The sequence below is a fragment of the Sulfitobacter sp. 1A13679 genome (genome assembly GCF_043557115.1).
GTDB classification, from domain to species: domain Bacteria; phylum Pseudomonadota; class Alphaproteobacteria; order Rhodobacterales; family Rhodobacteraceae; genus Sulfitobacter; species Sulfitobacter faviae.
The window spans coordinates 1-109,383 of sequence record NZ_JBIFFO010000012.1; the positions used below are offsets into that span (position 1 = coordinate 1).

General features: G+C 63.5%; 113 protein-coding genes (1 of these 113 only partly in view). 72 read left to right on the forward strand and 41 right to left on the reverse strand.

Translation table 11 applies throughout. The annotated features are described in order from the left end of the window. The first annotated feature begins 100 nt into the window (after nt 1-100). The 6 genes from ACGYLA_RS10765 to ACGYLA_RS10790 all read left to right on the forward strand — a co-directional run bounded on the left by ACGYLA_RS10765 (nt 101) and on the right by ACGYLA_RS10790 (nt 7,167). Nucleotides 101-1,018: an iron-siderophore ABC transporter substrate-binding protein gene (locus ACGYLA_RS10765; RefSeq protein WP_394432500.1), complete on the forward strand. Its 918-nt coding sequence runs from the start codon at nt 101-103 to the stop codon at nt 1,016-1,018. Continuing rightward, nucleotides 1,018-2,019, forward strand: coding sequence for an iron ABC transporter permease (locus ACGYLA_RS10770; RefSeq protein ID WP_276154275.1), 1,002 nt, complete (start codon nt 1,018-1,020; stop codon nt 2,017-2,019). The genes ACGYLA_RS10765 and ACGYLA_RS10770 overlap by 1 nt, the downstream gene beginning before the upstream one ends. Continuing rightward, on the forward strand, nt 2,016-3,047 hold the full coding sequence (locus ACGYLA_RS10775) for a FecCD family ABC transporter permease (protein WP_394432337.1): 1,032 nt from the start codon (nt 2,016-2,018) through the stop codon (nt 3,045-3,047). The genes ACGYLA_RS10770 and ACGYLA_RS10775 overlap by 4 nt, the downstream gene beginning before the upstream one ends. Then, complete coding sequence (locus tag ACGYLA_RS10780) at nt 3,044-3,868, forward strand: ABC transporter ATP-binding protein (RefSeq protein WP_394417036.1); 825 nt, start codon at nt 3,044-3,046, stop codon at nt 3,866-3,868. Before ACGYLA_RS10775 ends, ACGYLA_RS10780 begins: the two co-directional genes overlap by 4 nt. A 98-nt stretch (nt 3,869-3,966) precedes the next feature. Then, nucleotides 3,967-6,063 carry a TonB-dependent siderophore receptor gene (locus tag ACGYLA_RS10785; protein ID WP_394432339.1) on the forward strand — a complete coding sequence of 699 codons (2,097 nt, stop codon included), beginning with the start codon at nt 3,967-3,969 and terminating at the stop codon, nt 6,061-6,063. Between the two features lie 60 nt (nt 6,064-6,123). Continuing rightward, nucleotides 6,124-7,167, forward strand: coding sequence for a siderophore-interacting protein (locus ACGYLA_RS10790; protein ID WP_394432341.1), 1,044 nt, complete (start codon nt 6,124-6,126; stop codon nt 7,165-7,167). A 7-nt stretch (nt 7,168-7,174) separates the two neighbouring features. On the opposite strand, the gene htpX is transcribed toward ACGYLA_RS10790, so the two are convergent. From htpX to ACGYLA_RS10805, 3 genes are all read right to left on the reverse strand, one after another. Then, complete coding sequence (htpX, locus tag ACGYLA_RS10795; protein WP_394432343.1) at nt 7,175-8,098, reverse strand: zinc metalloprotease HtpX; 924 nt, start codon at nt 8,096-8,098, stop codon at nt 7,175-7,177. Nucleotides 8,099-8,258: 160 nt separating this feature from the next. Beyond that, entirely contained in the window at nt 8,259-8,507 is a 249-nt protein-coding gene (locus tag ACGYLA_RS10800; protein WP_394432345.1) for a DUF6552 family protein, read from the reverse strand. Continuing rightward, on the reverse strand, nt 8,497-9,201 hold the full coding sequence (locus tag ACGYLA_RS10805; protein WP_394432347.1) for an SDR family oxidoreductase: 705 nt from the start codon (nt 9,199-9,201) through the stop codon (nt 8,497-8,499). Before ACGYLA_RS10805 ends, ACGYLA_RS10800 begins: the two co-directional genes overlap by 11 nt. Nucleotides 9,202-9,331: 130 nt before the next feature. Between ACGYLA_RS10805 and ACGYLA_RS10810 the strand changes: the two genes are divergently transcribed. Further along, complete coding sequence (locus tag ACGYLA_RS10810) at nt 9,332-10,207, forward strand: LysR substrate-binding domain-containing protein (RefSeq protein WP_394432502.1); 876 nt, start codon at nt 9,332-9,334, stop codon at nt 10,205-10,207. On the opposite strand, the gene ACGYLA_RS10815 is transcribed toward ACGYLA_RS10810, so the two are convergent. Further along, the gene (locus ACGYLA_RS10815; RefSeq protein WP_271688255.1) at nt 10,204-10,860 is read right to left on the reverse strand and encodes a GntR family transcriptional regulator; all 657 of its coding nucleotides are present in this window, start codon (nt 10,858-10,860) and stop codon (nt 10,204-10,206) included. The two genes, ACGYLA_RS10810 and ACGYLA_RS10815, sit on opposite strands and share 4 nt — an antisense overlap. A 173-nt stretch (nt 10,861-11,033) precedes the next feature. Between ACGYLA_RS10815 and ACGYLA_RS10820 the strand changes: the two genes are divergently transcribed. From ACGYLA_RS10820 to ACGYLA_RS10830, 3 genes are all read left to right on the forward strand, one after another. After that, on the forward strand, nt 11,034-11,843 hold the full coding sequence (locus ACGYLA_RS10820) for an ABC transporter substrate-binding protein (protein WP_394432349.1): 810 nt from the start codon (nt 11,034-11,036) through the stop codon (nt 11,841-11,843). 80 nt (nt 11,844-11,923) lie between these two features. Continuing rightward, nucleotides 11,924-12,595, forward strand: a complete 672-nt coding sequence (locus ACGYLA_RS10825) for an amino acid ABC transporter permease (protein ID WP_067265504.1) — start codon at nt 11,924-11,926, stop codon at nt 12,593-12,595. Nucleotides 12,596-12,670: 75 nt separating this feature from the next. Next, a complete protein-coding gene (locus tag ACGYLA_RS10830) occupies nt 12,671-13,810 on the forward strand; it encodes an aminotransferase class V-fold PLP-dependent enzyme (protein ID WP_394432351.1) in 1,140 nt (379 codons plus the stop codon). 25 nt (nt 13,811-13,835) lie between these two features. On the opposite strand, the gene ACGYLA_RS10835 is transcribed toward ACGYLA_RS10830, so the two are convergent. Continuing rightward, the gene (locus ACGYLA_RS10835) at nt 13,836-15,425 is read right to left on the reverse strand and encodes an ATP-binding protein (protein WP_394432353.1); all 1,590 of its coding nucleotides are present in this window, start codon (nt 15,423-15,425) and stop codon (nt 13,836-13,838) included. 249 nt (nt 15,426-15,674) lie between these two features. On the opposite strand from ACGYLA_RS10835, the gene ACGYLA_RS10840 reads away from it, so the two are divergent. Beyond that, nucleotides 15,675-16,529, forward strand: coding sequence for a fumarylacetoacetate hydrolase family protein (locus ACGYLA_RS10840; RefSeq protein ID WP_394432356.1), 855 nt, complete (start codon nt 15,675-15,677; stop codon nt 16,527-16,529). 31 nt (nt 16,530-16,560) lie between these two features. Here ACGYLA_RS10840 and ACGYLA_RS10845 read toward each other — a convergent pair whose 3' ends face one another. Together ACGYLA_RS10845 and ACGYLA_RS10850 are read right to left on the reverse strand one after the other, a co-directional pair. Further along, a complete protein-coding gene (locus tag ACGYLA_RS10845; RefSeq protein WP_394432358.1) occupies nt 16,561-18,633 on the reverse strand; it encodes an ATP-binding protein in 2,073 nt (690 codons plus the stop codon). A gap of 162 nt (nt 18,634-18,795) precedes the next feature. Further along, nucleotides 18,796-19,656 carry an alpha/beta fold hydrolase gene (locus tag ACGYLA_RS10850; protein ID WP_394432360.1) on the reverse strand — a complete coding sequence of 287 codons (861 nt, stop codon included), beginning with the start codon at nt 19,654-19,656 and terminating at the stop codon, nt 18,796-18,798. A gap of 233 nt (nt 19,657-19,889) precedes the next feature. Between ACGYLA_RS10850 and ACGYLA_RS10855 the strand changes: the two genes are divergently transcribed. Continuing rightward, nucleotides 19,890-20,495, forward strand: coding sequence for a helix-turn-helix transcriptional regulator (locus ACGYLA_RS10855; protein ID WP_067265514.1), 606 nt, complete (start codon nt 19,890-19,892; stop codon nt 20,493-20,495). A gap of 13 nt (nt 20,496-20,508) precedes the next feature. Here ACGYLA_RS10855 and ACGYLA_RS10860 read toward each other — a convergent pair whose 3' ends face one another. Further along, nucleotides 20,509-20,733: a hypothetical protein gene (locus tag ACGYLA_RS10860; RefSeq protein ID WP_394417012.1), complete on the reverse strand. Its 225-nt coding sequence runs from the start codon at nt 20,731-20,733 to the stop codon at nt 20,509-20,511. Between the two features lie 286 nt (nt 20,734-21,019). Between ACGYLA_RS10860 and ACGYLA_RS10865 the strand changes: the two genes are divergently transcribed. After that, nucleotides 21,020-23,545 (forward strand): PAS domain-containing protein, encoded by a 2,526-nt coding sequence (locus ACGYLA_RS10865; protein ID WP_394432362.1) that lies wholly within the window; start codon nt 21,020-21,022, stop codon nt 23,543-23,545. Between the two features lies 1 nt (nt 23,546). Further along, a complete protein-coding gene (locus ACGYLA_RS10870) occupies nt 23,547-24,185 on the forward strand; it encodes a response regulator transcription factor (RefSeq protein ID WP_394411626.1) in 639 nt (212 codons plus the stop codon). A gap of 105 nt (nt 24,186-24,290) precedes the next feature. Here ACGYLA_RS10870 and ACGYLA_RS10875 read toward each other — a convergent pair whose 3' ends face one another. Further along, nucleotides 24,291-25,412, reverse strand: coding sequence for a Do family serine endopeptidase (locus ACGYLA_RS10875; RefSeq protein WP_394432365.1), 1,122 nt, complete (start codon nt 25,410-25,412; stop codon nt 24,291-24,293). Between the two features lie 162 nt (nt 25,413-25,574). Here ACGYLA_RS10875 and ACGYLA_RS10880 point away from each other — a divergent pair, with 162 nt between their 5' ends. The 6 genes from ACGYLA_RS10880 (at nt 25,575) to ACGYLA_RS10905 (ending at nt 31,328) form a co-directional block, all read left to right on the forward strand. Then, nucleotides 25,575-26,246 (forward strand): response regulator, encoded by a 672-nt coding sequence (locus ACGYLA_RS10880; protein ID WP_394432367.1) that lies wholly within the window; start codon nt 25,575-25,577, stop codon nt 26,244-26,246. Continuing rightward, entirely contained in the window at nt 26,243-27,592 is a 1,350-nt protein-coding gene (locus ACGYLA_RS10885) for a sensor histidine kinase (protein WP_394432369.1), read from the forward strand. The genes ACGYLA_RS10880 and ACGYLA_RS10885 overlap by 4 nt, the downstream gene beginning before the upstream one ends. A gap of 90 nt (nt 27,593-27,682) precedes the next feature. Beyond that, entirely contained in the window at nt 27,683-29,161 is a 1,479-nt protein-coding gene (locus tag ACGYLA_RS10890; RefSeq protein ID WP_394432371.1) for a cytochrome ubiquinol oxidase subunit I, read from the forward strand. A gap of 1 nt (nt 29,162) precedes the next feature. Then, nucleotides 29,163-30,170: a cytochrome d ubiquinol oxidase subunit II gene (gene cydB, locus ACGYLA_RS10895; protein ID WP_209218325.1), complete on the forward strand. Its 1,008-nt coding sequence runs from the start codon at nt 29,163-29,165 to the stop codon at nt 30,168-30,170. Then, nucleotides 30,170-30,280 (forward strand): DUF2474 family protein, encoded by a 111-nt coding sequence (locus ACGYLA_RS10900; protein WP_136720396.1) that lies wholly within the window; start codon nt 30,170-30,172, stop codon nt 30,278-30,280. Before cydB ends, ACGYLA_RS10900 begins: the two co-directional genes overlap by 1 nt. Nucleotides 30,281-30,362: 82 nt before the next feature. After that, complete coding sequence (locus tag ACGYLA_RS10905) at nt 30,363-31,328, forward strand: NADPH:quinone oxidoreductase family protein (protein WP_394432373.1); 966 nt, start codon at nt 30,363-30,365, stop codon at nt 31,326-31,328. On the opposite strand, the gene ACGYLA_RS10910 is transcribed toward ACGYLA_RS10905, so the two are convergent. Continuing rightward, complete coding sequence (locus ACGYLA_RS10910) at nt 31,325-32,305, reverse strand: DMT family transporter (RefSeq protein WP_394432375.1); 981 nt, start codon at nt 32,303-32,305, stop codon at nt 31,325-31,327. The genes ACGYLA_RS10905 and ACGYLA_RS10910 overlap by 4 nt on opposite strands. 103 nt (nt 32,306-32,408) lie before the next feature. Here ACGYLA_RS10910 and ACGYLA_RS10915 point away from each other — a divergent pair, with 103 nt between their 5' ends. The 10 genes from ACGYLA_RS10915 to ACGYLA_RS10960 all read left to right on the forward strand — a co-directional run bounded on the left by ACGYLA_RS10915 (nt 32,409) and on the right by ACGYLA_RS10960 (nt 41,054). Further along, a complete protein-coding gene (locus ACGYLA_RS10915; protein WP_394432377.1) occupies nt 32,409-32,930 on the forward strand; it encodes a CoxG family protein in 522 nt (173 codons plus the stop codon). Between the two features lie 63 nt (nt 32,931-32,993). Then, nucleotides 32,994-33,923: an ABC transporter ATP-binding protein gene (locus tag ACGYLA_RS10920; protein ID WP_271693019.1), complete on the forward strand. Its 930-nt coding sequence runs from the start codon at nt 32,994-32,996 to the stop codon at nt 33,921-33,923. After that, entirely contained in the window at nt 33,920-34,681 is a 762-nt protein-coding gene (locus ACGYLA_RS10925; protein ID WP_067265544.1) for an ABC transporter permease, read from the forward strand. Before ACGYLA_RS10920 ends, ACGYLA_RS10925 begins: the two co-directional genes overlap by 4 nt. 59 nt (nt 34,682-34,740) lie before the next feature. Beyond that, nucleotides 34,741-35,538, forward strand: coding sequence for a S49 family peptidase (locus ACGYLA_RS10930; RefSeq protein WP_394432504.1), 798 nt, complete (start codon nt 34,741-34,743; stop codon nt 35,536-35,538). Nucleotides 35,539-35,711: 173 nt separating this feature from the next. After that, nucleotides 35,712-36,665 carry a calcium/sodium antiporter gene (locus ACGYLA_RS10935; protein WP_394432380.1) on the forward strand — a complete coding sequence of 318 codons (954 nt, stop codon included), beginning with the start codon at nt 35,712-35,714 and terminating at the stop codon, nt 36,663-36,665. Nucleotides 36,666-36,677: 12 nt separating this feature from the next. Continuing rightward, nucleotides 36,678-37,457, forward strand: a complete 780-nt coding sequence (locus tag ACGYLA_RS10940; RefSeq protein ID WP_394432382.1) for an SDR family oxidoreductase — start codon at nt 36,678-36,680, stop codon at nt 37,455-37,457. 285 nt (nt 37,458-37,742) lie between these two features. Further along, nucleotides 37,743-39,611 (forward strand): excinuclease ABC subunit UvrC, encoded by a 1,869-nt coding sequence (gene uvrC / locus ACGYLA_RS10945; protein WP_394432384.1) that lies wholly within the window; start codon nt 37,743-37,745, stop codon nt 39,609-39,611. An 85-nt stretch (nt 39,612-39,696) separates the two neighbouring features. Next, nucleotides 39,697-40,362 carry a CDP-diacylglycerol--glycerol-3-phosphate 3-phosphatidyltransferase gene (gene pgsA / locus ACGYLA_RS10950; protein ID WP_067265553.1) on the forward strand — a complete coding sequence of 222 codons (666 nt, stop codon included), beginning with the start codon at nt 39,697-39,699 and terminating at the stop codon, nt 40,360-40,362. Further along, complete coding sequence (gene moaD, locus ACGYLA_RS10955; protein ID WP_394432386.1) at nt 40,362-40,607, forward strand: molybdopterin converting factor subunit 1; 246 nt, start codon at nt 40,362-40,364, stop codon at nt 40,605-40,607. The genes pgsA and moaD overlap by 1 nt, the downstream gene beginning before the upstream one ends. 3 nt (nt 40,608-40,610) lie before the next feature. Continuing rightward, nucleotides 40,611-41,054, forward strand: a complete 444-nt coding sequence (locus tag ACGYLA_RS10960; protein ID WP_394432388.1) for a molybdenum cofactor biosynthesis protein MoaE — start codon at nt 40,611-40,613, stop codon at nt 41,052-41,054. A gap of 9 nt (nt 41,055-41,063) precedes the next feature. On the opposite strand, the gene ACGYLA_RS10965 is transcribed toward ACGYLA_RS10960, so the two are convergent. From ACGYLA_RS10965 to ubiA, 4 genes are read right to left on the reverse strand one after another with little or no spacing between them, the layout of a single operon-like run. Beyond that, nucleotides 41,064-41,459, reverse strand: a complete 396-nt coding sequence (locus ACGYLA_RS10965; protein ID WP_271693024.1) for a VOC family protein — start codon at nt 41,457-41,459, stop codon at nt 41,064-41,066. A 23-nt stretch (nt 41,460-41,482) separates the two neighbouring features. Next, nucleotides 41,483-41,806, reverse strand: a complete 324-nt coding sequence (locus ACGYLA_RS10970) for a hypothetical protein (RefSeq protein ID WP_007118939.1) — start codon at nt 41,804-41,806, stop codon at nt 41,483-41,485. Further along, on the reverse strand, nt 41,793-43,718 hold the full coding sequence (locus tag ACGYLA_RS10975) for an OmpA family protein (RefSeq protein ID WP_394432390.1): 1,926 nt from the start codon (nt 43,716-43,718) through the stop codon (nt 41,793-41,795). The genes ACGYLA_RS10970 and ACGYLA_RS10975 overlap by 14 nt, the downstream gene beginning before the upstream one ends. A gap of 59 nt (nt 43,719-43,777) precedes the next feature. Then, the gene (gene ubiA / locus ACGYLA_RS10980) at nt 43,778-44,752 is read right to left on the reverse strand and encodes a 4-hydroxybenzoate octaprenyltransferase (RefSeq protein WP_394432392.1); all 975 of its coding nucleotides are present in this window, start codon (nt 44,750-44,752) and stop codon (nt 43,778-43,780) included. Nucleotides 44,753-44,764: 12 nt separating this feature from the next. On the opposite strand from ubiA, the gene ACGYLA_RS10985 reads away from it, so the two are divergent. The 3 genes from ACGYLA_RS10985 (at nt 44,765) to ACGYLA_RS10995 (ending at nt 47,498) form a co-directional block, all read left to right on the forward strand. Further along, complete coding sequence (locus ACGYLA_RS10985) at nt 44,765-45,484, forward strand: 16S rRNA (uracil(1498)-N(3))-methyltransferase (protein WP_394432394.1); 720 nt, start codon at nt 44,765-44,767, stop codon at nt 45,482-45,484. Nucleotides 45,485-45,500: 16 nt separating this feature from the next. Next, nucleotides 45,501-46,031: a hypothetical protein gene (locus ACGYLA_RS10990; RefSeq protein ID WP_394432396.1), complete on the forward strand. Its 531-nt coding sequence runs from the start codon at nt 45,501-45,503 to the stop codon at nt 46,029-46,031. Between the two features lie 96 nt (nt 46,032-46,127). After that, nucleotides 46,128-47,498 (forward strand): glutamate--cysteine ligase, encoded by a 1,371-nt coding sequence (locus ACGYLA_RS10995; RefSeq protein WP_271688211.1) that lies wholly within the window; start codon nt 46,128-46,130, stop codon nt 47,496-47,498. 34 nt (nt 47,499-47,532) lie between these two features. Here the strand turns inward: ACGYLA_RS10995 and plsY are convergent, their stop codons facing one another. The 4 genes from plsY to ACGYLA_RS11015 form a co-directional block, all read right to left on the reverse strand. Continuing rightward, nucleotides 47,533-48,141, reverse strand: a complete 609-nt coding sequence (gene plsY / locus ACGYLA_RS11000) for a glycerol-3-phosphate 1-O-acyltransferase PlsY (RefSeq protein WP_209218309.1) — start codon at nt 48,139-48,141, stop codon at nt 47,533-47,535. Continuing rightward, the gene (gene pyrC, locus ACGYLA_RS11005) at nt 48,141-49,421 is read right to left on the reverse strand and encodes a dihydroorotase (RefSeq protein WP_394432399.1); all 1,281 of its coding nucleotides are present in this window, start codon (nt 49,419-49,421) and stop codon (nt 48,141-48,143) included. The genes plsY and pyrC overlap by 1 nt, the downstream gene beginning before the upstream one ends. 252 nt (nt 49,422-49,673) lie before the next feature. Further along, a complete protein-coding gene (locus tag ACGYLA_RS11010; protein WP_394432401.1) occupies nt 49,674-50,207 on the reverse strand; it encodes a hypothetical protein in 534 nt (177 codons plus the stop codon). 56 nt (nt 50,208-50,263) lie between these two features. Further along, nucleotides 50,264-51,211: an aspartate carbamoyltransferase catalytic subunit gene (locus ACGYLA_RS11015; protein WP_067265620.1), complete on the reverse strand. Its 948-nt coding sequence runs from the start codon at nt 51,209-51,211 to the stop codon at nt 50,264-50,266. A gap of 109 nt (nt 51,212-51,320) precedes the next feature. Here ACGYLA_RS11015 and ACGYLA_RS11020 point away from each other — a divergent pair, with 109 nt between their 5' ends. Genes ACGYLA_RS11020 through moaB form a run of 3 tightly spaced genes read left to right on the forward strand, consistent with a single transcriptional unit; the run spans nt 51,321 to nt 53,231 of the window. Then, entirely contained in the window at nt 51,321-52,085 is a 765-nt protein-coding gene (locus ACGYLA_RS11020; RefSeq protein WP_271688207.1) for a uracil-DNA glycosylase family protein, read from the forward strand. Beyond that, complete coding sequence (locus ACGYLA_RS11025) at nt 52,078-52,692, forward strand: LysE family translocator (protein WP_394432403.1); 615 nt, start codon at nt 52,078-52,080, stop codon at nt 52,690-52,692. Before ACGYLA_RS11020 ends, ACGYLA_RS11025 begins: the two co-directional genes overlap by 8 nt. Next, nucleotides 52,689-53,231 (forward strand): molybdenum cofactor biosynthesis protein B, encoded by a 543-nt coding sequence (moaB, locus tag ACGYLA_RS11030; protein ID WP_394411562.1) that lies wholly within the window; start codon nt 52,689-52,691, stop codon nt 53,229-53,231. The genes ACGYLA_RS11025 and moaB overlap by 4 nt, the downstream gene beginning before the upstream one ends. A 9-nt stretch (nt 53,232-53,240) precedes the next feature. On the opposite strand, the gene ACGYLA_RS11035 is transcribed toward moaB, so the two are convergent. Next, a complete protein-coding gene (locus tag ACGYLA_RS11035) occupies nt 53,241-54,053 on the reverse strand; it encodes a protein-disulfide reductase DsbD domain-containing protein (RefSeq protein ID WP_394432406.1) in 813 nt (270 codons plus the stop codon). Between the two features lie 164 nt (nt 54,054-54,217). Between ACGYLA_RS11035 and ACGYLA_RS11040 the strand changes: the two genes are divergently transcribed. Beyond that, the gene (locus ACGYLA_RS11040) at nt 54,218-54,772 is read left to right on the forward strand and encodes a YqgE/AlgH family protein (protein WP_067265595.1); all 555 of its coding nucleotides are present in this window, start codon (nt 54,218-54,220) and stop codon (nt 54,770-54,772) included. Here ACGYLA_RS11040 and ACGYLA_RS11045 read toward each other — a convergent pair. Next, a complete protein-coding gene (locus tag ACGYLA_RS11045; RefSeq protein ID WP_394432408.1) occupies nt 54,769-55,710 on the reverse strand; it encodes an L-threonylcarbamoyladenylate synthase in 942 nt (313 codons plus the stop codon). The two genes, ACGYLA_RS11040 and ACGYLA_RS11045, sit on opposite strands and share 4 nt — an antisense overlap. A 158-nt stretch (nt 55,711-55,868) precedes the next feature. Here ACGYLA_RS11045 and ACGYLA_RS11050 point away from each other — a divergent pair, with 158 nt between their 5' ends. From ACGYLA_RS11050 to ACGYLA_RS11070, 5 genes are all read left to right on the forward strand, one after another. After that, the gene (locus ACGYLA_RS11050) at nt 55,869-57,596 is read left to right on the forward strand and encodes an acyl-CoA dehydrogenase (protein WP_394432410.1); all 1,728 of its coding nucleotides are present in this window, start codon (nt 55,869-55,871) and stop codon (nt 57,594-57,596) included. Further along, on the forward strand, nt 57,596-58,672 hold the full coding sequence (locus tag ACGYLA_RS11055) for an MBL fold metallo-hydrolase (protein WP_394432412.1): 1,077 nt from the start codon (nt 57,596-57,598) through the stop codon (nt 58,670-58,672). The genes ACGYLA_RS11050 and ACGYLA_RS11055 overlap by 1 nt, the downstream gene beginning before the upstream one ends. A gap of 3 nt (nt 58,673-58,675) precedes the next feature. Then, entirely contained in the window at nt 58,676-59,140 is a 465-nt protein-coding gene (locus ACGYLA_RS11060; RefSeq protein WP_394432414.1) for a DUF6173 family protein, read from the forward strand. Between the two features lie 150 nt (nt 59,141-59,290). Further along, a complete protein-coding gene (locus tag ACGYLA_RS11065; RefSeq protein ID WP_394432416.1) occupies nt 59,291-59,425 on the forward strand; it encodes an aa3-type cytochrome c oxidase subunit IV in 135 nt (44 codons plus the stop codon). A 33-nt stretch (nt 59,426-59,458) separates the two neighbouring features. Then, nucleotides 59,459-60,067, forward strand: coding sequence for a hypothetical protein (locus ACGYLA_RS11070; RefSeq protein WP_394432418.1), 609 nt, complete (start codon nt 59,459-59,461; stop codon nt 60,065-60,067). Between the two features lie 9 nt (nt 60,068-60,076). Here ACGYLA_RS11070 and ACGYLA_RS11075 read toward each other — a convergent pair whose 3' ends face one another. Beyond that, on the reverse strand, nt 60,077-60,403 hold the full coding sequence (locus tag ACGYLA_RS11075; RefSeq protein WP_067265610.1) for an AzlD domain-containing protein: 327 nt from the start codon (nt 60,401-60,403) through the stop codon (nt 60,077-60,079). Beyond that, a complete protein-coding gene (locus tag ACGYLA_RS11080; protein WP_394432421.1) occupies nt 60,400-61,125 on the reverse strand; it encodes an AzlC family ABC transporter permease in 726 nt (241 codons plus the stop codon). The genes ACGYLA_RS11075 and ACGYLA_RS11080 overlap by 4 nt, the downstream gene beginning before the upstream one ends. 55 nt (nt 61,126-61,180) lie before the next feature. Here ACGYLA_RS11080 and ACGYLA_RS11085 point away from each other — a divergent pair, with 55 nt between their 5' ends. From ACGYLA_RS11085 to ACGYLA_RS11095, 3 genes are read left to right on the forward strand one after another with little or no spacing between them, the layout of a single operon-like run. Beyond that, on the forward strand, nt 61,181-62,065 hold the full coding sequence (locus tag ACGYLA_RS11085; RefSeq protein WP_394432423.1) for a formate dehydrogenase accessory sulfurtransferase FdhD: 885 nt from the start codon (nt 61,181-61,183) through the stop codon (nt 62,063-62,065). A gap of 4 nt (nt 62,066-62,069) precedes the next feature. After that, on the forward strand, nt 62,070-62,672 hold the full coding sequence (gene mobA, locus ACGYLA_RS11090) for a molybdenum cofactor guanylyltransferase MobA (RefSeq protein ID WP_394432425.1): 603 nt from the start codon (nt 62,070-62,072) through the stop codon (nt 62,670-62,672). Beyond that, nucleotides 62,669-64,432 (forward strand): bifunctional molybdopterin-guanine dinucleotide biosynthesis adaptor protein MobB/molybdopterin molybdotransferase MoeA, encoded by a 1,764-nt coding sequence (locus ACGYLA_RS11095; protein WP_394432427.1) that lies wholly within the window; start codon nt 62,669-62,671, stop codon nt 64,430-64,432. The genes mobA and ACGYLA_RS11095 overlap by 4 nt, the downstream gene beginning before the upstream one ends. A 9-nt stretch (nt 64,433-64,441) precedes the next feature. On the opposite strand, the gene ACGYLA_RS11100 is transcribed toward ACGYLA_RS11095, so the two are convergent. After that, the gene (locus tag ACGYLA_RS11100) at nt 64,442-65,509 is read right to left on the reverse strand and encodes a hypothetical protein (RefSeq protein ID WP_394432429.1); all 1,068 of its coding nucleotides are present in this window, start codon (nt 65,507-65,509) and stop codon (nt 64,442-64,444) included. 14 nt (nt 65,510-65,523) lie between these two features. After that, nucleotides 65,524-65,994: a transcription elongation factor GreA gene (greA, locus tag ACGYLA_RS11105; protein WP_067268537.1), complete on the reverse strand. Its 471-nt coding sequence runs from the start codon at nt 65,992-65,994 to the stop codon at nt 65,524-65,526. A 365-nt stretch (nt 65,995-66,359) separates the two neighbouring features. Here greA and ACGYLA_RS11110 point away from each other — a divergent pair, with 365 nt between their 5' ends. From ACGYLA_RS11110 to ACGYLA_RS11120, 3 genes are all read left to right on the forward strand, one after another. Then, nucleotides 66,360-68,012, forward strand: a complete 1,653-nt coding sequence (locus ACGYLA_RS11110; RefSeq protein WP_394432431.1) for a 4Fe-4S dicluster domain-containing protein — start codon at nt 66,360-66,362, stop codon at nt 68,010-68,012. A 163-nt stretch (nt 68,013-68,175) separates the two neighbouring features. After that, complete coding sequence (locus tag ACGYLA_RS11115) at nt 68,176-69,885, forward strand: tetratricopeptide repeat protein (RefSeq protein WP_394432433.1); 1,710 nt, start codon at nt 68,176-68,178, stop codon at nt 69,883-69,885. A 50-nt stretch (nt 69,886-69,935) separates the two neighbouring features. Then, nucleotides 69,936-70,754 carry a 4-(cytidine 5'-diphospho)-2-C-methyl-D-erythritol kinase gene (locus tag ACGYLA_RS11120; RefSeq protein WP_394432506.1) on the forward strand — a complete coding sequence of 273 codons (819 nt, stop codon included), beginning with the start codon at nt 69,936-69,938 and terminating at the stop codon, nt 70,752-70,754. Here the strand turns inward: ACGYLA_RS11120 and ACGYLA_RS11125 are convergent. After that, nucleotides 70,751-71,749 (reverse strand): polyprenyl synthetase family protein, encoded by a 999-nt coding sequence (locus ACGYLA_RS11125; protein ID WP_394432435.1) that lies wholly within the window; start codon nt 71,747-71,749, stop codon nt 70,751-70,753. The two genes, ACGYLA_RS11120 and ACGYLA_RS11125, sit on opposite strands and share 4 nt — an antisense overlap. A gap of 55 nt (nt 71,750-71,804) precedes the next feature. Here ACGYLA_RS11125 and ACGYLA_RS11130 point away from each other — a divergent pair, with 55 nt between their 5' ends. From ACGYLA_RS11130 to ACGYLA_RS11140, 3 genes are all read left to right on the forward strand, one after another. Then, nucleotides 71,805-72,020: a DUF2007 domain-containing protein gene (locus ACGYLA_RS11130; protein WP_394410805.1), complete on the forward strand. Its 216-nt coding sequence runs from the start codon at nt 71,805-71,807 to the stop codon at nt 72,018-72,020. Next, nucleotides 72,017-72,784 (forward strand): tRNA1(Val) (adenine(37)-N6)-methyltransferase, encoded by a 768-nt coding sequence (locus ACGYLA_RS11135; protein WP_394432437.1) that lies wholly within the window; start codon nt 72,017-72,019, stop codon nt 72,782-72,784. Before ACGYLA_RS11130 ends, ACGYLA_RS11135 begins: the two co-directional genes overlap by 4 nt. A 100-nt stretch (nt 72,785-72,884) precedes the next feature. Then, complete coding sequence (locus tag ACGYLA_RS11140) at nt 72,885-73,049, forward strand: YdcH family protein (RefSeq protein WP_082852182.1); 165 nt, start codon at nt 72,885-72,887, stop codon at nt 73,047-73,049. A 160-nt stretch (nt 73,050-73,209) separates the two neighbouring features. Here ACGYLA_RS11140 and phbB read toward each other — a convergent pair whose 3' ends face one another. The 3 genes from phbB to ACGYLA_RS11155 form a co-directional block, all read right to left on the reverse strand. Then, nucleotides 73,210-73,932 (reverse strand): acetoacetyl-CoA reductase, encoded by a 723-nt coding sequence (gene phbB / locus ACGYLA_RS11145; protein WP_209218289.1) that lies wholly within the window; start codon nt 73,930-73,932, stop codon nt 73,210-73,212. Between the two features lie 75 nt (nt 73,933-74,007). Further along, complete coding sequence (locus ACGYLA_RS11150; RefSeq protein ID WP_209218288.1) at nt 74,008-75,183, reverse strand: acetyl-CoA C-acetyltransferase; 1,176 nt, start codon at nt 75,181-75,183, stop codon at nt 74,008-74,010. 163 nt (nt 75,184-75,346) lie between these two features. Beyond that, a complete protein-coding gene (locus ACGYLA_RS11155) occupies nt 75,347-76,189 on the reverse strand; it encodes an EAL domain-containing protein (protein WP_394432439.1) in 843 nt (280 codons plus the stop codon). A gap of 105 nt (nt 76,190-76,294) precedes the next feature. Between ACGYLA_RS11155 and ACGYLA_RS11160 the strand changes: the two genes are divergently transcribed. From ACGYLA_RS11160 to ACGYLA_RS11180, 5 genes are all read left to right on the forward strand, one after another. Beyond that, nucleotides 76,295-76,864: a DNA-3-methyladenine glycosylase I gene (locus ACGYLA_RS11160; RefSeq protein WP_394410497.1), complete on the forward strand. Its 570-nt coding sequence runs from the start codon at nt 76,295-76,297 to the stop codon at nt 76,862-76,864. 170 nt (nt 76,865-77,034) lie between these two features. After that, on the forward strand, nt 77,035-77,655 hold the full coding sequence (gene rpsD, locus ACGYLA_RS11165) for a 30S ribosomal protein S4 (protein ID WP_271693051.1): 621 nt from the start codon (nt 77,035-77,037) through the stop codon (nt 77,653-77,655). 182 nt (nt 77,656-77,837) lie between these two features. Further along, nucleotides 77,838-78,920 carry a histidinol-phosphate transaminase gene (gene hisC, locus ACGYLA_RS11170; protein WP_394432441.1) on the forward strand — a complete coding sequence of 361 codons (1,083 nt, stop codon included), beginning with the start codon at nt 77,838-77,840 and terminating at the stop codon, nt 78,918-78,920. Then, nucleotides 78,920-79,840, forward strand: coding sequence for a prephenate/arogenate dehydrogenase family protein (locus ACGYLA_RS11175; protein WP_394432443.1), 921 nt, complete (start codon nt 78,920-78,922; stop codon nt 79,838-79,840). Before hisC ends, ACGYLA_RS11175 begins: the two co-directional genes overlap by 1 nt. Continuing rightward, entirely contained in the window at nt 79,837-80,631 is a 795-nt protein-coding gene (locus ACGYLA_RS11180) for an extensin family protein (RefSeq protein WP_394432445.1), read from the forward strand. The genes ACGYLA_RS11175 and ACGYLA_RS11180 overlap by 4 nt, the downstream gene beginning before the upstream one ends. 7 nt (nt 80,632-80,638) lie before the next feature. Here the strand turns inward: ACGYLA_RS11180 and ACGYLA_RS11185 are convergent, their stop codons facing one another. Next, nucleotides 80,639-81,646, reverse strand: coding sequence for a DUF2125 domain-containing protein (locus tag ACGYLA_RS11185; RefSeq protein ID WP_394432447.1), 1,008 nt, complete (start codon nt 81,644-81,646; stop codon nt 80,639-80,641). A 66-nt stretch (nt 81,647-81,712) separates the two neighbouring features. Between ACGYLA_RS11185 and ACGYLA_RS11190 the strand changes: the two genes are divergently transcribed. The 3 genes from ACGYLA_RS11190 (at nt 81,713) to ACGYLA_RS11200 (ending at nt 85,451) form a co-directional block, all read left to right on the forward strand. After that, nucleotides 81,713-82,243, forward strand: a complete 531-nt coding sequence (locus ACGYLA_RS11190; protein WP_394432449.1) for a gamma-glutamylcyclotransferase — start codon at nt 81,713-81,715, stop codon at nt 82,241-82,243. A 71-nt stretch (nt 82,244-82,314) separates the two neighbouring features. After that, nucleotides 82,315-83,514: a biopolymer transporter ExbB gene (locus ACGYLA_RS11195; protein ID WP_394432451.1), complete on the forward strand. Its 1,200-nt coding sequence runs from the start codon at nt 82,315-82,317 to the stop codon at nt 83,512-83,514. Beyond that, nucleotides 83,514-85,451, forward strand: coding sequence for a peptidoglycan -binding protein (locus ACGYLA_RS11200; protein ID WP_394432453.1), 1,938 nt, complete (start codon nt 83,514-83,516; stop codon nt 85,449-85,451). Before ACGYLA_RS11195 ends, ACGYLA_RS11200 begins: the two co-directional genes overlap by 1 nt. Before the next feature lie 15 nt (nt 85,452-85,466). On the opposite strand, the gene ACGYLA_RS11205 is transcribed toward ACGYLA_RS11200, so the two are convergent. The 3 genes from ACGYLA_RS11205 to gloB all read right to left on the reverse strand — a co-directional run bounded on the left by ACGYLA_RS11205 (nt 85,467) and on the right by gloB (nt 89,681). Continuing rightward, entirely contained in the window at nt 85,467-86,420 is a 954-nt protein-coding gene (locus ACGYLA_RS11205) for a M23 family metallopeptidase (RefSeq protein WP_394432455.1), read from the reverse strand. Next, nucleotides 86,417-88,738: an ATP-dependent Clp protease ATP-binding subunit ClpA gene (gene clpA, locus ACGYLA_RS11210; RefSeq protein WP_394432457.1), complete on the reverse strand. Its 2,322-nt coding sequence runs from the start codon at nt 88,736-88,738 to the stop codon at nt 86,417-86,419. Before clpA ends, ACGYLA_RS11205 begins: the two co-directional genes overlap by 4 nt. Nucleotides 88,739-88,913: 175 nt before the next feature. Beyond that, entirely contained in the window at nt 88,914-89,681 is a 768-nt protein-coding gene (gene gloB, locus ACGYLA_RS11215; RefSeq protein ID WP_394432460.1) for a hydroxyacylglutathione hydrolase, read from the reverse strand. A 63-nt stretch (nt 89,682-89,744) separates the two neighbouring features. Between gloB and ACGYLA_RS11220 the strand changes: the two genes are divergently transcribed. From ACGYLA_RS11220 to ACGYLA_RS11250, 7 genes are all read left to right on the forward strand, one after another. Further along, entirely contained in the window at nt 89,745-90,491 is a 747-nt protein-coding gene (locus tag ACGYLA_RS11220; protein ID WP_067262215.1) for a class I SAM-dependent methyltransferase, read from the forward strand. Nucleotides 90,492-90,786: 295 nt separating this feature from the next. Then, a complete protein-coding gene (locus ACGYLA_RS11225; protein ID WP_067262214.1) occupies nt 90,787-91,347 on the forward strand; it encodes a F0F1 ATP synthase subunit delta in 561 nt (186 codons plus the stop codon). Continuing rightward, complete coding sequence (gene atpA / locus ACGYLA_RS11230; RefSeq protein WP_209218275.1) at nt 91,348-92,886, forward strand: F0F1 ATP synthase subunit alpha; 1,539 nt, start codon at nt 91,348-91,350, stop codon at nt 92,884-92,886. It abuts the gene before it with no gap. A gap of 15 nt (nt 92,887-92,901) precedes the next feature. Then, nucleotides 92,902-93,783, forward strand: coding sequence for a F0F1 ATP synthase subunit gamma (locus ACGYLA_RS11235; protein ID WP_394432462.1), 882 nt, complete (start codon nt 92,902-92,904; stop codon nt 93,781-93,783). An 18-nt stretch (nt 93,784-93,801) separates the two neighbouring features. Continuing rightward, nucleotides 93,802-95,226, forward strand: coding sequence for a F0F1 ATP synthase subunit beta (gene atpD / locus ACGYLA_RS11240; protein ID WP_209218274.1), 1,425 nt, complete (start codon nt 93,802-93,804; stop codon nt 95,224-95,226). A 12-nt stretch (nt 95,227-95,238) separates the two neighbouring features. Further along, nucleotides 95,239-95,679 carry a F0F1 ATP synthase subunit epsilon gene (locus ACGYLA_RS11245; protein ID WP_394432464.1) on the forward strand — a complete coding sequence of 147 codons (441 nt, stop codon included), beginning with the start codon at nt 95,239-95,241 and terminating at the stop codon, nt 95,677-95,679. A 112-nt stretch (nt 95,680-95,791) separates the two neighbouring features. Next, the gene (locus tag ACGYLA_RS11250) at nt 95,792-96,142 is read left to right on the forward strand and encodes an H-type lectin domain-containing protein (protein ID WP_067262736.1); all 351 of its coding nucleotides are present in this window, start codon (nt 95,792-95,794) and stop codon (nt 96,140-96,142) included. A gap of 75 nt (nt 96,143-96,217) precedes the next feature. Here ACGYLA_RS11250 and ACGYLA_RS11255 read toward each other — a convergent pair whose 3' ends face one another. Beyond that, nucleotides 96,218-97,237, reverse strand: coding sequence for a ribose-phosphate pyrophosphokinase (locus tag ACGYLA_RS11255; RefSeq protein ID WP_394432466.1), 1,020 nt, complete (start codon nt 97,235-97,237; stop codon nt 96,218-96,220). Between the two features lie 102 nt (nt 97,238-97,339). Between ACGYLA_RS11255 and ACGYLA_RS11260 the strand changes: the two genes are divergently transcribed. Together ACGYLA_RS11260 and ACGYLA_RS11265 are read left to right on the forward strand one after the other, a co-directional pair. Next, nucleotides 97,340-97,936 (forward strand): 2-hydroxychromene-2-carboxylate isomerase, encoded by a 597-nt coding sequence (locus ACGYLA_RS11260; protein WP_394432468.1) that lies wholly within the window; start codon nt 97,340-97,342, stop codon nt 97,934-97,936. Next, nucleotides 97,933-98,730, forward strand: a complete 798-nt coding sequence (locus tag ACGYLA_RS11265; RefSeq protein ID WP_394432470.1) for an alpha/beta fold hydrolase — start codon at nt 97,933-97,935, stop codon at nt 98,728-98,730. Before ACGYLA_RS11260 ends, ACGYLA_RS11265 begins: the two co-directional genes overlap by 4 nt. 4 nt (nt 98,731-98,734) lie before the next feature. On the opposite strand, the gene ACGYLA_RS11270 is transcribed toward ACGYLA_RS11265, so the two are convergent. From ACGYLA_RS11270 to ACGYLA_RS11295, 6 genes are all read right to left on the reverse strand, one after another. Next, nucleotides 98,735-99,769, reverse strand: a complete 1,035-nt coding sequence (locus ACGYLA_RS11270) for a threonine aldolase family protein (RefSeq protein WP_394432472.1) — start codon at nt 99,767-99,769, stop codon at nt 98,735-98,737. Then, the gene (locus ACGYLA_RS11275; RefSeq protein ID WP_394432474.1) at nt 99,769-100,239 is read right to left on the reverse strand and encodes a YcgN family cysteine cluster protein; all 471 of its coding nucleotides are present in this window, start codon (nt 100,237-100,239) and stop codon (nt 99,769-99,771) included. The genes ACGYLA_RS11270 and ACGYLA_RS11275 overlap by 1 nt, the downstream gene beginning before the upstream one ends. After that, nucleotides 100,236-101,168: a bifunctional riboflavin kinase/FAD synthetase gene (locus tag ACGYLA_RS11280; protein ID WP_394432476.1), complete on the reverse strand. Its 933-nt coding sequence runs from the start codon at nt 101,166-101,168 to the stop codon at nt 100,236-100,238. The genes ACGYLA_RS11275 and ACGYLA_RS11280 overlap by 4 nt, the downstream gene beginning before the upstream one ends. 62 nt (nt 101,169-101,230) lie before the next feature. Further along, nucleotides 101,231-101,674, reverse strand: a complete 444-nt coding sequence (locus tag ACGYLA_RS11285; protein WP_067267345.1) for a MaoC family dehydratase — start codon at nt 101,672-101,674, stop codon at nt 101,231-101,233. Between the two features lie 89 nt (nt 101,675-101,763). Continuing rightward, nucleotides 101,764-102,636: a TIGR01459 family HAD-type hydrolase gene (locus ACGYLA_RS11290; RefSeq protein ID WP_394432478.1), complete on the reverse strand. Its 873-nt coding sequence runs from the start codon at nt 102,634-102,636 to the stop codon at nt 101,764-101,766. A gap of 50 nt (nt 102,637-102,686) precedes the next feature. After that, entirely contained in the window at nt 102,687-103,607 is a 921-nt protein-coding gene (locus tag ACGYLA_RS11295) for a manganese-dependent inorganic pyrophosphatase (RefSeq protein WP_394432480.1), read from the reverse strand. 151 nt (nt 103,608-103,758) lie between these two features. Here ACGYLA_RS11295 and ACGYLA_RS11300 point away from each other — a divergent pair, with 151 nt between their 5' ends. The 3 genes from ACGYLA_RS11300 (at nt 103,759) to groL (ending at nt 106,601) form a co-directional block, all read left to right on the forward strand. Continuing rightward, entirely contained in the window at nt 103,759-104,439 is a 681-nt protein-coding gene (locus ACGYLA_RS11300) for a DUF2161 domain-containing phosphodiesterase (RefSeq protein ID WP_394432482.1), read from the forward strand. 166 nt (nt 104,440-104,605) lie between these two features. Next, entirely contained in the window at nt 104,606-104,893 is a 288-nt protein-coding gene (gene groES / locus ACGYLA_RS11305) for a co-chaperone GroES (RefSeq protein WP_067267338.1), read from the forward strand. A gap of 64 nt (nt 104,894-104,957) precedes the next feature. Further along, nucleotides 104,958-106,601 carry a chaperonin GroEL gene (gene groL, locus ACGYLA_RS11310; RefSeq protein WP_067267336.1) on the forward strand — a complete coding sequence of 548 codons (1,644 nt, stop codon included), beginning with the start codon at nt 104,958-104,960 and terminating at the stop codon, nt 106,599-106,601. A gap of 99 nt (nt 106,602-106,700) precedes the next feature. Here the strand turns inward: groL and ACGYLA_RS11315 are convergent, their stop codons facing one another. Both ACGYLA_RS11315 and ACGYLA_RS11320 read right to left on the reverse strand, forming a co-directional pair. Further along, a complete protein-coding gene (locus ACGYLA_RS11315; protein ID WP_067267334.1) occupies nt 106,701-107,129 on the reverse strand; it encodes a response regulator in 429 nt (142 codons plus the stop codon). Between the two features lie 23 nt (nt 107,130-107,152). Continuing rightward, a complete protein-coding gene (locus ACGYLA_RS11320; RefSeq protein ID WP_394432484.1) occupies nt 107,153-109,216 on the reverse strand; it encodes an ATP-binding protein in 2,064 nt (687 codons plus the stop codon). A 26-nt stretch (nt 109,217-109,242) separates the two neighbouring features. Here ACGYLA_RS11320 and ACGYLA_RS11325 point away from each other — a divergent pair, with 26 nt between their 5' ends. Beyond that, on the forward strand, nt 109,243-109,383 hold the beginning of the coding sequence (locus ACGYLA_RS11325; RefSeq protein ID WP_394432486.1) for an ABC transporter substrate-binding protein. Its footprint extends 1,308 nt past the window's final position; only the first 141 of its 1,449 coding nucleotides appear in the window; its start codon is at nt 109,243-109,245; its stop codon lies off the right edge, out of view.

The window sequence follows — 109,383 nt, forward strand, 5'->3', positions numbered from 1 at the left end:
GGCATAACAGGCAATAGTTTACTAAAAGAATCGGATTAAGGGGGCCGCGGTGCTCAGAACGTTGTCATTCATTTGCTTGGCCTTTGGCGCGACCGCCGCCATGGCGCAGGACTTTCCCGTCACCGTCGAACACGCCTTTGGCGAAACCACCATCGAAGAGCGGCCCGAGCGGGTGGCCTCGGTCGGTTGGGCCAATCACGAGGTGCCCTTGGCGCTTGGCATCGTGCCGGTTGGTTTCGCCCGCGCCTCTTGGGGGGACGACGATGGCGACGGGCTGCTGCCTTGGGTGATCGAACGGCTGGACGCGCTCGACGCAGAAGTGCCCACGCTCTTTGACGAGGGCGATGGTATCGATTTCGAGGCCGTGGCCAGCACCCAACCCGATGTGATCCTCGCCGCCTATTCCGGCCTGTCGCAGTCGGACTATGAAACCCTCAGCCGCATCGCCCCGGTTGTCGCCTACCCCGAAGCGGCATGGACCACGACATGGCGCGAGATGATCCGCCAGAACGCGGCGGGCCTTGGCATGGCCGAGGAGGGCGACGCGATGGTCGCCGAGATCGAAGAGCGGATCGCCACCGCCCGCGCGGCGCATCCCGAACTGGCGGGCAAGACCGGCATGTTCGTCACCCACCTCGATCCGCGCGACCTCAGCACCATCGGTTTCTACGCTGCCGCTGACCAGCGGGTGCAATTCCTGACCGACCTCGGCATGGCGACGCCGCAGGCGGTGCGCGAGGCCAGCGAGGCCGGGAAATACTCGGGCCGGGTGAGTGCCGAGCGGATCGACCTCTTTGAAGACGTGGACGTTGTCGTGACCTATGGCGATCAGGCACGGTTGGACGAACTGGCCAAAAACCCGCTGATCGCGCGTTTCCCGGCGGTCGCCCGCGGCTCGGTCGTGCTTTTGGCGAATGATCCGATGGGCACCGCCGCGAACCCGACGCCGCTGTCGATCGACTATGTGCTCGACGACTACCTCGCGCGGCTGAGCGCCGCCGCCACGCGCGACGAGTAATGCAGGTGCAGCGCCCCCAACGGCTGGCGGGCCTCGCGCTTTTGCTGGGCCTGCTTCTGCTGATGACCGGCCTATCGTTGACCGTCGGCGCGCGCGCGGTGCCGTGGGGCGAGATCTGGGCGGGCATGACCGGCCGGATCGAGACCATCGGCGCCGCCGCCGTCGCGGTGCGGATGCCGCGCACGGCGCTGGCGATCTTGGCGGGCGCGGCGCTTGGTCTTGCAGGCGCGGTGATGCAGGGCATCAGCCGCAACCCGCTGGCCGACCCGGGCATTCTGGGCGTCAACGCGGGTGCGGCACTTTTCGTCGTGGTGGGCATCGCTTGGTTCGACATCAGCGGCGCGCATAGCTTTCTGTGGCTCGGCATCGCCGGCGCAGGCGTTACGGCGGTTTTCGTCTATCTGATCGGCTCTGCCGGGCAGGGCGGGGCGACGCCGCTCAAGCTGACCCTTGCGGGCACCGCGACCTCTGTCGCGGTTTCGGCCTTCATCATCGCGGTGGTGCTGCCGCGCAATGACATCGCGGGTTCCGTGCAATCTTGGCAGGTCGGCGGCATCGGCGGCGCGAGTTTCGAGACCCTCTTGCCCGCCTTGCCCTTCGCGCTGGTGGGGCTGGCGCTGAGCCTCGCCTCGGCCCGGGTTCTCAACGCATTGGCCCTGGGCGAAGAACTGGCCACCGGCCTTGGCCAAAGCGTCGCCTTGGGCCGGGTCATGGCGGCGGCGGGGGCGGTGATCCTTTGCGGCACGGCGACGGCGCTTTGCGGGCCGATCGGCTTTGTCGGGCTGGTGGTGCCGCATCTGTGTCGGATGATCGCGGGTGTCGATTACCGGCTGGTGCTGCCGCTCTCGGCCTTGGCAGGGGCCTCCATGCTGGGGCTGTCGGATGTGCTGGGCCGCGTCATCGCCCGCCCGAACGAGTTGGACGTGGGCATCGTCACGGCCTTTGTCGGGGCACCCTTCTTTATCTGGACGGTACGCAATCACAGGATGCGCGGGCTATGAGCGATGTGACCTTCAGCGCGCCGCGCAGTTTTCGCACCGCCGCAGCGCGCCGCATTCAGGTGCTGGGCGCACTGGCCGCGCTTGTTTTGGGCCTGATGCTTCTGACGCTGAGCTGCGGGCGTGGTTGCCTGCCGCCGGGCGATGTCTGGGCCGCGCTGACGGGGGCGCCGGGGGCCAATGCCTCATTTGTGGTGACCGATTTGCGCCTGCCGCGCGCGGTCATGGGGTTGCTGGCCGGGGCGAGTTTTGGCTTGGGCGGGGTGGCGTTTCAGATCATGCTGCGCAACCCGCTGGCCAGCCCCGACATCATCGGCATCAGCGCCAGCGCAGGTGCGGCGGCGGTCTTTGCTATCGTCATCCTGGCCCTCGACGGTTGGCTGGTGTCGCTCGTCGCGGTGGCGGCGGGGCTTGGGGTCGCGGCGATGATCTGGGCGCTGTCCTCGCGGCGCGGTGCCGCAGGGGCGCGGCTGATCCTGATCGGCATCGGCGTTTCCGCCATGCTTGACAGTGTGACGGCCTATGTGCTGCTCGAAGCGCCCGCATGGGACCGGGCCGAGGCGATGCGCTGGCTGACCGGCAGCCTCAACGGCATGCAACTGGTCCAAGCGCTGCCCGTGGCGGGGGCGCTGTTGGTCTTCGGCGGGCTCTTGGCCGTTACCGCCCGCGACCTTGAGGTGCTGCGCCTTGGCGATGACACCGCCGAGGCCTTGGGCGTGCGTGCTGACGCCACGCGGCTGCGCGTGACACTGGCCGCCGTCGGCCTTGTGGCCATCGCCACGGCAGCGACCGGGCCGATTGCCTTTGTCGCCTTCCTCTCTGGCCCCATCGCGGCGCGGCTTTTGCCGGGCACGGCCGGCTTGCTGTTGGGGGCCGGGCTTGTGGGTGCTTTGCTGGTCATCGCGGGCGATTTCGTGGGGCAGTTCCTGCTGCCCGCCCGCTTGCCCGTGGGGGTCGTCACCGGCGCGGTCGGCGCGCCCTTCCTTTTGTATCTCATCGTTCGCGCCAATAGAAATGGGGGCACGCTATGACCCACGACCACCGTCTTGAAACGCGCGATCTGGGCGCGGGCTATGAAAAGCGCGTGATTTTGGAGGGGGTAACGCTCACCGTCCCGGCGGGGAAGATCACGGCCATCGTGGGTGGGAACGCCTCGGGCAAGTCGACGCTTTTGCGGACGCTGGCGCGGATTTTGCAGCCCAAGTCCGGCGCGGTTCTGCTGGATGGCGAAGCGGTGCACCAAATGAAATCGCGCAAGCTGGCGCAGGTCATGGGGCTGCTGCCGCAATCGCCCATCGCGCCTGAGGGGATCGCCGTGGCCGATCTTGTGGGGCGTGGGCGGCATCCGCATCAGGGGCTGTTCTCGCGCTGGTCTGCAGAAGATGACCGCGCCGTGGCCCGCGCGCTGGCCGCGACGGGGACCGAGGAGCTGGCCGAGCGTGATCTCGACACGCTGTCGGGCGGTCAACGCCAGCGGGTATGGATCGCCATGGCCTTGGCGCAGGAGACCGATCTGCTGCTGCTGGACGAGCCAACGACCTTTCTGGACGTGGCGCATCAGGTCGAGGTGCTGGACCTGCTGGTCGATCTCAACATGGCGCAGGGCACGACGATCGTCATGGTGCTGCATGATCTGAACCTCGCCGCGCGCTATGCCGATCACCTGATCGCCGTGGGCGATGGCGGCATCCGCGCCGAGGGGCCGCCCGCCGAGGTCCTGACCGAGGAATTGGTGAAAACCGTCTTTGGCCTGTCGTGCCGTATCGTCAACGATCCGGTCTCGCAGACCCCCTGCATGGTGCCGATTGGGCGTCACAAGATCGGGCCGCCACGCAAAGATGCCGCGGCCTGAAAATAACTGACTAATTTGGTCAGATTGACTCTGGTTTCCTCCGTATCATAGGGGTAAGGGAATCCCGACAGATTCACTAGGTTATTACGGAGACCGCCATGTCCTCTTCCAAACTCATCCCCCTGCAACTGGGGCGCGGCTCTCTCAAGACGGCGCTTTTGTGCTGTACGGCGCTGGTGCCGGGCACGCTTTACGCGCAAGAAGCTTACCAGTTGGATGACGTGATCCTCGAAGCCGAAGCGCAGACTTCGGGCGCGGCGGATGCCGAAACGGTTGTCGCCAGCGAGATCAGCAGCGGCGGCAAACTGTCGGGTGAGATCATCGACATCCCGGCCAGCGTCTCGGTCATCACCAGCCGTGAGATCGAAGCCCGCGGCGCGGATAGCGTGGAGCAGGTGTTGAACTACACCGCCGGTGCCAGCACCGACAGCTATGGCGCAGATGACCGGTTCGACTATTTCATCCTGCGCGGGTTCGAAGCCTATACCTACCGCGACGGGCTGACGCTGGGCGCGAACTTCGGATCGGTCCGCGAAGAGCCTTTCGCCTATGAGCGCGTCGAGGTGATCCGCGGCGCGTCGTCGTCGACCTTCGGCCTCTCCGATCCCGGCGGCTCGGTCAACTATGTCAGCAAACGCCCCCGCGACGAACGTTTTGGCAGTGTCTACACCTCGGTCGACTCCTATGGCAGCTTGGAAACCGGTGTGGATTTCGGCGACAATCTGGATGAGGAAGGCACGCTCAGCTACCGTTTCACCGGTCTGCTGCGCAATGGCGAGCTTGAGTATCCCTATTCCGAGAACGATGAGATCTTCGCGATGGGCGGCCTGACATGGCGCCCCTCCGATGCGTCTGAGCTGACCGTGATCGTCGACCACCTTGACCGGGACTCCGTGCCCGGCAGCGGCGGTTTCCCGGCGGGCGGCGATTTTGACCGCAGCGATGTGTTCTATGGCGAGCCTGACTACAACTACCGCGGCACCGAGCGGACGACCGTCTCTGTTCTGGGCGCGCATGATTTTGGCAACGGGCTGAGCTTTGGCGGCACCCTGCGCTACAGCGACAGCGCCGATGACTTCGGCTATGCCTATGTCAGCGATGGAACCCCGAATGACAGCACGGTGGACCGCGCCTTTTTTGCCAGCGATGGCACGAGCGAGAGCATGATCTCCGATCTGCATCTGACCTATGAGGGGTTCCTCGGCGGGGCGGCCAGCACCACCACGGCGGGCGTCGAATTCTCGTGGTCCGACGAGTCTGACCAACGCTTCTATGGCCCGGCACCGTCGGTTGACCGCGACAACCCGACCTATACGGGCCGTCCGACCAGCGTGCCGATGTTTGCCGATCTTGACACCGAGACGGAGGGCAAGGCGATCTACGCTCAGCAAGAGCTGAACTGGAACGAGCGTTTCATCGCCTCCTTCGGGCTGCGGCACGACTGGATCGACGTGACTGAGACCAACAACCTTGCCGGCACGGTGCAGACCAACGACATCAGCGAGACGACAGGCCGCCTGGGTCTGACCTATAAGATCAAACCCAACCTCTCGGTCTTTGGGAACTACGCGCAGTCGGTCGTGCCCGCAGGCTTTGGCGTCGAGCCGGAAGAGGGCGAGCAGTTCGAGCTGGGCACCAAATGGCAGCCTATGGGGACCAACGCGCTGTTGACGGCCTCGGTTTATGACCTGTCGAAGACCAATATCACCCGCACCAACCCGGCGACCAACCTGCCGGAAACCATCGGTGAGATCGGCGTGCGCGGCATCGATCTGGAAGCCAAGGCCGAGATGGGCGTCTATACTCTCACCGCCGCCTACAGCTATCTGGATGCCGAGATCAAAGAGAACGGCACCGCGGGCAATGTCGGCAACCGCCCCGGACTGGTGCCTCAAAGCGTCGCTTCGATCTGGGCCAGCCGGACTTGGGAAAACCTTGGCCGTGGTGATCTGACAGTCGGTTTGGGCGCACGGTTCAACAGCGGCTACTACTACAGCGACAGCAACGCCACAGGCGAAACGGGCAGCTTTGTCGTGGTCGACGCCGCGGTCAGCTATGATCTGTCCGAGCAGACCACCCTCTCGGCCAATGTCACCAACCTGTTCGACGAAAAGCACACCTCCTTCGGCGGCTCTTACGCTGACTTCTACAGCCCCGGCCGTGAAGTCACCGTGAAGCTGGCCCATAGCTGGTGAGCCTAGAGCGCGGCACTCCCCTCGTGTGCCGCGCTTTCTTTTGACCGGGAGGAGCCACGGATGACCATCGCCAAAGCCAAGACCACCATCCCCATGGACGCCCCGCAGGAGATGCTGTCGCAAATCCTGTCGCATCTTGTCGATGATCACGGCATGGCGTTTCGCCCCAGGGGGCCGACGGGTCATGTGTTTGAGCAAGACGGCTACCGGGTAGAGTTCGATCTTTGCCCGCGTGGGCTGGAGGTCAGCCTGCAAGCTCCCGGCGAAAACGCCATGCAATTCTCGAAAGAGGGCATGGTCCATCATGTGGCGGAGTTTGACCCCGCGCTGGCCGATCGCATCCGCTGGCAGGGTGTGGCGCAAGAGGCCGGAGAAACGCCGCAGAACTTCCGTTTGTTGGAGGTGCTGAACAGCGAAATCCTCTTCGAAGGGATGCAGCGCGTCACCCTGCATTATCCCGACATTGCCGAACTCGCCCCGCAGGGCATCCACCTGCGCCTGATCCTGCCGCGCGATGCCAGCCGCACGCCGGTCTGGCCGGTGATGGGCGCCAATGGGGCGCCGGTTTGGCCCAAGGGTGCGGATGAGTTGCACGCGCGCTATGTCACGCTCAAGAACATCCGCCCCGAGCGCGAAGAGGTCGATATCGACGTGGTTCGCCACGGCTCTGGCCTGATCTCGCAATGGGCGCAGAACGCCCATGCCGGGCAGCGGATCGGTGCAATGGGGCCGGTGGGCATCAGCGCTTTGCCGAAAGCCTCTTCCTATTTCCTCGCCGCCGATGGCACCGGACTGCCCGCCGTGGCGCAGCTTTTGGCGCGGCTGCCGGAGGATGCGGTGGGCGATGTGGTGGCGGCCCTGCCGCCCGGCGTGTCGTATCGCGACTACCTGCCCAAGACCAAGCTGCGCGTCCATGCCCTGCCGCCCGCCACCTTCGAGGCCGAAGTGCTTGGCCATGCGCAGGCGCTGACGGATGACGGTTTGGGCTATGCCTTTTTCGCCGGAGAGTTCCAGAACGCGCAGCAATTGCGCGGGCATTTCAAAACCCAGCTCGGCATGGACAAAACCCGCCAGATTTGCACCGCCTACTGGCGGCGGGGCTAAGCGCGGCCTAGCGCCACGGCCCCGCGTCGCGGCGTCTGCCGGTTTTCGGGATGCGGCTGCTGCTGGTTGGGCGGGCGCTCTGTGTTCGTGCGGGGGCAGCGTCAGGTGTCATCGCACGCAGGGCCGCGATGCGGTTCTCCGTCGCCGGATGGGTGGCGAAAAGATTGTCGTGTTTATGCGCGTGTAGCGGGTTGATGATGAACATATGCGCCGTGGCCGGATTGCGCTCTGCCGCGTGATTGTCGATCCGCGCAGCCCCCATGGCGATTTTCTCAAGCGCGGAGGCGAGCCAGAGCGGATGGCCGCAGATCTCGGCCCCGGCCTTATCGGCGGCATATTCCCGGGTCCGGCTGATCGCCATCTGCACCAGCGCGGCGGCCATGGGGGCGAGGAACATCATCATCAGCGTGCCGATCATCCCCATCCGCTCGCGCGCGCCCCCGAAGAACAGGGCGAAATTCGCCAGCATTGAAATCGCACCGGCGAAAGTCGCGGTCACGGTCATGATCGCCGTGTCGTGGTTGCGGATATGCGCCAACTCATGCGCTATGACGCCGGCCAGTTCCTCGCGGCTGAGGCTTTGCATCAGCCCTTTCGTCACCGCCACGGCGGCATTGGCCGGATTGCGCCCGGTGGCGAAGGCGTTGGGCTGGGGCGTGTCGATCAGATAGACCTTGGGCTCGGGGAGGCCCGCATTCCGCGCAAGCTCTGCCGTCATGGCGTAGAGCCCCGCGCGGTCCCCCGGCGAGACGGGCTGCGCATTGTGCATCTTGAGCACCATGCGGTCGGAGTTCCACCAGGTGAAGGCGTTCATCCCCGCCGCCACCACCAGCGCGATCAGCGCGCCGCCCGATCCGCCGATCAGATAGCCGACCCCCATGAAAAGCGCGGTCATCGCCGCCATCAGCATCGCTGTCTTTACATAGCCCATCTTGGTCTCTCGCGGTTGTCCTTTGCAAAGAGATATGGGGCAGCTTCCGCGTCGTGCAAGGTAGGCGGGGGAGGGGGCACGGTTCCCCCCGCCGGATGATATACTCGGATACGGGGGCCGAGAGGGCGCCACGCAGACGACACCCCTCGACACACCGCCGCTACTGACTGGCCATCCCCGCCAGCATCGCCCCCATGGCAACGAGGTGAACCAGCGTGATCGCCCGGTCATTCCAAAGCAGCCCGACGATCAGCCAGCCCAGAACCCCCACCACGAAGAGGTAGAGGTTCCACGGCGTCCAGCCGAAACCTGTGGCGGCATAGCCGAGGATCTGGATCACCGAGGCGATCCATTTGACCCAAAAGGCAAGCCGCTGCGGCGTGGCGGGCGCAAGCGCTTCAGACGCCACGGGTCAGCCCGCCGTCGATGCGCCAGTTCTGCCCGGTGACATAGGCCCCGCCCTCGGAAGCGAGCCAGCCGATCAGCGATGACACCTCGGCCTCGGTGCCGTAGCGCCCCATCGGAATGCGCGCGCGCCGGTCCTCAGTCTCGGGCAGGCTGTCGATAAAGCCGGGCAGGACGTTGTTCATTCGGATGTTCTGGCCCGCATATTGGTCGGCATAGAGTTTGGCGAAACCCGCCAGCCCGGCGCGGAAGACGCCCGAGGTGGGAAAGAGCGGGTCCGGCTCGAAGGTGGCGAAGGTCGAGATGTTGATGATCGCACCGCCGCCCTGCGCCGCCATGATCGGCGTTACCAAACGGGTGGGCCGGATCACGTTCATCAGATAGACGTCCATCCCATCGTGCCAATCTGCGTCGCTCATTTCCAGAATGTCGCCCTTCGGCCCATGCCCGGCGGAGTTCACCAGCACATCGACGCGGCCCCAACGGTCCATCGCGCCATCCACCAGCTGCGCCAGCGCGTCTGGCGATTGGTTCGAGCCGGTGATGCCAAAGCCGCCAAGTTCGGTGCCGAGCGCCTCTCCCTTGCCGGAGGAAGACAGGACACCGACCTTAAAGCCATCTGCCGCCAGTTTGCGGGCCGCGCCGGCGCCCATGCCGCTGCCGCCTGCGGTGATAAGGGCTACTTTTTCTGCTGTCATCGGGTATGCTCCATATACTAGGCAGCGATTGTGCTGCGGGGATATGCTGCGTCATTTAGGCGCTGTGATCCCGTGCAGCCAGCCAGATGCTTTGTTGTGTGACTGTAGGAAATCTATTGTGCCGAATGAGATGCCCCTGCCGCCCTTGAACGGGCTTCGTGCCTTTGCCGCCGCCGGGCGTCACCTGAATTTCCGGGCCGCGGCGGATGAGTTGGGCGTGACCCAAGGCGCGGTCGCCCAGCAGGTGCGCGGGCTGGAGGATCATCTGGGGCTGCGTCTGTTCCTGCGCGAGCCGCGGGGGCTGGCCTTTACCGACGAGGGGCGCGCCTATCATCTGTCGGTATCGCGTGCTTTCGAACAATTGGCGGAGGCGACGGATGCCCTCCGCCACGCGCCCGCGCGGGTGACGATCAGCGTGACACCGACCTTCGCATCCAAATGGCTGATCCCCCGGCTTTCGGATTTTACCCAAGCGCACCCCGGCATTGATTTGCGCATCACGGCGACAGAGCGGGTGGCGAGTTTTCATGCCGATGGGATTGACCTCGCCGTGCGGCAGGCGTGTCCGCCCTTTGGGGCGAGCCTGAGGGCGAACTTGCTTTTCGCGCAGGAGGTTGTGGCGGTGTGCTCTCCGGCGCTGCTCGCGGGGGAGGGGGCAGTCGATGCCGCCACACTGGCGCGCATGACCCTGCTTCACGACACCCATGACCTCTGGCCGCGCTTTGCCGAAGAGGCTTTTGGCGGCAGCGTCAAACCGGCCCGCACGCTGCGGTTCAATCAAACGACCCTAAGCCTTGATGCTGCTTTGGCGGGGCAGGGGGTGGCGCTGGCAAGCCGCTTTCTGGTGCAGCGCGATCTTGAGGCGGGGCGGCTGCTGCGCCCGGTGCCACATGTGATGGAGGGCGGGCTGGATTTCTACCTGCTTTCGCCCCGGCAGGGGGTGTCGAGCGCGGCGATCATCGTGCGCGATTGGCTCTGTACGGTGGCCAAGGGCGAGGCGGGTTAATCCTGCGCGCGGGCTTTCAGCCGCAGGAAGCTATCCTCTCCAGCCAGAACGTAGCGCAGCAGCAAAAGCTCCACCTTGGCCGCATCGCGGGCGGTAAAGGCGCGCAGCATGTCGCGGTGCAACTCCACGAGGGTTTCATGCGCGACGGCGTCGCGCAGCGTGGCCATGCGAACGGCCTGAATTTGGGCCATGTAGCGCAGGATCGTGTCGCGCAACTCGATGTTGGGCACCGCCATGATCCAAGTGCGGCGGATGTCTTCGGAGGCGGCATAGAGGCTTTCGATATCGCCGGTTTCCAACGTGCGCTCGGATTGTTCCACCGCGCGGGTCAGGGTGGCGATGTCCTCATCGGTCAGCTGATTGGTGGCCAGCGCCGCGGCGCGCGGTTCCAGCAGGCGGCGCAACTCGAAAATCTCGCAAATCTGGCGCATCGACAGGTTGGGCAGGGTGAAGCCCCGTGTCGTGCTGTCGAGGTAGCCCTCATGCGACAGGCGCATCAGCGCATCGCGTACCGGCATTCGCGAGACGTTGAACTCTTCGGCGACGGCGGTGTCGACAAAGCGGTCGCCATGGCTGATCTCGCCCCGCTGAATGCGCCCGAGGAAGATGTCGTAAATCTGATCTTTCATGTGGCGCTTGGCTGAGCGGGGCATTCCGACCTCTCTGAAAAGTATGCGATTGCAGGCCGAGCATGCGCAGGAAATACGCTTATGGCTAGGTATAAGTTTGCATACTCGTAAAATTCAATTGAATTCGTATACGAAAACTGGCAGCCAATAGGGGAAAGCTTGCCGCGCTGCGCGGGGGTGTTCACAGGGAGCAAAACATGAATCTGAAAAATAATCTGATCGTTGGCCTCACCGTCGCGGCGCTGACGACACTGTCGGGCGTCTCTGCCATGGCGCAGGACGTGCTGAAAATCGGCTCTTACCCGGCGAACCCGCCGTGGGAGTTCAAGAACGAAGCGGGCGCCTTCGAGGGGTTCGAGGTCGACATCATCAATGAGGTCGCCGCCCGGCTTGGCAAGACGACCGAAATCAGCGGCTACGACTTCCGCGCGCTTTTCGTGGCCACCGCCTCGGGCCGGGTGGATGCGGTGATCTCATCGCTCACCATCACCGATGAACGGCTTGAGGCGCAGTCTTTCACGCAGCCCTATTTCTCGGGCGCATTGGGGGTCGGCACCAAGACTGACGCCGGGATTGCCGATCTCGACGGGCTGGAGGGCAAACGCATCGGTTCCATCGCCACCTCTTTCCCGGAGAACTGGTTGAAAGAGCGGGAGGATGAACTCGGCTATAAATCCTATTCCAGCTATGACACCACCGCCAATATGCTGACCGATCTGCGCAGTGGCCGGATCGATGCGGCGGTGAATGATATCGTCAGCCTGCGCTACGCCTTTGCCCAGCCGACGATGCAGGGCTTGCAGGTCTCGGTCGAGATTCCGACGGGCGATAAATTCGCGATCATGATGCCCAAGGGCTCTGAGCATCTGGAGGCGGTCAACGATGCGATCTCTTCAATGAAAGAGGACGGCACCATGGCGGCGCTCTATGAAAAATGGCTCGGCGTGGCCCCTGCCGAAGGCAGCCTTGCGGTGACCCCGCTGCCGGTGCCCACCTCGGCTGACTGATACCTTTGGGCCGCAGGCGGGGCGCCGCTCCGCCCACGGCCCAAAGCTCGCCCCCTGCGATCAAACTGACGGACTGCGCAATGGAAATCATCGACATCTTCTTCAATCTCGACGTGATGCGCCGCGCTTTCCCGATCTTGATGCGCGGGCTGCTTAACACCATACTGCTGGGCGCTTCGGCGATTTTCTTTGGCGGTATCCTTGGCGTGCTGGTCTGTCTGGTGCGGCTCTATGCGGCCAAGCCGTTCCGGCTGCTGGCGGTTCTGTATACGGATATCTTCCGCGCCATTCCGGTGCTGGTGGTGCTGATCCTTGTCTACTACGCGCTGCCCTTCGCGGGCATCGTCTTTTCCTCATTCGTGGGGGCGACCATTGCGCTGGCGCTGGTGCTGGCGGCCTATACGGCAGAGGTCGTGCGCGCCGGGATCGAAGCCGTGCCGCGCGGGCAGTTCGAGGCCTGCGATGCGCTTGGCCTGTCTTTCTTTACCACCATGCGCAAGGTGATCCTGCCGCAGGCGTTTCGGATGATGATCCCGCCGCTGGCCTCCTATGCGGTGGCGATTATGAAAGACACCTCGCTCGCTTCGGTCGTGGCGATGGATGATCTGCTGAAACAGGCCACCGACGCGCAGGCGCTTTTCGCCAACCCCACACCGCTGCTGCTGGCCGCGCTGATCTACATCGCGATCCTTTGGCCGATGGTCCGTTTCACCGGCTGGCTGGAACAGCATTACAAGCGCGGCTACCGCTAAGCCGAAGCGGCCCCGTCCCCCCCACAAAACTACCGCCCCGCGCGCCTGCGCGGCCAACACCCTACGGAGATTACAATGTCCACAGAAACAGGAACGGGCGACGCCTATCTCCTTTATCACTCCATCGGGCAATATCCCGGCAAACATGCGGATATGCTGGCCGGGCTCACCGATTTTACCGATGCATGGGCCGCGCCCAACGGCGATCAATGGGCCGATGTCTTGCCCAAGCGCCAGCAGTTCATTGATCTCTGGGCCGAGTTGATCGGCGCACCGAAGGGCACCGTCACCACGACAGAGAGCGTCACCACCGGGCTGATGGCCGTCATCGGTGCGCTGCCCGAAGGCACCCTGCGCGGCAAGAAGGTTTTGGTGGCCGAGGATGGTTTCCCCTCTCTGCATTTCCTGCTCACCGGCCTGTCGAAGCGTTTTGGTTTCACGTTGAACACTGTGCCGATCCGGCAAGGGGGGCACTGGGTCGAGGCCGAAGACATCATCGCCCATTGGGATGAGGAGGTGGCGCTGGCCCTGCTGACTTGGGTCAGCTCGACGACCTCGCACCGGTTGGACATCCCGCAATTGGTGGCGCATGGCCGCAAGATGGGGTCGCTCATCGGGGTGGATATGACGCAGGCCGTGGGGCTTCTGCCCTATGACGTGACCGCGCCGCGCGTCGATTTCGCCCTGTCGACCAGCCTCAAATGGATGTGCGGCACGCCGGGTGCGGGGATCGTCTATATGGATGCCGATTTGATCCCGCAGTGCCAGCCCGAGATGCGCGGCTGGTTCTCGCAAGGCAATCCGTTCTCATGGGATCTGGACGCTTTCGAATTCGCGCCCGACATTCGGCGGCTCGACAGTGGCACGCCGTCGACCGTTCCTGCGGTGGTCAGCCTGCCGGCGATGAAATGGCGCATGGGGCAGAACACCGAAGTCTTGGCGGCGCATAACCGCAAGCTGACCGCGCAGCTACAGGCGGGGCTTGAGGGGATGGGCCTGACCCTTGCCAGCCCGGCGGACCCGGACCAGCGGGGCGGCAGTCTCATGGTGGTTCTGCCCGATCACATTGATGCGGCGGATGTGGTGGCGCAGTTGGCGGCGCTGGAGATTTACGTCGACAACCGCAGCCAGACCCTGCGCATGTCGCCAGGAGTGCTGACCACCGCCGCCGGGATCGACCGCACGCTGCACGCGCTTCGGGCTTTTCTGACCTGACCCCCGCCGGGGCCGCGATGCGCCGTCAGGAGGCGGCCATCGCATCCGGCCGCCCTTCGAGCGGCGGGAAGTCTACGAAAAAGGTCGTGCCTTCGCCCTCGGCGGTTTCAAAGCGAATTTCCCCAAGGTGCTGGTCGACAATGGCTTTGACGATGCTCATGCCCAGCCCGTGCCCCTCTTTGACCCGGTAGCTGGAGCCGCGGGAAAACCTTTCGAAAAGAACCGGTTGCAGTTCCAAAGGCAGGCCGCTGCCGTGGTCTTTGACCCAGAACCCCGTGCCATCCTCCGAAAGACCAAGCTGAACCGTGCCGCCTTCGTCCGAGGCTTTGATCGCGTTGGACAGCAGGTTTGACAACAGCCGCGTGAGCCGCCCTTCGTGCAGCCGCAACAGCGGTGCGGGGGCCTCGGAGGGGGTCATTTCCAAGCCAACGCCGCGCTCTTTCGCGTAGGAGACCAAGGTCTCCGAGGCTTGGGCCAAGAGCGGTGCCAAGGCGCGTTCGGAGAACCCCGATTGATCCGGTCTGCGCAGGGTTTCGACATCCAGAATATCCCCCACCATCTGATCGATCGCCCGGGCGTTGCGCATCGCAAGCTGCAACAGTTTGCGCTTTTGCGGCGGCAGATCGTCCGGGTTCAACTCAAGCAAGCGCAGCGCCCCGGTCAGCGCGGTCAGCGGTGTTTTCATCTCATGGCTGACGGTGGCGATAAGCTGGTCCTTGGCGCGTTCGAACTCGCGCTGCTCACTAACGTCGCGCACCACGCCGAGATAGCCCAGATGCTCACCGCGGTCAGTCTCGACCTTGGCGGTGGCGACTTGGCCTTCGAAGGTCGTGCCATCGGCGCGACGACAGGCAACGGAAAATCCGCTTTCTTTGCTGGTGGTGCCGACATTTGACAGCTCTTCGCCGACACGTTCATAGCTGCCGAGGGTCTCGTAAAGAACCGCCGTTTGCCGCCCCAAAAGCGCGTCGGGGGCGTAGCCGAACAGCGTTTCGACCGCCGGGTTCACCATGGCCACGCGGCGGTTGGGATCGGCCATGATGATGGCCTCGGGCACGGCATCGACCATCGCCTTGAGCAGCCCGCGCTGTTCGCGCAACGCGCGGCGCTCGGATTGCCGCGAGAGCTCGCTGCTCAGCCAGCGGGCGAGGAACTGGACGAATTGGGTCTGCGCCTTGCTGAACGGGGCGGGACGCGGGGCGGTGCCGGAAAAGTTCAACGTCCCAAAGAGCGCATCCCCGATTTTCAGCGGTGCCCCAATGTAGCTTTCCAGCCCAAAGTTCTCATAGCAGGGGTGGGCCGAAATCTCTTGCTGGCCCGCGTGGTGAAAAGACGTCACATCGTCGTTGCCAAGCGTATGCAGGCAATAGGTGCCATTGATGTCGAAGGTGCTGCCGGGGGCGGGTGCCCAATCGGGCCCATGGACGTAGACGCATTCATAGACCGGGTGATCCACGCGGGAGACGATGCCAAGTTCGAGGTCAAGCGCCTCTGTGCCCAGTTGCAAAAGCTTGGCGATCTTGTCTTCGACAGAGAGGTCAGGTTCGACAGCAAGCATATAGAGTTGCCGCAGCGGATCGTCGAAATCCGCCAGAGCGTTGTAAAAGTCGTTCATATTTGCCTCTGTCGTGGTCTTTGCATCTGTCTTGGCGCGTGGGCAGATGTTCACCCAAGGTATCCCCCTCGGGCACCGCTGCCAATGCCGCAACGACTAAATTGGGGCAAGAACAAGACTTTTCACCCCGATAAGCAGACGGATGCCGTTTGGCAGAGACGGCGTGCGCCACTTTGCAAAGCGGTGGTCATCGCCAATCCAGCAGCTATGGTACGGCCAACGAGGGTTGCGAAGAGGGGAGATTTGGCCATGCGATTGATGCGATACGGGGCGCGGGACGGCGTGAAAACGCCGGTGGTGTTGGATGCGGCAGGGCAGGCGCGGGATGTCAGCGCCCTTGTGCCAGACTTCACGCCCGAGACGATCCCGACGTTGCGCGATGTGTTTAAGGGCGTCGATCTGGAAGGGCTGCCGCTGGCCCAGACCCAAGGCCAGCGCATCGCCGCACCGGTCAGCCAGCCGCGCAACATCTGGGGCGTCGGGTTGAACTATTCCGACCATGCGGTGGAGTCGGGCATGGAGGTGCCGACCGAGCCGATCCTGTTCAACAAGGCCAGCCGCACCTATTGCGGGCCGAACGATCCGCTTCTCTATTCCAAGCAGATGAGCAAACTTGATTGGGAGGTCGAGTTGGGCGTGGTGATCGGGCGTACTACCTTGAACGTCAGCCGCGATCGGGCGTTGGATCATGTGCTGGGCTATTGCGTCGTCAACGACGTGTCAGAGCGCGCGTGGCAGGCCGAGCGGGGCGGGCAATGGGTCAAGGGCAAGAGCTTTCCCAACTTTTGCCCCACAGGCCCAGTGCTCGTGACGGGGGATGAGCTGGGCAATCCGGGCAAGCTGTCGCTTTGGACCGAGGTCAATGGCGAACGGCTGCAAGATGGTTCTACCGAAAAGATGATCTTCGATGTGGCGACGATTATCTCCTATATGTCCGAATTCATCCAGTTGGAGCCGGGCGATCTGATTTGCACGGGCACGCCGCCGGGCGTGGGCATGGGGCTGAAACCGCAGCGCTATCTCAGCCCCGGCGACCGGGTTCGGCTGGGCGTGCAAGGGCTGGGTGAGCAGGAGCAAGTGGTGGAGCACCTGCCCGCGCGGTGAATCGCGATCTCGAAGAGCTGAGGCGCGGCGTTCAGGCCACCTCGGCCTCCCGCGCTTCGGCGGCGGCGAGGGCAATGGCAGGGCGCAGGGGCAGGGTCAGCAAAAAGCTACTGCCCTTGCCCATGATGCTGGTGGCGACAAGGCTGCCGCCATGGGCGGTGGCGATGTCGCGCGAAATGGCAAGGCCCAGCCCGGTGCCGCCAAAGCGCCGGGTGGCGGTGGAATCGACCTGATGGAAGGGTTCGAAAACGCGCTCTAGCTCATCTTCGGGGATGCCAATGCCGGAATCCGTCACGCGGAATTCCACCACCTCCCCCCGGATGCGGCAGGTCAGCGAAATGGTCCCTTCGTCGGAGAATTTCGTCGCATTGCTTAGCAGGTTGATCAACACTTGCTGAATGCGTTTCCCATCCGCCAGCATCACGCCGCTGGCCGATTTTACTTTCAGTTCCAGCCCTTTGTCTTCGACCATCGGGCGCAGCTGATCTGCGGTCGGGGTGACGATATCGTCGATCTGCACCGGCTCCATCGCGATGGACAGGCTGCCCGCGTCGATCTTGGCAAAGTCGAGCACCTCGTTGATCAGGGTCAGCAGGTGATTGCCCGACCGCTCGACCGTTTGCATGATGTCGCCCAGTTTGGACATCGTCGCCGAAAGCTTGGGAGAGAGCGTTTCGCGGGTCTGGGGATCAGCCTCGATGGCGTTGCATAGGTCACGCGCCGCCGGCGTCCGGTCGAAATGCCGCGCAAGGCGGACATGGCCCAGAATGACGGTCAGCGGCGTACGCAACTCATGGCTCAGCACGCCCATGAAGTCGGTCTTGGCCTTATTCGCGTCCTCGGCGGTCAAAAGCGCCTTCTTCAGGTCGGTCACGTCGATCCGTAGGCCCACGACGCTGCCATCTTTCATCCGCCGGTCCGAGGTGCGGATGATGCGACCATCGGGCATGCGCTGCTCGGTCTCGAAGGCGCCGTTTTCTCGCTTTTCCAGCCAGATGCGGATCCATTCCTCTTCCTTGCCGATGGCATCGGGGACCATGCCGCGGCGAATGCTGTCCCGCACGATCTGTTCATAGGTCGAGCCGGGCTTCACCACGTCGCTATAGCCATGAATCTCGCGGTATTTTTCGTTGCAAAGCACCAAGGTACCCTTGGCGTCATACATGACGAAACCGTGGTCCAAGGCTTCGACACCGGTGCGCAGCCGTTCTTCGGCAAGTTTGCGGTTGTCGGCCAGCCGCATGATGTACCACGCAAAAATCGTAACGCCGAGCGCGCCTTGCAGACGCAAGAGCCAGTTCAGCCAGAAGTCCGGGCGGTGCTCTGGCCAGCCGCCTTTGACCGTGGCGGCCAGCTGCCAAGTGCCAAAGGCAAAGCTGAAGTCGAGCTTGATCGGGTCGACCAAGGTCAGTTCGGGGTCACCGATGATGGTCTGTTCGACCTCTCCCTCTGGCGTCAACTCGCGGATGGCCAGATCGTATTTTTCGGTCAGTTCGGGGATTTGCAACCGGGTGACGAGGGCGTCGTAATCCACCACCATCGAGAGGATGCCCCAAGGCGTGTCCGGCGCGGCATTGGTGCCGGTTGAATCAAAGATCGGATGTCGCAGGATCAGCCCGCGCCCGCCCTGCACCAGATCGACCGGGCCGGTCACCAGCCCCTCACCGCTTTGCAAAGCCTGTTCGACTTTCGGCAATTGCGCCGCGTTCTGGCGGTAGTCCAGCCCCAGCACGCCGCGATTGGCCTCATAGGGGTGGACGATGGTGACAACGAGGTCGGGGGCCACGGCGAGGTTGATGACATCCTGGTTCTCGGCCATGAACTCTGCCGCGCGGGCGCTGAATTCGGACTGGGTGATCGTCGGGTTCTCGCTGATGACGGTGGCCAATTCGCGCAGTTTCAGGATCTGCTCAAAGATATCCGCGCGGATCCGTTCGCGGACTTCGATCAGTTCCAAGGTGGTGTCGAGCTCCAGATCCTGCATGTAGGTCTGGTAGGACAGCGTCTCGATCCGATGGCCAAAGCCAAGGACAACGGCGCAGAGCGCGACCAGTATGACAATCCGTTTCGCACGCTGAGACAGCGCATTTCTGATCTTTTCCATGCCGGCTTTGCCCAAAATGGTCCCTGTCCTCCACGCTCCGGCCTTCTGAGGGCCGGATACGCCCCGGGGGCATTAGACCGCACAGTTCTTTGTTGACGCAAGAAAAATACCCGGATGCATGCAAATGCCGGGGCGGTAGCGTCAATTTTGCATAAATCGCGCCTATGAGGGGGCGGATTGTCCCAACAATTCAACCAGAATCCGACGCAGCAGGGCAATGTCTTGGGGGTTGGACATGCTGGGGGCATGGCCGCAGCCGGGGAATTCGGTCATGCCGGGGCGGGGGCCGCTTTGCGTCATGCGCCTTGCGGCCTCGGGTTGCAGCAGGTCCGACTGCGCGCCGCGCAGCAGATGGGTGGGCGTGCGGGTCCGTGACCAACGGTCCCATGTCGACAACTCATGCGCCGAGGCGGTGAATTGCACGGTGATGCGCGGATCATAATGCAGGGTCAGCCGCCCATCCCCACGGCGCCGCAGTGAGGACCGCGCCATGCGCTGCCAATAGGCATCTGCCGCCGGGCCGAAGGGGGCGTAGGTCTGACGCAGCCAGGCTTCTCCTTCGGCGAAACTGTCGAAGGCGGGCAGGCTGCCCACATAGGAAAGAATCCGCTGCACCGCCGCCTCGGGCAGTTCGGGGCTGATGTCATTCACCACCAAGGCGCTGACCCGCTGCGCCTCGGGGCTAGAGGCCACATGCATCCCGATCATGCCGCCCAAAGAGGTGCCGAACCACGCGGCGCGGTCGATCTGGAAGTGATCCAAAAGCCCCGTCGCGATTTGCGCGTAATGTTCGACCGAATATTCCACCTCAGGGTCTCGCGCCCAACTCGACCTTCCGCGCCCGATCATATCGGGACAGAGCACATGGAAATCCCGCGACAGGGCGGCGGCCTCATCGAAATCGCGCCCGGTGCGGGCCAGACCGTGCAGCATTAGCACTGCAGGTTTCTGGCGATCACCCCATTCGGCGACATGCACCTCATGGCCCAATACGGGGACAAAGTGGAAATGGGGGGCGGTCATTGGCGCGTGCCTTTCCGGGGCAGCATGGGCATAGCGCGGGTGATGTCACCCGCGCCCTTGCCCCCTGCCAGCCGTACCCGCGCGACCGCGGCCCGCGCGATCATGGCGCGTCCGCCATGCGCTTGCGTGTTAGCATCGCGTCCTCCCTGCGCGGGCCAGCGCCGTGTTGCGCCGCCTCCTCCCGTCGACTAGCTTGCGGTTTCAGCATCGGAAATAGAGTTAAACGGAGCAAGATGGTGGAAATACGTACCGACGATTGCTTTGCGCAGGGGCGCTTTGAAGAGCTTGCCTTTGTTCATGCGCCCGTCGGGCTTGTGGTGACCGAGAACCGCTGCATCCGCGACTGCAACAACGCCTTCGCGGCGATGTTCGGCTATGCGCGCGGCGATCTGCGCGACCAGCTTTTCGCCATTCTCTACCCCTCGGATGAAGAGTTCGTAAACATCCGCGACCGCGGCGTCGACCAGCTGCGCAAGACCAATACCTATTGGGACGAGCGTATCATGGCACGGCGCGACGGCAGCCTGTTCTGGTGCCGGGTGCGCGGCCATTCCTTCACTCCCGAACGCCCGCTCGACCGTGCGGTCTGGAGCTTTGCGGACCTTTCTGCCGAGCGGCCCTATCTGCCGCTGACCCGGCGCGAGCGCGAGATCCTGAGCCATCTGGCAGAGGGGCTGACCAGCAAGCAAATCGCGCTCAACCTCGATATCTCGCACCGGACGGTAGAGGTCTATCGCGCGAAATTGCTCAAGAAATTCGGGGTCAGCAATACGTCGGGCCTGTTTCATTCGTTGGGCGGGATCGACAGTGACCATGTGGTGTCCAACAGTACGAAGTGAGCGGTCTCGGCGCTTAGCCCGCGTCATTCCATTCATCACCCTGTTCGGCGCTCTGTGGGGGCGGGGCCGCGGCAGGCTGCGCTTCACCGTCGGATTTGCCCGCTTTCTCAGCGGCTTCGGCCATCGCGTCGGCCCGAGCGTAGAGGCTGCGGATCTCCATCAAATCGGCCTGCGTGGGCGTCTTGCTTTCTGCCTTTGCGTCAGAGGGCTTCGAGGGTGGGGTTTCACTATCTGTCACTGCAAAATCCGCGTTTTGAAAATAAAACACCCGGCTAATTCCGTGGGGTGAGCACAAGCTACCGGCCTGAAATTGCGCCGCCAATTGGGCAAAGCCCCAGCCGGGTCAGGGTTATCCCCTATAGTCGGGAACAAGCTGCTGAAATTGGGGCAGATATTTTCACGAATTTATGGCGCGCCGTCGTATACCCCTTTTACGAGGCGGTCTAATCGGCCCTTGTCAGGGTTTCCCCCAATAGACAGGGGAGCCGAAAAAGCCGACCTTTTGAGGGAAAGTAGAGGTGCGCATGAGCTTGGTCGCGGCGTTTACATTGATTGCGCTGTGCGGGATCGTCTTGTCCGGCGTGATGATCGCCAAGCAGATCGGCGATGCGATCAACCGTTTCGCCGTGGGGGGCGCGGTTGCGGTCTTGGCGCTTTATGTCGCCGTGGTCTTGGCATCGGCCCCGCGCGGCGGCGCCTATGGCGCCCCGATCGAACTGGTCTTTGCGGTGGCGGCGCTTGCGGTGCTGGTGGCGCAGGTCTGGCGCGTGATGCGCAACCGGCGCAAGCTGCAAAACACCGCCAACACCGATGAGACACGGCGCAGATTGCCCGACTTCCTTAACCATTTGCCAGTGCAGGCGGCCTTTCTCACGCCAGATATGACCTATGCTTTCGTCAATGACGCCTATAGCGCGTCCTTCGGCAGGCCAGCGGATGAGATCGTGGGCAAACACCTGTCGCAGATCGTCCCACCGGTCCTGCTGGACGAGATTTCGGACAACCTTGAAAAGGCCTTGGCCGGGCGGCAGGTCACATGGCATTTCGATTTCTCGCGCCCCGTGCTGGACCGCACCCAAGGGGCGGCGGTCTATCAGCCGCTGTCCGACCGGGGGCAGGTGGTGGGGGTGTTGGTGATGATCATGGACCGCTCCGCCGTGCAGGACGCGGTGCATGAGGCAGAGGTCAGCGCGGCGAAACATGCGCTTGCGGCAGAGGTGGCGGGGATCGGCTATCTGGAGTGGGATCAGCAGGGCGCGCTGGTCGATGCCTCGCCCGAGGTGGAAGCGCTTTTGGGCCGCGACGCGCAAGACCTGCGCGAGATGTGGCAGCAGGGGCAGAGTTTCGTGGAGCCGCGCAGCCGCGCCACGATCCGCAACAACCTGCATATGGTGCATATGGCAGGCAGCCGTCCGCGCGATGTGGTGGAGAACGTCAAGTTTCTTGCCGCCAGCGGACGCCAGATTGAAGCGCGCGCCTGCATTCGCCGTTTGGACCGGGGCCGTCATGTGCATCTGCTGGCCGCGATCCAAGATGTGACGGATCAGCAGAACGTGCTGACAGAACTGGTGGAAAGCGAAACCCGCTTTCGCGACTTCACCGAAAGCGCGACCGATTGGGTCTGGGAGATGGACGCCGAAGGGCGTTTCACCTTTCTGTCTGGCGGGGGCCGTCAGACCGATGCGGAGACCCCGATCTTCGATCTGGGCAAGACCCTTGCCGAAGCCGATGTGGCGAAAGACCAAGGGGATTACGACCTGCTGAAACAACGCTTCGCCGCGCGAGAAACCTTTCGCGATCTGCGGTTGGTCTTGCCCTTGGGCAAGGAGCGGACACGGCAGATCGACATGTCAGGCAAACCTTTCTTCGATGCCCAAGCGGAACTGGCAGGCTATCGCGGCACCTGTTTCGACATGACCGAAATCGCCACCGCCGAGACCGAGCGCAAAAGCGCGCTGGAGGCTCTGGCGCTGGCTTTCGAGAATATCTCGACCATGGTGGCGCTTTTCGACAGCAGCGACCGGCTGGTCTATTGCAACGAAGAATATCGCGCGACCTATGCCGGGATGGAGGGCGATATCATCGGCAAACACTTTGATGAATTGCTCGCCCATTTTATCCAGACCGGCAAAATGGCGACGACCACCGAAGGCAAGTTCCGCTGGAGCGCGCAGCGGCGCGACCGGCGCAACACCCCGGCCAAATTCTTTCGCGCGCGGACATCGACGGGCCGTTGGTTAGAGGTGACGGATTACCCCGTGGCCGCGGGCGGGCTTTTGACCATCGCCGCCGACATCACCGAAAAGGTCGAGCGCGAAGAGCGGCTGCACCGGCATGAAACGGCGCTGCAACTGCTCAACCGGCGCGAAACGCTGGGCCAGATGACCGCCGCCATCGCCCATGAATTGAACCAGCCTTTAGCCGCTATTCACAATTTTGCCGCAGGCTGCGTGCTGCGTGCCAAGAACGACCAGCTTGAGAGAGAGGATATGATCGCCGTGCTCAACAATATGCAAAGCCAATCTGAACGGGCCAGCGCCATCCTGCGCTCCATGTCGAACTATCTGCATAGCGACGATGCCGACCGCAATGCGGTCCGCTTTGACGAGATCCTCCGCTCGGTGCAACTGCTGATCCAGCCCGAAAGCTCGGCCACCGGGGTCACCGTGGCCATCAACGATCAATGTGGGGAAGTCGCCCTGCATTGCGCGCGGATCGAGATTGAGCAGCTGTTGATCAACCTGATCAAGAACGGCATCGACGCCTGTCGCGAGGCGGAGCGTGAGGATGCCGAAGTGTCGGTCACCGCGCGCTGCGAAGCCGGTGAGATCGTGATCGACGTGGCCGACGCGGGGCGCGGCTTTGCCCCGGACATGCCCGCGCAGACCGCTTTCAGCGCCTTCCGCTCGACCAAGGACAAGGGGCTTGGCGTGGGGCTGGCGATTTGCGAAACGATCGTTCTGTCCCATGGCGGAACGATCGCCGTGACGAAATCCGATGCCGAAGGCGCCTGCCTGACCGTGCGTCTGCCCTTGGAGGTGCAAAAGTAGAATGTCGGAAGAAGGGATCGTTTACGTCGTCGATGATGACGCCGCGGTGCGGGAGTCTCTGGTGTGGTTGCTGGGCTCCGTTGGGCTGCGCGCCATTCCCTTTGCATCGGCGGCGGCGTTCCTCGATAGCTATGAGGACAGCGGTTGCTGCTGCCTTGTGAGCGATGTGCGGATGCCGGGGATGAGCGGTCTGGAGTTGCAAAAGGCGCTGAACGCGCGGGGGATCAAACTGCCGCTGATCCTGATGACGGCCTTCGGCGATGTCTCTACCGCTGTGACGGCGATGAAGGCGGGGGCAGTGGATTTCATCGAAAAACCCTTCAACAACCAAAACATGCTCGACCTGATTAACGCCGCCCTTCAGTCCGATGCGGCCCGGCGCAAGAGCAAGGCGGCAGAGGTCGAAAATGCGCAGCTTCTGGCCCGGCTCACCCCGCAGGAGCATCGGGTGTTCGAGCGTGTGGCGGCAGGGCTGTCGAACCGTGAGATCGGCAGCGAGATGGACATCTCTATCAAGACGGTCGAGGTGCACCGCGCGCGGGTGATGCGCAAGCTTGAGGCGAATTCCGTGGCGGAACTGGTGCGGTTCCATATGCACAATGCACCATCAGGCGAAGGTGATGGCGGCGAGGGGACATAAAAAGCCCCGGCAGTGCAGGACCACCGGGGCAGGCTGCCCAGCCCCCGGCGAGGGCGAAGGGCTGGGGGCTTCCCGGCGGCATGAGGAGCGCCGGGAAGGCGTGGATCACGCCGGCTTGGGTTTCAGCGCGCCCACGGTCACGTCGAGGGTCTGTTCAGACCCTTTGCGCAGCACGACGACCTCTGCCGCGCTCTCGGGCGTGGTGGTGGCCACCGCACGGGTCAGGTCGCGCAGATCGTCCACCTCTGTGTCGCCGAAGGACAGGATGATGTCGCCCTTCTTGAGGCCCGCTTTGGCGGCGGGGCTGTCTTCGGTAATCGCTTCGATCACCGCGCCGCGCGGCTCGTCATAGCCCAACACATTGGCGACCTCGGGGGTCATGGGCCGGATCTGCACGCCCAACCAGCCACGCTCGACCGACCCGTCATCGGCCAGATCGGCGACGATGGTCTGCACCAGATCCGAGGGCACCGAGAAGCCGATGCCGACCGACCCGCCACCCGGGCTCAGGATCGCGGTGTTCACGCCCACGACCTCGCCGTCGTTGTTGAACAGCGGCCCGCCGGAGTTGCCGCGGTTGATCGCCGCGTCGGTTTGGATAAAGTCATCGAAGGGGCCTGCCTGGATGTCGCGCGACAGGGCCGAGACGATGCCCGAAGTGACGGTGCCGCCAAGGCCGAAGGGGTTGCCCACGGCCACGACCTCATCCCCCACGCGCAGGGTTTTCGAGGTGCCAAAGTCCACTTTGGGCAGGTCCACATCCGCAGAGACTTTCAGCAGCGCGATGTCGGTCATCGCGTCACTGCCCACCGCCTCGGCGTCGAACTTGCGGCCATCGGCGAGTTTCACGGTCACTGTCTCGGCATCTGCGACGACGTGGTGGTTGGTCACGATCTGGCCGTCCTCGGAGATGATGAAGCCCGAACCCAGACCCTGACGCGGGGCGGGGGCGGCGCCATCCTGACCGGGCAGCATGTGCTCGAACCGGCGGCGCAGTTCCTCGGGCATGCCAGGGGGCAGCTGTTGCTGGGCCACGGCCTGCTGCTGCTTGCCGGTCACTTCGATGAAGACGACGGCCGGGGAGACGGCCTCGACCAGGTCGGCATAGCCGCCCGGCGGGACCGCAAGCGCGGCCGAGGGGGCCAGCGCCAGCATCGGCGTGGCGGCCATCGCGGCGCTCAGCGCAAGGGCGGCGGCGCGGGGGGCTTTGGAAAGGGTCTTGGTCATTGCATGCTCCTTGCTGTGCATTCGGTCGTTCCGGGAGCCTATCTGGACCTGCGGTTTTACAGTGCCTTTCCGCGCCCTATACAAATTTGTGAGATTGCCGACTGCGGGCTGCAAGGGCGGCGAATTTGGCATAATTCATCGGCAATCCTACATGAGGACACGATGAAACTGCTTGTTGTCGAAGATGATACCACCACCAGCACCTATATCGCGCGTGGCCTGCGCGAGGAGGGGCATGCGGTGGATGTGGTGGCCGATGGCCGCGACGGGTTGGTGCAGGCCACCACCGGGCAATATGACGTGCTGATCCTTGACCGGATGCTGCCCGAGTTGGATGGGCTGGCGCTGCTGAAAACCCTGCGCGGGGCGGGCAATACCACGCCGGTGCTGCTGCTGACGGCGATGGGCGCGGTGGAGGACCGGATCGACGGGCTCAATGCCGGGGCGGATGACTATCTGGTCAAACCCTTCGCCTTCGGAGAGCTTTCGGCGCGGGTCAACGCACTGGCCCGCCGCCCGCAGGCGTTGGAGCAGGAGACGGTCCTGCGCGCGGGCGACCTGACCATGGACCTCATCAGCCGCCGGGTGACACGGGCGGGCCAAGAGATCGACCTGCTGCCGCGGGAGTTTGCCCTCTTGGAGCATCTCTTGCGCCGCAAGGGCCGGGTGCAGACCCGCACCATGCTGCTGGAAGCGGTCTGGGACATCTCTTTCGACCCGATGACCAATGTGGTCGAGACCCACATCAGCCGCCTGCGGGCCAAGGTCGACCGGCCCTTTGACAGCGAACTCATTCAGACCGTGCGCGGCGCGGGCTATAGGATCGACGCATGAGGGCGCGGCTCGCGGGGCTCTGGCGGTCGATGCCGCTGCGTCTGGCGCTTTTGCTGGTGCTTTTGTTCACCATCGTCAGCCTGCTCAGCCTCGCGGCCAGCTATGCAGTCACCCAGCGGTCCTTCGAGCAAGCGATCCGCGCCGATCTGGCACAGGACATGGCGGGCTTTCGTGCCGCCCCCGGCGCCGCCGCGCTCGCGCGGCTGGTCGAGGCGGAATCGCGTGAGACCGACCCGAACCGGCTGATCCTCAGCTACATCGGCCCCAATGGGCGTATCTACGGCAACGGGGCCATCGCGCGGGATAACGAGGGCTATCACATCGTCTCGATCGGCGCGGCACGGGCGGAGTATCGGGGTGTTTACCTGACCCTGACCGACACGCTCTATGGCGGGCTTTTGACCATCGCGCGCAGCCGGGCCGAGATCACGGCCCTGCGTGAAGTTTTCGTCAATATTCTGCTGGTAAGCCTGCTGCCCACGGTGCTGATCGCGCTGTCGGGCGGGCTGATCCTTGCCCGTCGCTCCAAACGCCATGTGGAGGTGATCCGTGCCACGCTAGACCGGCTGACGACGGGGGATCTGGCAGCAAGGGTCGCGCCGGGGCCGCGCTGGTCGGACGACCTGCTGCGCATCGGTGAGGCGGTGAACCAGATGGCTCGGGCGCAGGAAACCTCCGTTGCGGCGCTGCGGCAGGTCTCTCTCGATATCGCGCATGACCTGAAGACCCCGATTCAGCGTGTCTCGGTTCATCTTGACGATCTGGACCGGGCCGAGGCTGCGGGCGCGGACCGCGCCGAACCGCTTGCCCGTGCCCGGGCCGAGTTGGAGGGCATCGCCGCGATCTTTCAATCGCTTTTGCAATTGGCGCAGGTGGAGCAGGGCGAGGCCCGCGCGCATTTCGCCTCCGTCGACCTCACCGCGCTTTGCCGCACCATGGTCGAGCTTTACGAACCCGCAGCAGGGGAGCAGGGCAAACACCTGCTTTGCGATCTGCCCGAAACGCCGGTTCATGTCACCGGTGATCGTGCGCTTTTGGGGCAATTGCTGGCCAATCTGATTGAAAACGCCTTGCGCCATTCCGGGGATGCCGAGGCGGTGAAGGTCGCGCTGAAACAGGCGGCGGGGCAGGTCACGCTCACGGTGGCGGACGGCGGTCCCGGCATTCCGGCTGAGGACCGCGACAAAGTGTTGCAGCGGCTTTACCGGCTGGATCGCAGCCGGGGCACGCCGGGTCATGGGCTGGGTCTGGCGCTGGTCGATGGGGTGGCGAAACTCCATGGGGCAAGGCTGGAGCTTGCCGACAACGCGCCGGGGCTGCGCGTCGTGGTGACGTTCGACAGCTAGAGCGCGGGCCAAGCACTGCGGCAATTTAGCCTGTGCCGCTCCCGCCGCCCGGTCCTATATAGGTCAGGAAACAATACGCGGGGGCTTCATATGCTCGACGGTTACACCGCCGAAATCCTAGCGCGGGTGCAATTTGCATTCACGGTTTCGTTCCACATCATCTTCCCGGCTTTCTCGATCGGGTTGGCGAGCTTTCTGGCCGTGCTCAACGCGCTCTGGCTGTGGAAACGCGAAGAGACCTATTTGAAGCTCTTCAACTACTGGAAGAAAATCTTCGCTGTGGCCTTTGGCATGGGGGTCGTCTCGGGCATCGTCATGTCCTACCAGATCGGCACCAACTGGTCGGTCTTCTCTGACAAGGCGGGGCCGGTGGTCGGGCCGTTGATGGCCTATGAGGTGCTCTCGGCCTTTTTCCTTGAGGCGGGCTTTTTGGGCATCATGCTTTTTGGCCGCAAACGGGTGGGCGACGGGCTGCATATGTTCGCCACAGCGCTGGTCGCGCTTGGCACGCTGGCCTCGGCCACATGGATCCTGTCGGTGAACTCTTGGATGCAGACGCCTGCGGGCTTTGCCATCAATGACGTGGGCCAATTCGTGCCCGAGGATTGGTGGGCGATCGTCTTCAACCCCTCCTTCCCCTACCGTTTGGTGCATATGGTGCTGGCGGCCTATCTCACCACGGCGCTGGTCGTCGGCGGCGTCGGGGGGCTGCATCTGCTGCGCGACCGTGCGGATGCGGCGGCGCGGCGGATGTTCTCCATGGCGATGTGGATGCTCTTGCTGGTCACACCGCTCCAAATCCTTGCAGGCGATATGCACGGGCTGAACACGCTGGAGCATCAGCCCGCCAAGGTCATGGCGATGGAGGGGCATTACGACAGCCACCCAGAGGGCGCGCCGCTGATCCTCTTTGGTATCCCGAACCCCGAGGAAAAGCGCATCGACTACGCGGTAGAAATTCCCAAACTGTCGTCGCTGATCCTCAAGCACGATCTGAACGCGCCGCTCGACGGGCTGGATACGATCCCAGACGCGGATGAGCCGCCGGTGGCCATCGTCTTTTGGTCTTTCCGCATCATGATCGCGCTTGGCTTTGCGATGCTGGGGCTGGGGCTTTGGGCGGCCTTCGCGCGGCTGCGCGGGTGGCTTTACGATGCGCCGATGCTGCACCGGCTGGCGCTGCTGATGGGCCCCACCGGCTTTGTCGCGGTGCTGGCGGGCTGGATCACGACCGAGGTCGGGCGGCAGCCCTTCACCGTCTACGGGCTGTTGCGGACCTCGGAAAGCCTCGCCCCGATTGAGGCGCCGGCGGTCGCGACCTCCCTGATCGCTTTCATTGTGGTGTATTTCTTCGTCTTCGGCGCGGGCACTTGGTATATTCTGGCGATGATGCGCAAGCCGGTTGTCGGTCATGTGCTGGAGGATGAACGCGACGACGTTCAGGGGGACGACGCGCAAGACGGGGCGGCGCAGAACGACCCAGCGCGCGGCGAGGGGCCGATCCTTGCTGTCGGCGAAGAGGCGGCGGTCAGAGACAAGACCGCGCATAACAAGGGCGAGGAGAGCTGAGATGTTTGGACTTGAACTTTCGTTCATCTGGGCCGGGATCATCGCCGCAGCGGTGTTGATCTACGTCATCCTCGATGGCTTCGATCTGGGTGTTGGGCTGCTCTTTCCGATGACCAAGGATGAGGGCGAGCGCAATGTGATGATGAACTCGGTTGCGCCGATCTGGGACGGCAATGAGACGTGGCTAGTCTTGGGCGGCGGCGGGCTCTTCGCCGTTTTTCCGCTGGCCTATGCGGTGGTGATGCCCGCGCTTTACATGCCGATCATCCTGATGCTGCTGGGCCTCATCTTCCGCGGCGTTGCCTTCGAGTACCGCTGGCGCACGAAACGCTGGAAACCGCTGTGGGACATGGCGTTCTTCGGCGGCTCGCTGGTGGCTTCCTTCTGTCAGGGCATCGCCTTGGGCGCGCTGGTGCAGGGGATCGAGATCGAAGGCCGCGCCTATGCGGGCGGCTGGTGGGATTGGCTCACGCCCTTCTCGATCCTGACCGGTGTGGCGGTGACCACGGGCTATGCGCTCTTGGGCGCCACATGGCTCAACATGAAGCTTGAAGGCCGCATCCAAGCGCATATGCGCCGCCTTGCATGGCCGTTGGCGGTGGCGACACTGGTCTTCATGGGGCTGGTCAGCCTTTGGACGCCCTTCACCGATGCGGTCTATTTCGAACGCTGGTTCGCGTGGCCCACCGCGCTCTTCAGCGGCATCGTGCCTCTGCTGGTGGCGCTTGCGGCCTTCGGCATGCTGCGCGGGTTGCAACGCCGCGGCGACAAGCAGCCGTTCTTCTGCGCGCTGGCGCTTTTCGTGCTGGGCTTTATCGGCATCGGGATCAGTTTCTACCCCCATATGGTCCCGCCGAGCCTGACCATTGCAGAGGCTGCCGCCCCGGATGAGAGCCTGATGTTCGCGCTGGTCGGCACCTTGGTGCTGCTGCCGCTGATCCTGAGCTACACCGCCTATGCCTATTGGGTGTTCCGCGGCAAGATCGACCCCGAGGAGGGCTATCACTGATGCGCCATTGGCTGAAACGCGCGGGCTGGTTCGTGGCGCTTTGGCTGGCCAGCGTCGCTTTGCTGGCGGTGGTGGCCTATGGCATCCGGCTGGTCATCATGCCCGGCTGACGCAGCGGCGCGGGCCACGGGCCTTGCCAAGCGCGCTGGCTTCTGGCCTCTTCAGGCCAAAGCAGCACGAAAGGACAGCCCGATGCGCGCAATGCAAGTCACCGCCTATGACGAACCGCTTACCCTGCAAGAGCTTGAGATGCCGATGCCGGGGCAGGGCGAGGTGCTGGTTCAGGTCGAGACCTGCGGGCTGAACTTTGGCGATCTGTTGATCATCAAGGGCACCTATCAAGAAAAACCGCCGCTGCCCTTCACGCTGGGGATGGAAATGGCGGGCACGATCACCGCTCTGGGCGCGGGGGTGGATCACCTGAAGGTCGGCCAGCGCGTGGCGGCCTATACCGGCTTTGACGGTCTGGCCGAATATGCCGCCATTCCGGCGGCGGTCTGCGTGCCGACCCCCGAAGAGATGACAGCGGTCGACGCGGCGGCCTTTCTCATTGCCTATGGCACCAGCCATGTGGCGTTGGACTATAAGGCGCGGTTGCAGCCGGGCGAGCGGCTGCTGGTCTTGGGCGCATCGGGCGGCATCGGGCTGACGGCGGTGGAACTGGGCAAGCTGATGGGGGCCGAGGTGATCGCCGTGGCGCGCGGCGAAGATAAGCTCGCCGTTTGTAAAGAGGCGGGCGCCGATCACCTGATTAATTCTGAGACCGACGACATCCGCGCCATCGTCAAGGAATTGGGCGGGGCGGATGTGGTCTATGACCCGGTGGGCGGTGATCAGTTCAAAGCCGCCATGCGCGCCTGCAACCCCGAAGCGCGGCTGATCCCCTTGGGCTTTGCCAGTGGCGAGGTGCCGCAGATCCCGGCCAATATCCTGCTGGTGAAAAACCTCACCGTTTTGGGCTTTTACTGGGGCGGCTATGCCAAGATCAAACCTTCGGTCCTGACCGACAGTTTCGCCGAGCTGATCAAATGGTATGTCGCGGGCAAGCTGAAACCCCATGTCAGCAATGTGATGCCGCTGGAACAGGCGAATGAGGCGCTGGCCCTGCTGCGCGACCGCAAGGCGACGGGCAAAGTGGTGGTCGAGGTGGCGGCTTAAGCCCGCCGCCCGCCCTGCAAACGAGTCACGCGCAGCGCCTTCTGGCGCTCGCGCAGGTAGACGAACAGACCCGAGGCGAGGATCAGCGCGATCCCGACCCAGACCTCCCAGACCGGGAGGTCGCCGAAGATCACGAAACCCCAGAACACCGCCAGCGGCAGGCCGATATATTCGAACGGGGCCACGGTGGCAGCATCCCCCAGCCGGTAGGCTTGGCTAAGGCAATAGCCGATCAGCGCGATGTTCAACCCAATGCCGAGGAAGGTGAGGTAATCCTCCTGCGCGGGCCAAATCCACGCGCGCAGCAGGAACTGGAGCGAGGCACTGCTGCCTTCATCCACGAACCGCCCATCACCCGCGATCAGGAAGAACCCCAGCGACACGGCGACAAAGGCGGCTTGGATATAGACCATCAGCGCCGAGGCTTTGGAGTTCACCCCAAGCTTGCGGGTCATCAATTGGTTCAACGCATAGGTCAGCGCCGCCAGCACCGGCAGCAGCAACACCCAGCGGGAGACTTCGAGCGTCGCGGTGCTGGCCCACGGGCGCATCATGATTACCACGCCGATGAACCCCACGATCACCGCGCCAAGGCGCAGCGGGCCGACCTTTTCACCCAGAAGCGGGATCGACAGCACCGTAATGAAGAGGGGGGCTGCAAAGAACAGCGCCGTCGCCTCGGCCAACGGCAGAACCGACAGCGCCAGAAAGAAGGACATGTTCGAAATCACGATGAGCAGCCCGCGCAGCAGATGCAGTCCCGGCTGCCGCGTTTTGAGCAGGTGAAACCCGCCTTCGAGTTTGACCAGCACCAGCCCCAGCAGAATCCCGATGGCCGAGCGGGTAAAGACGATCTGATGCAGCGGATAGCCGCCCGACAGACGTTTGATCAGCATGTCATTGACCGAAATCGCGGCGACGCCGAGAAGGATCAGCCCGATCGCCAGTCCGGCGCGGTTATGGGAATTACTTGTCATGGCAAAGACCTATCAGCCCGGCGCGTAAGGTCCAGCGCTTTGACATTGGTTTGCGCAGATTTACCCGCTAGACTGTTGCGATACGCCTAAGGGAGAGCCAGCCATGCAGATGTCCGACACCCGCCAGATCGCCGCCACCCCCGCCGAGGTTTACGCGGCATTACTGGACCCGGAGATGCTGCAAACCTGCGTGCCCGGCGCGCAAGAGGTCTCAGGCTCGGTCGAAGAGGGCTATGACGCGACGGTGGTGCAAAAGGTCGGCCCGGTGAAGGCGACGTTCAAGGGGCACGTGAAGCTCTCCGATCTGATGCCGAACGAAGCGCTGACCATCACCGGCGAGGGCAAGGGCGGTGCCGCCGGTTTCGCCAAGGGCGGGGCGGAAGTGCGGCTGGCCGAAAAGGACGGCGGGACCGAGCTGAGTTATGATGTCGAGGCCAAGGTCGGCGGCAAGCTGGCGCAGCTTGGCAGCCGGATCATCGACGGTTTCGCCAAGAAAATGGCGGATCAGTTCTTCGACAACCTGCAATCCTCGCTCGAAGGTCCGGCAGAGGAGGGCGTAGAGGCGTCGGCCACCGAAGAAGACGCGCCCGCCAAAAAGGGCTGGTTCGGCCGCGCCAAGACCTGAAGGCATCTGTTCAGCCGGTGCAAAGCCGGTTAGGTTGCGCGCCTTACCAAAGCGGAGACGACCATGCCGACAATCGTGGATATTCAGAACCTGCGTAAATCCTACGCGGGCGGTTTCGAGGCGCTCAAAGGGGTCAATCTACAGATCGAGAAGGGCGAGATTCTCGCGCTTCTGGGCTCGAACGGGGCGGGGAAGACGACGCTCATTTCGACCATCTGCGGCATCACCACCGCGACCAGCGGCAAGGTGACCGTCGGCGGCCATGACATTCGGGATGATTTCCGCGCGGCACGTTCGATGATCGGGCTGGTCCCGCAGGAGATTAATCTCGAACCCTTTGAGAAGGTCATCAACACCGTGCGCTTCTCGCGCGGGCTGTTTGGCCGTCCGGCGGATGAGGCGGTGTTGGAGAAAATCCTGCGGCAACTCTCGCTCTGGGATAAGAAAGACAGCCAGATCCGCGAGCTTTCGGGCGGGATGAAACGCCGCGTGCTGATCGCCAAGGCGCTGGCGCATGACCCGAAGGTGCTGTTTCTGGATGAGCCGACCGCAGGCGTCGACGTAGAACTGCGCAAGGATATGTGGGAAATCGTGGCGGGGCTGAAAGCCTCGGGCGTGACAATCATCTTGACCACCCATTACATCGAAGAGGCCGAGGCCATCGCCGACCGGATCGGCGTCATCGCCAAGGGCGAATTGCTGCTGGTCGAAGAGAAACACGCGCTGATGGCACGGATGGGCAAGAAGCAACTCGAAGTCCAACTGACCGAGCCGATCACCGAAGTGCCGCCGGCGCTGCAATCCCCGGACGTGGAGTTGTCCGCCGATGGGCAATCGCTGATCTACACTTATGACACCAATGCCGAGCGGACCGGCATCACCAAGCTGCTCTCCAAGGTCGCGGAAAGCGGTCTGGTGCTGCAAGACGTGGCGACACGGCAAAGCAGCTTGGAAGATATCTTTGTCGACCTGCTCAAGGAGGATGCGGCATGAACTGGACCGCGATCAAAGCCATCTACGCTTTTGAAATGGCGCGTTTCTTTCGCACCATCACGCAGAGCATCATCTCCCCGGTACTCTCGACCTCGCTTTACTTCGTGGTTTTCGGCGCCGCCATCGGCAGCCGCATCGATGAGGTCGAGGGCGTGAGCTACGGCGCCTTCATCGTGCCGGGGCTGATCATGCTCAGCGTCATCACGCAGTCGATCTCCAACGCCTCTTTCGGGATTTATTTCCCGAAGTTCATCGGCACGGTTTACGAGTTGCTTTCGGCGCCGATCAACTTCTTCGAGATCGTCATCGGCTATGTCGGCGCGGCGGCGACCAAGGCGCTCTTTATCGGTACAATCATCCTGATCACGGCCTTCTTCTTTGTCGACATCACGATCCAGCACCCCATCGCCATGGTGGCCTTCCTGATCCTGACCTGCATCAGCTTCGCGCTGATGGGCTTTATCATCGGCATCTGGGCGGGCAATTTCGAGCAGTTGCAACTGGTGCCGCTGTTGATTGTCACGCCGTTGGTCTTCCTTGGCGGGTCTTTCTACTCGATCTCGATGCTGCCGCCGGTCTGGCAGGTGATCTCGCATTTTAACCCGGTGGTCTATCTGATCTCGGGCTTCCGCTGGGCGTTTTTCGGCGCGGCGGATGTGCCGATCATCACCAGCCTTGCCGCCATCGCGCTGTTTACGGCGCTTTGCCTCGGCGTGATCTGGTGGATTTTCCGCACCGGCTGGCGTCTGCGGGCCTGAGCCTACGAAACTTGGGCGTCCGCCTTGTTTGCGCGGGGTGGGCGTTCTACATGAAGAGCATGAGAATTCGGCTGCCCTTCCTGAAATCCCCGCCCAGCGTTTCCGTAATCCGGCTTTCCGGCATGATCGGCGCGCAGGGCCGCGCGGTGTTGAACGATGCCACCATGGGTCCGGTCATCGAAAAGGCTTTTGCCAAGGGCAAGCCTGCCGCTGTCGCCTTGGAGATCAACTCCCCCGGTGGCAGCCCGGTGCAATCGTCGTTGATCGGCGCGCGCATCCGGCGGCTGTCCGAGGAAAATAACATTCCCGTCATCGCCTTCGTCGAGGATGTGGCCGCCTCGGGCGGCTATTGGTTGGCGGCAGCGGCAGATGAGATCTACGCGGACCCAAGCTCGGTCGTCGGCTCCATCGGGGTGATCTCGGCCTCCTTCGGGGTGCATGAGTTCATCCGCGATCATGGGGTCGAGCGGCGCGTCTATACGGCAGGGCAGAGCAAATCCATGCTCGACCCGTTCCGCCCCGAAAATCCCGAGGATGTCGCCCGGCTGAAGGTGCTTCTCGAAGACATCCATGAGAACTTCATCGACCATGTGAAGACCCGCCGCGCGGGCAAGCTGCCCGAGGGGCAAGACCTGTTTACCGGGGAAATCTGGCTGGCGAAACGCGCTGCCGAACTGGGGTTGATCGACGGGATCGGCCATCTGAAGCCACTTCTGAAAGAGCGCTTTGGCGACAAGGTCAGGCTGCGCCGCTATGGCGTGAAACGCGGGCTGTTGTCGCGCTTTGGCGTGCAGATGATGCAGGACGCGGTGCAGGGCATAGAGGAACGCGCGGCCTTCGCGCGGTTTGGTCTCTAGCCCATGGTTTTCAAGATCGTCCTGCTGTTTCTGGTGGCCATGGGCCTCATGGCTTGGTTTGGAAAAATGCATTGGCTGGGGGGCAAACGCCTGACCCGGTCCAAATGCCGTGACTGCGGGCGTTACCGCATTGGCAAAGACGATTGTGCCTGTAAGGGAGGGCGTTGATGCTGATGCCGTGGCTACTTTCGGGGCTTGGCCTCGTGATCCTGCTGTTTGCGGGGGATGCGCTGGTGAAAGGGGCGGTGAACCTGTCGCTGCGCCTTGGCGTGCCCGCGTTGATCGTCAGCCTGACCATCGTGGCCTTTGGCACTTCGGCGCCGGAGTTGTTGATCTCGGTCAAGGCGATCTTGGACGGGGTGCCGGGGCTGGCGCTTGGCAATGTGGTGGGGTCAAATACGGCCAATATCCTGATGGTGCTGGGCATTCCGGCACTATTGGCGACGATGCACACCTCGGAATGCAGCACCCGCAAGACCTATAACCAGATGATCGCGGCCTCGCTCTTGTTCATCGCACTGGCCTTCCGCGGCGTCTTTGACTGGATCGCCGGGCTGATCCTGCTCGCCGGTCTGGCCTATATGCTTTTCGACGCTTTCCGCGATGCCAAGGACCACCGCCACGCCTGCCGCAGCAGCGCGGCAGAGGATGAGGAAGAGCCCGAAGGCGCAGACCCCGATATGGCGGGTTGGCAGATCGCGATGTTCCTGATCCTCGGGCTGATCGGCCTGCCCTTGGGGGCGAGCCTTTTGGTGGATAACGCCACGATCATCGCCCAGACCTATGGGGTCAGTGATACGGTGATCGGCCTCACGTTGGTGGCCGTGGGTACGTCGCTGCCTGAGCTTGCGACCACGGTGATGGCGGCGCTGCGCCGTCAGGCGGATGTGGCGCTTGGCAATGTGATCGGCTCCAACATGTTCAACCTGTTGGCGATCATCGGCATCGCGAGCCTTGTCGGTCCGATCTCGGTCGACGAAGCCTTCTTGCGGATCGACCTTTGGGTGATGTTGGGCGCGTCGCTCTTGCTGGTCCCCTTTGTCTATCTGGGGCGGGATATCACCCGGCTTTGGGGCGTGGTGCTGAGCGCGCTTTACGGGCTTTATTTGTTTATCATCCTGATCTGAGGAGGGCAGCAGATGCGGCGGGCATTGGTGACCGGAGCCGGGCAACGTCTGGGCCGCGCCATGGCGCTCTACCTCGGGCAGCGCGGCTTTGATGTGGCGGTGCATTATGCCACCTCGCGCGCCGGGGCCGAGGCGACCGCCGACGAGATTGCGGCCATGGGCCGCCGCGCCGTGGCCCTGCAAGTTGACCTTCTCGACGACACCGCAGCCGCGGCGCTTTTGCCCCGCGCGGCCAAAGCGCTCGGCGGGCCGATCACCTGTCTTGTGAACAACGCTTCGATTTTCGAGCAAGACGATATCACCAGCGCCACGCGCGAAAGCTGGGACCGCCATATGGGCAGCAACCTGCGCGCGCCCTTCGTGTTGACGCAGGCGATGGCGGGGCAGGGGCTGACCCCCGATACCGACGCGGGGGGAGAACCGCGTGCCAGCGGTTTGATCGTCAATATGCTGGACCAGCGGGTGCGTAACCTCACGCCAGAGTTCACCACCTATACGATCGCCAAGATGGGCCTATGGGCGATGACACGCACCACCGCACAGGCGCTGGCCCCCGCGATCCGCGTGAACGGCATCGGGCCCGGCCCGACCCTGCAAGGCCCGCATCAAGACCCCGATGACTTTGCCGTGCAGCGCCGCGGCACGGTTCTGGGCCGCGGCGCGAATCCCGAGGATATTACGGCGGCACTGGGGTATTTCATCGATTCGCCGGGGGTCACGGGGCAGCTTATCTGCACCGATGGCGGAGAGCATTTGCAATGGGAAACAAGCCCTAAAAGCCCCCGAAACTGACGCGCATGCGGGAAGTTTTGCACGTCCTTAACCTATGTAACCAAAGTGTTACCGAAACCCTTTTGTTTTCAGAGGCTTGTTTCATGGTAAACAAAAGAATGAACGAAATCAGGATATTATGGGCGCGCCTAAAAATTAGGCAAATCAGCGAACCATGTTAAAAACAAAGAGAAATCCAAGATGCCCAGAAGTTATCGGCAGAGTTATCCACATGTTTGGTGGACATGTTAAAGCTTGCCCCCATAGCCGTCCTATTGCAGCGAAGCACGAGAATCAGCGCCTGAGATGACCACGCCCAACGACAGCCCTCCGCCGCAAGGCCGAAAGGTGATTCAAGCCTATCTGAAGTCGCTCGATTCCTCGCCGGGCGTCTACCGGATGCTCGATGCGGAAAGCCGCGTGCTTTACGTCGGCAAGGCGCGGAACCTGCGGGCGCGGGTGTCGTCCTATGCGCGGCCAACGGGGCATTCGGCGCGGATCTCGCGGATGATCGCCAATACCGCCTCGATGATGTTTCTGACCACCAAGACCGAGACCGAGGCGCTGCTGCTCGAACAGAACCTGATCAAGCAGCTCAAGCCCAAGTTCAACGTGCTGCTGCGCGACGACAAGAGCTTTCCCAATATCCTTGTCACCGCCGATCACGACTACCCTCAGATCAAGAAACACCGCGGCGCGAAAAAGGAGAAGGGCAGCTATTATGGCCCCTTCGCCAGCGCGGGCGCGGTGAACCGGACGCTGAACCAACTGCAACGGGTGTTCTTGTTGCGGGACTGTTCCAACGCGATGTTCGACAGCCGCACGCGGCCCTGTTTGCAGCATCAGATCAAACGTTGCTCCGCCCCCTGTGTCGGCAAAATCTCGGCCGAGGATTATCGCGAGACTGTGCGCGATGCGGAGCGGTTTCTAGGCGGCAAATCGACGGATATTCAGGGCCGTTTGGCGCGGGACATGGAAGAGGCGTCAGAGGCGATGGAGTTCGAACGCGCCGCCGCCCTGCGCGACCGGATCAAGGCGCTGACGCAGGTTCAGACCGCTCAAGGCATCAACCCGCAGGGGGTGAACGAGGCCGACATTATCGCGCTGCACATGGAAAGCGGTCAGGCCTGCGTGCAGGTCTTCTTCATCCGCGCCAACCAGAACTGGGGCAACCACGACTATTACCCCCGGATCGGCAGCGAGATCGACGCCGCCGAGGTGTTGGAGGCTTTCATTGGCCAGTTCTACGACACCCGTGAGCCGCCCCGTCAGTTGATCCTTAGCAACGAAATCGAGAATCCTGACCTCATGGCCGAAGCGCTGAGCGGCAAGCTGGGCCGTAAGGTCGAACTGCTGGTGCCGAAACGGGGTGAGAAGGCCGAACTGGTCGACGGGGCGCTGCGCAATGCGCGCGAAAGCCTTGCCCGCAAGATGGCCGAGACAGCGACCCAGACCAAGCTCTTGCAGGGGCTGGCCGATGCCTTTGACCTGCCCAAGCCGCCGCAGCGGATCGAGGTTTACGACAACTCGCATATCCAAGGCACCAATGCCGTCGGCGCGATGATCGTGGCGGGGCCGGAAGGCATGATGAAAAACCAGTACCGCAAGTTCAACATCCGCGGCGATGACCTGACCCCGGGCGATGACTTCGGCATGATGAAAGAGGTGCTGCACCGCCGGTTCAAACGGCTTATCAAAGAAGACCCGGACCGCAGCCGCGGCCTTTGGCCCGATCTGCTGCTGATCGACGGCGGCGCGGGGCAGGTGAGCGCCGTGGCGTCTATCATGGCGCAGCATGGGGTCGAGGATATCCCCATGGTCGGCGTCGCCAAGGGCATTGACCGCGACGCGGGCAAGGAAGAGTTCCACCGCGTCGGCAAGCGCCCCATGGCGCTGCGCCACAACGATCCGGTGCTTTATTTCGTGCAGCGCTTGCGGGATGAGGCGCACCGTTTCGCCATTGGCACCCACCGTGCCAAACGGGCCAAGGGGGTCAGCGCCACGCCGCTCGACGATGTGCCGGGCGTCGGCGCTGCGCGCAAGCGTGCGCTGCTCGCGCATTTTGGTTCGGCCAAGGCGGTAAGCCGCGCGAACCTCAGCGATCTCAAGGCGGTCGAGGGCGTGTCGGATGCACTGGCCGAGACGATCTACGGCTATTTCCATGAAAAAGGCTAGGGCGGGCGGCCCCGTGGTGGCGACGGCCCGCAGGCGGGGCGGTTTCGTCCTTTCAGCCACGAACGGCGCAAGATAGGATAACGTCATGAAATGGAATTTGCCCAATATCCTGACCCTGCTCAGGCTGGTCGCGGCCCCCGGTGTGGCGGTCATGTTTCTCTATTTTACGCGTCCCTATGCCGATTGGTTCGCCCTGCTGCTCTTTGTTGGGGCGGCGGTGACGGATTGGTTCGATGGCTACCTTGCCCGCGCTTGGGCGCAGGAAACCAAACTCGGCGCCATGCTCGACCCGATTGCCGACAAGGCGATGGTGGTGATCGCGCTGATGGTGATCGTCGCCTTCTCAAGCTGGTCGCCGTGGCTGGTGCTCCCCGCCACGCTGATCCTGTTTCGCGAGGTGTTTGTCTCGGGTCTGCGGGAGTATCTGGGCGATGTCGCCGGCACGTTGAAGGTGACGCAATTGGCCAAGTGGAAGACGACATTGCAGATGATCGCCATCGCCGTGCTGTTTTCGCAAGGCGTGTTCGAACATTACCTCGGGATGAGCGTTTTCGGGATGGACCAGCAGATGATCGAAGCGATCCTTGATGGCGAGGTCGAAGATCATCTCGGGCTGGGCTGGAAACTCGCCGGGATGGAATGGGCCGGGCTGCTGGGGCTGGCGCTTTTGTGGGTCGCCGCCGTGCTGACCGCCATCACCGGCTTTGACTATCTGCGCAAGGCGCTGCCGCATCTGAAGGAGCCACGCTAATGGATGTTTTGTATTTCGCATGGGTCCGCGAACGCATCGGCCTGCCCCGCGAACGGGTCGAGAGCCAAGCCGCCACGGTGGCCGAATTGGTCGAAGAATTGCGGGGCCGGGAGGAGCGCTACGAAGTGGCCTTTTCCGACCTTTCCGCGCTGCGGGTCGCCGTGGATCAGGAATTGACCGACTTCGACGCGCCGCTAGCGGGCGCGCGCGAAGTGGCGTTCTTCCCCCCGATGACCGGGGGCTGAGCGATGCGTGTTTTGGTGCAGGAAGCGCCCTTTGATCTGGGTGAGGAGGCCGCGCGCTTTGCCAAGGGCGAGGGGAGCAGCGGCGCGATCGTGACCTTTACAGGCGTGGTGCGCGACAATGATGCGGGCACGCTGAGCGCGATGGAGATCGAGCATTACCCCGGGATGACCGAAAAGGCACTGCGCGAGATTGCGCAGCAAGCGATGGCGCGGTTCGATCTGCAGGATGCGCTGGTGATTCACCGCTACGGGCGTCTGGTGCCGGGGGAGCAGATCATGATGGTCGCCACCGCCGCGCGGCATCGCCGCCATGCGTTCGAGGCAGCGGAGTTTTTGATGGATTACCTCAAATCCCGCGCGCCGTTCTGGAAGCGCGAGATCACGGCAGAGGGTGACGCATGGGTCGCCGCAAAGGACGAAGACGAGGCCGCGCTGGAACGCTGGTGAGCTTCGGCCTCAGGCGAAGCGGCCACCTTTTTCGATGACTTCGATCTGATAGCCATCGGGGTCTGCCACGAAAAAGAACTTCGCCACGGTCTCTCCGGCGGGGCGGAAATCAACGATCTCGCGCGGGGTGGCACCGGCCTTGATCGCGGTCTCGCGCGCTGCTTCAAGGTCGTCAACCACGAAAGCCAGATGGCCATAGCCGTCGCCCAGATCGTAAGGGGTCTCGCGGTCCTTGTTGACGGTCAATTCCAGCTCGAAGGCGCCCGTGGCATCGCGCAGGTAGATCAGGGTGAAACTGTCGAAATCCAGACGGTCCGCGATTTTCAGCCCGAACACGTCTTCGTAGAACTTTACCGATGCCGCCTCATCAAAGACACGGATCATGGAATGGGCGAGTTTGGCCATGGCAGGGCTCCGAAGGTCTGGGGTTAGGCTTTCTGACGTTCGATATAGGCGCGCATTTCCTCGGCCTCATGGCGGGCGTCGCGCAGCCCGTCCATCGCGGCGCGCAGCTCAGCCTCGGTCTGGGCCAGTTGGTTGGTCAACTCGGCCTCGCGCTGTTGCAGGTAGGTGATCGCCTGATCGCGGGTTTCCTCGGCTTCGTGCAGCTCTTGGCTCATCCGGTCCAGCTGGGCCACGTCATCGGCGGCCACGCGGGTAAAGCGGTTCAGCAGCCAATTGGCGAACCATCCCATGCAGAAGGCCACGAAAAGAATGATGGCTGTTGCCAGGACAAACTCAGTTCTGCTCATCACCGCTGCCTTCTTCGGTTTCGTCGGATTCCCCGATCTCTTCTGCCGTGGTATCGCCCGTTTCTTCAGCAGATTCCAGCGCTGTTTCGTCCTCGGGGGTCTCGGCCTCGGGCTGGATCAGGCGGAATTCGATGCGGCGGTTGGCTTCGCGACCCTCTTCGGTCTTGTTGTCTGCGATGGGGTTTTCCTCGCCATAGCCTTTGGCCACGAAGGAGGAGGTCAGCACCCGGCGCGCGCGTAATTCGTTCAAAACCGATTCCGCGCGGCTTTGCGAGAGTGACAGGTTCATCGATTCGCGGCCCTGACTGTCGGTGTAGCCCTGAATCTCCAGCCGGATGTCGCCGCAGTTTTTCAGCACCTCGGCGATATCGTCCATCGTCCCGAGCGCGGAGGCGTCAATCGTGGCGCTGCCCGGCTCAAAGGTGATCTTGCCGATCTTCAGGATTTCGCGAATTTCGGCTTCGCATTCTTGGGGTGTCGGCAGGCCCGCGATGGGGTCGAGCTTTTCTTGATAGGTGATGTCGATGCTGTAATCCGCCCCTTCGCCCAGCTTATCGGCCAAAAGCGAGGCGACGGTGGTGTTGGCGTCCTTGTTGCCGGTGTTGCCCATCACCTCAAGCCGGTCAGGCGTGACTTTGACAGAGCCGTTGGCGAGGGAGGCCATGGCCTCAAGCCCGGTCAGGACGCGGGTGGCCCAATCGCCCGGCAGGTTCTCGTCCAGCCGCGCGGCGGTATAGACGTTGGCCGAGCCGAAATGCGATTTCGCGTAGCTGTCTGCCAGATCGCGCAGCCCCTCGTTTGAGAGCCGTCCGCGCAGTTGCACCTGTCCCTCGGGCGAGAGGGTCGCGGTAAATTCGGGCGGGCCTGCGTCAGGGTCTTCGACCTCGGGCAGTTTCGCGGTCAGGGCAAAGACATCGGGAAGCGCGTTTTCCAATTCGCCCACCACGCGGTCGAATGTGGTGGACTCGGTGCCCGGTGCGGCCAGCAAGGTTATGTCCGCATCGGCGAAAGAGATGCTGCCTTGGCCCAGGCGGCGCAGCGCGTCGATGGTCAGCGCCACGGCGCGGCCCCAGTTCGGGCTGGGCACGCCCAGACCGATGGTGCAATCGGCGCTCTCAGGCGCGCCGGCGGTGATGCCCGCTTTCAAGATACGGTCGGCGGCGGCTTCGGTATCGGCAGAGCAGGCATCGAAACGCGCGCCTTCCGCGTCGATCTCAAACCGCAAGGTAAAGGGCGTGATCACCGGGCGCGGGGCCGCGATGTCCAGTCGCAGCCGCAGGCTGGGCGGGGCCGCACGTTGCAGCTTGCGTTCCATCTGCGTCTTAGCGGCGGCGCTGTCGGCGATGGCGGTGATGGTCACGCGCCCCGCATCAACCGAGGCTTTAGCCCGGGGCAGATCGGCCATCGCCTGCACGGCAAAGCTCAGCGCGTCTTCCCAGCCTTCGGGCGCAGGATAATCCGCGGATTCCAGAAGATCGGTGACCGAGGCGTCGCCCGCCATGTCGCCAAAGGCATCGATCACCGCCTCGCGGTCGGTGCTGGTGGGGATCAGGCCGATGATCGAGATGCCCGCGTCATTGCGCAGCACCTCGGCAGAGAAACGCGGCGGGGCGATGCCGGATTGGGCCTCGACCTCCATCTCGTCGATGACGCGGGCGGCGTCGACCACGGTGCCTGCGGTCGACAGGGCGCGAAAGCGCACGGCCTCGGTCGGCGCGATCCCGGCGAGGGTGACCTGCAAGCCATCGGCCTGCACTTCGGCCCATGTCATGCCCTGCGCGTCCAGCGCGTCACGTACGCCGATTTCCGAGGTGTCTTCGATCAGTTGCACCGAAAAGCTCGCCGCCACCAGAGAGACCACCGCTGCGGCTGCAAAGGTCAGGGCGATCGTGAAAATGGCGGAGAGGCGCATGGGCGGACTTCTGATTGTTAAGCTTGCGACTTGATACGCGCGTCCTGTCGGGGGTGCAATCAGGCCAGCAAGCTTGCCGCGAAAAACAACAGCGGGATCATGCCGGTATCGCGGTTGGCCCGGAAGAGCTGCAAGAGCTTGGCATTGTCCTTGGTATCCAGCCCGCGCAGCTGCCATGCCATATGCCATCCCATTGCCCAGGGCCCGCCAAGGGCCAGCGCCAGCGCCAGTACCGAGGCTTGGGGCAGCCCGGCATAGATCACGGCAATCCCCATCAGCCCCACCGTGGCCATCAGGAAGCGCCGCAGCCATTTGCCGGAATTCTCACCAAAGAGGCGGGCGGTGGATTTCACGCCGATCAGCGCGTCATCCTCGGCATCCTGATGGGCATAGATCGTGTCATAAAACAGCGTCCAAGCGATGCCCGCGAAGTAGAGCACCACGGCAGGCGCATGCAGCGTGCCCGCATGGGCCGTCCAAGCCAGCATGGCGCCCCAGTTAAAGGCGAGGCCCAGAAAGACCTGCGGCCACCAAGTGAAACGTTTGGCAAAGGGGTAGATCGCCACCGGCAGCAGCGCCAGCACGCCCATGGCGATGGCCGCTTGGTTGAAAGACAGCAGGATCAGCAGTGCCAGCAGCATCTGCCCCACCATCCACGCCAGCGCCTGTTTCACCGATACCGCGCCCGAGGGGATGGGCCGCAGCCGGGTGCGGGCGACCTTGCCGTCGATATGCCGGTCGGTGATGTCGTTCCACGTGCAGCCTGCGCCGCGCATCAGGAAAGCGCCGATGCCGCAGCCTGCGAAGATCCACAGATCCTCCCACCGCGGCGACTGGTCGAAGAGGATCGCAAGGCTCAGCCCCCACCAGCAGGGCAGCAGCAGCAGCCATGTGCCAATGGGCCGATCCGCGCGGCTCAGCCGCAGGTAGGGGCGCAGCCCCGCCGGGGCGTGACGGTCGACCCAATTGTCGGCCACCGCATCGGCAACAGGCGCATCGGGCGTAGCATCTGGCGAAGGCGGCTGGTTGTGCATATATCTGGCCCTATGAACGCGAAAATCAGATTGTATGTAGATCAGCCCTTGGGGCAGGGGCAAACGGTTCCTTTGGCGCGCGAGCAGGCGCATTACCTCTTTGGGGTGATGCGGCTCTCGGTCGGGGCCGGGGTGCTTTTGTTCAACGGGCGCGATGGCGAATGGCTGGCCGAGGTCGCTGAGGCGGGCAAACGCGGCGGGGTGCTGACCTGTGTCGAACAGACCCGGCCTTTGCAAATGCCGCCGGATCTATGGCTGCTCTTTGCCCCGATCAAAAAGACCCGCACCGATTTCATTGTCGAGAAAGCGGCTGAGATGGGGGCCGCGCGCATCGTGCCGGTCATGACCGAATTTACCAACGCAGGCCGCGTGCAGCAGCCGCGCCTTCAGGCCCATGCGGTTGAGGCGGCAGAGCAATGCGGCGGCACCTATGTGCCGGAAGTGGCCGAGGCCGAGAAGCTGGGCCGGTTGTTGGATCAGTGGGACAGCAGCCGTCAGATCATGTTCTGCGATGAGGCTTTGGCCGGGGAAAGCGGCGCACTGCCGACGGATGCGCAGGGGCCATGGGCCATCCTGATCGGCCCCGAGGGCGGCTTTTCCGAGGGCGAGCGCAAACGGCTGCACAGTTTCGATCACGCCCATGCGGTCACGCTCGGCCCGCGCATCCTGCGGGCCGATACGGCGGTCGTGGCGGCGATGACCATGTGGCAGCAGGCTTTGGGAGATTGGTGATGCGAAGGGTGGCCCGATGAGTTTCCTGCGCCAAGGCGCTCGCGATCAGCTTTGGCGCTGGCGCGAAGCGATTGTCGGCGGCGGGCTGATGGGCCTTGGCCTTTGGCTGGTCGCGGGGCCGGGGTTCCTGCTGGCGGTGCCGGGCTATGCGGCGCTGGCAGGCGGTGCCGCGCTGATCTGGCTTGGTGTGCAACGCGCGCGCTTTCGCGGGCAGGGCGATGGCGCGGGCGCGGTGCAGGTCGTCGAAGGGCAGATCACCTACTTTGGCCCGCTGACCGGCGGCACGGTCGCCCTGCGCGAGTTGCAGCGGCTGAGCCTCGACCGGCAGATGTTTCCGGCCCATTGGCGGCTTGAGCCGCGCGACGATGAGAAGCCTTTGTTGATCCCGGTGAACGCCGCAGGCTCCGAGGCGCTGTTTGATGCTTTCGCCGCCCTGCCGGGCCTGCGCACCGAGAGGATGCTCTTTGAGCTACGCAAGACCCGCCATGACGCCGTTGTGATCTGGGAGCGCGCGCAGCTGCGCCCGGCGCATGTCTTGCTGCATTGACAGCCCCGGCAAATCCGCCCATCCCTGCTAGACGCGACGCCACGTCGACAACTTAGAAGACACCCAAGACGATCCTTCAAAACGGAGCCCTCGCATATGTCCATTCCTCAATCCGGCGGCGGCCCGATCGAACATCACGACCAGATGGCGCAGTATCTGGCGGACGGCTGCAAGCCGCGCGAGCAGTGGCGCATCGGCACCGAGCATGAGAAGTTCGGCTATTGCAAGGACACGCTCAAACCGCTCCCCTATGAGGGGGAACGCTCGATCCGGGTGATGCTGGAAGGGCTGCGCGACCGCCACAATTGGTCCCCTGTCGAAGAGGGTGGCAAGCTGATCGGGCTTGAGAAAGACGGGGCCAACATCAGCCTTGAGCCGGGCGGCCAGTTGGAACTCTCGGGCGCCCCGGTCGAGACCATTCACGAGACCTGCGATGAGGTGAACACCCACCTGCGCGAGGTGAAAGACGTGGCGGATGAGATCGGCGTCGGTTTCATCGGTCTGGGGGCCGCGCCCGAATGGTCGCATGAGCAGATGGACCTGATGCCCAAGGGCCGCTACAAGCTGATGGACGGCTATATGCAAAAGGTCGGCACCATGGGCACCACCATGATGCGCCGCACCTGTACCGTTCAGGTCAACCTGGACTTCGCGAGCGAGGCCGACATGGTGCAGAAGATGCGCGTCGCCGTGGCGATGCAGCCCATCGCCAATGCGCTTTTCGCCAATTCCCCCTTCCTCGACGGCAAGCCCAACGGCGTGAAATCCACCCGCGGTCTGGTCTGGCGGCATCTGGATGACGCGCGTACGGGCATGATCCCCTTCGTTTTCGATGAGGGCTTCGGCTTTGAGGCTTGGGTGCAATACGCGCTCGATGTGCCGATGTATTTCGTCTACCGCGACGGCAAGTATATCGACGCGCTTGGCCAGTCCTTCCGCGACTTTTTGAAAGGCGAGTTGCCCGCGCTGCCCGGCGAGAAGCCGACGCTGAGCGATTGGGCCGACCACCTGACCACGCTCTTCCCCGAAGCGCGGGTCAAGAAGTTCATTGAGATGCGCGGCGCTGATGGCGGCCCGTGGCGGCGGCTCTGTGCCCTGCCGGCCTTCTGGGTGGGGTTGATGTATGACCAAAGCGCGCTGGATGGGGCGTGGGATCTGGTCAAAGGCTGGGATGCCGAGACACGGGAAGAGTTGCGCATCGCCGCCTCCACCCACGGCCTTCAGGCTGAGGTGGGCGGGCTCAAGATGCATGATCTGGCGCGCGAGGCCGTGGCCCTGTCAGAGGCGGGGCTGAAAGCCCGCGCCCGTCCTGGTGCCGGTGGGCTGGTGCCGGACGAGACGCATTTCCTCAACGCCCTGCGCGACAGCATCGAGACGGGCCGCGTGCCTGCTGACGATCTGTTGGCGGATTACCACGGCCCCTGGAACGGCGATCTGAGCCGTATCTACGCGGAATATTCCTACTGAACGGGAAAGAGGCTGATGCCGCCCTCGGGCGGTGTCAGCCTTTCTGGCCGATGCGCGATTCCGTGCCTGCGCGGATCCGGCGGATATTGTCGCGGTGACGCCAAAAGATCAGCAATGTCAGGGCGATGCCCAAAAGCAGCATTTCCCCGTAGCCAAGGAAGACCAGCAGGAAGGTCGAGCTTGCTGCCGCCGCCAGTGCGGATAGGGACGAGATGCGCGAGAGTGCCGCCGTCGCCAGCCAGACCGCACAGCAGGCCAGCCCGACGGGCCAAGCCAGCGCCAGCATGAGGCCCAGAAAGGTCGCCACACCCTTGCCGCCGCGAAAGCCTAGCCAGACCGGGTAGCAATGGCCGATCATCGCGCCAAGCGCCGCCGCCTGCGCCGCATCCTCGCCCGCGAAGGCGCGGGCCAGCAGCACCGCCACGGCCCCTTTGGCACCGTCCAGCAACAGGGTCAGCGCCGCCGCCTTCTTGTTGCCGGTGCGCAGCACGTTGGTCGCGCCGATATTGCCCGATCCTATGCTGCGCAGGTTGCCTAGCCCCATTAGCCGCGCCAGCAACATGCCAAAGGCGATAGAGCCGATGACATAGCCTGCCAGCGCCCAGAAAAGGATCAATTCAACGGAAGTCTCGATTGGGGGCATCAATTCGCCTCGTAAACGCAGGAACCTGCTACATAAGTTGCCACGACCTTACCCTGCATCCGCATCCCGTCAAAGGGCGTGTTGCGGGATTTCGACCGCAGCGTCGCGCGGTCCAGCACGAAGGGCGCGTCGGGGTTGAACAGCACCATATCCGCAGGCGCCCCCACGGCAATCCGCCCGCCGGGCAGGCCGAGGCGTTTGGCCGGGTTCAGCGACAGCGCGCGCCAGAGCGTGGGCAGGTCCATCATCTCGGCATGGACCAGACGCATCGCGGCGGGCAGCAGCGTCTCCAGCCCCACCGCGCCGCTGGCGGCCTCCTCGAAGGGCAGGCGTTTGCTCTCTTCGTCCTGCGGGGTGTGCATGGAGCAGATGATGTCGATCAGGCCGCTGGCCACGGCTTCGACCACGGCAAGGCGGTCTTCCTCATCGCGCAGCGGCGGCTTCACCTTGAAGAAGGTGCGGTAGTCGGCCACGTCGAGTGCGTTCAGCGTGAGGTGGTGAATGCCGACACCGGCGGTGATGTCGAGCCCGTTGCGCTTGGCGCGTTCCAGCGCGGGCAGGGCGCGGGCGGTGGTGATCTGGTCGGCGTGGTAGCGCGCGCCGGTCATCTCAATGAGGGCGATGTCGCGGTCCAGCCCCATCCGCTCGGCCATGGGCGAGACGGCAGGTAAGCCGCGCAATGAGGCGAATTTGCCAGAGGTGACGGTCGCCCCCTTGCTCAGCCCCGGATCCTGCGGGTGGGCGATGACCAGCGCGCCGAGGCTGCGGGCATAAGTGAGCGCGCGGGAGAAGACCTTGGTATCCGTCACCACGCGGTCGCAATCGGTGAAGGCAGCGGCGCCGGCGTCCATCAGAAAGCCGATCTCGGTCATCTCGCGCCCCTCGCGGCCCTTGGTCAGCGCGGCCATGGGCACGACGTTCACCGGTGCTGCCTCATTGGCGCGGCGGGTGACAAATTCCAGCGTCTCGGGGCTGTCGATGGCCGGATCGGTGTCCGGGCGCGTGACCATGGTGGTCACCCCGCCCGCTGCTGCCGCCAGCCCTGCAGAGCGGTAGCTCTCCTTGTGCCGCTCACCCGGTTCGCAAACTTTCACGCCAATGTCGATAATGCCGGGGGCGAGGATATGACCACCGCAATCAACCAGTTCCGCGCCCTCGGGCGTTGTGGCCCCATCGCCCAAAACCTCGGCAATCACCCCGTTGCGGACCAGAACCGCAGCAGGCTCAAGCGTGCCAGCCTGAGGGTCGAGAAGGCGCAGATTGGTGAAGAACTGGGTCATGGGCGGGCCTTTGGTGCGATAGCGGATGCGCCGCTGTCATGCCCCAAATCGCCCCCCAAACCAAGCGGTCTTTTGGGCGCGGGCGCGGCGCACGCGCCGCTAGCCGCCAATCCAAATCATCAACCCGACCACGCAAAAGGCCACCAAAAGGGCGACCATGGCGATGCGGCCAGACATTTTCGGATCGTGTTCAGGTTCTTGCATGGGCCAGATGTAGCCCGCCAGCCCCAAGGGGGCCAGCGGTTTTCGCGCTTAGGCCAGCAGCCACCAAATAATCAGCAGGATCAGTACGGCCACGGCGACGATCACCATGGTCTTGCCGCCGCCGCCCTTGGCGGGCTCGGACGGGGCGACGCGGGGGATGCCGGTGTAGGGCTGGGCGGCTTCGGCCTCCATCGCCTGCACCGGTGTGTCGGGGCCGCCTTCGGTATAGGTGCCGATATGGGTCAGCGCCGGGATCGGGGCCAGTTGCAGCGATTGCCCGGCGAAGGCGCGGGAATAGACGATCATCACCCAACCATCGAGCGCGGCAAGCTTGCTGCGGTCCGTCTCGATCTGCTCGGGTTTTACGCCATTGCCATCGCGCAGATAGCCCGCAAGCCCCAGTTGATCGAGGTCGGCCACCCGGAAGACCTCTGTATAGGCCGCGTCGATCCGTTCGACCCCGAGGGCCGCGGCCTGAGCGGTCTCATCATCGCGCATCGCCCGCGCTTCGGCATCCGAGAGGGAGAGGGCATAGACGCGGACCTTGCCAGCTTCTTGCGGGGCGACTTCTGTATGGGGCATGACGGCTTCCTTTGACTGTTCTCAGGAAAACGCCGCTTGGCCCGTCGGGGTTCCGGTCAGGCCGCGCCGGGTTGGGCGGCGATGTGGTTGCGCGCCAGCAGGTCCATCGCGGCCATGCGCACGGCGACGCCCATCTCGACCTGATCCTGAATGACGGAACGGTTGATGTCGTCGGCCAAAGTGCCGTCAATCTCCACCCCGCGGTTCATCGGGCCGGGGTGCATGACGATGGCGTCGGGGCTGGCATGGGCGAGCTTTTCGGCATCCAGCCCATAGCGGTGGTAATACTCGCGCTCCGACGGGATAAAGCCGCCATCCATCCGCTCTTTCTGAAGCCGCAGCATCATCACCACATCGACACCTTCGAGCCCCTTTTTCATGTCGTCGAAGACCTCGACGCCGAATTGGTCGATCTGGCTGGGCATCAGGGTCGGCGGGCCGACAAGGCGGATGCGGTTTTCCATCTTGCCCAGCAAGAGGATGTTCGACCGCGCCACACGGCTATGCGCGATGTCGCCGCAGATGGCGATGCTGAGCCGGTGCAGCCGCCCCTTGGCGCGGCGGATCGTCAGCGCGTCCAGCAGCGCCTGCGTGGGGTGTTCGTGCCGCCCGTCGCCTGCGTTCAGCACGGCGCAATTCACCTTTTGGGCCAGCAGGTCCACCGCGCCGGACTGGGGGTGCCGTACCACCAGCAGATCTGGGTGCATGGCGTTCAGCGTCATCGCCGTGTCGATCAGCGTCTCACCCTTTTTGATTGAACTGGCCTGCATAGCCATATTCATCACATCTGCGCCAAGACGTTTGCCCGCGATCTCGAAACTCGCCTGCGTGCGGGTGGAGTTCTCGAAAAACATGTTGATCTGCGTCAGCCCGCGCAGCGCGTCGGAATGTTTGTTCGGCTGGCGGTTCCGGTCGGCATAGGTGTCGGCCAAGTCCAGAAGGGTGGTAATGTCGGATTGCGAGAGCTGCTCGATGCCAAGCAGGTGGCGATGGGCGAATGACATGGTGGCGATCCCTTCTGCTGTTGCCGCCTTATAGGCGCGGGTGCCTTGGCGCGTAAAGCGCAGCGATAGGGCATTTCGCCCCCCGCCCTCAGGGCGTAAGCTGCGGGTCATGGAATCATTCGATTATCATCAGGCGGCAGAGATGCTGGCGTGGCAGGTCGAGCTTGGCGCGACCGAGGCGATCTGCGACGCGCCGGTCAACCGCTATGAGGTGCCCGCAAGCCCGCCCAAGGCCAGCGCCAAACTGGCCAAAGGGCCGCAGCCCCTGCAAGCCTCTGAGCAACCCGACCCGGTGGCGCTGGCCCGCCGCGCCGCGCAGTCCGCGCAGACATTGGAAGAGCTGCGCGCCGCGATCCAAGGGTTCGAGCATTGCGAGCTGCACAAGGGCGCGCGCAATCTGGTTTTCGCCGATGGGGTGCCCGGCGCGCCGCTGATGATCTTGGGCGAATCCCCCGACCGGGACGAAGACCGCGCGGGCAAGCCCTTCGTGGGGCGGGCGGGTCAGATGCTCGATCGGATGCTGGCGGCGATCGACATGGGGCGCGACCGCAATGTCTATCTGTCGAACATCCTGCCGTGGCGCACGCCGCAGGGGCGCGACCCAAAGCCAGATGAGATCGCGATGATGCGCCCCTTTGTGCAGCGTCATATCGAATTGGCCAAACCCAAGGTTCTGGTGCTCTTTGGCAATTGGTCTTGTCAGTCGCTTTTGGAAAAACGCAGCATCATGCGGCTGCGCGGCAATTGGACCAAGGCCGCCGATCTTTCTTGCATGCCGATGGTGCATCCCGGCTACCTGCTGCGCAATCCCGAGGCCAAGCGCGAGGCTTGGGCCGATTTGCTTAGCGTTCAGGCCAAGCTGCGCGATGGTTGATGCGCTGACCCTTCTGGCCTTCGTGCCCGCCGCCTTGGCGCTGAACCTCACGCCGGGGGCGGATATGATGTTCTGCCTTGGGCAGGGGCTGCGTTCGGGCCCGCGCGCCGCATTGGCGGCGAGCGCGGGGATTTCGGCGGGCGTGCTGGTGCATGTGGCTTTGGCCGGGTTGGGGCTGGGCGCGGTCGTCGCGGCGCTGCCTTGGGCGCTGGACATGATCCGCTGGCTCGGCGTGGCCTATCTGCTCTGGCTTGCGGTGCAAACGCTGCGGCAGGCTGGAAAGCCGCGCGATACGACGCCCGGCATGGGCGGTTGGCGCGCTTTCAACACCGGTTTCGCCGTCAATCTGACGAACCCCAAGGTGATCCTTTTCGTGCTGGCCTTCCTGCCGCAATTCGTTGTGCCCGAGGCCGGGCCGGTCTTGGCGCAGTTCCTGACCTTTGGTGCGGTGCTGGCTCTGGGCGGTTTCGTCATCAACGGCGCGGTTGGGGTATTTGCCGCTGGCATCGGGCGGCGGCTGGCTGGGGGCGGGCGTGTGCTCGGCTGGATCAGCAGCGGTATTTTCGTGGCAATGGCCGGGCGTTTGGCAATGATGGAGCGGACATGAGCAGGATCGATGACAGCCGGGCGTTCATCCCCGTAAGAATCGCTGTGCTGACCGTTTCGGACAGCCGCAGCTTGGCCGAAGACCGCTCGGGCGATGTATTGGTCGCGCGGATTGAAGCGGCGGGCCATGTGCTGGCCGCCCGCGAGATCGTGACCGACGACCGCCCCGCCATCGCGGCGCAACTGCGCGACTGGTGCGCGGACCCTGAGATTGACGTGGTAATCAGCACCGGCGGCACTGGCCTCACGGGGCGCGACGTGACGGTCGAGGCGCACCGCGATGTCTATGAGAAAGAGATCGACGCCTTCGGCACGGTCTTCACCATGATCTCAATGGAGAAGATCGGCACCAGCGCGGTGCAAAGCCGTGCGACGGGCGGCGTGGCGCAGGGGACATATCTATTTGCGCTGCCGGGCAGCCCGGGTGCCTGTAAAGATGCGTGGGACGGTATCCTTCTGAAACAGTTGGACTACCGCCACATGCCCTGCAACTTCGTCGAGATCATGCCGCGGCTGGACGAGCATCAGCGCCGCAAGTAGCGCGCGGGTTTAGCCCGTGGTGCAGCCCGTCACCTCGACCGCGTGGTTCTTGCCAATCACCGTGATCCGAATGGCGGAGCGGTCGAGCGCCAGCGCGGTGCCATTCTCGGCGATCATCTCACCGCTGGCGATAAGCGTATTGCCCGACCGCTGGCTCACTGTCTCGCTCATCCACATGTTGGGATTGCCGGGTTCGATCACCACGGTCTCCTTACCCCCGGCAGAGGGCAGGGCCAGCCGGGTTTCGATCTCCAGCCCACGCGCGGTGGGGCGCAGACTACAATGGGCGCTTTTCAGACCAGCTTCGGCCCCGGAATAGGGCCGCGCGGCAAAGGCGGCGGCGATGGCCGGGGTGGGCTTGCTGTCGCGGGTGTCAAGCAGGGCGCGCAGGTGGATGGTCTGCGGCAGGCAGATGTCGCTGCAGACGCCAAGGTCGATGCTGGTGTCTAATGTCACCGGCGCACCGGGGCTGCGCGGGGTAATGGTCAGCGGCAAGATCACCTCGCGGGCATAGCCGATGGAGTTCACCCCGCCTTGGTCAAAGACCTTGGGCGCGGGCCATGTGATCTGCACATCGCGCAGGTTGTCCGAGCCGGACCAATCGAACTCCGGCGGAATGCCCGCGTCACCGGGGCTGCGCCAATAGGTCTTCCACCCCGGTGCCATGCGCAGCCGTATCGCCGCCACCCGCCGCCCGTCAGACTGCTGCCAACCAGTGAGCAGATCGCCCTGCAAGGGCGTGCCGACAGCATCCTGCGCCGCGGCGGGCAGGATGAGGGCGAGACAGGAGAGAAGGGCGGAAAAGAAGCGCGATATGGTCATGCGGTCTTGATGCGGTATCCATCCGCGCCTGCCAAGTCACATTTGCATCATCCATGTTTCGCTGATGCGGCGGACGGTGGGGCGCCTCTCTTGTTTTGTGGGGCGCAAGCGGCCATGTTCAAAGAAAGGTTACCTTCAGGAGGTGGGCGTTGACGGGGCAGACGATGGAACTGACGGGCAAGCTGCTGGTCGCGATGCCGGGCATGGGCGATCCGCGTTTCGCGCATTCGGTGATCTATCTTTCCGCGCATTCCGAACAGGGGGCGATGGGGTTGATCGTCAACAAACCTGCCCCGGAACTGCGCCTGTCGGATGTGCTGGATCAACTGGTCGAAGACACGCCGCCGCAGGCCAAATCGCTGGCCGTGCATTTCGGCGGGCCGGTCGAGACCGGGCGCGGCTTTGTGCTGCATTCCGACGAATACCGCTCGGCCATTGAGACGCTGCGCGTGGGCGATGGCATCGCCCTGACCACCACCCGCGACATCCTCGAAGACATCGCCACCGGCAAGGGCCCGGCGCAGGCGCAGTTGATGCTGGGCTATGCAGGCTGGGGGCCGGGGCAGTTGGAGGGTGAGATCGCCCAGAACGGATGGCTGACCTGCGAAGCTTCGCCTGAGGTGATCTTCGACCTGCCGGACCCCGAGAAATGGGGCGCTGCGCTCAAGACGCTAGGGATCGACCCCTTGGGGCTGTCGGCCTCAGCCGGGCACGCCTAACGCGGTGCTGCGGCGCGGGCCAATCGGTCGTTGATCGCACGGCCCAGCCCTTGATCGGGGATCGGCGCCACGGCGATGGTCTGACCGGTGGCGTCCAACTGGTGCAGGTGGTCGAACAGTTTCGCCGCCGCCTCGGTCAGATCGCCGGAGGGGGAGAGGTTGAGATCGCAGATCATCTCGCCAAACCCAAGAAGCACTTCACCCGGCCCCGCCGTTCGCGCATTCAGCCGTACCGCCGCGCCGGGCGCGTAATGCGAGGCGAGCTGCCCCGGCGCGATGATCTCGGCCCCATCGACAACCTCCAGCCTTTGGCCAAGCGCAGCCTCGATCGCCTCGCTCGGCAGGCCGCCTGCGCGCAGCAGGGCGGGGTGGGGGCCGGTCAGGCCGATGATCGTGCTTTCCAATCCAACGGGGCAGGCACCGTCGTCCAGCACCGCCGCGATCTTACCGTCGAGGCCCGCCCGCACATGATCCGCCGTGGTCGCGCTGATCTTGCCCGACGGGTTGGCCGAGGGCGCGGCGACCGGCCCACCGAGTTCCTGCAAGACCTGCCGCATGGCGGGGTGGGCGGGCACCCGCACTGCAAGGCTCGGCAGCCCCGCCGTGACCAGCGACGACAGCCCGCTGTCGGGCTTCAGCGGCAAGACCAGCGTGAGCGCGCCGGGCCAGAAGGCCTGCGCCAGCCGGTCGGCCTCCTTGGTCCAGTTGACATAGCGTTTCGCGGTGTCGATATCCGGCAGATGCACGATCAGCGGGTTGAAACTGGGCCGCCCCTTGGCGGCGTAAATACCCGCCACGGCCTCACCGTTGCGGGCATCCGCGCCCAGGCCGTAAACCGTCTCCGTCGGCAGGGCGACCAGCGCGCCGTCTTGCAGCAGGCGTGCCGCGCGGGCGATGCCTTGGGGCGTGGCGGTCAGGGTCTCGGTCGGCTGGGTCATCGGGTGTTTCGGCCTGTCGGATCATGCAGCATCCCGTGACGCCGCGTTTGGGTTGCGGGGGGCGGCCGGGCATTTCATGCTGGCAGCAACATAAACCAGCCTTTATCAGGGCCATGTCAGGCTTGCCAGAACAAGCGCGCCTTTCAGGAGGATATGATATGCCGTACCGCGCCGCCGTGGATGACTACCGTTTTCTGATCGAGGACGTGTTGGATTTCGCAACGCTTCGCAGCACCGACCGTTTCGCTGAGGCCAGTGAAGACGTCACCGGCGCGATCCTGTCAGAGGCCGGACGGCTTTGCGATGACGTGCTGGCGCCGCTGCAACGGGGCGGGGATTTGCACCCCGCAAAGCTGGAAAACGGCGTCCTGCGCACTTCTCCCGGGTTTGCCGAAGGTTTCGCCGCGATTGCCGAGGGCGGCTGGATCGGCATGTCGGCGGACCCGGAGTTTGGCGGCATGGGCTTGCCGATGACCCTGACCAGCGCGGTCAACGAGATGATGAGCGGCGCTTGCCTGTCGCTGCAACTCGCCCCCCTGATGAGCCAAGGCCAGATCGAAGCGCTGGAGCACCACGCGAGCGACGCGATCAAGGAATTGTACCTGCCCAAGCTGATCTCGGGCGAATGGACCGGCACGATGAACCTGACGGAGCCGCAGGCCGGTTCGGACGTAGGCGCGCTGAGCAGCCGGGCCGAAGACAATGGCGACGGGACTTATGCGGTCTCTGGTCAGAAGATCTACATTTCTTGGGGCGACAATGATTTTGCAGGCAATGTCTGCCATCTGGTTCTTGCGCGCCTGCCGGGTGCACCTGCGGGGACCAAGGGGATCAGCCTTTTCCTCGTGCCGAAGTTCATCCCCGATGAGAATGGCGCGCCGGGCCAGCGCAATGGTGTGAATGTGGTCAGCCTTGAGCATAAGATGGGCCTGCACGGATCGCCCACCGCGGTCATGCAATATGACAAGGCCACCGGCTGGCTGGTGGGCCGCGAAGGTGGCGGTATGGCGGCGATGTTCACCATGATGAACAACGCGCGCCTTGGTGTCGGCGAACAGGGCATCGGGGCTGCCGAAGGGGCCTATCAACTGGCGCTGGACTACGCGCTGGAGCGCAAGCAGGGCCGTTCCCCCGTCGAAGGCGGCACCGGCACCATCGTTGATCACGCCGATGTGCGCCGGATGCTTTTGAGCATGAAGGCCGATATCTTTGCCTCCCGCGCGATTGCGCTGAGCTGTGCCTATGCCAGCGATATGGCGCGCGCCGGGCAGGGGGATGAATGGGGCGCGCGGGCCGCGTTCCTCACCCCGATCACCAAGGCATTCGGCACCGACGTGGGCATCAGCGTCGCCGAGATGGGCGTGCAGGTGCATGGCGGCATGGGCTTTATCGAAGAAACCGGCGCGGCGCAGTTCAGCCGCGATGTGCGCGTGACCGCGATCTACGAGGGCACCAACGGCATTCAGGCGATGGACCTTGTGGGCCGCAAGATGATGGATGGCGGCGAGGCGGCGAACCGGCTCTTGGATGAGATCGAAGCTCATGCCGAATCCGCCCGCGGCCCTTTCCCGCGCATGGCCGATGCGGTCTGGCAGGCGAGCGAGACCCTGCGCGAGGCGACCGAGTGGATGACCGCGCAGAAGGACATGAACGCCCGTTTCGCCGGTGCCGTCCCCTATCTGCGCGCCTTCGCCCGCGTGCTGGGCGGTCATCTGCATCTGCAAGCCGCCATGGCCGAGAAGGCCGCCGGCGCGGGCGATGCGCGGGCCAAGCTGGCGCGGTTCTATATCCAACGTCTTTTGCCCGAGCATCAGGGCTTGTTGGCCCATGCGCAGGCCGGGGCAGAAGACCTCTATGCGCTTGATGTCGAAGACCTGAGAAGCTGATGACAGAGCAGGCCACCCTCTCCGCCGCCGAGCCGAAAACGCCCAAGGGGCTGCGCTATCCTTGGGAGGTGCCGCCCGCCGAGGGGGAGGCGATGGAGGTGGCGCCGGGGGTGCTTTGGTTCCGCCTGCCGCTGCCGATGAAGCTGGATCACGTCAATGTCTATGCCTTGGACGAGGGCGATAGCTGGACGGTGATCGACACGGGCTTTGCCTCACGCCGGGCCGAGGAGATTTGGCGCGGGCTGATGGCAGGGCCGCTTGGCGGCAAGCCGATCTCGCGCGTGGTCGTTACTCACCACCACCCCGATCACGTTGGCCTTGCCGGGTGGTTGCAGACCGAGTTCGGGGCGGAACTGGTCACCACGCGCACCGCGTGGTTGACCGCGCGGATGCTGACGCTCGATGTCCAAGAGGTGCCGGTCGCCGAAGCCCTTGCGTTCTACCGCAAAGCGGGGATGGCGTCGGCGCTCTATGACAAACGCGCCAGCGAGCGGCCTTTCAATTTCGCCGATGTGGTGGCCCCGCTGCCGCTGGGGTTCACGCGGCTCCGGCAGGGCGATGTGATCCGCATGGGCGGGCGCGATTGGGAGGTGCATATCGGCAATGGCCACGCCCCCGAACACGCGACCTTTTGGAGCCGCGATGACAATCTGGTGATCGCGGGGGATCAGATTCTGCCCTCCATCAGCCCCAACATCGGCGTCTACCCGACCGAGCCGATGGCCGATCCCATCGGCGAATGGCTGGAGGCTTGCGAGCGTTTCGTCCCCTTGGCGCGGGAGGATCATCTGGTGCTTGGCGGGCACAAGCTGCCCTTCACCGGCTTGCCGACGCGGCTGAAGCAGTTGATCGAAAACCATCATAGCGCCCTGCGCCGCCTGCTGGCCTATATCGACACGCCGAAATCGGCCTCGGAATGTTTCGCGCCGCTGTTCAAACGCAGCATCGGTGAGGCGGAATATGGCCTCGCGCTGGTTGAAGCCGTCGCCCATCTGAGCCACCTTTACCAGGCCGGAGAGGCCACGCGCGTGCTGCGTGAGGCAGACGGCGCATGGGTGTATCAGCGCAAGGGGTGAGCGATGGGCGATGAGGTGAAAACGGCGGCCGAGGCCTATGAGGCTGCGGCATTGCCGCGCATGCATGAGGTGCACACCGGCGCGGATCAGCCCAAGTCTGGCGACCAACCCCTGCCCAAATCCGTCACCGACAAGCCGGTGAAGCAGAAATCCCCCGCCCAATGGGCCTATGAGCGGGTGGTGCTTTATCTCAAGAATTTCGAGGAAAAGCTCGACAACGATCATGAGGCGGCGATCGGCTTTGCCGGGGGCGACGCCGGGGTGCTGCGGATCGAAGGCATGGGCTATTTCGACCCCGATATCATCACCTTTTACGGCGTCGATCCAGCAGGGGCGCGGGCGCAACTGGTGCAGCATGTGGGGCAGTTGAACGTGATGCTGCGGGCCTTGCCGAAAAAGGTGCCGGATGCCGCGCCACAACGGATCGGCTTTCGGCTGGTCGCCGATCTGGAAGACGACGAAACCTGAGAGACTCTATAACGTGCGGGGAAGTGTAAGATTCCCCTATAGCGCGTGGTTCTGCGCAAAGCTAGTATGGTTTTCTGCGCATCATCCCCCCGTGACAGGGTGATGCGAATAGGTTAATCAGCGCCAACAAATTGTCTTAGGGAGACGAAAATGGCTGAACATGAACACGGCAGCATGAACTACGAAGCGCAGCAAAAGACCTTTGACGGATTCATGTCCTTCGTGACACGCGGCACCGTCGTCATCCTCGTGATTCTTGTTCTGCTGGCGATCTTTGCCGGTTGATCACGTCCTATCCCTAGGCGCGAGGGTAACGGTTTGAGAACTCTCTTAGCGTCGATTGCACTTGTTGGCGTTCTGGCTGGCTGTTCGGTGGATCAAAGCCCCGATAGCCCGCCCGACGTTGTGGCGCGTGCAGCCTACCGCGCGCCCGAGCCGCCCTCCCTCACATTGATGACCATGGTGAACAACCGCACCGGCAGCGGCGGCCATAGCGCGCTGATGGTGAACGGCTCGCAACGGGTGATCTTTGACCCCGCGGGATCCTTTCGGGACGGGCGCATGGCCGAGCGTGGCGATGTGCTCTACGGTGTGACGCCCGCTTGGTTGCAGGCCTATAAATCCGCCCATGCCCGCAGCACCTTTCATGTGGTCATTCAGGAAATCCCCGTCAGCCCCGAAGTGGGCGAACGCGCGCTTCAGTTGGTGACCTCCAACGGCGCGGTGCCCGGTGCCTTTTGCGCCAGCGCCACCAGCGGCATTCTAAGTCAGCTGCCCGGGTTTCAAAGCGTCGGGTCGACCTTCTATCCCGTCAAGCTGCAAGAGCGGTTCGAGACGCTGCCGGGCGTTACCACGACGAAGTACTACGAAGACGATGAGGGCGACGTGATCGACGCCCTGCGCGCGGCGCAACTGGCCCAGCAGTAGCGCCCGCGCTTACCCCACCAGATAGAGCATCCCATAAAGCGCCGCGGCCCCCGACAGGATCGCGGCGAGGACGTTCTTGGTCACCAGTCCCACGCCCAATGTCACCGCCGCCGCAGTGACGCGCGGCAGGTCGAACTGCCCCCCGGTGGCCGAAGGCCAGATCACCTGCGGGGCCACCAGCGCGGGCAGAATCGCCACGGCAGTATAGCGCAGATGCCGCAGAAGCCACGCGGGCATCTGTTTGTTGCCGACCAATCCGGTAAAGACAAAGCGCAGGAAAAAGCTGCCCAGCCCGAGGCCGATGATCACGACCCAGAGTGCGGTTCTATCGATCATCGTGCCATGCTCCCCGGTTTGCGCCGTTCCATCCATGCCTCGACCTGCGCACCGGTGATCATGCCCGCGAGCCCTGCGATGATCAGCCCAAGCGCATAGGGCACCTCAACGGCGAAAAGGCTCACGACCACCGCCACGACCGCCGCTGCCACATGGGCCAGCGTGCGGAACATCGGCGCGATCATGGCAAGGAAGGTGATCGGAATGGCGAAGTCCAGCGCCCAGCTTTCGGGCACGCTGGAGCCGACCATCGCGCCGATCAGCGTGAAGACATACCAAAGCGGCACCACCGGCGTCACGGTCCCAAAGAAATAGGCCATGCGCTGCGGCACCGTCATCTCAGGGTCGCGCTCATATTGCGTCATCGCCGCCACATAGGATTGATCGACCGTCATATAGGCCGCCAGCGCTCGCTGCCACAGCGGCGCGCCGCCGATCCACGGGGTGAGAGAGGCCGAATACATCGCCATGCGCAGGTTCACCGCCAGAGCAGAGGCGAGGATGATCGCCGTGGGCACGTCTTCTTGCAGCAGTTGCAGCGCCGTGAACTGCGCGGCCCCGGCGATCACCACGATAGAAAAGGTCAGCGTTTCGAACACGTTCAACCCGGCCTCGGTCGCCAATAGGCCAAAGAGCGAGGCAAAGGGGATGATCACCAGCACAAAGGGCAGCGCGTCAACGATCCCTTTGCGATAGGCGGATTTGGTGGTGGTGATGGCCATGGCGAACTCTTAAATATAATGTCAAAGGCTTAGACCTAACCGCAGGGGGATACAATTGGCCCGAGACAATGAACTTAGCAATTATCTGATCGCCCCGGATCCGACTGCTGTTCGGCTGACGCGCAGCGTCTCTGGCGTGGATCACACCGGGGCCGAAGTGGCGATCAATGTGGTCGAAGAGCGCCCCCTGACGATATTCCTCAACCGGCAAGAGATCGTGACCGCCATGACCATTGGCGACTATCCGGCCTATCTGGCGCTTGGGTTCCTGCGCAATCAGGGGATGCTGCGACCGGACGAAGAGATCACTGGCGTCGACTATGACGAAGAGCTTGAGACTGTCGTCGTCCGGACCAAACGGGCCACCGATTACGAAGACAAGATGCAGCGCAAGACCCGTACCAGCGGTTGCGCCGTGGGCACCGTCTTTGGCGATATGATGGAGGGGCTGGCGGAGGTGAGCCTGCCCAACACGCCGGTGCGCACATCCGACCTCTATGCGCTGGCGGCCAAGATCAACCGCACGCCGAGCCTCTATCTGGAGGCTGGGGCGATCCATGGCACGGTGCTCTGCCAAGGCGACCGGCCTTTGGTCTATATGGAGGATGTGGGCCGTCACAACGCGGTCGACAAAATCGCGGGTTGGATGCTCTCCGAAGGGGTCGGGGCCGAGGATAAGGTGCTTTATACCACCGGGCGGCTGACCTCTGAGATGGTGATCAAGACGGCGATGATGGGCATTCCGGTGCTGGCGTCCCGCTCGGGCTTTACCGCTTGGGGGGTGGAGATCGGGCAGCAGGTGAACCTGACCCTGATTGGGCGGATGCGCGGGCAGCGCTTTACCTGTCTGGCCGGGGAGGGGCGGCTCATCCGCGATGCGGATCCGGCCAGCGTGGCCGAAGAGCCGCGCAAAAGCGGGCGCAAGGGCGCGAAGGATTGACCACATGAAACAACCACTTGGCGTCATTCTGGCGGGCGGGCAGGCGACCCGTATGGGCGGCGGCGACAAGGGGCTGCTGCCGCTGGGACAGGGCACGCTTCTGTCCTCGGTGATCGACCGGCTGGAGCCGCAGGTTGCGGGACTGGCGCTCAACGCCAATGGCGATCCGGCGCGGTTTGCCGACCTCGGCCTGCCGGTGCTGGCCGATAGTATCGAGGGCTTCGCCGGGCCGCTGGCGGGGGTGCTCGCCGGGCTGGACTGGGCCGCCGAACAGGGGGCCGAAAGCATCGTGACCGCTGCCGCCGATACGCCTTTCTTCCCTTGCGATCTGGTGCCGCGTCTGCTGCTGGCCGCCGATGGCATGGCTCATCCGCTGGCCCTCGCCGCCACGCCGGACGCCAAACGCGGCACGGCGCGGCATCCGACCTTTGGCCTCTGGCCCGTGGCGCTGCGCGACGATCTGCGCAGCGCTTTGGCGGGGGGGCTGCGCAAGGTGGTGCTCTGGACGGAACGCCACGACGGGCGCGAGGCGCTCTTCCCCGATGAGGCGGCCTTCTTCAACGTGAACACGCCCGAAGATCTGGCGAAAGCAGAGGCGATGGTATGAGGGTTTACGGCGTCGTCGGTTGGAAAAACGCAGGCAAGACCGGGCTTATGGAGCGGCTGGTGGCCGAGATCACGGGCCGCGGCTTCACCGTCTCCACCGTCAAGCACGCGCATCACACTTTCGACGTGGATCACCCCGGCAAAGACAGCCACCGCCACCGCATCGCGGGCGCGCGGGAGGTGCTTTTGGCCTCGGGCGCGCGCTTTGCCCTGATGCATGAGCTGCGCGGGGCCGATGAGCCGCCGTTGGAGGCGCATCTGGCGCGGCTCTCGCCCGTCGATCTGGTGCTGATCGAAGGCTGCAAACGCGACGGCCATCCGAAGGTCGAAGCGCATCGGGCCGAGACCGGAAACCCGTTGATCGCGCCGGATGATCCGACGGTGCGGGCGCTGGCCAGCGATGTGCCGCTTGAGGTGGATCGGCCCGTTTTCGATCTGAACGACACCGCCGCCATTGCCGATTTCATCCTGCGCGAGGTCGGGCTGATCGCCACTCCGGCGGCCCCCGCCACACCCGCGCCGCCGCCCCTGCGCAACGACTGTTTCGCCCTGCCGCCCGGCGTGCATTGGACCCCGGTGCATGAAGCGCTGGACCTGCTGCGTGGGCGGCTTCACGCGGTGACAGGAGCCGAGCCATGCCCCGCTGCCGATGCCGGGGGGCGCGTCTTGGCCGAAGATGTGACCGCCATCCGCGCCAACCCGCCGCTGCCCAATACGGCGGTCGATGGCTATGGCTTTGCCGGGGGCCGGGACGAGGGGCTGCATGAGATGCCGCTGGTGCCGGGCCGCGCGGCGGCGGGCGACCGCCCCGGAGCCGTGCCTGCGGGGCAAGCGATCCGTGTACTGACCGGCGCGGCGCTGCCCGAAGGCGTTGATACCGTCATCTTGCAAGAGGATGTGACCGCTGAGGGCGGCGTGCTGCGCTTTCACGGGCCGGTCAAACAGGGGGCCAACACCCGCGAGGCCGGGGAGGATGTGCAGGCGGGCGACGTGATCCTCGCCGCAGGCACCCGCATTGGCCCGGCGGAACTGGCGCTTCTGGCTGCCGCCGGGGTGGCTGAGGTGTCTTTGCGCAAAAGGCTCAAGGTCGGTGTGATCTCAACCGGGGACGAATTGGTCGAAATGGGCGCGGCGGCCCGCGCCGGGCAGATTTACGACGCCAACCGCCCGATGCTGCTGCAACTCGCCACCGAATTTGGCCATGAGGCGGTGGATCTGGGCCGCGTGGCCGACGACCGCGCCGCGCTGCGCGCGCGGCTTGACGCGGCGGCGGGGCAGGTCGATGTGATCCTCACCAGTGGCGGCGCATCGGCGGGGGACGAAGACCACGTCTCGGCCCTGTTGACCGAAGCGGGGGCGATGCAGCTTTGGCGGATCGCAGTGAAACCGGGGCGGCCCTTGGCGCTTGGAATGTGGCAGGGGGTGCCGGTCTTTGGCCTGCCGGGCAATCCGGTGGCGGCGATGGTCTGTTCGCTGATCTTCGCCCGGCCCGCCATGGCGCTGTTGGCCGGGGGCGGCTGGCAAGAGCCGCAGGGTTTCGACGTGCCTGCCGCCTTCGAGAAGCGCAAAAAGGCCGGGCGGCGGGAATACCTGCGCGCGCGGATGCGCGATGGCCGGGCCGAGGTCTTTGCCTCCGAAGGGTCGGGGCGCATCAGCGGGCTCAGTTGGGCCGAAGGGCTGGTCGAATTGGACGAGGCCGCCCGCGACATCGCGCCGGGCGATACCGTCCGTTTCATCCCCTACGGCAGTTTTACCGGCTAGGCTCGCGCGTCAATCGAAGGTGCCCGCGCAGCGGCCCAACAGCATGAAGGCGCGGGCGGTGCGGGTGTCGGCCAGCATCGAGATTTCCTCATCCGTGGCCTGTTTCTCGAACTCGGCAAAGGTCCGATCGAAGCGGCGCAGGAAGTGATGCGCGGCGTCGCGGAAGATCGGGTCTTGCCGCATCCGCGCATTGGCCAGCGCCAGCGAGGAGCGATCCCGAATGCCGCCCAAAGGCGCGATGGTCCGGCCCCGCGCGCCGCTGGCGAATTGCCGCCAGACTTCGGGGCGCGCGCGGTCGGGGCGCAGGTCGTCCATATAAATGCCGTCTTGGCTCAGCAGGGTCAGCACATCCTGCGCGGCCTGTACAAGCTGCGCGGCGGACCGGTCTTTCAACGCGCGGCGCAGGGCGTCGAAACCGGCCTGATCCTCCGCCGTTTCGGGGAAGTTGAGGGCGCGGGTGAAATCCTTGGCAGAAAGCGGCTGCGCGCTGTCGCCCGCCTGCGTGCCAAGCGCCAGCGTCGGCTGCTCTTCTGCGGCGGGCGGTGTCGGCGCGGGGGCCGGATCGACGGGGCGCGATGGTGCATCGCGCCCCTGAAGTCCGGCCAGCGCAATCTCGGTCTTGCGGACGCTGGCGGCGAGTTCATCGAGCTTGCGGGCAATGCTGCCCTCGCCCGCCGGTTTGTTGCCCTGCTGTTGCGAGATATAGGAATGCCGGATCGCGTCGATCGCGGCTTGCAGACGCTGGCTCTCCTCACGCATGACCCGCCCGGCGCGGGCGGCGGTGGCCCCAACCCAGATCATCGCGACGGGCATGATCACCACCAGCAGGATCAACAGCCCGCGCAGCCCGCTGTCGGGCGTGCCCTCGGGCACCTCGGCGGCGATGAAGGTGAAATAGATCGCCGTGCCAAGCAGCCAGAGCGCCGAAAGCGCGCCTGCGATGACCTCGATCTCGGTGATGCTATTGGCCTTGGGCCGGTCGTAGATGCCCATCGGCGTGGGCCGTGCCGCGCCGGACCCGCCGCGCGGGGCGCGGGGGGCTTGCTCAGGGGATGCGGAAGCGTCGGGCTCTGCCATGTCAGCTTTCCCGTTCAAGCGTAGACGATCTTGAGAACCTCATAGGATTTCTGCCCGCCGGGGGTGCGCACCTCGACGGAATCACCCTCTTCCTTGCCGATCAGCGCGCGCGCGATGGGGGATTTGATGTTCAAAAGACCCTTTTCGATATTGGCCTCATATTCGCCAACGATCTGATAGGTTTTCTCTTCGTCCGTGTCCTCATCGACCAGCGTCACCGTGGCGCCGAATTTGATCGATCCCGACAGTTTCTTGGGGTCAATCACATCGGCGAGCGAGATCACGCCTTCAAGCTCTTTGATGCGGCCTTCGATGAAAGACTGCTTCTCCTTGGCCGAGTGATATTCGGCGTTTTCCGACAGGTCACCATGTTCGCGCGCCTCGGCGATGGCCTTGATGATGGCGGGGCGTTCAACCGTTTTAAGCTGCTTAAGTTCGACTTCGAGCGCGGTGTGACCGTCGCGGGTCATCGGGATTTTTTCCATGGCGGTGTGCCTACATAATGAGGGCCGCACCCGGGTTTTCGCCGGGGGGCGGCCAATTGCGTGTTAACTTGGCAGATACCTGACCCAAACTGCCCGCCAATTGCAAGGGGCTAACGGCGCTGAGATCGGCGGTTGACTGCCGTCAATCCGGTCCCGTTTTCGCCGTGCGGGCCGCAGCGCTTGGGTGGTGAAACCGGGCGTAGCTGCACTATCTCAAGGGGGAAGAGCCGGCGATCCCCAAGGTCTCGCGTCATGTTATGTCGTGGAGCCCACGTTTTGCGCAATAAACGCAGGGTCGCGATTGCATTGCGCGCGGCGGTGGTTTAGCCAAATCCAAACCGAATTTGCCGTGAGGGAGCACCAAAATGGCCGAGATTGAACGCGAAGCGATGGAATATGACGTTGTGATCGTCGGCGCCGGGCCTGCTGGCCTGTCGGCTGCGATCCGGCTCAAGCAGTTGGACGCCGATTGCAATGTTGTGGTGCTGGAAAAGGGCTCGGAAGTGGGCGCGCATATCCTGTCGGGCGCGGTGCTCGACCCCTGCGGGCTGGATGCGCTGATCCCGGATTGGAAGGAAAAAGGCGCGCCGCTGAATGTGCCGGTGAAGGAAGATAACTTCTATTTGCTGGGCGAGGCGGGCAAGCTGCGTGTTCCGGAATTCCCCATGCCGCCGCTGATGAAAAACCACGGTAATTACATCGTTTCCATGGGCAATGTCTGCCGTTGGATGGCCGAACAGGCCGAGGAACTGGGCGTCGAAGTCTTCCCCGGCATGGCTTGCTCCGAACTCGTCTTTGGCGAGAACGGCGAAGTCAAAGGCGTTGTCGCCGGTGAGATGGGCAAAAATGCCGATGGCACCCCCGGGCCGAGCTATGAGCCGGGGATGGAGCTGCATGGCAAATATGTCTTCCTCTCCGAAGGCGTGCGCGGCAGCCTCAGCAAGCAGGTCATCGCGAAATACGGGCTGGATGAGGGCAAAGAGCCGCAGAAATACGGTCTTGGCATGAAAGAGATCTGGGAGATCGACCCCGTCAAGCACAAAGAAGGCACCGTGACCCATACAATGGGCTGGCCGCTCAACAGCAATGCGGGCGGCGGGTCGTTCATCTATCACCTTGAGAACAATCAGGTTTACGTCGGCTTCGTTGTTCACCTCGGCTACAAGAACCCGCATGTTTTCCCATACATGGAATTCCAGCGGTTCAAGCATCACCCGATGGTGGCCGAACTGCTCAAGGGCGGCAAACGCGTGGCCTATGGCGCGCGGGCGATCACCGAGGGCGGCTATCAGTCGATGCCCAAGATGGTGGCCCCCGGCGTGGCGCTGTTGGGCTGTTCGGTGGGCATGGTCAACGTGCCGCGCATCAAGGGCAACCACAACGCCATGCTCTCGGGCAAGGCAGCGGCCGAGGCGGCCTATGCCGCGATCCAAGCGGGCCGTGGCGGTGATGAGCTGACCGAATATGAGACCGATGTTCGTGAAGGGCCGATCGCGACGGACCTTAAGAAGGTGCGCAACGTGAAACCGCTGTGGTCGAAATACGGGCTCACCGCGTCGCTGGCGCTTGGTGGCTTTGACATGTGGACCAACACGCTCGGCTTCTCGCTCTTGGGCACGCTGAGCCATGGCAAGTCCGACGCCGAGGCGACCGAGCCTGCGGATAAGCACAAGAAGGTCGACTACCCCAAACCCGATGGCAAACTCAGCTTTGACCGTCTGACCAACGTGGCCTTCTCCTTTACCAATCACGAGGAAAGCCAGCCTGCGCATCTCAAGCTGAAAGACCCGAACATTCCGGTCGAGGTGAACCTGCCGAAATACGCGGGCCCCTCGGCCCGCTATTGCCCGGCGGGGGTTTACGAGTTTGTCGAGGATGACAAAACCGGCGAGACGCGGTTCCAGATCAACTTCCAGAACTGCGTGCATTGCAAGACCTGCGACATCAAGGACCCGACACAGAACATTGTCTGGACCACCCCGCAGGGCGGCGACGGGCCGAACTACCCGAATATGTGAGCCATCGCCAAAGGCGCAATGAAAGGACCGGCACGCGCAGGCGTGTCGGTCTTTTTCGTCTTTTCGGCGAAAACCTGTCGGCCACGGGCGACATCACCGCCCCGCCATTGCGCCCCGGCACGAAGATGATAGCCTGCGTGCAAAGCGATATGAGGCGGTTTGCATGTTTCGGAATGTCCTAGGTTTCACCAGCGTTGCGGCGCTTTGCATCGGCCTGTCGGCGCCGCTGATGGCGCAATCGGTCGCAGGCCCCTATCTGGCGGGGCGTCATGCCGCCGTGAACAGCGACTATCCCGAGGCCGCGCGGTACTACACCGAGGCGCTGGCGCGGGACCCGAAGAACATCGAACTGATGGAAAGCGCGGTGCTGTCCTATCTCTCGCTCGGGCGGGTGGACAAGGCGCTGCCGCTGGCACGCAATATGATCACCCTCGGCACCAAGAGCCAGGTGGCCGAGATGACCCTTGTGGCCGCCTTGGCGAAAGAGGGCGATTACAAGGCCCTGCTTGAACGCGATACTTCGGCCATCGGCCCTTGGGTCGGCGGGCTGGTGCAGGCATGGGCGCATATGGGGGCGGGCGATGTCACCGCCGCGATAAAGGCTTTCGACAGCCTGAGCGAAGAGGCCGGAATGCAGGGCTTCGTGATGTATCACAAGGCCCTCGCGCTGGCGAGCGTCGGCGACTTCGAAGGGGCGGAGGCGCTCTTTGCCAGTGGTGAGGCAGGGGCCGCAGGTCAGACCCGGCGCGGCGTGATGGCCCATGCCGAGATTCTTGGCCAATTGGGACGCAGCGAGGATGCGCTGGCCGTGCTATCGGACGGTTTTGGCGCGGATAGCGACCCCGAAATCGCGCGGCTCATCGAAGGTTTGCAGCAGGAAGCGCCCGCGCCCTTCAGCCATATGCCCGACGCCCAAGCGGGCATGGCCGAGGTGTTTTTCACCTTCGCCGCCGTGCTGCGCAATGAGGCGGCGGGGGACTATTACGTTTTGCTCTATTCGCGCATCGCGCGTTATCTGCGCCCCGATCATGTCGATGCGCTTTTGCTGACGGCAAGCCTGTTGGAGAACCTTGGCGAGCATGATCTGGCGATTGCCGAATATAAGTCCCTGCCTGCCGACAGCCCGGCCTATCACGCCGCCGAACTGGGCCGCGCCGATGCGCTGCGCCGCTCGGGCAAGACCGCGCAGGCCATCGAAGTGCTGGAACAACTCGCGCGCAGCCATGGTGATCTGGCCGTGGTGCATTCGACGCTAGGCGACATGCTGCGGGCCGAAGAGGACTATGAGGCGGCCATCGCCTCCTACGACGCGGCGCTGGAGCGCACGCCCGAGGGCGCCCGCGCCCGCTGGGTGCTGTTCTACGCCCGCGCCATCGCCAAGGAACGCAGCGGCGATTGGGAAGGCTCCGAAGCCGATTTCCGCGCCGCGCTTGAGTTGAACCCCGAACAGCCGCAGGTGCTGAACTACCTCGGCTACTCGCTGGTCGAACAGCAGCGCAACTTGGACGAGGCGCTGGAGATGATCGAACGCGCCGTCGCGGCCAGCCCCGACAGCGGCTATATCGTCGATTCGCTGGGCTGGGTCTTCTACCGGCTGGACCGCTACGAAGAAGCGGTTGAGCAGATGGAGCGCGCGGTCGAGTTGGAGCCGGTCGATCCGGTGGTAAACGATCACCTCGGGGATGTTTACTGGGCCGTGGGCCGCAAGCGCGAGGCCGAATTCCAGTGGCGCCGGGCGCTCTCTTTCGTTGACCTGACGGATGCGGATTCGGAGGCCGACCCCGAGCGGATGCGCCGCAAGCTGGAAGTGGGGCTCGATGCCGTGCTGGCCGAAGAGGGCGCGGCCCCGCTCAAGGTTGCTGCGGACGAATGAGCCTTTCAAAGGATGGGGCGCCCGCCGACCCCGGCGCTGCGGCGTCGCGGATGGCTTGGGCCAAGGTGAACCTGACCCTGCATTGCACCGGCCAGCGGGCCGACGGCTATCACCTGCTGGATTCGCTGGTGGTGCGGGCCGGTGTGGGCGATCGGCTGGATGTGGCCGCCGCGAATGATCTGACCCTGACGGTCGGCGGCCCGCGGGCCGAAGGGGTGCCGACCGATGCGCGCAACCTTGTCCTGCGCGCGGCAGAGATGCTGGACGCAGGCGCGGGCCGTGGCGCCGCACTGCATCTTGAGAAACACCTGCCCGCTGCGGCGGGGATCGGGGGCGGCTCTGCCGATGCGGCGGCGGCCTTGGAGCTGCTTGCGGCGCATTGGGGCGTTCCGCTGCCCATAGACACCGCGCAGCTCGGGGCGGATGTGCCGGTCTGCCTGACCCGCGGCCCGCAGCGGATGCAGGGGGTGGGGGAGGTCCTCACGCCGCTTTCCGCGCTGCCGCCTTGCCATATGGTGCTGGTGAACCCCGGCGTCGATGTGCCGACGCCTGCTGTCTTCTCGGCGCTCAGCGACAAGAACCAGCCGCCGATGCCGGCGGTGATCCCGAGCTTCGCGGGCTTTTCCGACTTCATCGATTTTCTGGACGCACAGCGCAACGACCTTGCCGCGCCCGCCATCGCGCGGGAGCCGGTCATCGGGGGCTGTCTGGAGGCGTTGAGCGATGCGGCGCTGGCGCGGATGTCCGGCTCGGGCGCGACCTGTTTCGGCCTCTACGCCACGGTGGCGCAGGCCGAGGCCGCGGCCCATCGCATCGCCATCGCGGCGCCGCGATGGTGGGTCGCCGCCGCGCCGATCTTGGCCGCTTAGCTGATCCGGCTGACGACGTAGTCGGCCAGATCGATCAGCATGTCTTTCAACTCATGGTCGGGCAGGGGGGCAAGCGCCGCTTTGGCCTTCTCCGCCCAGTCACAGGCATCGCGCTGCGTCGCGGTCAGCGTGTCGTGTTTGTCCAGAAGCATCAGCGCATGGTCGAGGTCGCCCTCTTCCTGTTTGCCCTTCTCAATGGTGCGGGTCCAAAAGGCGCGCTCATCCTCGTCGGCCTTGGCCACGGCTTTGATCACCGGCAGGGTCAGCTTGCGCTCGCGGAAATCGTCGCCGACGTTCTTGCCCGTGGCCCCTGTGTCGCCCTGATAATCCAGCAGATCGTCGACGATCTGGAAGGCGATGCCAAGGGCGTCACCATAGTCATAGAGCGCCGTGACCTGATCCTCCGGCGCATCGGCGATCACGCCGCCCACCTCAGTCGCGGCTGAGAAGAGCGCCGCCGTCTTGCCGCGCACGACTTGCAGATAGACCTGTTCATCCGTGGCCAGATTCTGCGCCGCGGTCAGTTGCAGCACCTCGCCCTCCGCGATGGTCGCGGCGGCGTTCGACAGGATGCGCATCACCGGCATCGAGCCCGGCTCGGTCATCAACTGAAAGCTGCGGGCAAAGAGGTAATCCCCCACCAGCACCGACGACTGGTTATCCCACAAGAGGTTCGCCGTAGGCCGCCCTCGCCGCTGCGCGCTTTCGTCCACCACATCGTCGTGCAGCAGGGTCGCGGTGTGAATGAACTCAACCGTGGCGGCCAGATGGACGTGATAGGGCCCGTCATAGCCGCACATCCGGGCCGCGGCCAGCGTCAGCATCGGGCGCAGGCGCTTGCCGCCCGCCTCGACCAGATGGGCGGTGACCTCGGGGATGCGGGGCGCGTGTTTCGACGCCATCCGCTCGCGGATCAGGGCGCTGACCGCCGCCATATCATCGCTTAGATAGGCCGCCATGCGGTCGTGCGGTTTGCCCGTTGCATCACTTTTCATCATCATTTCCCGCGTCCCGCTCGACATGCCGGTGATCCGGCTCTACATCTTTGATATGAAGGAACTTTTGCGCAGCACCGACATGACCATCATCGCCTTTGCCACCGCCCTTCTCAGGGGGGAGGATATAGACTGCTTTGAAATGGACGTAAACATGAGCGTGCTCGAAGGGGGCATTGGGATTTTCCCGCGCCGCCTGATGGTGCATCCTGATGACCATGACGCCGCCCTGCGGGTGATGCGCGACAATGATATTCCGCTGGGGCTGTGACCCGTTTCACCGAAGACGACCTGACCTGCGACGCTTTTCTCGGCGGCAAGCTGCACCTCTGGCAGCCGCGCCGGGGTCGGGGCTATCGTGCCGGGGTGGACCCGGTTTTGCTGGCCGCGAGCATCGAGGCCAAGGCAGGGCAAAGCGTGTTGGAGCTTGGCTGCGGGGCCGGTGCGGCGGTGCTTTGTCTGGGGGCGCGGGTGCCGGGGCTGACGCTGACGGGCTGTGAACTGCAACCCGCCTATGCCGAACTGGCGCGGCGCAATGGCGGCGCGGCGCTGGAGGTGGTGGAGGCCGATCTGACCGAGATGCCCCTGCATCTGCGCCAGCGACAATTTGACCACGTTCTTGCCAATCCGCCCTATTTCGACCGGGCCGCCTCGGTCCAGTCCCGCGATCCGGGGCGGGAGACCGCGTTGGGCGAGGCGACACCCCTGCGACAATGGGTCCGCACCGCCGCGCGGCGGCTAAAGCCCAAGGGGCAGGCGCATTTTATCCATCGCGCCGAACGTCTGCCCGAGATTTTGGCGGCGCTGCCGCATGAGATGGGATCGGTCGAGGTGCTGCCGCTCGCCTCGCGCGCGGGAAGGATGCCGGAGTTGATTCTCTTGCGTGCGCGCAAGAACGGACGCGGTGCTTTTCGGCTCTATCCCAGCTTTGTCATGCACCGTGGCGCGCGGCATGAGGGGGATGGCGATAGCTATGTGCCGGAAATCGAAGCGGTGCTGCGCCGGGGGGCGCCGCTGGTCTATCCTACTTCTTAAGCGTTTCTTTACCAACTTCACCCCTATGCTGCGGTGCCGCGTGACTTGTGGGTCGCACTGTGGTCCACTGAAATTCCACACACCAATCATGGAGGATTGTATGGCTTTGAACGCACATCTGGACACCCTGAAGCGCAAGCATCAGGCGATGAGTGAGGCGGTGGAAACCGCGCAACGCGCCCCCGGTATGGACGATTTGAAAGTGGCTTCCATGAAAAAGGAAAAACTGCGTTTGAAAGAGGAGATTAGCCGCCTGTCGAGCTGACCCTTGCCGCGCAATGCGGCGTTTTTGATCGCTGTCGTTCCGCTTTGGCGGGGCGGCAGACTGGATGGCTAGTAAAGGACGCAGTCGGGTTCTGTTTTCCCATTAAAAAGGCCAGTCTTTGGAAAAGACTGGCCCATTAAATTTCCAGAACATCGGCCCGTCAGACGACGAATTGCGCCCCATTGGCCGAGATGGTCGAGCCATTGATGAAACCCGCATCGTCGGAGACGAGGAAGGCCACCGCGCGGGCGATTTCTTCTGGCTCTCCCAGCCGCCCGGCGGGGATCTGCGCGATGATGCTTTCACGGACTTTTTCGGGCACCGCCATGACCATATCGGTCGCGATATAGCCGGGGCAGATGGCATTGGCGGTGATGCCCGCGCGCGCGCCTTCTTGGGCCAATGACTTCACGATGCCCAGATCGCCCGCCTTGGTCGCGGCATAGTTCACCTGCGCGAATTGCCCCTTTTGCCCGTTGATCGAAGAGATCACGACAACGCGCCCGAATTTGCGTTCGCGCATGCCGGGCCAGACCGGGTGGATCGTGTTGAAGACGCCGGTCAGATTGGTGGCGATGACTTCATTCCACTGGTCGGGGGTCATCTTGTGAAAGGGCGCGTCGCGGGTGATGCCCGCATTGGCGACCACCACCTCGATGGGGCCAAGCTCGGCTTCGACCTGTTCGATCCCCGCTTTGGAGGCGTCGTAATCTGCCACGTTCCATTTATAGGTCTTGATGCCGGTCTCTTCGGTGAATTTCGCGGCGGCTTCGTCATTGCCGGCATAGGTGGCGGCGACGGTATAGCCTTTGTCCTTCAGCGTGGTCGAAATGGCCGCGCCAATCCCGCGACTTCCCCCGGTGACCAAAGCGATGCGTGACATGTAATCCCTCCCTCAAGGTAATGTTCTTGCAAATGCATGTTTCGGCGCGCAAGAAAGTTGCGCGCCGATTTAGTCTTAGGGGCGCTCTAGGCACATGGCAACACCCATACCGCCGCCGATACACAGCGTCGCCAAACCTTTCTTGGCGTCACGGCGCTGCATTTCGAACAGAAGAGTGTTGAGCACCCGCGCGCCCGAGGCACCAATGGGGTGGCCGATGGCGATGGCGCCGCCGTTGACGTTCACGATTTCCGGATCCCAGCCCATTTCCTTATTCACGGCGCAGGCCTGTGCGGCGAAGGCTTCGTTGGCTTCCACCAAATCGAGGTCTTCGGGCGACCAACCGGCTTTCTCCAGCGCCTTGCGCGATGCATAGACGGGGCCGACGCCCATGATCGACGGGTCGAGACCGGCAGTGGCATAGGAGGCGATCCGCGCCAGCGGCTGAATGCCGCGCTTTTCGGCCTCATCCGCGCTCATCAGCAGCGCACCCGCCGCACCGTCGTTGATGCCCGAGGCATTGGCCGCGGTGACGGAGCCGTCTTTGGTGAAGGCCGGGCGCAGCTTCTGCATCGCTTCGATATTGGCGCCGTGGCGGATGTATTCGTCCTGATCGACGACCGTCTCGCCCTTGCGGGTCTTGATGGTGAAGGGAACGATCTCATCGGCGAACTTGCCAGCCTTCTGCGCGGCTTCGGCCTTGTTCTGCGAGGCGACGGCGAATTCGTCCTGCTGGTCGCGGCTGATCTGCCATTTCTCGGCCACGTTCTCGGCGGTTTGGCCCATGTGGTAGCCGTTGAAGGCATCCCACAGACCGTCGCGGATCATCGTGTCGATGAATTGCAAATCGCCCATCTTCTGCCCCGCGCGGAGGTTCTGCGCATGGGGGCTGAGAGTCATGTTCTCTTGCCCGCCAGCGGCCACGATATTCGCATCACCCAGTTGGATATGCTGGGCCGCCAGCGCCACGGCGCGCAGGCCCGAGCCGCAGACCTGATTGATGCCCCAAGCCGCGCTCTCTTTCGGCAGCCCTGCGTTGATATGCGCCTGACGCGCCGGGTTCTGACCTTGGGCGGCGGTCAGCACCTGCCCCAGAATGGTCTCGGAGACTTCGGACGGGTCCACCCCGGCGCGGGCCACCAGTTCTTTCAGAACGGCGGCACCAAGGTCATGGGCGGGCGTATTGGCGAACGCTCCGCCGAAACTGCCCACGGCGGTCCGGGCGGCGGATGCGATGACGACATTGGTCATGATGTGACTTTCCTCTACCTTGTTGGGCGGGGGCACACCGACACGCGCCATCGTCGGGCGTGGGCGCTCCCGTCCCTCTGAGGTAGTGATAGCGGATGCGCTGCAATGCGGCAACTGAGCAGGCAGCCCGCCGCCGCAGCCCCGGCGGCCTGCCCGCGCGGGCCTAGCCGGTAGCCCGCACCCGGTCGAAATTCAGCCATGGGGGCCGGGTGGTTGGCGCGGCGAAGTGGTAGCCTTGCAGGCAATCGACGCCCATCTCGGTCAGCACCGCCGCATCGGCGGCGTTCTCGACGCATTCGGCCACGGTCAGCATGTCGAAATGCGTGGCGATGGACATCAGTGCGGCGGTCAGGGCGCGGTTGTCGGGGTTGGTGGCGATGCCCCGAATGAACTGCCCGTCAAGCTTCAGGACATCAAAGTAGAAATCCTTGAAATAGCGGATCGCCGTTTGCCCCGCCCCGAAATCATCCATGGCAAAGCAGATGCCGTGGGGCTGCAACTGGTTCATGAAGCTCGTCACAAGTTCCGGCACCATCATGGCCGAGCTTTCCGTGATCTCAAGGATCAGCCGCTCGCCCAAGGTGGCATCGCGGGCCAGCCAGTGGCGCAAGACGCGGGTCCATTCCTGATACCCGATGGAGCGGGCGGACATATTGATCGACAGTCGAAGCCCGGGATGGTGGTGCAGCGCGTTCAGCCCGAGACTTAGGGCCAGAACATCCACCTGCCGCCCGGTATCCGTGTCTTCGATCGCGGGCATGAAATCCTTGGCCGGAATCACGCGACCCGTAGGATCAAGCAGGCGGATCAGCCCCTCGTGAAAGGCGACATTTGTCGGATCGCTGGCCAGCATGACGGGCTGGAACGCCAGCAGCGTTTGGCGATGGGCCACGGCCTCGCGCACCATTTCAAGCGTCGCGGCATCGCGCTGCATCACCGCATGGTTCAGCGGGCTGTCCCCACCGGGGGGAACGTCGGCGAAAGGGCGTTGGAATCGACGGGGCACGGCGGTACTCTCTTGCTGTCCTGCGATTGGTATGGGCGCAAAGGTGATAATACGGTCTTAATCAGCGGCGATTTCCGCGGTGGATCGCGCGGAGGAGAGCCGAAGATGCAGCGCTGTGACTGGGCCGGGGATGACCCGATTTACCAAGCCTACCATGACACCGAATGGGGCGTGCCCGAATACGACAGCCGCGCGCTTTGGGAAAAGCTGATCCTTGACGGGTTTCAGGCGGGGCTAAGCTGGATCACGATCCTTAAAAAGCGCGATAATTTCCGTGCGGCCTTTGCCGGGTTCGACCCGCATCAGATCGCCGAATGGGGCGAGGCGGATGTGCTGCGCCTGCTGGGTGATCCGGGCATCATCCGCCACAGGGGCAAGATCGAGGCCGCCATCACCAACGCGCGCGCATGGCAGGAGGTGGAGGCGCGCGAGGGGTTCGACGCCTTCATGTGGCGCTATGTCGATGGCAAACCGCTGCAAAACCGCTTTGCCACACAGGCCGAGGTGCCGCCGAAGACGGCCTTGTCCGAGCAGGTGAGCAAAGACCTGAAGAAAGCCGGTTTCAAGTTCTGCGGGCCGACGATCACCTATGCCTGGATGGAGGCCTGCGGGTTGGTCAACGATCATATCCTGACCTGCCACCGCCACGCACCCTGCGCCGCCATGGCGCGGTAGCGGCGGGACGTATCAAATTTGCTGAAAGTCCCCCGTTGACTCCCTGCCATGGCGCCGTATAAGCGCTCCTTCATTGGTGTTGGTGGACCCCGCAAGGGGAAGCCTGTCGGGCTTCGGCCAAAGGACAACGCCCTTTACCGCCCCTCGGGGCCTTATAAAGGAGATCAGCCGTGACAAAACGCACAGCTGCCAAGCACAAGCTAGACCGCCGTATGGGCGAAAACATCTGGGGTCGTCCGAAGTCCCCGGTGAACCGTCGTGAATACGGCCCCGGCCAGCACGGCCAGCGCCGCAAGGGCAAAATGTCGGACTTCGGCATCCAGCTGCGTGCCAAGCAGAAGCTTAAGGGCTACTATGGCGACCTGACCGAGAAGCAGTTCCGTCGCATTTACGGCGAAGCCGAGCGCGTCAAGGGCGACACCGGTGAGAACCTGATCGGCCTGCTGGAGCGCCGTCTGGACGCCGTCGTCTACCGCGCCAAGTTCGTGCCGACCGTTTTCGCTGCACGCCAGTTCGTGAACCACGGCCACGTCAAAGTGAACGGCCGCAAGGTCAACATCCCCTCCTACCGTGTGAAAGAGGGTGACGTCATCGAAGTGCGTGACCGTTCCAAGCAGCTGACTTCGGTTCTGGAAGCCGTGCAACTGCCCGAGCGTGACGTGCCGGACTACCTGGAGTGTGACCACTCCAAAATGACCGCGACTTTCGTGCGCACACCGAGCCTCGGCGACGTGCCGTACCCGGTTGTCATGGAGCCGAACCTCGTCGTGGAATTCTATGCGAAGAACTAAGCTTCTTCGCCTGTCGAATACCAAAGGCCGCGTGGTGCAAACCGCGCGGCCTTTTCTTTTTGCGCAGGGCGGCGGGCAGCAGGGCAACAGCCTGTCCGCTGGCGCCGCGGATGCAGAATGATTCTGGCATCACCGCGACACCCCCGATAGAAGGGCGGCAGTAGCGTGAGGATGAGAGCGAGATGACACAGATCGCACCGCAACCGGGCATTATGGAGATTGACCTTTATCAAGGGGGTGCGGCGCATGTCGCGGGCCTTGAGAATGTGGTCAAACTCAGCTCGAATGAGAACCCGCTGGGGCCCAGCCCCGCCGCCGTCGAAGCCTATCGTCGTGCGGCCTATGACCTGCATCGCTACCCATCCTCCGACCATAGCGCCCTGCGCGCCGCCATTGCCGAGGTGCTGGGCCTCGATGCCGAGCGGATCATCTGCGGCGCCGGTTCGGATGAGATCATCGCCTTCCTCTGCCAAGCCTATGCCGGACCGGGGACCGAGGTGGTGCATACCGAGCACGGCTTTGCCATGTACCGCATTTCCGCCCTCGCCGCAGGTGCGACGCCGGTTGAAGTCCCCGAGCGTGAGCGGGTGACCGATGTCGATGCCATCCTCGCCGCCTGCACCGAGGCGACGCGGCTCGTGTTCATCGCCAACCCAAACAACCCCACCGGCACGATGATCGGTCTGGCCGAGATCGAGCGTCTGGCCGAAGGGCTGCCGCCGCAGGCGCTTTTGGTGCTCGACGGGGCCTATGCCGAATATGTCGAGGGCTACGACGGCGGGGCCGCGCTGGTCGACCGGCGCGACAACGTAGTGATGACGCGCACTTTCTCCAAGCTCTACGGTTTGGGCGGGCTGCGCATCGGCTGGGGCTATGGGCCGGGCCATGTGATCGACGTGCTGAACCGGGTGCGGGGGCCGTTCAACCTGTCGCAGGCCGCGCTCAACGCCGCCGAGGCGGCGATGCGCGACCGCGCCTATACCGACCATTGCCGGGCCGAGAACGCCCGCTGGCGCACGTGGCTGGCCGATGCGCTGGCCGAGATCGGCGTGCCCTCGGACGTCTCGCTCGCCAATTTCGTGCTGGCCCGCTTCGCCAATCAGGCCGAGGCCGAGGCTTGTGACGACTACCTCAAGACCCAAGGGCTGATCGTGCGCCGGGTGGCGGGCTACAACCTGCCCAACTGTCTGCGCATCACCGTGGGCGATGAAAGCGCCTGCCGCCGCGTCGTCCATGCCGTGCGGCAGTTCAAAGGGGGCAACTGATGGCGCAGGTCTATGACAGGGTCGCCCTCATTGGGCTGGGGCTGATTGCCTCCTCGCTTTTCTGGGCGATGAAGCGCGGCGGTCTGGCGGGCGAAGTCACCGGCTATGCCCGCAGCGACGAGACCCGCGCCACGGCGCGTGAAATCGGGCTTTCCGACCGGGTCTGCGACAGCGCCGCCGAGGCCGTCGCGGGCGCCGATCTGGTGGTGCTCTGCGTGCCGGTGGGCGTTATGGGCGCCGTGGCCGCCGAGATCGCGCCGCATCTGGCACCCGGGGCCACGGTCACGGACGTGGGCTCGGTCAAGGCAGACGTGATCGCGCAGGTGGGGCCGCATCTGCCCGATGGCGTGCATTTTATCCCCGGCCACCCGCTGGCGGGGACCGAGCATTCCGGCCCGCGCAGCGGCTTTGCCGAACTTTTCGACAACCGCTGGTGCCTGCTGGTCCCGGTGGAAGGCACCGATAAGGGCGCCATCGCGCGGCTGCGCGCGCTTTGGGAAGGGGTGGGCGCCAATGTCGAGGAAATGGACGCCGAGCATCACGATCTGGTGCTGGCCGTCACCTCCCACGCGCCGCACCTCATCGCCTATACGATGGTGGGCGTGGCCGACGATCTGCGCCGGGTGACCGACAGCGAGGTGATCAAGTATTCCGCCGCCGGTTTCCGCGACTTCACCCGGATCGCGGCGAGTGACCCGACAATGTGGCGCGATGTCTTTCTGACCAACAAGGACGCGACGCTGGAAATCCTTGGCCGTTTCACCGAGGAGCTTTTCGCCCTGCAACGCGCCATTCGGACCGGCGACGGCGATCATCTGCACGCCTATTTCACCCGTACCCGCGCGATCCGGCGCGGCATTATCGAGGCGGGGCAGGATACCGACGCGCCCGATTTTGGCCGGGGCGCGCCCAAGGCATGAGGGTCTGGGCTGTCCTGCCGCTGATCATGCTGGGGCAAATCGCCTTGGCTGCGGGGCCGGACAGTTCTGAGCGCCCCGTGGCGCGTCAGCAGGGGGATAGCTTGCCGGTCAGCGTCGCCCCCGGCGGCGCGATCGCCCCGCCCGAACGTGACCCCGCCGCCCGTGCCGCCGCCGAGGGCGGGCAGGGAATGAAAGCATCGCTCCGTCCCACCCTGCGCAGCGCGAAGGTCGAACAGGCTGCTCGAGCACGCCAGCGGATGTTGGCCAAGGGTGCAGTCTGCGGCGATCTGGCGATACAGGGCACGCGGGTGGGCCGGGTGCCGGGCCGGATCAGCGGTTGCGGGGTTGATAATGCAGTCAAGATACGCTCGGTCTCGGGCATCCGGCTCAGCACCGCGGCGGTGATGGATTGCACCACGGCCAAGGCGCTGAACACATGGGTGCGGCAATCGGCTGTGCCTGCTTTGGCGGGGCAGGGCGGCGGACTAAAGGAGCTCAAGGTCGCCGCGCATTACGCCTGCCGGACGCGGAACAACCGCAAGGGCGGTAAGATCTCCGAACATGGCAAGGGCCGCGCGATCGACATTTCCGGGTTTGAACTGGCGGACGGCAGCACGATCAGCCTGTTGAAGGGCTGGCGCGCGCGGCGCAGCAGCGCGGCTTTGCGACGGATGCACCGAGGCGCCTGCGGACCCTTCGGCACGGTACTGGGGCCAGAGGCGGACCGCTTTCACCAAGACCACTTTCACTTTGACACGGCGCGCTATCGCAGTGGCAGCTACTGCCGCTAAGCGGCGGTCAGGGCTGGACCAACCGCGGCGCGGGGCCAAGCGGGATCCCCGCCAGCATCATCTGACCGTCCGTAAAGATCAGGTCAAGGTCCAATCCGCCCGGCGTGCCGCCCCGCGCTTCCAACAGCCGCAGCATGGTGTCGACCTGCCCGCGCATCGACGGCGGGAGAAAACCCGCACGTTCGCCTGCGTCCAGCAGTTTGGTCCAATTGGTGACCCGCAGGCTCAGCACCCCATCGGGAATGCCCACAGCGTCAAAGGTAAGCGCCCCCTCGGCGCCCAAAGCCACCTCGCCCCAAGCGGCGTCCACATTCTCAACCGTCAGCGCGTCGATCTGCGGCAGGGTGCCTGCCATCGCGCTGTGCCGGTCCAGCGGGCGGGCAAAGGTCACGGCCATCCGCGCCGAGAGGATCGGCTGCCCGCCGGGCTGGCCCGCGCCATCGCCCAAAACCTTGCGCAGCAAGGGGCCGGGGGTGATGCCGCCGGGCAGCAGCGCGATGTCATAATCCCGCGCCGCACTGCCCGATTGCGCGATCCGCATCCGCGGCTCTTCGGCCTCCAGCAGCAGCCCGTCGGGCCCGTCGACCTCAAGATGCGTGCTGCGAAGCTCCATCGCCTCCAGCTGAAGCGAGGTGCCGGGATGCAGTTCCAGATCGGCGCGCAGGTCGCGCATCTTCAGCGTCAGGGGCAATGCGCCTGCGGGCAGGTCGGCCGCCGCAACAGGCGCGCGGGCCGAGAGATCACCGGGCCACCAGACCGGGGCGGAGAGATCAAGCTGCGGGGCCTCAAATGCCAGACCGCGGGCCGGGTCTGCCACGGCAAACCCGCTCAGCCGGTTTTGCAAGGACAGGGGAAAGCCCGCTTTGTCGATGTCTTTGAGCGTCACCTCCCAACCCGCCGCGCGGCGGGTGTCGAGCAGGCGGGTCAGGGTGCTTTGCATCTGCGTCGTGGCGGCAGCCCACCACGCAGCCCAGAGCACCGCGAGCACAATCAGCAGCCAAACCAGTTTCCGCATTTCGATAGCCCTTCAAATCGTGCTTCAGATGCGGTTTACCGAAGGCCAGCAGAAAGGACCAGCAGGATGACAATGTGGGTATTTGGCTATGGCAGCCTCTTGTGGAACCCCGGTTTCGAGGTGGCGGAAAGCGTGATCGCGACGCTGCCGGGCTATGCCCGATCGTTCTGCATGCGCTCGATCCATCACCGGGGCACGGTCGAACAGCCGGGGCTGGTGCTGGCGCTCGACGAATCCGTCCGCTCGGCCTGCGAAGGCATGGCGATGCGGGTGGCTGCGGGGCATGAGGCGCAGACGCTGGAGTACCTGCGCGAGCGTGAGCTGATCTCTTCGGCCTATGTCGAGAAAACCCTCACCGTGCATCTGACCGATGGCCGCGACGTGGAGGCGGTGACCTATGTGATCGACGCGGCGCATGAGCAATATTGCGGTGGCCTGCCCTTGGAAGAACAAGCGCAGATCATTGCCCGCGCCGTAGGCGGACGCGGACCAAATACCGAGTATTTGCTCAACACCGCCGTGCATCTGTCCGAAGTGGGCTTGCATGACCCCGCGTTGGAGTGGTTGCATGACCGGGTGAAGGCTTTGACCTCATAAAAACTTGGCAACTCTTTGCCGTTTCAGTGTAAGCTGCGGCAAGAGCAGAACAAAGGGTCAGGAAAGGCCGCATGGCACAGCCAGACCGCAAGGCAAAACCGCAGTTTTCACAGCCGGTGCGTCAGATTTCTCTGATGCTGATCGCGCTCGGCCTCACGGGGGCTGGGGTCTTTCTGGCGTTGCCACGGGTGCTGCCGATCTTTGCCGCGAACCCATGGCTGAATGGGGTCATCATCTTTGTCTTCATCGTCGGTGTGCTGGCCTGTTTCTATCAGGTGATGCAGCTTATCGGCTCGGTCCGCTGGATCGAGGATTTCGCCGCTGGCAATGCCGAACCCGATGCCAAGCCGCCGCAATTGCTGGCGCCTTTGGCGTCGCTTCTACGCCAGCGCGGCGCGCGGATGCAGGTCAGTACGACCTCCACCCGGTCGATCCTCGATTCCGTCGCCTCACGCATCGACGAAGTGCGCGAAATCACGCGCTATATCGTCAACATGTTGATTTTTCTCGGTCTTTTAGGGACATTCTACGGGCTGGCCACGACCGTTCCGGCTGTGGTCGACACGATCCGCTCCCTCGCCCCCAGTGAGGGTGAAGCGGGCGTCGATGTCTTTGGCCGTCTGATGACCGGGCTTGAGGCGCAGTTGGGCGGCATGGGCGTGGCCTTCGGCTCTTCGCTTCTGGGGCTTGCGGGCTCTCTCGTCGTGGGGTTGTTGGAGCTTTTCGCAGGCCACGGGCAGAACCGCTTCTATCAAGAGCTGGAAGATTGGCTGAGTTCCATCACGCGGGTCGGGCTGACCTCAGGCGATGATGTGAGCGATCAGAACATTATGGCCAGCGTGATGGATCAGATGGTCGAACAGATGGCCGAGATGCAGCAGATGTTCACCCAATCCGACGTCAGCCGCGCCATGGTCGACGACAAGCTGGGCAAGCTGGCCGATGCCGTGGACCGGATGACCACGCGGATGGAGCATGACACGACCACCAACAGCGCGCTGGAGCGGGTGGCCGATGGGCAAGACCGGTTGATCGCCACGCTCGAAGGTCAGGTCGCGGGCGAAGGGATCGACGCGGAAAGCCGGATGCGCTTGCGCTCCATCGACGTGCAGATGCTGCGTATCTTGGAAGAGATTTCTGCCGGGCGGCAGGAAACCATGGCCGAATTGCGCAAAGATATCTCTCTGCTGGCCAAGGCGCTTTCCGGACAACGCGCCCCTGAGGCCCGCCGCCTGCGGGCGGGCGATACCTCCGGTGGCGGGGACCAGTAATGGCACTTTCCCGGCGGACAGGCGCACGGTTTCAGGGCTCCATCTGGCCGGGGTTCGTCGATGCGATGACCGGGCTTTTGCTGGTTCTGATGTTTGTACTGACCATCTTCATGGTGGTGCAATTCGTCCTGACAGAGCGGATTAGCGGGCAGGAAAGCGAGCTTAACGAATTGGCCGGAGAGGTCGCGGCCCTTGCCCAAGCGCTTGGCGTCGAAGAACGCACCACCGCGCGTTTGGAGGCTCGGCTCGGCGCGCTGAATGCCTCACTGAACGACGCGCGTGATGAGGTGTCGCGGCAAGAGGCAGTGATCGCCGGGCTGACTTCTGAACGCGACGCGCAAGCGGCTGCCTTGCAGGCGGCGGAGGCCGAGATCACCGGCTTTGAGGCACGGGTGGCCGCGCTCTTGGCGTCGCAGGCGGAAGATCAGGCGCGCATCGGTGACTTGGAAGACCGCGAAGCCGCGCTGTTGGATGAGCAAGAGGCGCTGAACCTCGCGCTCAGCACCGCGCGGGAGGAGATCGACGCGCAGGCGGAAACGGCCCGGCTTGCCGCCGCGAAACGCGAGGCGTTGGATGCGCTGGTGGCCGATCTGCGGGCGCAAAACGCCGAAGCCGAGGCCGAAGTCGCCGCCCTCAATGCCGAGGTGGCGGAGGCCGAAGAGGCGCTCAGCGCCGAGGAAGCCGCCCGTCTGGCCGAAGCCGCAGCGGCGCAGGCGCTGCGCGACCGGCTGGAGGATGCGGATGCGGAATTGACGGCCATGACCCTTTCGCTTGAGGCGCAGCGCAAGAAGGCCGAAGAGACGCTGACCCTTTTGGCCGCTGCCCGCGCGGCGCGCAGCGACCTCGACAGTGAGCTTGCCGCAGCGCTGCTGCGGATGGAGCGGCTGGAGGAGAGCGGCGCGGGGCTGGAGGCCGAGCGCGCCGCGCTCACCGAAGAGTTGGAAGCCGCGGAAGGCACCGAAGAGGACCTGCGCGCGCGGTTGGCGCAGGCCGAGGCGACCGAGCAGACGTTGAACGCCCGTCTGGCCGAGGCGCTGGCCCGTGTGCAGCGCCTAGAGGAAGAGGGAGAGGCGCTGAGCGGCACGCAGTCGGATCTGCGCGAACGTTTGGCGCAGGCGCTGGCGGCAAAACTCGCGGCGGAGACTTTGGCCGAGGATAAGACCACTGCCGCCGAACGCCGTGCTGCCCTTTTGGCGCAGGCCGAAGAGACGCTGGCCGAGGAGAAAGCCGTGAGCGCCGCGGCGCAGCGGCAGACCGAGTTGCTGAACCAACAGGTCGCGGAACTGCGCGCGCAACTGGGCAACCTACAGGCGTTGCTCGATGACGCCGTGGCGCGGGATGCGGCGAAATCGGTGGAATTGCAATCGCTTGGCTCCGAGTTGAACACCGCGTTGGCGCGGGTCGCGGCGGAGGAACGCCGCCGCGCCGAATTGGAGGCGGCAGAGCGCAAGCGGCTTGAGGAAGAGAGCAAGAACCTTGCCCAGTACCGCTCGGAATTCTTTGGGCGGTTGCGTGATCTGCTGGGCAACCAGGAGGGTGTGCGGATCGAAGGCGACCGTTTTGTCTTCTCCTCCGAGGTGCTTTTCGCGCCGGGCAGTGCGGTGCTGAGCCAAGACGGGCAGGGTGAGATTGCCAAGGTGGCGGGCATTCTGCGCAGCGTTGTGGATGACATCCCGCCCGAGATCGATTGGGTGATCCGCGTCGATGGTCATACCGACAATGTGCCGCTTTCCGGCTTTGGGGAGTTTGCGGACAACTGGGAACTCAGCCAAGCGCGGGCGCTGTCGGTGGTCAAATATATGGTCAATTTCCTCGGCATTGCGCCGGATCGTTTGGCCGCCAATGGCTTTGGCCAGTATCAGCCCGTGGCCGAGGGCAATACCGAGGCTGCGCGGGCGCAGAACAGGCGGATCGAGTTGAAGTTTACCGAGAAGTAGGCAGGCAGCCCCGGCCTATCGCAGGGTCAGAACGCCGGTCTTTTCGTCGATCACACGGCCCTCGCGCAGCAGGGTGACCCTGCCCGTATAGCGCCCGGCGGCCCATGGCGCAGAAGCCGCGCGTTTGCCGATGGCCCGAAAGGCTTGCGCCTGCGGCTTCTCCATCACCACATCCCTTTCGATGACCGTGCCTTTTGGCCCGGCGAGGCTGAGGCGCATCACGTCATCCTTTTGCGTGCCATAGCTGTAGCCATAGATGACCAAGGCAGGGGCCTCTTTGGGCAGGCTGTCGCGATGGGCTTCGCCCGCCTTGATCTCATCATAGCTGGGCACGCGGTCGGCAAAGCCAAGCGCAATCAGCCCGCCGGGGCGGTAGGGCGGGGTGTCTTGCCAGAGGGTTTTGCGCAGCTCGACGTCACAACTATGGCCTTCGGGGGCGAATGGATCGACGGGCTGGCCGTGATGGCGCAGCGACAGGTGCAGATGCGGAAAGGCAGCTTTGCCGGACTGGCCAACGAGCCCGAAAGCGTCGCCAACCGCCACCTCCTGCCCTTCCTGCACGCGGAGCGAGCCGTGTTTCAGGTGGCAGTATTGCGTCTCCCATCCCTGGCCGAGGTCGATCACCACGCCATTGCCGCATTCGCGCCCTTGGACCTCCGAGAGCGGTGCGCCATCTGGCATCCCGTCCCGCAGTCCTTTGACTACCCCCGCCGCCGCCGCGCGCACGGTCACGCCCGCGGCCATCGCCGCGCGGTCGGGCAGGGCGAAATCCGTGCCCTTGTGGCCGTCATAGGTTAGGCCGGAACAGCGGTAGTCCTCTGCGCCGCCGCTCGGGTCGCGGTCCATATATTGTTGGATGTGGCAGTCCTGCCCAAGGGTGCAATCCAGCGGGAAGGCCAATTGCAAATCCTCCGCCAGCGCAGGGCTGGCGGAGGAGAGGATCAGGGCCAGTGCGGCCCGATAGATCATTCCGCGGTGAGCAGCGGGGGGCGATCACCGGAAAGACGCTTGCTTTCGCTGCCCAAGACTTTGAGCGTCAACTCATCATCTTTGACGCCAACCTTGACGACACCGCCTTTGGCCAGCTTGCCAAAGAGCAACTCCTCGGCCAGCGGCTTCTTGATGTGCTCTTGGATCACACGGCCCAAGGGACGCGCGCCCATCTTGTCGTCATAGCCCTTGTCGGCAAGCCATTCGGCGGCCTTCTTGGAGAGCTCGATGGTCACGTTGCGGTCCATCAGCTGCGCTTCGAGTTGCAGCACGAACTTCTCGACCACCCGCAGGATCACCGACTTCGGCAGCGGCGCGAAGGAGATCACGGCGTCCAGACGATTGCGGAACTCCGGCGTGAAGGTCCGCTCGATCGCGGCGGTATCCTCGCCCTCGCGGCGGTCGCGGCCAAAGCCCACAGCCGCTTTGGCCTGTTCGGAGGCGCCCGCGTTGGAGGTCATGATCAGCACCACATTGCGGAAATCCACCGTGCGGCCATTGTGATCGGTCAGTTTGCCGTGGTCCATCACCTGCAACAGGATGTTGTAGACGTCCGGGTGCGCCTTCTCCATCTCGTCGAGCAGCAGCACGCAATGCGGATGCTGGTCCACGCCATCGGTGAGCATGCCGCCTTGGTCAAAGCCGACATAGCCCGGAGGCGCGCCGATCAGACGGCTGACCGCGTGTTTCTCCATATATTCCGACATGTCGAAACGCAGCAGTTCCACGCCAAGGGTGTCGGCCAATTGCTTGGCCACCTCGGTTTTACCCACGCCAGTGGGGCCAGCGAAGAGGTAGTTGCCGATGGGCTTGTCCGGCTCGCGCAGGCCCGCACGGGACAGTTTAATCGCCGAAGACAGCGCCACGATGGCGTCATCCTGCCCGAAGACCACCCGTTTGAGAGAGCTTTCCAGATCCTTCAGCACCACCACATCGTCTTTGGAGACATTCTTCGGCGGGATGCGGGCGATCTTGGCCACCACGGCCTCGACCTCCTTGGTGCCGATGGTCTTGCGGCGCTTGGAAGCGGCGACGAGGTGCTGGGCGGCACCGGCTTCGTCGATCACGTCAATCGCGCTGTCCGGCAGCTTGCGGTCGTTGATGTAGCGATGCGCCAGTTCCACGGAGGTCTTGATCGCGTCGGAGGTGTATTTGACGCTGTGATGCTCCTCGAAATAGGGTTTCAGCCCCTTGAGGATCTTGGTGGCGTCTTCGACCGAAGGCTCGCTCACGTCGATCTTTTGGAACCGGCGGCTCAGCGCGCGGTCCTTCTCGAAGTGCTGGCGGAACTCCTTGTAGGTGGTGGAGCCCATGGTGCGCAGTTTGCCGCCCTGAAGTGCGGGCTTCAGCAGGTTGGAGGCATCCATTGCGCCGCCCGAAGTGGCACCGGCACCGATCACAGTGTGGATCTCGTCGATGAAAAGCACCGCGTCCTTGTGATCCTCAAGCTCGGTCACCACGGCCTTGAGCCGCTCCTCGAAGTCACCGCGGTAGCGGGTGCCGGCCAAGAGCGCGCCCATGTCGAGCGAGTAGATCGTGGTATTAGCCAGCACCTCAGGCGTTTCACCGGCGACGATCTTGCGCGCCAGACCTTCGGCGATGGCGGTCTTGCCCACGCCCGGATCACCCACCAGCAGCGGGTTGTTCTTGCGGCGGCGGCAGAGCACTTGAATGCAGCGCTCAACCTCGCCCTCGCGGCCGATCAGCGGGTCGATGTCGCCTTCGCGGGATTTGGCGTTGAGGTCCACGCAGTATTTCGCCAGCGCGGATTCCTTCTTGTCGCCATCGGTGACGCTTTGGGCCTCTTCCTCGGTCTCGGGCGCGCCTGTGACGGGGCGGGATTCACCATAGGCCGGGTCTTTGGCGACACCATGGGCGATGAAGTTCACCGCGTCATAGCGGGTCATGTCCTGCTCTTGCAGGAAATAGGCGGCGTTGCTCTCACGCTCGGCAAAGATGGCGACCAGCACGTTGGCGCCCGTCACCTCGGTCCGACCCGAGGATTGCACATGGATTGCGGCGCGTTGGATTACGCGCTGGAAAGCCGCCGTTGGCACCGCTTCGGAACCGTCGATGTCGGTGATCAGATTGCTGAGATCATCGTCGACGAATTCCACCAGCGTATCGCGCAGGTCAGAGACATCGACGGAACAGGCTTTCATGACCTGCACGGCATCGGGTTCATCGAGCAAGGCCAGCAACAGATGTTCAAGCGTTGCGAATTCGTGGCGGCGGGCATTGGCCAGCGCGAGGGCCGCGTGGATTGCCTGCTCAAGTGTAGTCGAGAATGAAGGCACGGGCGTGCTCCTTTTCGATCGGGGTCGGTGAGGTGCTGAGACGTCTCAGGCCCCGGTCCGACCATGGCCTCATAGTATTAGAGTTTGGTTGATCATCGCCCATCTTCAAGAAGATTCTGGTCCGAATCGGTCACATTTGCCGTGAGCGAGGACTTTAAGCCATGATTGCAGGCGCTTAGAACTGGTCTTTTCGCCTGCGGATTTCGGTGAACACTTCCGTGTCGGTGGCGTCTGGCATCCCCAAGGTCGCGCGGATGGCCGGGTCGGCGGGGCGCAGGAAGGGATTGGTTTCTAGTTCCAGTGAAAGCGACGAGGGGACGGTCGGCTGTCCCTTGGCACGGGCGCTGTCGATGTCCTTGGCCCTTGATATAAGGGCGGGATTGTCCGGATCAACGGTCAGGGCGAATTTTGCGTTGGCGGCGGTATATTCGTGGCCCGAGCAGATCGTCGTGTCACGGGGCAGGGCGGCCAGCTTTTGCAGGCTTTCCCACATCTGCGCGGGCGTGCCTTCGAAGAGCCGGCCACAGCCAAGCGCCATGAGGCTGTCTGCGGTGAAGGCCGCCTTGGCTTGGGGCATATGGAAGGCGATATGGCCCACGGTATGGCCAGATACGTCGAGCACTTGGGCCGCAAGCGCGCCCAGCTTGATGTTGTCACCCTCGGCCACCGCGCGGTCGAGCGGGGGCAGGCGGTGGGCATCGGCTTTGGCGCCGATCACCTCGGCGGGGAAGCGGGTGAGCAGTTCGGTCAGACCTTGAATGTGGTCGGGGTGGTGGTGGGTCAGCCAGACTTGGCTCAGCGTCCAGCCGCGGCGGTCAAGCTCTGCCATGATCGGCGCAGCCTCGGGCACGTCGATCAGCGCCACCGCGCCGCTGTCATGGTCACGCAGCAGAAAAGCGTAGTTGTCCGACAGACAGGGAATCGTGACCAGATCAAAGGCCATGGCGTCTTACCTCGCTGTGTTGTTATGGTCCGGTAAGAGTGACACTCACCAAGGCGGGCTGCAATGCATCTTGATGTACAGGATCTGCGCAATTTCTATTATCGCAGCGCGTTGGGACGTGCGGCGCAGAAATCCCTGCGCGGGCGGTTGTTGGAGCTTTGGCCCGAGGCGAAGGGCCAGACCGTTGTCGGCTTTGGCTTTGCCGCACCCCTGCTGCGCCCCTATCTGGCGGATGCGCGGCGGGTGATGGTCTTGATGCCCGGCCCGCAGGGGGTGATGCCTTGGCCGGCGGGGATGCCCAACACCTCGGTTCTGACGGAAGAGACGCTTTGGCCGGTCGAGACGGGGGCGGTGGATAAGCTGGTGCTGATGCACGGGCTCGAAACCTCCGAACGGCCCAGTGAACTGCTCGACGAATGCTGGCGCGTGCTGGGGCCGGGGGGCAAGGCGCTGTTCATCGTGCCAAGCCGCGCGGGAATGTGGGCGCGGCGCGACCGCACGCCTTTCGGTTATGGGCGGCCCTATTCGCCGGGGCAGTTAGAGACGCAGTTGCGCAAGCATCAGTTCCTGCCCGAACGGCACCTTGGCGCGCTGTATCAGTTCCCGTCACAGCAGCGAATCTGGATGAAATCGGCGCCTTTGTTCGAGAAAATCGGACGTCAGATGCCGACGATGATGGGCGGAGGCGCGATCTTGGTGGAGGCCACGAAACTGGTTTACCCGCCGCGAGGCCGCCCGCAACGCAGCACCGCGAGGCGCGCCATCGGGGTCTTGGAGGGGATGGCAGAGCCGCAGGCCAAACCGGTCTAAACGCCTCAGCGCCTTGTAGACTTAGCGCATGCAGTAAGCGAGGGGGCTGGATTCGTGGGCCTGCTCCAGCGGTGAGTTGGGGTGGCATTTTTCTGCGGCAAAGAGCCGCGATAGGCCGCAGCCCTTGCAATATTGCAGCACGCCGCGACATTACCTGCCTATACTGTGTTGCCGGGCGTGAACCTGTCTGCTACATCGCCCCTGATTTAGACGTCTTGGGTAACTTCAAGCCGCGCCAACTGCTGGTGACGCGACATCTTCGCATATCCGGCGCTTATTGAACGAGAGGATGGACGTGTCCGAACCTGCTTCCATTTCCACCGGTATCGCGGAACGTTATGCGACAGCCGTGTACGATCTGGCCCGCGAGGCCAATCAGGTCGATGCCATCGAGGGCGATCTTACCGCGCTTGAAGCGGCATTGAACGACAGCGACGATTTTCGCCGCCTGACCACTTCGCCGCTCTATACCCGCGAAGAGCAGGAGCAGGCGATCAAGGTGCTGGCCGAAAAGATGGGCCTGACCAAGACCATGGCGAACACGCTGCAACTGATGGCGCAAAAGCGCCGCCTGTTCGCGCTGCCCGCGCTGGTCAAAGCGCTGCGCGAGACCATTGCCGAAGCCAAAGGCGAAATCACTGCCGAGGTCACCACGGCCAAGGCACTGACGAAGACACAGTCGGACAAGCTGGCGAAATCGCTGACCGCTTCCACCGGCAAAAAAGTATCACTTCATGCGACCGTTGATGAAAGCCTCATCGGCGGTCTTGTCGTCAAAGTGGGCTCGAAGATGATCGACACCTCGATCCGCTCCAAGCTCAATTCCCTCCAGAATGTAATGAAAGAGGTCGGATAAATGGGTATCCAAGCAGCAGAGATTTCTGCGATCCTGAAGGACCAGATCAAGGATTTCGGTCAGGAAACCGAAGTGGCCGAAGTGGGTCGCGTTCTCTCCGTCGGTGACGGTATCGCCCGCGTCTATGGTCTGGACAACGTTCAGGCCGGTGAAATGGTCGAATTCCCCGGCGGCATTCAGGGCATGGCCCTGAACCTCGAAGCCGACAACGTGGGTGTCGTTATCTTCGGCTCCGACCGTGACATTACCGAAGGCGACACCGTCAAGCGCACCAACTCCATCGTGGACGTGCCAATCGGTGACGAACTGCTGGGCCGCGTTGTTGACGGTCTGGGCAACCCCATCGACGGCAAAGGCCCCATCGGCGCGACCAAGCGCGGCATCGCCGACGTGAAGGCACCGGGCATCATCCCGCGTAAATCCGTGCACGAGCCGATGGCCACTGGCCTCAAGTCCGTTGACGCGATGATCCCGATTGGCCGTGGCCAGCGTGAGCTGATCATTGGCGACCGCCAGACCGGCAAGACCGCCGTCGCGCTCGACGCCATGCTGAACCAAGCTCAGGTCAACGAAGCCGCTGGCGACGACGAGAGCAAGAAGATGTACTGCGTCTACGTCGCGATCGGCCAGAAGCGCTCGACCGTGGCGCAGCTGGTGAAAAAGCTCGAAGAGACCGGCGCCATCGACTACTCCATTGTCGTGGCCGCCACCGCGTCCGAGCCCGCGCCGATGCAGTTCCTCGCGCCCTATGCCGCCACCGCGATGGCCGAGCATTTCCGCGACAACGGCCGCCACGCGCTGATCATCTACGATGACCTTTCCAAACAGGCCGTGTCCTACCGTCAGATGTCCCTGCTGCTGCGCCGCCCGCCGGGCCGCGAAGCTTACCCGGGCGACGTTTTCTACCTCCACTCCCGCCTGCTCGAGCGTTCGGCGAAGCTGGGTGATGAAGCCGGCAACGGCTCTCTGACCGCGCTGCCGATCATTGAGACCCAAGGTGGCGACGTGTCCGCGTTTATTCCGACCAACGTGATCTCGATCACCGACGGTCAGATCTTCCTTGAGACCGAACTGTTCTACCAAGGCATCCGTCCCGCCGTGAACACCGGTCTGTCGGTGTCCCGCGTTGGCTCCTCGGCCCAGACCAAGGCAATGTCCTCGGTCGCGGGTCCGGTGAAACTGTCGCTGGCCCAGTACCGCGAAATGGCGGCCTTCGCCCAGTTCGGTTCCGACCTCGACGCCGCGACCCAGCAGCTGCTGAACCGTGGTGCGCGTCTGACCGAACTGATGAAGCAGCCGCAGTACGCGCCGCTGACCAACTCCGAAATCGTCTGCGTGATCTACGCCGGTACCCACGGCTATCTCGACAAGGTGGACATCTCGGACGTTGGCCGCTTCGAAGCGGGTCTGCTGGCGCATCTGCGCAGCAAGCATGACGACCTTCTCAAGGACATCACCAACAACGACCGCAAGGTCAAAGGCGAGTTGGAAGAGAAGATCAAAGCCGCCATCGACGGTTTCGCCGCCGACTTCGCTTAAACGGGAGATAAGGCAATGCCAAATCTCAAGGACCTGAAGAACAGGATCTCGTCGGTCAAATCGACCCGCAAGATCACCAAGGCCATGCAAATGGTTGCCGCGGCGAAACTTCGCCGCGCGCAGGAGGCTGCCGAGGCTTCGCGTCCCTATTCGGAGCGGTTCAATGCCGTGATGGCAGGGCTCGCGGCCAGTGTCGGCGGTTCCGACAGCGCGCCCAAGCTGCTCAGCGGCACGGGTGAAGACAAGGTGCATCTGCTGGTGGTCATGACCGCCGAACGCGGGCTGTGCGGCGGCTTCAACAGCAATATCGCGAAGCTGGCCAAGGCTCATGCCCGCGATCTGCTGGCTCAGGGCAAAGAGGTGAAAATCCTTACCGTTGGCAAGAAGGGCCGTGATGCGCTGCGGCGCGACATGGGCGACCATCTGGTCGGTCACGTCGACCTCAGCGAAGTCAAGAAGATCGGCTATGGCGACGCGCAGAACATCGCGCAGGACGTGCTGAACCGGTTCGACGCGGGCGAATTCGACGTGGCGACGATCTTCTTCGCGAAGTTCGTCAACGTGGTCATGCAAAAGCCGACGGCGCAGCAGATCATCCCCGCCAAGTTCGACGCCGAAGAAGGCGACGACAGCGCAGCGTCCACATTGTTCGACTATGAACCCAGCGAAGAGGCGGTCTTGGCCGACCTTCTGCCGCGCGGGGTCGCCACGGCGATCTTCTCGGCCCTGCTGGAGAACGGTGCATCCGAACAGGGTGCCCGGATGTCGGCGATGGACAACGCCACACGCAACGCGGGTGAGATGATCGACAAGCTGACCATCGAGTACAACCGCTCGCGTCAGGCTGTCATCACCAACGAGCTGATCGAAATCATTTCCGGCGCGGAAGCGCTGTAAGCAAATCGGAGACACGACATGGCAAAAGCTGTCGGTAAAATTACACAGGTCATCGGCGCTGTCGTTGACGTTCAATTCGAGGGCGACCTGCCCGAGATTCTCAACGCGCTCCACACCGAGAACCAAGGCAAGACGCTGGTTCTCGAAGTGGCGCAGCACCTCGGCGAAAACACCGTGCGTGCCATTGCGATGGACGCCACCGAAGGTCTGGTCCGCGGTCAAGACGTGACCGACACCGGCGACCAGATCCGCGTGCCCGTCGGCAACGCGACCCTGGGCCGCATCATGAACGTCACCGGCGAAGCCGTGGACGAGCAGGGCCCGGTCAACGCGGACAACTCCCGCGCCATTCACGGCGAAGCGCCCGAGTTCGCGGCCCAGTCGACCGAGACCGAGATCCTCGTCACCGGCATCAAGGTCATCGACCTGCTGGCCCCCTACACCAAGGGTGGTAAAATTGGCCTCTTCGGCGGTGCCGGCGTGGGCAAGACCGTTCTCATCATGGAACTGATCAACAACATCGCCAAAGTGCACTCGGGCCTTTCCGTGTTCGCGGGCGTGGGTGAGCGGACCCGTGAGGGCAACGACCTCTACCACGAGATGATTGAATCCGGCGTTATCGTTCCCGACAATCTCGTGGATTCGAAAATTGCGCTGGTCTATGGCCAGATGAACGAACCTCCGGGTGCCCGTATGCGGATCGCCCTGACCGGCCTGACACTGGCCGAGCAGTTCCGCGACGAATCCGGTTCCGACGTTCTGTTCTTCGTCGACAACATCTTCCGCTTCACGCAGGCCGGTTCCGAAGTGTCCGCCCTTCTGGGCCGCATTCCTTCCGCTGTGGGCTACCAGCCGACACTGGCGACCGACATGGGCGTCATGCAGGAGCGTATTGCGTCGACCAAGAACGGCTCGATCACCTCGGTTCAGGCCGTCTACGTTCCCGCGGACGACCTTACCGACCCCGCGCCGGCGACCTCCTTTGCGCACCTCGACGCGACAACGGTTCTCGACCGTTCGATCTCGGAAAAGGGCATCTACCCTGCGGTTGACCCGCTCGGCTCCACCTCGCGTCTGCTTGACCCGCTGATCATCGGCGACGAGCACTACAAGGTGGCGACGGACGTGCAGCAGGTGCTTCAGCGCTACAAATCGCTTCAAGACATTATCGCCATTCTCGGCATGGATGAACTGAGCGAAGAGGACAAGCTGACCGTGGCCCGCGCCCGTAAGATCGAGCGTTTCCTCAGCCAGCCCTTCGACGTGGCGAAAGTCTTCACCGGGTCCGACGGCGTTCAGGTGCCGCTGGAAGAAACCATCGCGTCGTTCAAGGCCGTGGTTGCCGGTGAGTATGACCACCTGCCCGAAGGTGCCTTCTACATGGTTGGCGGCATCGACGAAGTGAAGGCGAAAGCCGAGAAAATGGCGGCAGACGCCGCTTAAGGAGCGCTGACAATGGCAGACACAATGCAATTCGACCTCGTTTCGCCGGAACGGCGGCTGGCATCGATGCAGGTGACGGCCGTGCAGATTCCGGGCACCGAGGGCGACATGACGGCCATGGCCGATCATGCGCCCACAATCACCACCCTGCGTCCGGGCCTTCTGCGCGTGGAAGGGCCGGAGGGCACGAGCGAATACGTCGTGACCGGCGGCTTCGCCGAAATCGGCGGTCAGGGCGGCGTGTCTGTGCTGGCGGAACGTGCCGTGGCGCGTGCCGACATGACGCAGGAGCAGATGGACGACATGGTGGCAGAGGCGCATGCCCTCTACACCCGCGCCAAGGACAACTGGGAGAACGAGCCCGGTCCCGTGGATGACGCGGCCAAGCTTCTGGCCGACATGGTTGCCGTTGGCGATCACATCGGTCTGTCGAGCAAGCAGCCCAACCTGTAATGCGTTGAAAATTCGTGAAAAGCCCCGCTTCGGCGGGGCTTTTTGCTTTTCTGCCTCTCGCTGCTGCGGCATCATTGTGCTGTGATCAAAAAAAAGCGGGCAGGCTAGGGATATGAAACGACTGCGCAGCCATACCATCGGCGTGGACAACGGCGATGTCATGCTGTTTTCAGAGTTCGAAGACGGCGGTTCGATGTGGACGGGCCATGGCCAGCGTGAACGCCGCCGCCGGATCAATTTTTCCGAACCCTTCCGAGAGCCGCCCCATGTTCAGGTCACGATGTCGCTTTGGGACATTGATGCCAGCACCGTCACCCGCGCTGACATCTGCGCCGAGGCGGTGACCGAGGCAGGCTTTGACATGGTGTTCCGCACATGGGGAGACACCCGCGTCGCACGGGCGCGGCTGGCGTGGACGGCGATTGGATCACTGGGGGAAGAGGATGACTGGGTCATCGGCTAGGTCCGTCGCTCTGGGGGAGGGGCCTAGAAGGCGCGGGCGGCCCGTTGGGGCCGGCCCTAGATCACAGCACGCGGCTTAGCTCGCGGCATACATCCCGTCATAGATCGGGCCCAGCGTTTCCGCGTCGAACAGCGAGGAGACGGAGGTGCCGTTCCAGATGTTCAGGATCGCTTGGGCGAACATCGGCGCGGTGGGCACGATCCGAATGTTCGGCGCTTTCTTGACCGCGGGCGTCGGCGCGATGCTGTCGGTGATGACCAACGATTTCATGACCGAATTGGCCACACGTTCGACAGCCGGGCCAGACATGACGCCGTGGGTGATGTAGGAGTGTACCTCCTTGGCGCCGTTCTCCAACAGCACTTCGGCGGCTTTGCAGAGCGTGCCCGCGGTGTCGCAGATGTCGTCCACGATCAGGCAAGTCTTGCCCTTCACATCGCCGATCACGGTCATCTCGGCCACTTCGCCCGCTTTCTCGCGGCGTTTGTCGACGATCGACAGGGGGGAGTTGATCCGCTTGGCCAGTTCGCGTGCGCGGGCCACACCGCCGACGTCGGGGCTGACGACCATCAGCTCATCCATACGGTCTTTGAAGGCGTCCTTAATGTCCAACGCGAAAATTGGGGAGGCATAGAGGTTGTCGACAGGAATGTCGAAGAAGCCTTGGATCTGCGCGGCGTGCAGGTCCATGGTCAGGATCCGCTCGATCCCGCTGCCGGTCAGCATGTTGGCGACCATTTTGGCGGTGATGGGCGTGCGCGCCTTGGTGCGGCGGTCCTGACGGGCGTAGCCGAAATAGGGCAGCACCGCAGTGACCCGCGCGGCCGAGGACCGGCGCAGCGCGTCGGCCATGATCATCAGTTCCATCAGGTTGTCGTTCGCGGGGTTCGACGTGGGCTGGATGATGAACATATCCTCGCCGCGCACGTTTTCATAAACCTCGACGAAAATCTCGCCGTCGTTGAACCGTTCGACCCGCGCATCGACAAGGCCGACATTGACGCCGCGGTGCAGCGACATGCGCCGCGCGATGGCCTTGGCAAGCGGCATATTGGCATTGCCTGAGATCAGTTTAGGTTCTGAAGTGCGTGGCATAGGGGCTCCGGGGCAGCGGTAGGTTGCAGATTCGTGACGTTGACACCGCTTAGCATGCGCTTACGGTCGGGCAAAGCTGCACCGCCCCCGAAGGAGAGCCAAATGGCCCGGATCGACTATTTTTTCGCAACGCTGTCACCCTATTGCTACCTCGCCGGGAATCGGCTTGAGGCGATTGCCGAAAAGCACGGGGCCGAGATCGTTTACAAACCTTTCGACATCGTTGCTGCGTTCCCGCGCACCGGCGGTCTGCCCCCGGCAGAGCGTCACCCCAGCCGGAATGAATACCGCGCCCAAGACCTGCCGCGGCAGGCGCGGAAGCTGGGCCTGCCCTTCAACCTCAAGCCCGCGCATTGGCCGACGAATGGCGCGCCCGCGGCCTATGCGGTGATTGCGGCGCAGAATGCGGGCGGGGGCGATTTGGGCAAGCTGACCCATGCCATCACCCGCGCTGTCTGGGCCGAGGAAAAGGACATCGGCCATGACGATGTAGTCCGCGCCTGTCTGAGTGAGGCGGGGTTCGATCCCGCACTGGCCGACAGCGGCTTGTTGCAGGGGGCGGAGACCTATGCCGCGAACCTTGAAGACGCTGTCGTGCAGGGTGTCTTTGGTGCACCGTTCTATATCGTCGGGGATCAGAAGTTCTGGGGGCAGGACCGTTTAGAAGACCTCGATCTGCACCTCGGGGGCAAGCTGTGACCCCAGAAATTAACGCGCGCCGGTTCGGTCACGGCCCGCGCCCGGCCCTGGCGATCCATTGCTCGCTGGCGCATTCCGGCGCGTGGCGGGGGATCGGGGCGGCGCTGTCGGATGAGCTGACCCTGCGCGCCTTCGATCTGCCGATGCACGGGCGCTCGGGCGATTGGGACGGGCAGGGCAATATCCACGACGTGGCGACCGAGATGGCGCTGAGCTTGCTCGAAGCGCCGATGGACCTGATCGGCCATTCCTTTGGCGCGACGGTGGCGATGCGGTTGGCGATCGAGCATCCTGAGTTGGTGCGCAGCATCACGCTGATCGAGCCTGTCTATTTCGCCGCCGCCAAACAGGATGACCCTGAGGCGATGGCCGAATACAACGAACAGAACACCGCCTTTGAGGCGGCTTTGGCCGAGGGCGACGCGGAAACCGCCGCGCGGCTCTTCAATCGGGTCTGGGGCGATGGCACGAAATGGGATCAAATCCCCGAGCCGACCCGCGCCTATATGGTCGACCGCATCGGCTTCATCCCCGCCTCTTCGCCCTTCTTGGGCGAGGATAGCGCTGGCCTGCTGGCGCCGGGCATGTTCGAGCGCGCGTCGATGCCCGCGCTATTGGTTGAGGGCAGCGCCTCTCCCAAAGCGGCCCATGCGATCAACACGGCGCTGATGCGCCGCTTGCCGGACGCGCGGCGCGTCTCGGTCGACGGGGGAGGGCATATGGTGCCCATCACCCATGCCGCCGAGGTCGCCGAAGCGATCCGTGATTTCCTGAAGGACGTGCCGCTGGCGTGAACGTTTAGAAGTGGCTCAGGAACTGGTCGATCTGTTCACGGCTGATCGACCAGTCGCAGACCATGCGCGCCGCGACCATCTCGTCATCGTCGCCGTCCAGCGTGCCGTCCCACAGATAATAGCGCGCGCCTGCTTCATGTAGCTTGCGGTGAATGGCGCGGGGGAAGCGGGCGAAGATCATGTTCGCCGCAGGCTCATGCAGGAATTCCGCCCCCGCCGCGCGCAGCCCTTGGGCAAGATGGGCCGCATTGGCATTGGCCGCCTTGGCTGTTTCCAACCATGTGCCATCTGCAAGGTAGCCCGCCATCTGGGCCGAGAGATACCGATGTTTGGAGAAGAGATGCGCCCCGCGCTTGCGGCGCAACTCGAACTCCCATGCCTTCTTGGGGTCGAAGAAGACCACAGCTTCGACACCCATGCAGCCGTTCTTGGTGCCGCCAAAGCTCACCACATCGACGCCCGATTTCCACGTCATCTCAGCCGGGGTGCAGCCCAAGGCCACCAGCGCATTGGCAAAACGCGCGCCGTCCATATGGACGGGCAGGTCGTATTCCTTGGCCACCGCGGTCAGCGCGCGCAATTCTTCAAGGCTGTGCACCCCGCCGCGTTCCGTGACTTGCGTGATCGACACCGGACCGCGTTGCGGCGTGTGCACATCGCCCGCCACCCGCGCGACGATGGCGCGGCGCAGGGCCTCGGGGGTCATCTTGTCTTCGGTCTCCACCAGCGTCAGCTTGGCCGCTCCGGCGTAGAACTCGGGCGCGTTGCACTCATCCTCTTCGATATGCGCGACCTTAGCGCAAAAGATCGTCTGCCACGGCTGGGTGTAGCAGGCCAGCGCCAGCGCATTGGCCGCGGTGCCGGTGGCAACGAGGTAGACCTCGGCCTCTGGCGCCTCGAACTGCTGCCTGATTTGATCGCGGACCTCATCCATGATCGGGTCTTTGCCGTAGGGCATCGCATAATCGGTATTGGCGGCGATCACGCGCTCCATCACCTTGGGGTGGACGGGGCCGGCGTTGTCAGAGGCGAAAAACATTAGGTGGGCTCCTCGATAATATGGTCTTCCCATTCCTCGAACGGGGTATCAAATTCGGACACGGTATCAAATTGCACGCTGACCCCGGCGTCATGCACGCTGTCGGGCGTGCCGGTCTTAAGCGGGTGCCATTCAGGCAGCGGTTTGCCCTCCCACAGCAGGCGGTACGCGCAGGTTTGCGGCATCCAATAGGCGTGGGTATCAAGGTTGTCGGGGCGCAGCACGATGCAGTCGGGCACGAATTCATGCCGGTTCTCGTAATGCACGCACCGGCAGCTGCTGTCGTCGAGCAGGCGACAGGCGACGCGGGTCAGGGCCACTTCGCCGCTGTCTTCGTCTTCCAGCTTGTTGAGGCAGCATTTGCCGCAACCGTCGCAGAGCGCTTCCCATTCGGTCTGGGACATCTCCGTCAGGGCTTTCTTCTCCCAGAACTTCGGAGTCAGGCCCTTGCGGGGGATCGGATCGCTCATAACGCCGCCAGAATGGTCCGGACGCGGTCGCAGTCCTGCCCCATCTGGGTGATCAGCGCATCGAGGCTGTCAAACTTCTCTTCGCCGCGCAGATGTTCGACCAGCCCGACCGAGAGCGGCGCGCCATAAAGGTCGCCTTTGAAGTCAAAGACATAGGTCTCGATATTGGCTTTGTTCTCACCGAACATCGGGCGGGTGCCGATGCTGGCCGCACCGTGATAGCTGCCCTTATGTGGCCCCTCCAACACGTCGACCAGCACGGCGTAGACGCCGAAGGCGGGCGGGTGCAGGCCGTCGATGGACATATTCGCGGTGGGAAAGCCTAGCTCGCGGCCACGCTGCTCGCCCGAGATCACCGGCCCGTCAATACGGTGCCAATGGCCCAGCATGGCGGCGGCCTCACGCGGCGCGGCGCGGGTCAGTGCTTCGCGGATGGCGGTCGACGACACGGTCAGCTCATCGCGGGCCATCAGCGGGGCGATGGTGACGCCAAAGCCATATTGCGCGCCGAAACGAACCAGATCCTCAGCGGTGCCTTCGCGGCCCTTGCCAAAGCAGAAGTCAGCGCCGACGACCACATGGGCCAGCCCCAGCCCTTCGTGCAGCACGTCGCGGGCAAAAGCCTCGGGCGAGAGGCCCGCCAGAGTGCTGTTGAAGGCCAGTTCATAGAGCCGTTTGACGCCTATTTTTTCAAGCCGATGCGCGCGGGCCTCGCGCCCCATCAGGCGAAAGGGCGGGGCGTCGGGAGCGAAATATTCGCGGGGATGCGGCTCAAAGGTGACGACGCCGAGCGGCGCGTCGGGGGCCGCCTGCTGCGCCAGTTCGATCACCGACCGGTGGCCAAGGTGGACGCCATCGAAATTGCCGATCGCGGCGGTGGCACCGCGATCTGGCAGGTCGACGAATTGATAATCTCGGATGATCCGCATGCGCCTTGCCTAGCCGTGCAGCGGGGCAAGAGCAAGATGCACAGGCGGCGAAAACCGCCCGCTCAGTCGAGCTTGGCCGAGGGTGCGAGCACCGTGGCCTCTCCGGCCAGCACGGGTTTGCCGTCGACCGTACAGCGACAGTCCATTTTCACGCGGCGTTTGGCGATGTCCATGTCGGTCACGGTGACTTCGGCCAGCACCATATCGCCGGGGCGCACGGGGCCGAGGAATTTTAGCGATTGCCCAAGGTAGATCGTGCCATGGCCGGGAAGCTGTTCCCCGATCACCGCCGAGATCAGCCCGGCGGTCAGCATCCCATGGGCGATGCGCCCCTCGAATATCGTCTCGCGGGCATAGTCGTCATCCAGATGCACCGGGTTGCGGTCGGTCGAGACCTGCGCGAAAAGTTCGATATCCATATCGGTCACGACCTTGCGCAGATGGCGCGACATGCCGATTTCGATATCTTCGATGCAGATCGTCCCGCGTGGCATATTGTCCAACATGACGGCTCCTTGGTAACAAAGTGACGCTAGGTTGCGTCGAGTTGCAACTTTATTACTTCGCAGGCGCAGAAAATCAAGCCCTTTCTGGGTTAGCGCAGGAATCCGATGGCATAGGTCGGGGCTGATGCTTCGCGGTCGAGATAGGCGCGGAGTTTGGCTTCGTCTGGCTGCTCGGTCGTGGCGGTTTCCGCGGCGGCCAGCCCCCCGGTGATGAAGAGCGAATCGATCCCTTCGTCCATCGCGCCTTTGACATCCGTCAGGATGCCGTCGCCGATGGCGAGGATGCGGTTGTCGGGGATGTCGACCTCAAGCGCGGCAAGACGGCGGCGGGCGAGGTCATAGATCGGGGCGTGGGGCTTGCCGAAATAGAGGCTTTCGCCCCCCATTTCCGTATAGAGCGCAGCCAGCGCCCCGGCGCACCATTCGCGCACCTCGCCCCGGTCGACCACGATATCGGGATTGGCGCAGAGCAGCTTCAGCCCGCGCGCGATGGCCTGCTCGAACTCGGGGCGCATGACTTCCGGGTCGGCCGTGGCGTCGACAGGACCGGTGCAGACAATGCCCTCGGCCTGCGCCAGCGGGACGGTCTCGATCTCAACCGGGTCTTTCAGGATGGTCAGCGGCTCGAAAAACTTGCGCTCTCCGGGGTGGCCGATGAACCAGACCTTTTCGCCCACGGCCCCCCGGAACATCGCCGACCGCGCGGAATCGCCGGAGGTGGCGATGCTGTCCCATGCGTCTTGCGGCACGCCAAATTGCTGCAACTGTTTCTCCACGCCATCACGGGGGCGGGGGGAGTTGGTGACCAAGACGACCTTGCCGCCGGTCTTGCGATAGGCCTGCAAGGCCGCAACCGCCGCGGGCAGCGCTTTGCGCCCATCATGCACGCAGCCCCAAAGATCGACGAAAAGCGCGTCATATTGATCGGATACGTCGGGCAGAGCAGAGATAATGCGGGTCATGGGGCGGCCTTTCAAAAAGTGAGGGCGGGCACTTGGCCCGCCCGATTGGCTTACATCTTGAGGTTCGGGATGATCTGCTTTTTACGGCTCATCACACCGGGCAGCACGACCGTGTCGCCGGAGACCTCAGCGCCGAAGCTCTGCTCGGCGATGTGTTTGACCATGTCGTTGGGCACCAAAAGCGTCGCCTCTTCTTTCAGAATGTCGACGATGAACAAAAGCACCTGCGCGGCACCGTCGGCTTCGGCCACTTTGGGCATCTCGGCCATTAGCGCGTCCTTACGCTCCAGCAGCGGCGCGGGGGAGGTGGTTTCCAACACGCTCACGCGCAGGTTGGTGCCATCAAGGTCGAAGCCCTTGCTGTCCATGCGCAGTAGTTCCGCTTCGCTGAAGGCGGAGACATCGGATTTCGCGGCGAACATTTCGGCCGCGTAATCCGTAATATCGACGCCGAGATCCTGCGCGATGTCATGGGCGATGGCGCGGTCTTCTTGGGTGGTGGTGGGGCTGCGGAACTCAAGCGTGTCCGACAGGATGCAGGACAGGGCCGCGGCCTTTACCCCGCGCGGGGCCTGCGCCCAATCCTTGCCGATCATTTTGTACATGATCGTCGCGGTGCAGGCGAGCGGCTGGATGTTGATCTCGATCGGGCCGCGTGTCTCAAGCCCTGCCACCAGACGGTGGTGGTCAATGATGCCGGTGATATCGGCGTCATTGATGTTGTCGGGCAGTTCGGCGGGGTTGTTGGTGTCGACGATGACAACCTTGATGTCGGCTTCAAGCTCGGTCAGGATTTCGGGCTTTTCGAGGTCCCATTTGTCGAGCATGAACAGCGCTTCGGTATTCGGCTCGCCCAGCAGGACGGGTTTGGCGGGGGTGCCTTTGATCTCATTGAGATACCACGCCCAAACGATCGGGCTGCCGGTGCTGTCGGTGTCGGGGGATTTATGGCCAAAAACAAGCGTTGTCATGGGGCGGTCCTGTCTGTTCGGGTGGATTTGCGCGCCTTATAGCAGGTTGAATAGGCTTGTCACCTGCGCGCGCTGCAATGCGGCATTGCGCGGCACCTTCAGGCGCCGCCGCCCTTTGCATAGCGCCGCGCGATGGGGCAAGTTGCGCGCCATGAGCAATCCGCGCGAAACCGATCTTTACCCACCGATCAAAGCCTTCCTTGAGGATCAGGGCTATGTGGTGAAGGCCGAGGTCGGCGCGGCGGATGTAGTGGCCGTGCGCGGGGCAGAGCCGCCGGTGGTGGTGGAATTGAAGCTCGGCTTTTCGCTGGCCCTGTTCCACCAATGTCTGGCGCGGCTGAAAGTGGCGGATGATGTTTACCTTGCCGTGGCGCGCCAACCGGGAAAGCGCTTTGCCAAGGCGGTGAAGGATAACGTCACTCTGGCCCGGCGGCTCGGACTGGGGTTGATCACCGTGCGGCTGTCGGATGGGCTGGTCGAAGTGCATTGCGACCCCGGCCCCTATGCACCCCGCAAGAATGCCAAACGGGCAGCGATGCTGCTGCGTGAGTTTGCCCGGCGGCAGGGCGATCCGAACGACGGCGGCCAGACCCGCGCGGGGCTGGTGACGGCCTACCGGCAGGATGCGCTGAAACTCGCGGTTTATCTGTTCGAAGCGGGCGCCAGCAAAGGCGCGGATGTGGCCCGCGCGACTGGCGTCTCGGCGGCGACCCGCATGATGCGGGACGATCACTATGGTTGGTTTGAAAAGGTCGACAAAGGCATATACGGGCTGACCCCAAAAGGGGCCGAGGCCGTTGCGACTGCGGGACGTGTTTTAGGGGCCGAATAATGGTTCCAATGCGCTCAAAATTTTTCAACGCCGTTGTTGACAGGCCGCGGGCCGCTCCTTAGCTATGCATCGTTATCACTCACATGGGTCGAGTGCTAACGGCTGCACCCCTCGCCCGGAGGGGGTGGCTTGGAAGAGTAACTTTGAGCCTTAAGGAGCTGCAAAGATGGCATTGAAACCGCTTCATGACCGTGTGCTGGTCAAGCGCACAGAAAGCGAAGAGAAAACCGCCGGCGGGCTGATCATCCCCGATTCCGCCAAGGAAAAGCCTTCCGAAGGTGAAGTCGTGGCTGTCGGCACTGGCGCCCGCAAAGACAACGGCGAGCTGATCGAAATGGCCGTCGCACCCGGCGACAAAATCCTGTTCGGCAAGTGGTCCGGCACAGAGGTCACCGTCGACGGCGAAGAAATGCTGATGATGAAAGAAAGCGACATCATGGGGATCATCGCGTAAGCCACTTGGCTTGCCGACCCTTTGAAGACGCTGACATCAATCCAAGATTTTAGGAGAAGACAACATGGCTGCTAAGGACGTCAAATTTGACACCGATGCCCGCAACCGGATGCTCAAGGGTGTGAACATCCTTGCCGATGCGGTGAAAGTCACACTCGGCCCCAAAGGCCGGAACGTGGTTCTGGACAAATCCTTCGGCGCACCGCGCATCACCAAAGACGGTGTATCCGTGGCGAAGGAAATCGAACTGGAAGACAAGTTCGAAAACATGGGCGCGCAGATGGTCAAGGAAGTCGCTTCCCGGACCAACGACGAAGCCGGTGACGGCACCACCACCGCGACCGTTCTGGCCCAAGCTATCGTGCGCGAAGGCATGAAATCGGTTGCCGCTGGCATGAACCCGATGGACCTCAAGCGCGGCATCGATCTGGCGACTGCCAAGGTCGTCGACGCGATCAAAGCCGCCGCACGCGACGTGTCCGACAGCGACGAAGTCGCGCAGGTTGGCACCATCTCCGCCAACGGCGAGCGTGAAATCGGCCGCCAGATCGCGGACGCGATGCAGAAAGTCGGCAACGAAGGCGTGATCACCGTCGAAGAGAACAAAGGTCTGGAAACCGAGACCGATGTCGTCGAAGGCATGCAGTTCGACCGTGGCTACCTGAGCCCCTATTTCGTCACCAACTCCGACAAGATGACTGTCGAGCTGGAAGACGCGATCATCCTGCTGCACGAGAAGAAACTGTCGAGCCTTCAGCCGATGGTGCCGCTGCTCGAGCAGGTCATCCAGTCCCAGAAGCCGCTTCTGATCATCGCCGAAGACGTCGAGGGCGAAGCCCTGGCGACCCTCGTCGTGAACAAGCTGCGTGGCGGTCTGAAAATTGCTGCTGTGAAGGCACCGGGCTTCGGTGACCGTCGCAAAGCGATGCTGCAAGACCTCGCGATCCTGACCGGTGGTCAAGTGATCTCCGAAGACCTCGGCATGAAGCTCGAGTCCGTGACCATGGACATGCTGGGTTCGGCCAAGAAGGTGTCGATCACCAAAGACGAGACCACCGTCGTTGACGGCGCTGGCGAGAAGGCCGAGATCGAAGCCCGCGTGGCTCAGATCCGCAACCAGATCGAAGAGACCACCTCCGACTACGACCGTGAAAAGCTGCAAGAGCGCGTTGCCAAACTGGCAGGCGGTGTTGCCGTGATCCGCGTTGGCGGCATGACCGAAGTCGAAGTGAAAGAGCGCAAGGACCGCGTCGATGACGCGCTGAACGCGACACGTGCCGCTGTTCAAGAAGGCATCGTCGTTGGCGGTGGTGTGGCTCTGGTTCAAGGCGCCAAGAAGCTGGAAGGCCTCACAGGCGACAACAACGACCAGAACGTCGGTATCTCCATCGTCCGTAAGGCGCTGGAAGCACCGCTGCGTCAGATCGCTGAGAACGCTGGTGTGGACGGTTCGGTTGTGGCCGGCAAAATCCGCGAAAGCGACGACCTGAAGTTCGGCTTCAACGCACAGACCGAAGAATATGGCGACATGTTCTCCTTCGGCGTCATCGACCCGGCGAAAGTGGTGCGCACCGCACTGCAAGACGCAGCGTCGATCGCAGGTCTGCTGATCACCACCGAAGCGATGGTTGCCGACAAGCCCGCCAAAGAGGGCGCAGCCCCCGCAGGCGGCATGCCCGACATGGGCGGCATGGGCGGCATGATGTAAGCCAGCCCTTTCGGCTAAGGTTCCGGAGGCGCGCCGGCAATGGCGCGCCTCTTTTCGTTTCGGGGGGCTTTGACTGGCGGTTAACCGGTTCTCATCGGCCTAACTGGGCAGCTCCACAATCCGCGCGTAGGTATTAAGCATGTCGAGCGCATTAGCAAAGGTCTCTGACGGGTTCTCCTTCACGATATAGCCCGCGACATTCTTGCTATAGGCCGATTGCACATCCGTGGGCATATCGGAGGTGGTGAAGACGAAGACCACCATACGCTCCAAGGCGGGATCGGCCCGAACGACCTCCAAGAACTCAAGCCCGCCCATGCGCGGCATATTGAGGTCGAGCGTGATGATATAGGGCGGCAATCGTCCGTGCCGCTTCACTTCCTCCGCCAGAAACTCAAGCGCTTGCTGGCCGTCATGGCAAACCGCCGTCTCATTGACGATTTTCAATTTGCGCATCGCCCGTTGCATGGCCATCACGCTGACTTTGTCGTCATCGACGATAAGAAATTTCGCGGGCGTCGTTTTCATCCGATACTCCTTTCCGACTTTCGTCACGCTGCGGCCGCCATGGGCAGGGGTTGATGCGTTTGAGGTGCCAGTGGAAGCTCAACCACAAAGGTCGCGCCGCGCCCTTTGTCAGGGTCGGAAAATAGCGTGACCTTGCCTTTTTGGTGGGCCGCAAGCTTGCTTACGATGGCGAGTCCCAAGCCGCTCCCCTCAACCTCATCGCGTGGCTTAAGGGTTTGAAAAAGTTCAAATATCTTTTGCTGATGCCGAAGCTCTATACCCGGCCCATCATCGCGGACGGTCAAGATAAGGTGATTCTGCCGCCCTTGTGCACTGATATGGATCGTCCCATGATCCCGGTCATGGTGTTTGATCGCATTCGAGATGAGATTGCCCAAGATTTGCTGCAAGGGTGTCAGCTGCGCGTCGACGACCTGCTCCGCCCCGGTAAAGGTGATTTTGAAACGGCCTTCGGTATCGATGTAGCGAGCGAGCTCCGTCACCAAGCGGCCAAGATGCACGGGCTCTGGCGCAGGTTGGTCCTGCCCTGCGCGGGCGTAGTCCAACAGATCGGCCAAAAGACGGTTTAGCCGGTCGATCCGTTGTTGAGACATCAGCAAATAGCTTCGGCTTTCGGCACTTAGCGCGTTGTCCTCGTCCTCCAGCACCCAAAGGCTCAATTCATGCACCGCCCGGAGGGGCGACCGCAGGTCGTGCGCAGCGACATAGGCGAATTTCTCCAACTCGATATTCGAGCGCCGCAGCTCCTCCGCCGTGGCGCGGAAAACGGTCAATGCGCGCGCCATCTCTCCAAGCTCGTCGCGCCCTCTCACGGTAATCGGATGGTCGAGATCCCCCCGAGCGATCGCGGTCACGGAATCGGTCAAGCGTCTGATCCGGCGATTAAACTGCCGTTCGATAACCAAGCCGTTTGCCATCGCAATCACGAGAAAAGCGCAGGCCATGGTGAGACCCACGGTCCAAATGACTTGGTTGATGGTATCACGCAGGGCCTGCGTCGCAGCATCCACCCGCTCTAGGGTGTTTTGGGTCAGATCGGAGGAGATATCGGAAATTTCCACGATCATGGGGAGATGTTCGGCTTGCAGCCTTTCGAAGCTATTATGGAACCGCAGGCGGGCCGTTGTATGGGCAAAGAACCCTGTTTCGGCACGAAGCAGCAGGTCGCGCAACGCGTCAATTTGGCGTGCAAGTGACCGCCTGCTTGCTGTCTCGTGAATGCGCGGTAAGCGGGTTATGGCATCCTGAAAATGTTCTTCGACAAGCAGTTTCGCGCGCGCGAGTTGAAGGGGGTGGTTCTGTAGCCCTTGCGACATGACGATATTGATGAGCGTGTCGAGACTGAGCTGAATGTCATTCAAATTGACCGCACTTAACAGCAATTCGGGAAAGCGGGACGTAGGATTTTGAAGCTGGCCGGAACTCGTAGCCCCAAAGGGTTCGCCCAGAACAGCTTCGGTCTGCCTGGAAAGCCGGTAGGCCAGGTCGTCGATAATGAGGTGACTTTGCTCTTGGATTTGCTCGACAAGATCGAGGGTAGAGACGATTTTGGCCTCTGCGCGCCGCATCTCCAGAAGGCCGACTACTGCCGCATCCGTCGCACGCCGTGCCATCTGCAAACGCTGTTCCAGCCGGGCGGCCAAGGGCGGCGCGATCTCGGATGTCGACAGATCATCTAAAAGTTTGGAGATTTCGCTGATCTTTGTCCCAATTTCCTGCCCAAGGACTGATGGCGAAGCGGTGGTATCTCGCTGATTTAACTCCTCAATCGAAAGAAATACACCATTCAAAGACCGCTCGATCTGCTGGGAGACGCCCAACATCGGTAGCGCCGATTGGCTTAGATGAGCATGACTGGCCAAAACAGCGCGCATTTGCCCCGTAGCAACCCACCCCGCTAGGCCGATGATGCCCGCAACGAGCAGAAAAGCGGCCCGGAGACGGGTGCTGATGCGGCTGCCGAAAAGCTGCAGGAGGCGCCAAAGGGGGGGCATCGTTTTCATGCCTTGTGAATAGCCGGGATCGATTAACGCAATGTTAATCGCCGTCGCCCTAAAACCAGCGCCATGACAGCGGGAGGGGTTCATACCCTGGCGTATCGAAGGATCGAATCGTGTTAGACGGCCGCGGATTGACAAGGCGAACGGTTTCAATCGGATTGGGCGCCGGTCTGAGCACGCTGATCGCCGCTCCGGCATTCGGTGAGGCGATCGATATAAAGGTGGCCGCGCAGGCCCGCGAATTGGGGGGAAAC

Excerpts from the sequence above, each read along its gene's own strand:
- ACGYLA_RS10880 (WP_394432367.1), top strand. The coding sequence starts at position 25,575 with ATGAAACTGCTTGTTGTCGAAGATGATACCACCACCAGCACCTATATC.
- ACGYLA_RS10805 (WP_394432347.1), bottom strand. The coding sequence starts at position 9,201 with ATGACAGCAGAAAAAGTAGCCCTTATCACCGCAGGCGGCAGCGGCATG.
- ACGYLA_RS11185 (WP_394432447.1), bottom strand. The coding sequence starts at position 81,646 with ATGCGGAAACTGGTTTGGCTGCTGATTGTGCTCGCGGTGCTCTGGGCT.
- greA (WP_067268537.1), bottom strand. The coding sequence starts at position 65,994 with ATGGAAAAAATCCCGATGACCCGCGACGGTCACACCGCGCTCGAAGTC.
- ACGYLA_RS11110 (WP_394432431.1), top strand. The coding sequence starts at position 66,360 with ATGGCCGAGATTGAACGCGAAGCGATGGAATATGACGTTGTGATCGTC.
- ACGYLA_RS11065 (WP_394432416.1), top strand. The coding sequence starts at position 59,291 with ATGGCTGAACATGAACACGGCAGCATGAACTACGAAGCGCAGCAAAAG.
- ACGYLA_RS10850 (WP_394432360.1), bottom strand. The coding sequence starts at position 19,656 with ATGACCGCCCCCCATTTCCACTTTGTCCCCGTATTGGGCCATGAGGTG.
- ACGYLA_RS11095 (WP_394432427.1), top strand. The coding sequence starts at position 62,669 with ATGAGGGTTTACGGCGTCGTCGGTTGGAAAAACGCAGGCAAGACCGGG.
- ACGYLA_RS10965 (WP_271693024.1), bottom strand. The coding sequence starts at position 41,459 with ATGGCCAAACTCGCCCATTCCATGATCCGTGTCTTTGATGAGGCGGCA.
- ACGYLA_RS10970 (WP_007118939.1), bottom strand. The coding sequence starts at position 41,806 with ATGAGCAGAACTGAGTTTGTCCTGGCAACAGCCATCATTCTTTTCGTG.
- moaB (WP_394411562.1), top strand. The coding sequence starts at position 52,689 with ATGAGCAGGATCGATGACAGCCGGGCGTTCATCCCCGTAAGAATCGCT.
- ACGYLA_RS11035 (WP_394432406.1), bottom strand. The coding sequence starts at position 54,053 with ATGACCATATCGCGCTTCTTTTCCGCCCTTCTCTCCTGTCTCGCCCTC.
- ACGYLA_RS11120 (WP_394432506.1), top strand. The coding sequence starts at position 69,936 with ATGGCTTGGGCCAAGGTGAACCTGACCCTGCATTGCACCGGCCAGCGG.
- ACGYLA_RS11275 (WP_394432474.1), bottom strand. The coding sequence starts at position 100,239 with ATGAGCGATCCGATCCCCCGCAAGGGCCTGACTCCGAAGTTCTGGGAG.
- ACGYLA_RS11270 (WP_394432472.1), bottom strand. The coding sequence starts at position 99,769 with ATGTTTTTCGCCTCTGACAACGCCGGCCCCGTCCACCCCAAGGTGATG.
- ACGYLA_RS11075 (WP_067265610.1), bottom strand. The coding sequence starts at position 60,403 with ATGATCGATAGAACCGCACTCTGGGTCGTGATCATCGGCCTCGGGCTG.
- htpX (WP_394432343.1), bottom strand. The coding sequence starts at position 8,098 with ATGGGCTATGTAAAGACAGCGATGCTGATGGCGGCGATGACCGCGCTT.
- ACGYLA_RS10940 (WP_394432382.1), top strand. The coding sequence starts at position 36,678 with ATGCGGCGGGCATTGGTGACCGGAGCCGGGCAACGTCTGGGCCGCGCC.
- ACGYLA_RS10845 (WP_394432358.1), bottom strand. The coding sequence starts at position 18,633 with ATGGAAAAGATCAGAAATGCGCTGTCTCAGCGTGCGAAACGGATTGTC.
- ubiA (WP_394432392.1), bottom strand. The coding sequence starts at position 44,752 with ATGCACAACCAGCCGCCTTCGCCAGATGCTACGCCCGATGCGCCTGTT.
- ACGYLA_RS11050 (WP_394432410.1), top strand. The coding sequence starts at position 55,869 with ATGCCGTACCGCGCCGCCGTGGATGACTACCGTTTTCTGATCGAGGAC.
- ACGYLA_RS11015 (WP_067265620.1), bottom strand. The coding sequence starts at position 51,211 with ATGTCATTCGCCCATCGCCACCTGCTTGGCATCGAGCAGCTCTCGCAA.
- ACGYLA_RS11080 (WP_394432421.1), bottom strand. The coding sequence starts at position 61,125 with ATGGCCATCACCACCACCAAATCCGCCTATCGCAAAGGGATCGTTGAC.
- ACGYLA_RS11250 (WP_067262736.1), top strand. The coding sequence starts at position 95,792 with ATGAAACGACTGCGCAGCCATACCATCGGCGTGGACAACGGCGATGTC.
- ACGYLA_RS11180 (WP_394432445.1), top strand. The coding sequence starts at position 79,837 with ATGAGGGTCTGGGCTGTCCTGCCGCTGATCATGCTGGGGCAAATCGCC.
- ACGYLA_RS10840 (WP_394432356.1), top strand. The coding sequence starts at position 15,675 with ATGCGATTGATGCGATACGGGGCGCGGGACGGCGTGAAAACGCCGGTG.
- plsY (WP_209218309.1), bottom strand. The coding sequence starts at position 48,141 with ATGCCCCCAATCGAGACTTCCGTTGAATTGATCCTTTTCTGGGCGCTG.
- ACGYLA_RS10890 (WP_394432371.1), top strand. The coding sequence starts at position 27,683 with ATGCTCGACGGTTACACCGCCGAAATCCTAGCGCGGGTGCAATTTGCA.
- ACGYLA_RS10930 (WP_394432504.1), top strand. The coding sequence starts at position 34,741 with ATGAGAATTCGGCTGCCCTTCCTGAAATCCCCGCCCAGCGTTTCCGTA.
- cydB (WP_209218325.1), top strand. The coding sequence starts at position 29,163 with ATGTTTGGACTTGAACTTTCGTTCATCTGGGCCGGGATCATCGCCGCA.
- ACGYLA_RS10855 (WP_067265514.1), top strand. The coding sequence starts at position 19,890 with ATGGTGGAAATACGTACCGACGATTGCTTTGCGCAGGGGCGCTTTGAA.
- ACGYLA_RS11060 (WP_394432414.1), top strand. The coding sequence starts at position 58,676 with ATGGGCGATGAGGTGAAAACGGCGGCCGAGGCCTATGAGGCTGCGGCA.
- ACGYLA_RS10830 (WP_394432351.1), top strand. The coding sequence starts at position 12,671 with ATGTCCACAGAAACAGGAACGGGCGACGCCTATCTCCTTTATCACTCC.
- ACGYLA_RS11290 (WP_394432478.1), bottom strand. The coding sequence starts at position 102,636 with ATGACCCGCATTATCTCTGCTCTGCCCGACGTATCCGATCAATATGAC.
- ACGYLA_RS11055 (WP_394432412.1), top strand. The coding sequence starts at position 57,596 with ATGACAGAGCAGGCCACCCTCTCCGCCGCCGAGCCGAAAACGCCCAAG.
- ACGYLA_RS11200 (WP_394432453.1), top strand. The coding sequence starts at position 83,514 with ATGGCACTTTCCCGGCGGACAGGCGCACGGTTTCAGGGCTCCATCTGG.
- ACGYLA_RS10885 (WP_394432369.1), top strand. The coding sequence starts at position 26,243 with ATGAGGGCGCGGCTCGCGGGGCTCTGGCGGTCGATGCCGCTGCGTCTG.
- groES (WP_067267338.1), top strand. The coding sequence starts at position 104,606 with ATGGCATTGAAACCGCTTCATGACCGTGTGCTGGTCAAGCGCACAGAA.
- ACGYLA_RS11245 (WP_394432464.1), top strand. The coding sequence starts at position 95,239 with ATGGCAGACACAATGCAATTCGACCTCGTTTCGCCGGAACGGCGGCTG.
- ACGYLA_RS10960 (WP_394432388.1), top strand. The coding sequence starts at position 40,611 with ATGCGTGTTTTGGTGCAGGAAGCGCCCTTTGATCTGGGTGAGGAGGCC.
- hisC (WP_394432441.1), top strand. The coding sequence starts at position 77,838 with ATGACACAGATCGCACCGCAACCGGGCATTATGGAGATTGACCTTTAT.
- ACGYLA_RS10810 (WP_394432502.1), top strand. The coding sequence starts at position 9,332 with ATGCCCCTGCCGCCCTTGAACGGGCTTCGTGCCTTTGCCGCCGCCGGG.
- ACGYLA_RS11235 (WP_394432462.1), top strand. The coding sequence starts at position 92,902 with ATGCCAAATCTCAAGGACCTGAAGAACAGGATCTCGTCGGTCAAATCG.
- atpD (WP_209218274.1), top strand. The coding sequence starts at position 93,802 with ATGGCAAAAGCTGTCGGTAAAATTACACAGGTCATCGGCGCTGTCGTT.
- uvrC (WP_394432384.1), top strand. The coding sequence starts at position 37,743 with ATGACCACGCCCAACGACAGCCCTCCGCCGCAAGGCCGAAAGGTGATT.
- ACGYLA_RS11010 (WP_394432401.1), bottom strand. The coding sequence starts at position 50,207 with ATGCCCCATACAGAAGTCGCCCCGCAAGAAGCTGGCAAGGTCCGCGTC.
- ACGYLA_RS10900 (WP_136720396.1), top strand. The coding sequence starts at position 30,170 with ATGCGCCATTGGCTGAAACGCGCGGGCTGGTTCGTGGCGCTTTGGCTG.
- pyrC (WP_394432399.1), bottom strand. The coding sequence starts at position 49,421 with ATGACCCAGTTCTTCACCAATCTGCGCCTTCTCGACCCTCAGGCTGGC.
- ACGYLA_RS11195 (WP_394432451.1), top strand. The coding sequence starts at position 82,315 with ATGGCACAGCCAGACCGCAAGGCAAAACCGCAGTTTTCACAGCCGGTG.
- mobA (WP_394432425.1), top strand. The coding sequence starts at position 62,070 with ATGAAACAACCACTTGGCGTCATTCTGGCGGGCGGGCAGGCGACCCGT.
- ACGYLA_RS10865 (WP_394432362.1), top strand. The coding sequence starts at position 21,020 with ATGAGCTTGGTCGCGGCGTTTACATTGATTGCGCTGTGCGGGATCGTC.
- ACGYLA_RS11315 (WP_067267334.1), bottom strand. The coding sequence starts at position 107,129 with ATGAAAACGACGCCCGCGAAATTTCTTATCGTCGATGACGACAAAGTC.
- ACGYLA_RS11025 (WP_394432403.1), top strand. The coding sequence starts at position 52,078 with ATGGTTGATGCGCTGACCCTTCTGGCCTTCGTGCCCGCCGCCTTGGCG.
- ACGYLA_RS10915 (WP_394432377.1), top strand. The coding sequence starts at position 32,409 with ATGCAGATGTCCGACACCCGCCAGATCGCCGCCACCCCCGCCGAGGTT.
- ACGYLA_RS10835 (WP_394432353.1), bottom strand. The coding sequence starts at position 15,425 with ATGAACGACTTTTACAACGCTCTGGCGGATTTCGACGATCCGCTGCGG.
- ACGYLA_RS10820 (WP_394432349.1), top strand. The coding sequence starts at position 11,034 with ATGAATCTGAAAAATAATCTGATCGTTGGCCTCACCGTCGCGGCGCTG.
- ACGYLA_RS10870 (WP_394411626.1), top strand. The coding sequence starts at position 23,547 with ATGTCGGAAGAAGGGATCGTTTACGTCGTCGATGATGACGCCGCGGTG.
- ACGYLA_RS10905 (WP_394432373.1), top strand. The coding sequence starts at position 30,363 with ATGCGCGCAATGCAAGTCACCGCCTATGACGAACCGCTTACCCTGCAA.
- ACGYLA_RS11130 (WP_394410805.1), top strand. The coding sequence starts at position 71,805 with ATGAAGGAACTTTTGCGCAGCACCGACATGACCATCATCGCCTTTGCC.
- ACGYLA_RS11100 (WP_394432429.1), bottom strand. The coding sequence starts at position 65,509 with ATGGCAGAGCCCGACGCTTCCGCATCCCCTGAGCAAGCCCCCCGCGCC.
- ACGYLA_RS10995 (WP_271688211.1), top strand. The coding sequence starts at position 46,128 with ATGTCCATTCCTCAATCCGGCGGCGGCCCGATCGAACATCACGACCAG.
- ACGYLA_RS11255 (WP_394432466.1), bottom strand. The coding sequence starts at position 97,237 with ATGCCACGCACTTCAGAACCTAAACTGATCTCAGGCAATGCCAATATG.
- ACGYLA_RS10910 (WP_394432375.1), bottom strand. The coding sequence starts at position 32,305 with ATGACAAGTAATTCCCATAACCGCGCCGGACTGGCGATCGGGCTGATC.
- ACGYLA_RS11280 (WP_394432476.1), bottom strand. The coding sequence starts at position 101,168 with ATGCGGATCATCCGAGATTATCAATTCGTCGACCTGCCAGATCGCGGT.
- ACGYLA_RS10765 (WP_394432500.1), top strand. The coding sequence starts at position 101 with ATGGCGCAGGACTTTCCCGTCACCGTCGAACACGCCTTTGGCGAAACC.
- ACGYLA_RS10815 (WP_271688255.1), bottom strand. The coding sequence starts at position 10,860 with ATGCCCCGCTCAGCCAAGCGCCACATGAAAGATCAGATTTACGACATC.
- ACGYLA_RS11045 (WP_394432408.1), bottom strand. The coding sequence starts at position 55,710 with ATGACCCAGCCGACCGAGACCCTGACCGCCACGCCCCAAGGCATCGCC.
- groL (WP_067267336.1), top strand. The coding sequence starts at position 104,958 with ATGGCTGCTAAGGACGTCAAATTTGACACCGATGCCCGCAACCGGATG.
- ACGYLA_RS10985 (WP_394432394.1), top strand. The coding sequence starts at position 44,765 with ATGAACGCGAAAATCAGATTGTATGTAGATCAGCCCTTGGGGCAGGGG.
- pgsA (WP_067265553.1), top strand. The coding sequence starts at position 39,697 with ATGAAATGGAATTTGCCCAATATCCTGACCCTGCTCAGGCTGGTCGCG.
- ACGYLA_RS11040 (WP_067265595.1), top strand. The coding sequence starts at position 54,218 with ATGGAACTGACGGGCAAGCTGCTGGTCGCGATGCCGGGCATGGGCGAT.
- ACGYLA_RS10785 (WP_394432339.1), top strand. The coding sequence starts at position 3,967 with ATGTCCTCTTCCAAACTCATCCCCCTGCAACTGGGGCGCGGCTCTCTC.
- moaD (WP_394432386.1), top strand. The coding sequence starts at position 40,362 with ATGGATGTTTTGTATTTCGCATGGGTCCGCGAACGCATCGGCCTGCCC.
- ACGYLA_RS10990 (WP_394432396.1), top strand. The coding sequence starts at position 45,501 with ATGAGTTTCCTGCGCCAAGGCGCTCGCGATCAGCTTTGGCGCTGGCGC.
- ACGYLA_RS10935 (WP_394432380.1), top strand. The coding sequence starts at position 35,712 with ATGCCGTGGCTACTTTCGGGGCTTGGCCTCGTGATCCTGCTGTTTGCG.
- ACGYLA_RS11260 (WP_394432468.1), top strand. The coding sequence starts at position 97,340 with ATGGCCCGGATCGACTATTTTTTCGCAACGCTGTCACCCTATTGCTAC.
- phbB (WP_209218289.1), bottom strand. The coding sequence starts at position 73,932 with ATGTCACGCATCGCTTTGGTCACCGGGGGAAGTCGCGGGATTGGCGCG.
- ACGYLA_RS11285 (WP_067267345.1), bottom strand. The coding sequence starts at position 101,674 with ATGTTGGACAATATGCCACGCGGGACGATCTGCATCGAAGATATCGAA.
- ACGYLA_RS10920 (WP_271693019.1), top strand. The coding sequence starts at position 32,994 with ATGCCGACAATCGTGGATATTCAGAACCTGCGTAAATCCTACGCGGGC.
- ACGYLA_RS11125 (WP_394432435.1), bottom strand. The coding sequence starts at position 71,749 with ATGAAAAGTGATGCAACGGGCAAACCGCACGACCGCATGGCGGCCTAT.
- ACGYLA_RS10775 (WP_394432337.1), top strand. The coding sequence starts at position 2,016 with ATGAGCGATGTGACCTTCAGCGCGCCGCGCAGTTTTCGCACCGCCGCA.
- ACGYLA_RS10780 (WP_394417036.1), top strand. The coding sequence starts at position 3,044 with ATGACCCACGACCACCGTCTTGAAACGCGCGATCTGGGCGCGGGCTAT.
- ACGYLA_RS11150 (WP_209218288.1), bottom strand. The coding sequence starts at position 75,183 with ATGACCAATGTCGTCATCGCATCCGCCGCCCGGACCGCCGTGGGCAGT.
- ACGYLA_RS10825 (WP_067265504.1), top strand. The coding sequence starts at position 11,924 with ATGGAAATCATCGACATCTTCTTCAATCTCGACGTGATGCGCCGCGCT.
- ACGYLA_RS10925 (WP_067265544.1), top strand. The coding sequence starts at position 33,920 with ATGAACTGGACCGCGATCAAAGCCATCTACGCTTTTGAAATGGCGCGT.
- ACGYLA_RS10770 (WP_276154275.1), top strand. The coding sequence starts at position 1,018 with ATGCAGGTGCAGCGCCCCCAACGGCTGGCGGGCCTCGCGCTTTTGCTG.
- ACGYLA_RS11320 (WP_394432484.1), bottom strand. The coding sequence starts at position 109,216 with ATGAACCCCTCCCGCTGTCATGGCGCTGGTTTTAGGGCGACGGCGATT.
- ACGYLA_RS11115 (WP_394432433.1), top strand. The coding sequence starts at position 68,176 with ATGTTTCGGAATGTCCTAGGTTTCACCAGCGTTGCGGCGCTTTGCATC.
- ACGYLA_RS11140 (WP_082852182.1), top strand. The coding sequence starts at position 72,885 with ATGGCTTTGAACGCACATCTGGACACCCTGAAGCGCAAGCATCAGGCG.
- ACGYLA_RS10975 (WP_394432390.1), bottom strand. The coding sequence starts at position 43,718 with ATGCGCCTCTCCGCCATTTTCACGATCGCCCTGACCTTTGCAGCCGCA.
- ACGYLA_RS10790 (WP_394432341.1), top strand. The coding sequence starts at position 6,124 with ATGACCATCGCCAAAGCCAAGACCACCATCCCCATGGACGCCCCGCAG.
- ACGYLA_RS11190 (WP_394432449.1), top strand. The coding sequence starts at position 81,713 with ATGACAATGTGGGTATTTGGCTATGGCAGCCTCTTGTGGAACCCCGGT.
- ACGYLA_RS11175 (WP_394432443.1), top strand. The coding sequence starts at position 78,920 with ATGGCGCAGGTCTATGACAGGGTCGCCCTCATTGGGCTGGGGCTGATT.
- ACGYLA_RS11220 (WP_067262215.1), top strand. The coding sequence starts at position 89,745 with ATGCATCTTGATGTACAGGATCTGCGCAATTTCTATTATCGCAGCGCG.
- atpA (WP_209218275.1), top strand. The coding sequence starts at position 91,348 with ATGGGTATCCAAGCAGCAGAGATTTCTGCGATCCTGAAGGACCAGATC.
- ACGYLA_RS11160 (WP_394410497.1), top strand. The coding sequence starts at position 76,295 with ATGCAGCGCTGTGACTGGGCCGGGGATGACCCGATTTACCAAGCCTAC.
- ACGYLA_RS11205 (WP_394432455.1), bottom strand. The coding sequence starts at position 86,420 with ATGATCTATCGGGCCGCACTGGCCCTGATCCTCTCCTCCGCCAGCCCT.
- gloB (WP_394432460.1), bottom strand. The coding sequence starts at position 89,681 with ATGGCCTTTGATCTGGTCACGATTCCCTGTCTGTCGGACAACTACGCT.
- ACGYLA_RS10875 (WP_394432365.1), bottom strand. The coding sequence starts at position 25,412 with ATGACCAAGACCCTTTCCAAAGCCCCCCGCGCCGCCGCCCTTGCGCTG.
- ACGYLA_RS11020 (WP_271688207.1), top strand. The coding sequence starts at position 51,321 with ATGGAATCATTCGATTATCATCAGGCGGCAGAGATGCTGGCGTGGCAG.
- ACGYLA_RS11300 (WP_394432482.1), top strand. The coding sequence starts at position 103,759 with ATGAGCAATCCGCGCGAAACCGATCTTTACCCACCGATCAAAGCCTTC.
- ACGYLA_RS11295 (WP_394432480.1), bottom strand. The coding sequence starts at position 103,607 with ATGACAACGCTTGTTTTTGGCCATAAATCCCCCGACACCGACAGCACC.